Origin of the sequence: Streptomyces sp. NPDC053541, from assembly GCF_044544705.1 — a bacterium.
Classification (GTDB): Bacteria; Actinomycetota; Actinomycetes; order Streptomycetales; family Streptomycetaceae; genus Streptomyces.
Map to the genome: position 1 here is coordinate 284,540 of NZ_JBITXM010000009.1, position 113,842 is coordinate 398,381.

At 73.8% G+C, this 113,842-nt stretch carries 97 protein-coding genes and 1 tRNA gene (1 of these 98 only partly in view); 44 read left to right on the forward strand and 54 right to left on the reverse strand.

The features are described 5' to 3' along the window. Positions 1-35: 35 nt before the first annotated feature. On the reverse strand, positions 36-1,265 hold the full coding sequence (locus ACIGW2_RS24000) for an IS701 family transposase (protein WP_399845713.1): 1,230 nt from the start codon (positions 1,263-1,265) through the stop codon (positions 36-38). Between the two features lie 351 nt (positions 1,266-1,616). Between ACIGW2_RS24000 and crcB (ACIGW2_RS24005) the strand changes: the two genes are divergently transcribed. Genes crcB (ACIGW2_RS24005) through crcB (ACIGW2_RS24015) form a run of 3 tightly spaced genes read left to right on the forward strand, consistent with a single transcriptional unit; the run spans position 1,617 to position 2,739 of the window. Next, the gene (crcB, locus tag ACIGW2_RS24005) at positions 1,617-2,030 is read left to right on the forward strand and encodes a fluoride efflux transporter CrcB (RefSeq protein WP_391655595.1); all 414 of its coding nucleotides are present in this window, start codon (positions 1,617-1,619) and stop codon (positions 2,028-2,030) included. Then, complete coding sequence (locus ACIGW2_RS24010) at positions 2,027-2,389, forward strand: DUF190 domain-containing protein (protein WP_361590521.1); 363 nt, start codon at positions 2,027-2,029, stop codon at positions 2,387-2,389. Before crcB (ACIGW2_RS24005) ends, ACIGW2_RS24010 begins: the two co-directional genes overlap by 4 nt. Beyond that, a complete protein-coding gene (gene crcB, locus ACIGW2_RS24015; protein ID WP_399845718.1) occupies positions 2,386-2,739 on the forward strand; it encodes a fluoride efflux transporter CrcB in 354 nt (117 codons plus the stop codon). The genes ACIGW2_RS24010 and crcB (ACIGW2_RS24015) overlap by 4 nt, the downstream gene beginning before the upstream one ends. 86 nt (positions 2,740-2,825) lie before the next feature. Here crcB (ACIGW2_RS24015) and ACIGW2_RS24020 read toward each other — a convergent pair whose 3' ends face one another. Together ACIGW2_RS24020 and ACIGW2_RS24025 are read right to left on the reverse strand one after the other, a co-directional pair. Continuing rightward, entirely contained in the window at positions 2,826-4,265 is a 1,440-nt protein-coding gene (locus tag ACIGW2_RS24020) for a DHA2 family efflux MFS transporter permease subunit (RefSeq protein WP_391655594.1), read from the reverse strand. A gap of 13 nt (positions 4,266-4,278) precedes the next feature. Continuing rightward, on the reverse strand, positions 4,279-4,914 hold the full coding sequence (locus ACIGW2_RS24025) for an NADPH-dependent FMN reductase (protein ID WP_399845722.1): 636 nt from the start codon (positions 4,912-4,914) through the stop codon (positions 4,279-4,281). Between the two features lie 128 nt (positions 4,915-5,042). On the opposite strand from ACIGW2_RS24025, the gene ACIGW2_RS24030 reads away from it, so the two are divergent. Next, the gene (locus ACIGW2_RS24030) at positions 5,043-5,738 is read left to right on the forward strand and encodes a TetR/AcrR family transcriptional regulator C-terminal domain-containing protein (RefSeq protein ID WP_391655592.1); all 696 of its coding nucleotides are present in this window, start codon (positions 5,043-5,045) and stop codon (positions 5,736-5,738) included. Here ACIGW2_RS24030 and ACIGW2_RS24035 read toward each other — a convergent pair. The 5 genes from ACIGW2_RS24035 to ACIGW2_RS24055 form a co-directional block, all read right to left on the reverse strand. Further along, positions 5,714-6,502 carry a hypothetical protein gene (locus ACIGW2_RS24035; protein ID WP_399845727.1) on the reverse strand — a complete coding sequence of 263 codons (789 nt, stop codon included), beginning with the start codon at positions 6,500-6,502 and terminating at the stop codon, positions 5,714-5,716. The genes ACIGW2_RS24030 and ACIGW2_RS24035 overlap by 25 nt on opposite strands. 161 nt (positions 6,503-6,663) lie before the next feature. Next, positions 6,664-7,698 carry a serine hydrolase domain-containing protein gene (locus ACIGW2_RS24040; RefSeq protein ID WP_399845730.1) on the reverse strand — a complete coding sequence of 345 codons (1,035 nt, stop codon included), beginning with the start codon at positions 7,696-7,698 and terminating at the stop codon, positions 6,664-6,666. Between the two features lie 9 nt (positions 7,699-7,707). Next, positions 7,708-8,439, reverse strand: coding sequence for a L,D-transpeptidase (locus ACIGW2_RS24045; protein WP_399845733.1), 732 nt, complete (start codon positions 8,437-8,439; stop codon positions 7,708-7,710). Between the two features lie 137 nt (positions 8,440-8,576). Next, positions 8,577-11,429 carry a SpaA isopeptide-forming pilin-related protein gene (locus tag ACIGW2_RS24050; RefSeq protein ID WP_399845736.1) on the reverse strand — a complete coding sequence of 951 codons (2,853 nt, stop codon included), beginning with the start codon at positions 11,427-11,429 and terminating at the stop codon, positions 8,577-8,579. 222 nt (positions 11,430-11,651) lie between these two features. Then, positions 11,652-13,607, reverse strand: a complete 1,956-nt coding sequence (locus tag ACIGW2_RS24055; protein ID WP_399845739.1) for an ATP-binding protein — start codon at positions 13,605-13,607, stop codon at positions 11,652-11,654. 449 nt (positions 13,608-14,056) lie between these two features. Here ACIGW2_RS24055 and ACIGW2_RS24060 point away from each other — a divergent pair, with 449 nt between their 5' ends. From ACIGW2_RS24060 to ACIGW2_RS24090, 7 genes are all read left to right on the forward strand, one after another. Beyond that, positions 14,057-14,848: a hypothetical protein gene (locus tag ACIGW2_RS24060; protein WP_399845742.1), complete on the forward strand. Its 792-nt coding sequence runs from the start codon at positions 14,057-14,059 to the stop codon at positions 14,846-14,848. Positions 14,849-14,981: 133 nt separating this feature from the next. Further along, a complete protein-coding gene (locus ACIGW2_RS24065) occupies positions 14,982-15,731 on the forward strand; it encodes a DUF6928 family protein (RefSeq protein WP_399845745.1) in 750 nt (249 codons plus the stop codon). 243 nt (positions 15,732-15,974) lie between these two features. Then, positions 15,975-17,177: an enoyl-[acyl-carrier-protein] reductase FabV gene (gene fabV, locus ACIGW2_RS24070; RefSeq protein WP_391656552.1), complete on the forward strand. Its 1,203-nt coding sequence runs from the start codon at positions 15,975-15,977 to the stop codon at positions 17,175-17,177. A 338-nt stretch (positions 17,178-17,515) separates the two neighbouring features. Next, positions 17,516-18,154, forward strand: a complete 639-nt coding sequence (locus ACIGW2_RS24075; protein ID WP_399845749.1) for a hypothetical protein — start codon at positions 17,516-17,518, stop codon at positions 18,152-18,154. Then, complete coding sequence (locus ACIGW2_RS24080) at positions 18,144-18,986, forward strand: hypothetical protein (protein ID WP_399845752.1); 843 nt, start codon at positions 18,144-18,146, stop codon at positions 18,984-18,986. Before ACIGW2_RS24075 ends, ACIGW2_RS24080 begins: the two co-directional genes overlap by 11 nt. Positions 18,987-19,435: 449 nt before the next feature. Further along, positions 19,436-20,755: an MFS transporter gene (locus ACIGW2_RS24085; protein WP_391656549.1), complete on the forward strand. Its 1,320-nt coding sequence runs from the start codon at positions 19,436-19,438 to the stop codon at positions 20,753-20,755. Next, the gene (locus tag ACIGW2_RS24090; RefSeq protein WP_391656548.1) at positions 20,752-21,834 is read left to right on the forward strand and encodes a HesA/MoeB/ThiF family protein; all 1,083 of its coding nucleotides are present in this window, start codon (positions 20,752-20,754) and stop codon (positions 21,832-21,834) included. The genes ACIGW2_RS24085 and ACIGW2_RS24090 overlap by 4 nt, the downstream gene beginning before the upstream one ends. A gap of 112 nt (positions 21,835-21,946) precedes the next feature. Here the strand turns inward: ACIGW2_RS24090 and ACIGW2_RS24095 are convergent, their stop codons facing one another. Beyond that, complete coding sequence (locus ACIGW2_RS24095) at positions 21,947-22,456, reverse strand: GNAT family N-acetyltransferase (RefSeq protein WP_391656547.1); 510 nt, start codon at positions 22,454-22,456, stop codon at positions 21,947-21,949. 69 nt (positions 22,457-22,525) lie between these two features. Between ACIGW2_RS24095 and ACIGW2_RS24100 the strand changes: the two genes are divergently transcribed. Next, complete coding sequence (locus ACIGW2_RS24100; protein ID WP_391656546.1) at positions 22,526-22,849, forward strand: ArsR/SmtB family transcription factor; 324 nt, start codon at positions 22,526-22,528, stop codon at positions 22,847-22,849. Further along, on the forward strand, positions 22,839-23,354 hold the full coding sequence (locus tag ACIGW2_RS24105; protein ID WP_399845758.1) for a GNAT family N-acetyltransferase: 516 nt from the start codon (positions 22,839-22,841) through the stop codon (positions 23,352-23,354). Before ACIGW2_RS24100 ends, ACIGW2_RS24105 begins: the two co-directional genes overlap by 11 nt. On the opposite strand, the gene ACIGW2_RS24110 is transcribed toward ACIGW2_RS24105, so the two are convergent. The 3 genes from ACIGW2_RS24110 to ACIGW2_RS24120 are packed head-to-tail and all read right to left on the reverse strand — an operon-like array spanning position 23,351 to position 25,811. Continuing rightward, entirely contained in the window at positions 23,351-24,406 is a 1,056-nt protein-coding gene (locus ACIGW2_RS24110; RefSeq protein ID WP_399845761.1) for an ArsO family NAD(P)H-dependent flavin-containing monooxygenase, read from the reverse strand. The two genes, ACIGW2_RS24105 and ACIGW2_RS24110, sit on opposite strands and share 4 nt — an antisense overlap. Then, positions 24,403-25,512 (reverse strand): ACR3 family arsenite efflux transporter, encoded by a 1,110-nt coding sequence (arsB, locus tag ACIGW2_RS24115; RefSeq protein ID WP_399845896.1) that lies wholly within the window; start codon positions 25,510-25,512, stop codon positions 24,403-24,405. The genes ACIGW2_RS24110 and arsB overlap by 4 nt, the downstream gene beginning before the upstream one ends. Further along, entirely contained in the window at positions 25,503-25,811 is a 309-nt protein-coding gene (locus ACIGW2_RS24120; RefSeq protein ID WP_391656543.1) for an ArsR/SmtB family transcription factor, read from the reverse strand. The genes arsB and ACIGW2_RS24120 overlap by 10 nt, the downstream gene beginning before the upstream one ends. Positions 25,812-25,884: 73 nt before the next feature. Here ACIGW2_RS24120 and ACIGW2_RS24125 point away from each other — a divergent pair, with 73 nt between their 5' ends. Both ACIGW2_RS24125 and trxB read left to right on the forward strand, forming a co-directional pair. Continuing rightward, positions 25,885-26,316, forward strand: a complete 432-nt coding sequence (locus ACIGW2_RS24125) for an arsenate reductase ArsC (RefSeq protein ID WP_391656542.1) — start codon at positions 25,885-25,887, stop codon at positions 26,314-26,316. A gap of 6 nt (positions 26,317-26,322) precedes the next feature. Further along, positions 26,323-27,324, forward strand: coding sequence for a thioredoxin-disulfide reductase (trxB, locus tag ACIGW2_RS24130; RefSeq protein ID WP_391656541.1), 1,002 nt, complete (start codon positions 26,323-26,325; stop codon positions 27,322-27,324). Between the two features lie 63 nt (positions 27,325-27,387). On the opposite strand, the gene ACIGW2_RS24135 is transcribed toward trxB, so the two are convergent. The 3 genes from ACIGW2_RS24135 to ACIGW2_RS24145 are packed head-to-tail and all read right to left on the reverse strand — an operon-like array spanning position 27,388 to position 30,811. Next, positions 27,388-28,080, reverse strand: a complete 693-nt coding sequence (locus tag ACIGW2_RS24135; protein WP_391656540.1) for an ATP-binding cassette domain-containing protein — start codon at positions 28,078-28,080, stop codon at positions 27,388-27,390. Continuing rightward, entirely contained in the window at positions 28,068-29,900 is a 1,833-nt protein-coding gene (pstC, locus tag ACIGW2_RS24140; RefSeq protein ID WP_391656539.1) for a phosphate ABC transporter permease subunit PstC, read from the reverse strand. The genes ACIGW2_RS24135 and pstC overlap by 13 nt, the downstream gene beginning before the upstream one ends. A gap of 2 nt (positions 29,901-29,902) precedes the next feature. Next, complete coding sequence (locus ACIGW2_RS24145; protein WP_391656538.1) at positions 29,903-30,811, reverse strand: phosphate ABC transporter substrate-binding protein; 909 nt, start codon at positions 30,809-30,811, stop codon at positions 29,903-29,905. 266 nt (positions 30,812-31,077) lie between these two features. Here ACIGW2_RS24145 and ACIGW2_RS24150 point away from each other — a divergent pair, with 266 nt between their 5' ends. Next, complete coding sequence (locus tag ACIGW2_RS24150; RefSeq protein WP_391656537.1) at positions 31,078-31,515, forward strand: ArsR/SmtB family transcription factor; 438 nt, start codon at positions 31,078-31,080, stop codon at positions 31,513-31,515. Between the two features lie 40 nt (positions 31,516-31,555). Here the strand turns inward: ACIGW2_RS24150 and ACIGW2_RS24155 are convergent, their stop codons facing one another. From ACIGW2_RS24155 to ACIGW2_RS24175, 5 genes are read right to left on the reverse strand one after another with little or no spacing between them, the layout of a single operon-like run. Beyond that, complete coding sequence (locus ACIGW2_RS24155; RefSeq protein ID WP_391656536.1) at positions 31,556-32,275, reverse strand: hypothetical protein; 720 nt, start codon at positions 32,273-32,275, stop codon at positions 31,556-31,558. Further along, positions 32,272-32,625: a hypothetical protein gene (locus tag ACIGW2_RS24160; protein ID WP_391656535.1), complete on the reverse strand. Its 354-nt coding sequence runs from the start codon at positions 32,623-32,625 to the stop codon at positions 32,272-32,274. Before ACIGW2_RS24160 ends, ACIGW2_RS24155 begins: the two co-directional genes overlap by 4 nt. Further along, entirely contained in the window at positions 32,622-34,154 is a 1,533-nt protein-coding gene (gene gpmI, locus ACIGW2_RS24165) for a 2,3-bisphosphoglycerate-independent phosphoglycerate mutase (RefSeq protein WP_399845770.1), read from the reverse strand. Before gpmI ends, ACIGW2_RS24160 begins: the two co-directional genes overlap by 4 nt. Continuing rightward, positions 34,151-35,461, reverse strand: a complete 1,311-nt coding sequence (gene aroA, locus ACIGW2_RS24170; protein ID WP_391656533.1) for a 3-phosphoshikimate 1-carboxyvinyltransferase — start codon at positions 35,459-35,461, stop codon at positions 34,151-34,153. The genes gpmI and aroA overlap by 4 nt, the downstream gene beginning before the upstream one ends. Positions 35,462-35,495: 34 nt before the next feature. Then, on the reverse strand, positions 35,496-36,005 hold the full coding sequence (locus ACIGW2_RS24175; RefSeq protein WP_399845774.1) for a hypothetical protein: 510 nt from the start codon (positions 36,003-36,005) through the stop codon (positions 35,496-35,498). A 350-nt stretch (positions 36,006-36,355) separates the two neighbouring features. Between ACIGW2_RS24175 and ACIGW2_RS24180 the strand changes: the two genes are divergently transcribed. Continuing rightward, a complete protein-coding gene (locus tag ACIGW2_RS24180; protein WP_399845777.1) occupies positions 36,356-37,327 on the forward strand; it encodes a helix-turn-helix transcriptional regulator in 972 nt (323 codons plus the stop codon). Positions 37,328-37,414: 87 nt separating this feature from the next. Here ACIGW2_RS24180 and ACIGW2_RS24185 read toward each other — a convergent pair whose 3' ends face one another. The 3 genes from ACIGW2_RS24185 to ACIGW2_RS24195 form a co-directional block, all read right to left on the reverse strand. Next, positions 37,415-38,974, reverse strand: coding sequence for a GNAT family N-acetyltransferase (locus ACIGW2_RS24185; RefSeq protein WP_399845780.1), 1,560 nt, complete (start codon positions 38,972-38,974; stop codon positions 37,415-37,417). A 77-nt stretch (positions 38,975-39,051) separates the two neighbouring features. Beyond that, positions 39,052-39,360 (reverse strand): hypothetical protein, encoded by a 309-nt coding sequence (locus tag ACIGW2_RS24190; RefSeq protein ID WP_391656531.1) that lies wholly within the window; start codon positions 39,358-39,360, stop codon positions 39,052-39,054. A 248-nt stretch (positions 39,361-39,608) separates the two neighbouring features. After that, positions 39,609-39,974: an ArsR/SmtB family transcription factor gene (locus ACIGW2_RS24195; RefSeq protein ID WP_391656530.1), complete on the reverse strand. Its 366-nt coding sequence runs from the start codon at positions 39,972-39,974 to the stop codon at positions 39,609-39,611. Between the two features lie 113 nt (positions 39,975-40,087). On the opposite strand from ACIGW2_RS24195, the gene ACIGW2_RS24200 reads away from it, so the two are divergent. Continuing rightward, positions 40,088-41,167, forward strand: coding sequence for a permease (locus ACIGW2_RS24200; RefSeq protein ID WP_391656529.1), 1,080 nt, complete (start codon positions 40,088-40,090; stop codon positions 41,165-41,167). 113 nt (positions 41,168-41,280) lie between these two features. Here ACIGW2_RS24200 and ACIGW2_RS24205 read toward each other — a convergent pair whose 3' ends face one another. Next, positions 41,281-41,646 (reverse strand): ArsR/SmtB family transcription factor, encoded by a 366-nt coding sequence (locus tag ACIGW2_RS24205; RefSeq protein ID WP_391656528.1) that lies wholly within the window; start codon positions 41,644-41,646, stop codon positions 41,281-41,283. Between the two features lie 140 nt (positions 41,647-41,786). Between ACIGW2_RS24205 and ACIGW2_RS24210 the strand changes: the two genes are divergently transcribed. Both ACIGW2_RS24210 and ACIGW2_RS24215 read left to right on the forward strand, forming a co-directional pair. After that, a complete protein-coding gene (locus tag ACIGW2_RS24210; RefSeq protein WP_391656527.1) occupies positions 41,787-41,960 on the forward strand; it encodes a hypothetical protein in 174 nt (57 codons plus the stop codon). Positions 41,961-41,976: 16 nt separating this feature from the next. After that, positions 41,977-43,185 (forward strand): pyridoxal phosphate-dependent aminotransferase, encoded by a 1,209-nt coding sequence (locus tag ACIGW2_RS24215; protein WP_391656526.1) that lies wholly within the window; start codon positions 41,977-41,979, stop codon positions 43,183-43,185. A 235-nt stretch (positions 43,186-43,420) separates the two neighbouring features. On the opposite strand, the gene ACIGW2_RS24220 is transcribed toward ACIGW2_RS24215, so the two are convergent. Further along, positions 43,421-43,786 (reverse strand): ArsR/SmtB family transcription factor, encoded by a 366-nt coding sequence (locus tag ACIGW2_RS24220; protein WP_391656525.1) that lies wholly within the window; start codon positions 43,784-43,786, stop codon positions 43,421-43,423. Positions 43,787-43,928: 142 nt separating this feature from the next. On the opposite strand from ACIGW2_RS24220, the gene ACIGW2_RS24225 reads away from it, so the two are divergent. Beyond that, positions 43,929-45,329, forward strand: a complete 1,401-nt coding sequence (locus tag ACIGW2_RS24225; protein ID WP_391656524.1) for an NAD(P)-binding domain-containing protein — start codon at positions 43,929-43,931, stop codon at positions 45,327-45,329. A gap of 310 nt (positions 45,330-45,639) precedes the next feature. Here the strand turns inward: ACIGW2_RS24225 and ACIGW2_RS24230 are convergent. Further along, positions 45,640-45,712 (reverse strand) — tRNA-Arg (locus tag ACIGW2_RS24230). 271 nt (positions 45,713-45,983) lie between these two features. Between ACIGW2_RS24230 and ACIGW2_RS24235 the strand changes: the two genes are divergently transcribed. From ACIGW2_RS24235 to ACIGW2_RS24270, 8 genes are all read left to right on the forward strand, one after another. Further along, entirely contained in the window at positions 45,984-47,621 is a 1,638-nt protein-coding gene (locus ACIGW2_RS24235; protein WP_399845789.1) for a dynamin family protein, read from the forward strand. A 4-nt stretch (positions 47,622-47,625) separates the two neighbouring features. Continuing rightward, on the forward strand, positions 47,626-49,638 hold the full coding sequence (locus ACIGW2_RS24240; protein WP_399845791.1) for a GTPase: 2,013 nt from the start codon (positions 47,626-47,628) through the stop codon (positions 49,636-49,638). 170 nt (positions 49,639-49,808) lie between these two features. Continuing rightward, positions 49,809-50,399 carry a single-stranded DNA-binding protein gene (locus ACIGW2_RS24245; RefSeq protein WP_399845793.1) on the forward strand — a complete coding sequence of 197 codons (591 nt, stop codon included), beginning with the start codon at positions 49,809-49,811 and terminating at the stop codon, positions 50,397-50,399. A gap of 247 nt (positions 50,400-50,646) precedes the next feature. After that, positions 50,647-52,050 (forward strand): Cys-Gln thioester bond-forming surface protein, encoded by a 1,404-nt coding sequence (locus ACIGW2_RS24250; RefSeq protein WP_391656522.1) that lies wholly within the window; start codon positions 50,647-50,649, stop codon positions 52,048-52,050. Positions 52,051-52,341: 291 nt separating this feature from the next. Next, positions 52,342-54,006, forward strand: a complete 1,665-nt coding sequence (ettA, locus tag ACIGW2_RS24255) for an energy-dependent translational throttle protein EttA (RefSeq protein ID WP_356070595.1) — start codon at positions 52,342-52,344, stop codon at positions 54,004-54,006. A gap of 7 nt (positions 54,007-54,013) precedes the next feature. Further along, positions 54,014-54,439 carry a thioesterase family protein gene (locus ACIGW2_RS24260; protein WP_356070593.1) on the forward strand — a complete coding sequence of 142 codons (426 nt, stop codon included), beginning with the start codon at positions 54,014-54,016 and terminating at the stop codon, positions 54,437-54,439. Next, entirely contained in the window at positions 54,436-55,107 is a 672-nt protein-coding gene (locus tag ACIGW2_RS24265; RefSeq protein WP_391656521.1) for a hypothetical protein, read from the forward strand. The genes ACIGW2_RS24260 and ACIGW2_RS24265 overlap by 4 nt, the downstream gene beginning before the upstream one ends. Then, entirely contained in the window at positions 55,104-55,535 is a 432-nt protein-coding gene (locus ACIGW2_RS24270; RefSeq protein ID WP_399845797.1) for a GNAT family N-acetyltransferase, read from the forward strand. The genes ACIGW2_RS24265 and ACIGW2_RS24270 overlap by 4 nt, the downstream gene beginning before the upstream one ends. A gap of 514 nt (positions 55,536-56,049) precedes the next feature. Here the strand turns inward: ACIGW2_RS24270 and ACIGW2_RS24275 are convergent. The 4 genes from ACIGW2_RS24275 to ACIGW2_RS24290 form a co-directional block, all read right to left on the reverse strand. Next, positions 56,050-57,015 carry an ABC transporter ATP-binding protein gene (locus tag ACIGW2_RS24275; protein ID WP_391656519.1) on the reverse strand — a complete coding sequence of 322 codons (966 nt, stop codon included), beginning with the start codon at positions 57,013-57,015 and terminating at the stop codon, positions 56,050-56,052. Then, positions 57,012-59,798 carry an FtsX-like permease family protein gene (locus tag ACIGW2_RS24280; protein ID WP_399845800.1) on the reverse strand — a complete coding sequence of 929 codons (2,787 nt, stop codon included), beginning with the start codon at positions 59,796-59,798 and terminating at the stop codon, positions 57,012-57,014. The genes ACIGW2_RS24275 and ACIGW2_RS24280 overlap by 4 nt, the downstream gene beginning before the upstream one ends. Positions 59,799-59,919: 121 nt before the next feature. Then, a complete protein-coding gene (locus ACIGW2_RS24285; RefSeq protein ID WP_399845802.1) occupies positions 59,920-63,243 on the reverse strand; it encodes an FtsX-like permease family protein in 3,324 nt (1,107 codons plus the stop codon). A 241-nt stretch (positions 63,244-63,484) separates the two neighbouring features. Continuing rightward, a complete protein-coding gene (locus ACIGW2_RS24290; RefSeq protein WP_356070580.1) occupies positions 63,485-63,889 on the reverse strand; it encodes a globin in 405 nt (134 codons plus the stop codon). A gap of 111 nt (positions 63,890-64,000) precedes the next feature. Between ACIGW2_RS24290 and ACIGW2_RS24295 the strand changes: the two genes are divergently transcribed. Next, the gene (locus ACIGW2_RS24295) at positions 64,001-64,978 is read left to right on the forward strand and encodes a methyltransferase domain-containing protein (RefSeq protein WP_391656516.1); all 978 of its coding nucleotides are present in this window, start codon (positions 64,001-64,003) and stop codon (positions 64,976-64,978) included. 8 nt (positions 64,979-64,986) lie between these two features. Here ACIGW2_RS24295 and ACIGW2_RS24300 read toward each other — a convergent pair whose 3' ends face one another. The 13 genes from ACIGW2_RS24300 to ACIGW2_RS24360 all read right to left on the reverse strand — a co-directional run bounded on the left by ACIGW2_RS24300 (position 64,987) and on the right by ACIGW2_RS24360 (position 82,737). Further along, positions 64,987-66,333 (reverse strand): FHA domain-containing protein, encoded by a 1,347-nt coding sequence (locus ACIGW2_RS24300; protein ID WP_399845805.1) that lies wholly within the window; start codon positions 66,331-66,333, stop codon positions 64,987-64,989. Positions 66,334-66,415: 82 nt separating this feature from the next. Continuing rightward, a complete protein-coding gene (locus ACIGW2_RS24305) occupies positions 66,416-67,741 on the reverse strand; it encodes a VWA domain-containing protein (protein WP_391656514.1) in 1,326 nt (441 codons plus the stop codon). 104 nt (positions 67,742-67,845) lie between these two features. Next, a complete protein-coding gene (locus ACIGW2_RS24310) occupies positions 67,846-69,255 on the reverse strand; it encodes a PP2C family serine/threonine-protein phosphatase (protein ID WP_399845808.1) in 1,410 nt (469 codons plus the stop codon). Between the two features lie 2 nt (positions 69,256-69,257). Next, a complete protein-coding gene (locus ACIGW2_RS24315) occupies positions 69,258-71,681 on the reverse strand; it encodes a tetratricopeptide repeat protein (RefSeq protein WP_399845899.1) in 2,424 nt (807 codons plus the stop codon). Positions 71,682-71,740: 59 nt separating this feature from the next. Further along, positions 71,741-73,018, reverse strand: a complete 1,278-nt coding sequence (locus ACIGW2_RS24320) for a hypothetical protein (protein WP_399845810.1) — start codon at positions 73,016-73,018, stop codon at positions 71,741-71,743. Between the two features lie 80 nt (positions 73,019-73,098). Then, positions 73,099-74,271: a glutamate ABC transporter substrate-binding protein gene (locus ACIGW2_RS24325; protein WP_391656511.1), complete on the reverse strand. Its 1,173-nt coding sequence runs from the start codon at positions 74,269-74,271 to the stop codon at positions 73,099-73,101. A gap of 11 nt (positions 74,272-74,282) precedes the next feature. After that, positions 74,283-75,719, reverse strand: a complete 1,437-nt coding sequence (locus tag ACIGW2_RS24330; protein WP_391656510.1) for a hypothetical protein — start codon at positions 75,717-75,719, stop codon at positions 74,283-74,285. Positions 75,720-76,005: 286 nt separating this feature from the next. Then, positions 76,006-76,986 carry an N-acetylglucosamine kinase gene (locus tag ACIGW2_RS24335; protein ID WP_391656509.1) on the reverse strand — a complete coding sequence of 327 codons (981 nt, stop codon included), beginning with the start codon at positions 76,984-76,986 and terminating at the stop codon, positions 76,006-76,008. Beyond that, positions 76,977-78,242, reverse strand: a complete 1,266-nt coding sequence (locus tag ACIGW2_RS24340; protein ID WP_399845814.1) for a 6-phospho-beta-glucosidase — start codon at positions 78,240-78,242, stop codon at positions 76,977-76,979. Before ACIGW2_RS24340 ends, ACIGW2_RS24335 begins: the two co-directional genes overlap by 10 nt. 9 nt (positions 78,243-78,251) lie before the next feature. After that, complete coding sequence (locus tag ACIGW2_RS24345; protein WP_391656507.1) at positions 78,252-79,160, reverse strand: carbohydrate ABC transporter permease; 909 nt, start codon at positions 79,158-79,160, stop codon at positions 78,252-78,254. Between the two features lie 6 nt (positions 79,161-79,166). After that, positions 79,167-80,111, reverse strand: coding sequence for a carbohydrate ABC transporter permease (locus tag ACIGW2_RS24350; protein WP_391656506.1), 945 nt, complete (start codon positions 80,109-80,111; stop codon positions 79,167-79,169). A 4-nt stretch (positions 80,112-80,115) separates the two neighbouring features. Further along, on the reverse strand, positions 80,116-81,465 hold the full coding sequence (locus ACIGW2_RS24355) for an ABC transporter substrate-binding protein (RefSeq protein ID WP_391656505.1): 1,350 nt from the start codon (positions 81,463-81,465) through the stop codon (positions 80,116-80,118). A gap of 57 nt (positions 81,466-81,522) precedes the next feature. Next, positions 81,523-82,737, reverse strand: a complete 1,215-nt coding sequence (locus tag ACIGW2_RS24360; protein ID WP_361589878.1) for an ROK family transcriptional regulator — start codon at positions 82,735-82,737, stop codon at positions 81,523-81,525. Positions 82,738-83,084: 347 nt separating this feature from the next. On the opposite strand from ACIGW2_RS24360, the gene ACIGW2_RS24365 reads away from it, so the two are divergent. Further along, positions 83,085-83,387: a DUF6247 family protein gene (locus ACIGW2_RS24365; RefSeq protein WP_391656504.1), complete on the forward strand. Its 303-nt coding sequence runs from the start codon at positions 83,085-83,087 to the stop codon at positions 83,385-83,387. A gap of 106 nt (positions 83,388-83,493) precedes the next feature. After that, complete coding sequence (locus ACIGW2_RS24370) at positions 83,494-83,661, forward strand: hypothetical protein (protein WP_391656503.1); 168 nt, start codon at positions 83,494-83,496, stop codon at positions 83,659-83,661. Positions 83,662-83,735: 74 nt separating this feature from the next. Here the strand turns inward: ACIGW2_RS24370 and ACIGW2_RS24375 are convergent, their stop codons facing one another. Next, the gene (locus tag ACIGW2_RS24375) at positions 83,736-84,842 is read right to left on the reverse strand and encodes a mechanosensitive ion channel family protein (protein WP_399845820.1); all 1,107 of its coding nucleotides are present in this window, start codon (positions 84,840-84,842) and stop codon (positions 83,736-83,738) included. Positions 84,843-85,069: 227 nt separating this feature from the next. Here ACIGW2_RS24375 and ACIGW2_RS24380 point away from each other — a divergent pair, with 227 nt between their 5' ends. Continuing rightward, positions 85,070-85,636 (forward strand): HNH endonuclease, encoded by a 567-nt coding sequence (locus ACIGW2_RS24380; RefSeq protein WP_356074992.1) that lies wholly within the window; start codon positions 85,070-85,072, stop codon positions 85,634-85,636. A gap of 41 nt (positions 85,637-85,677) precedes the next feature. Here the strand turns inward: ACIGW2_RS24380 and ACIGW2_RS24385 are convergent, their stop codons facing one another. Then, positions 85,678-88,779: a beta-N-acetylglucosaminidase domain-containing protein gene (locus tag ACIGW2_RS24385; RefSeq protein ID WP_399845822.1), complete on the reverse strand. Its 3,102-nt coding sequence runs from the start codon at positions 88,777-88,779 to the stop codon at positions 85,678-85,680. A gap of 253 nt (positions 88,780-89,032) precedes the next feature. On the opposite strand from ACIGW2_RS24385, the gene ACIGW2_RS24390 reads away from it, so the two are divergent. From ACIGW2_RS24390 to ACIGW2_RS24400, 3 genes are read left to right on the forward strand one after another with little or no spacing between them, the layout of a single operon-like run. Continuing rightward, positions 89,033-89,254: a hypothetical protein gene (locus ACIGW2_RS24390; protein WP_391656500.1), complete on the forward strand. Its 222-nt coding sequence runs from the start codon at positions 89,033-89,035 to the stop codon at positions 89,252-89,254. A 1-nt stretch (position 89,255) separates the two neighbouring features. After that, positions 89,256-91,484: a 4-alpha-glucanotransferase gene (malQ, locus tag ACIGW2_RS24395; protein WP_399845826.1), complete on the forward strand. Its 2,229-nt coding sequence runs from the start codon at positions 89,256-89,258 to the stop codon at positions 91,482-91,484. A 20-nt stretch (positions 91,485-91,504) separates the two neighbouring features. Then, the gene (locus ACIGW2_RS24400; RefSeq protein ID WP_356072918.1) at positions 91,505-91,735 is read left to right on the forward strand and encodes a hypothetical protein; all 231 of its coding nucleotides are present in this window, start codon (positions 91,505-91,507) and stop codon (positions 91,733-91,735) included. 155 nt (positions 91,736-91,890) lie between these two features. Here ACIGW2_RS24400 and ACIGW2_RS24405 read toward each other — a convergent pair whose 3' ends face one another. After that, a complete protein-coding gene (locus ACIGW2_RS24405; RefSeq protein WP_391656498.1) occupies positions 91,891-92,388 on the reverse strand; it encodes a MarR family winged helix-turn-helix transcriptional regulator in 498 nt (165 codons plus the stop codon). A 135-nt stretch (positions 92,389-92,523) separates the two neighbouring features. Here ACIGW2_RS24405 and ACIGW2_RS24410 point away from each other — a divergent pair, with 135 nt between their 5' ends. The 4 genes from ACIGW2_RS24410 to alc are packed head-to-tail and all read left to right on the forward strand — an operon-like array spanning position 92,524 to position 96,603. Further along, entirely contained in the window at positions 92,524-93,468 is a 945-nt protein-coding gene (locus ACIGW2_RS24410) for an EamA family transporter (protein WP_391656497.1), read from the forward strand. 5 nt (positions 93,469-93,473) lie between these two features. Next, positions 93,474-94,460 (forward strand): DMT family transporter, encoded by a 987-nt coding sequence (locus tag ACIGW2_RS24415; RefSeq protein WP_391656496.1) that lies wholly within the window; start codon positions 93,474-93,476, stop codon positions 94,458-94,460. A gap of 10 nt (positions 94,461-94,470) precedes the next feature. After that, positions 94,471-95,412: a LysR family transcriptional regulator gene (locus tag ACIGW2_RS24420; RefSeq protein WP_361585143.1), complete on the forward strand. Its 942-nt coding sequence runs from the start codon at positions 94,471-94,473 to the stop codon at positions 95,410-95,412. A gap of 60 nt (positions 95,413-95,472) precedes the next feature. Then, entirely contained in the window at positions 95,473-96,603 is a 1,131-nt protein-coding gene (gene alc, locus ACIGW2_RS24425; protein ID WP_399845832.1) for an allantoicase, read from the forward strand. 90 nt (positions 96,604-96,693) lie between these two features. Here alc and pepN (ACIGW2_RS24430) read toward each other — a convergent pair whose 3' ends face one another. The 4 genes from pepN (ACIGW2_RS24430) to ACIGW2_RS24445 all read right to left on the reverse strand — a co-directional run bounded on the left by pepN (ACIGW2_RS24430) (position 96,694) and on the right by ACIGW2_RS24445 (position 104,707). Continuing rightward, the gene (gene pepN, locus ACIGW2_RS24430; RefSeq protein ID WP_391656493.1) at positions 96,694-99,270 is read right to left on the reverse strand and encodes an aminopeptidase N; all 2,577 of its coding nucleotides are present in this window, start codon (positions 99,268-99,270) and stop codon (positions 96,694-96,696) included. 141 nt (positions 99,271-99,411) lie between these two features. Continuing rightward, positions 99,412-100,428, reverse strand: coding sequence for an aspartate-semialdehyde dehydrogenase (locus tag ACIGW2_RS24435; RefSeq protein WP_361585155.1), 1,017 nt, complete (start codon positions 100,426-100,428; stop codon positions 99,412-99,414). 199 nt (positions 100,429-100,627) lie between these two features. Beyond that, positions 100,628-103,957, reverse strand: coding sequence for a S8 family serine peptidase (locus ACIGW2_RS24440; protein WP_399845836.1), 3,330 nt, complete (start codon positions 103,955-103,957; stop codon positions 100,628-100,630). A gap of 195 nt (positions 103,958-104,152) precedes the next feature. Next, a complete protein-coding gene (locus tag ACIGW2_RS24445; RefSeq protein WP_391656491.1) occupies positions 104,153-104,707 on the reverse strand; it encodes a CGNR zinc finger domain-containing protein in 555 nt (184 codons plus the stop codon). Positions 104,708-104,890: 183 nt separating this feature from the next. On the opposite strand from ACIGW2_RS24445, the gene ACIGW2_RS24450 reads away from it, so the two are divergent. The 3 genes from ACIGW2_RS24450 to ACIGW2_RS24460 all read left to right on the forward strand — a co-directional run bounded on the left by ACIGW2_RS24450 (position 104,891) and on the right by ACIGW2_RS24460 (position 107,154). Further along, on the forward strand, positions 104,891-105,418 hold the full coding sequence (locus ACIGW2_RS24450) for an HPP family protein (protein ID WP_361585163.1): 528 nt from the start codon (positions 104,891-104,893) through the stop codon (positions 105,416-105,418). A gap of 9 nt (positions 105,419-105,427) precedes the next feature. Beyond that, positions 105,428-105,895, forward strand: coding sequence for an NUDIX hydrolase (locus tag ACIGW2_RS24455; RefSeq protein ID WP_361585166.1), 468 nt, complete (start codon positions 105,428-105,430; stop codon positions 105,893-105,895). Between the two features lie 92 nt (positions 105,896-105,987). Next, a complete protein-coding gene (locus tag ACIGW2_RS24460) occupies positions 105,988-107,154 on the forward strand; it encodes a serine hydrolase domain-containing protein (protein WP_391656489.1) in 1,167 nt (388 codons plus the stop codon). An 18-nt stretch (positions 107,155-107,172) separates the two neighbouring features. On the opposite strand, the gene ACIGW2_RS24465 is transcribed toward ACIGW2_RS24460, so the two are convergent. Beyond that, the gene (locus tag ACIGW2_RS24465) at positions 107,173-108,003 is read right to left on the reverse strand and encodes a hypothetical protein (protein WP_399845841.1); all 831 of its coding nucleotides are present in this window, start codon (positions 108,001-108,003) and stop codon (positions 107,173-107,175) included. Positions 108,004-108,140: 137 nt separating this feature from the next. Next, on the reverse strand, positions 108,141-110,702 hold the full coding sequence (gene pepN / locus ACIGW2_RS24470; protein WP_399845843.1) for an aminopeptidase N: 2,562 nt from the start codon (positions 110,700-110,702) through the stop codon (positions 108,141-108,143). A gap of 166 nt (positions 110,703-110,868) precedes the next feature. On the opposite strand from pepN (ACIGW2_RS24470), the gene ACIGW2_RS24475 reads away from it, so the two are divergent. After that, positions 110,869-111,504, forward strand: a complete 636-nt coding sequence (locus tag ACIGW2_RS24475; protein WP_356072958.1) for a DsbA family protein — start codon at positions 110,869-110,871, stop codon at positions 111,502-111,504. A gap of 132 nt (positions 111,505-111,636) precedes the next feature. On the opposite strand, the gene ACIGW2_RS24480 is transcribed toward ACIGW2_RS24475, so the two are convergent. Next, on the reverse strand, positions 111,637-112,281 hold the full coding sequence (locus ACIGW2_RS24480; RefSeq protein WP_361585177.1) for a superoxide dismutase: 645 nt from the start codon (positions 112,279-112,281) through the stop codon (positions 111,637-111,639). A gap of 207 nt (positions 112,282-112,488) precedes the next feature. After that, positions 112,489-113,842 carry the 3' portion of an amino acid permease gene (locus ACIGW2_RS24485; RefSeq protein ID WP_391656486.1) on the reverse strand. 83 nt of this gene lie beyond the right edge of the window, so only the last 1,354 of its 1,437 coding nucleotides appear in the window; the start codon falls outside the window, past its right edge; its stop codon occupies positions 112,489-112,491.

Sequence of the window (113,842 nt, forward strand, 5' to 3'; positions counted from 1 at the left end):
AGCCCCAACTCCCGGACCCCGGTCCGTAAGCGGGCTCAGCCCGCCGAGCGGGCCGGCACCGCGCCGTAACCGGCCTCCCGGTCCGCCGCCAGCACGGTCGCCGCGTGCGCGGCCGAGGCCAGCGTGATGTGCCGGTGCCAGCCGCGGAAGGAGCGGCCCACGAAGTCCCGCAGGCCCGCGCCCTCGCCGACCGCGCGGAAGTCCCGCTCCACCCTCCGGGAGAGCTTGGTCAGCCGCAGCAGCGGGCCGACCGCCGAGCCGGTCAGATCGGTGATCCACAGCCGGGCCGGGGCGTGCTGCGGCTCGTCCCACTCGCCGAGCAGCAGCAGCGGCCGCTGCCGCTCGCCCGCCGGCACGGGAAGCGTGACCCGCACGGCGGTGGCGAGCGAGGTGCGCGAGGTGCGCACCCCGGAGACCGAGTCCACCCAGCTCACCGGGCGGCGCAGCCCCTTGAGGGACTCCAGGATCTGCAGCGCCGTCAGCGGGCCCGAGCCGAAGCCGGGCAGCGAGCGGTCCGCGACGGTCAGCCGGCAGCCGGCGCCGATCCGCGCCACCACCGGCACGCCCGCGAGCGCCAGCCGGTGCAGGGCCGCCCGGCCCGCGCCGCCCCGCACGTCGAGCAGCAGCGGCTTGCGGGCCACCTCGGGCCAGCGGGCGGTGTCCAGGGCCACGTTGACCGCGCACTCCTCCAGGGTCTCCTCGCCCGCGCCCTCCGGGACCTCGGCCCGGTCGCGCCGCGTGCGGTCCTTGACCCACGGATCGGGCAGGAACAGGCGCCAGTTGACCGGCACGCTGGTCTCCTCGGAGGCGAACCACAGCCCGAAGGCCTGCTGTCCGCGGAAGACCTGCCCGCGCTCGGGGTCGAAGCGCCGGTCGACGCCCACCGAGTGCTGTCCGGCCTTCGGTATCGGCATCGGGCGCACCACCCAGGCCTGCGGGGACGCGGTGCGCTGGAGGTGCCGGGCCAGCTCGGCGCGCATCGGCCGCCAGTCCCAGGTGGAGCTGGAGATGAAGTGGTGCAGGCTCTGCTCGGCGGCCGGGCCGCCGATCTGGGCGGCGATGTTGCGGATGGACTTGCGGCCCTGCGCGGTCAGCAGACCGCGCAGGTACTGCTCGGCCTTCATCCGCTGGTCGCGGCGCGGGAAGCCGGAGAACAGCGCGGCGCAGAGTTCGCCGTACACGTCCTCGCCGGCGTCCCTGCCGGCCGCGTCCCGGTGCGCGGCGACGGTCCTGAACCTCGATGCGGTTGCGACGGATGTACTCACGACACTCCTGCCATGGGGGGGTGGGGCAGCTCCCTCCTGCTGCCCCACCACCGTCCCCCGCCGGGCCCCTCCCGCACGAGGTGGAGGGGGCACCCGTCTGGGCCGCCCGGTGGTGGCCGGACCACACCCCCGCCCCGCGCCGTCCCGGGGCGCGATACCCCGTGGGGGGATCTGACAGATTCGGGAGCCCGGCTTTGACCCCCGCGCGGCCCCGCCCGGAACATCGGGGCGAGGCAGCACGGGCCGGCCTCCGGTTAATGCCCCAGGCCGGAGACCGCGCCTGTGCGCCTCGTCCCTCCGACGCCCGCTCCCGGGTGATCGGCCGCACCGACCTGTGCCTACGCTGGTGCCATGGGATTCCGCGCGCAGCTGCCGGTCGTCGGGGTGGTCGCCGCGGGCGGTGCCCTCGGGGCCGCGGCCCGCTATGCGGCGGTCCTGCTGTGGCCCACTCCGAGCGGTGCCTTCCCGTGGACGGTGCTGGCCGTCAACGTGCTCGGGTGCGCCGTGCTCGGCGCGCTCATGGTGGTGGCCACCGAGACCGCCCACCCGCCGCACCCGCTCGTCCGCCCCTTCCTGGGCACCGGAGTCTGCGGCGGCTTCACCACCTTCTCGACCTACTCCCTGGACACCCAGCGGCTGCTCGCCGGCGGCGAGGTCCCGCGCGCCCTGCTCTATCTCGGGGGCACCGCGGTGGCCGCGCTGGCCGCCGTCTGGGCCGGCGTGGTCGCCGCCCGGGCCGCCACCGTACGCAGGAGGCCGTCATGACCCGGCTCGCCGGCCGCGCACTCCGGCTGACCGTTCTCGTCGGCGAGAACGACACCTGGCACCACCGCCCGCTGTCCACCGAGATCGTGCACCGCGCGCACGCCGCCGGCCTCGCCGGCGCCTCCGTCTTCCACGGCGTCGAGGGCTTCGGCTCCTCCGCCGTCGTGCACACCGCCCGACTGCTCTCGCTCGGCGAGGACCTGCCGATGGCGGTCGTCGTCGTGGACACGGAGGAGCGGGTGCGGGCCTTCCTGCCGGAGCTGGAGGAGCTCATGGCGGACGGGGGACTGGTGCTGCTCGACCCCTGCGAGGTCGTCCGGTACGGGCCGCCCGCGGCGGCCGGGGAGCCGCCCGCGTGAACTGGCTGCTCGTCGTCGCCGGCGCGGCCGTCGGCGCCCCCCTGCGCTATCTCACCGACCGGGCCGTCGAGGCCCGCCACGACTCGGTCTTCCCCTGGGGCACCTTCGTGGTCAACGTGGTCGGCTCCTTCGTCCTGGGCCTGCTGACCGGGGTCGCCTCGGCGCGCGCCGGACTGCTGCTCGGCACCGGCCTGTGCGGGGCGCTCACCACGTACTCGACCTTCTCCTACGAGACTCTGAAGCTCTACGAGTCGGGCGCCCGCGCGTACGCGGCGGCGAACGTCGCGGGCAGCGTCGCCGCGGGTCTGGCCGCGGTCTGGCTGGGCGTGGAGACCGCGCGCGCCTTCTGAACGGCGGCCACGGCGGCCCGCGTACGGCTGGACATGGCGCGGAAGGCGCTCGTGGCGGGCGGTTCCTGACGCCGCCACGAGCGCCTTCAGCGGGGGAGGCCGGCCCGGCGGCCCGGCAGGAGCAGGGCGGGCAGCAGCGCCAGGGCGATGAGCACCGCCGCGACGGCGTAGGTGAGGCGGAAGCCTGCCGGGTCGGCGCCCGCCGTGGACAGCACCACCGAGCAGAGCGCGGTGCCGATCGACGCGCCCAGCTGCGAGTTGATGCTCAGCGCGGTGCTCGCGGCGGCCAGCCGGTCCTTGGGCAGGTCGCGGCCGGCGGTGGTCATCGTCGGCATCAGGACGATCCCCGCGCCGACGCCCATCAGCATCGCCGCCGCGACCGGCCGCCAGGCCGCCACGTCCGGGATGCCGGTCTGCACGGCGCTCAGCGCCATGCCGAGCGCGGCGACGACGACACCGGCCGGGATCAGCCGCCGGGGCGCGGTCCGGTCGATCCGCCGGGCCGCGATCTGCATGGTCAGGCCGACGGTGAGCCCGACCGGTGCGGACAGCAGCCCGGCCGCGCTCGCGGTGAGCCCGCGCGCCGACTGCCAGTACACCGGCGCGAGCAGCATCGAGCCGAAGTAGCCGCAGGTGAACAGGGCGAGGGTGCCGACGCCCGCGGCGAAGGTGCGGTCGCGCAGCAGCCGCAGGTCGAGCAGCGGCGCACGGGCCGTCAGGGCCCGCCGTACGAAACCGGCCACGAGGACCAGGCCCGCCAGGGCCGGGAGCAGCGCCCCCGGCGCGGTCGGGTCGCCGTCCTCGCCGCCCCGCGCCAGCCCGTACAGGAGCAGCGCGAGTCCGGGGGAGAGCATCAGCAGGCCCGGTACGTCGAGCCGGGGCGCCGGGTCGCCGGCGCGCGGCGCGTCGGGGCGCAGCAGCCGGACGGCGAGGGCGAGGGCGAGCGCGCCGAGCGGCAGGTTGACCAGGAAGATCCAGTGCCAGGACGCGGCGTCCACGAGCCAGCCGCCGAGGGTGGGTCCGATCACCGGGCCGACCAGGATGGGCAGTCCGCCGACGGCCATCGCCCGGCCCATGCGTGCCGGGTCGGCGGCCCGCATCACCATCGTCATGCCGACCGGCATGAGCAGTCCGCCGCCGAGCCCCTGCACGGCGCGGAAGGCGATCAGGCTGCCCGCGTCCCAGGCGAGCGCGGCGAGCAGCGAGCCGAGGGTGAAGAGGACGAGCGCGGTGAGATAGGTGCGGCGGGCGCCGATCCGGCCCATCGCCCAGGCGGCGGTGGGGATCACGGCGGCGAGCGCCAGGGTGTAGGCGGTGGCGGTCCACTGGATGGTGGTCAGCGGGGCCTGGAAGGCGTCCGAGAGGCTGCGGAGCGCCACGTTGACGATGGTCATGTCCAGGACCGACATGACGGAGCCGAGGACGGTGACGGCGAGGACCCGGCCGAGCGGGGTCCCGGCCGCGCCGGCGGGGGCGGTCGCCGCGGGGCCGGTGGAGGGCCCGCTGCGGGGCGGTGCGGAGGTCATGTCCGGTGCCCCCTCAGCCCTGGTACGGGAGGGCGGCCCGGGCGGTGCGCAGCGCACGGCCCCACCAGGCGAGCTGGCCGAGCATGCCCTTGGCGGCGCCCTCGGCGACGGCACGGTCGAGCGGCTGCCCGTCCTCGCCGAGGCCGGACCAGGGCCCGTGCAGGCTGACCGAGTCGCGCACGGTGGTGGCGTGCAGCTCGGCGAAGACCAGCCGGAGCTGCTCGACCGCGCGCAGGCCGCCGCCGAGGCCGCCGTACGAGACGAAGCCGACCGGCTTGGCGTACCACTCGGCCCGGTGCCAGTCGATGAGGTTCTTCAGGACGGCCGGGAAGCTGTGGTTGTACTCCGGGGTCACGACCACGAAGGCGTCGGCGGCGGCGAGCCGCGGCGAGACCTCGGCGAGCGCCGCGGTGGCGCGCGGGTCGACCTCCCCGCCCCAGCCGGGCATGACCAGCGGCAGGTCGACGTCGGCCAGGTCGATCACGTCGAGCTCCAGGTCCCCGTGGCCGGCGGCGACTCCGGTGAACCAGTCGGTGACGGCGGGGCCGCGGCGCCCCTCGCGGACGCTGCCGACGAGGACGGCGACGCGCAGCGGCGCGGCCCCGGCCGTGGTGGCGGTGGTGGTGGCGGTGGTGGCGGTCGTGGACATGGCTGTTCCCCCTCCATGGGTGTCCGGGACGCCCGCTGCGTTCCGGCACACCAGGAAGGTACAACGGTCATTGTAAAAAGTGCAACGCACGTTGTACTTGGCTGGGCGGGGGCGAGTAAGGTGCCGGCATGAGCAGCACCAACGACGCCTGGATGGAACGCGCGCGGCGCGAGATCCCGCCCCGCAAGCTGGCGAAACAACTGGCCATCGTCCGCGCGGCCTGCGGCGTCTTCGGCCGCGAGGGCTACACGCGCGCCTCCGTCGACGCCCTCGCCGCCGCCGCGGACGTCTCGACCCGCACGCTCTACAACCACTTCCCGGGCGGCAAGGCCCTGCTCTTCCGCACCGTCGTCACCTGGACGGCCAACGAGGTGCGGGACGCCCAGCTCACCCGCCTCCACACGCTCCTCGACCCGGCCCGGCCGCCCCGCCCCGAGGAACTGGAACGCGATCTGGTCGCCCTCGCCCGCGCGTTCACCAGCCTGATCGCCGAGTACCCGGACCACTTCGCCCTCGTCCGGCACATCTCCGCCGAGGCGGGCCACCTGCCCGAGGAGGTCATGACCGCCTGGCGCGAGGCCGGGCCGCTGCCCGTCGCCCGGGCCCTCACCGCCGCCTTCACCGGCCTGGAGGAGGCCGGCCTCCTCGACCTGCGCGGCGACGCCGAGCTCGCCGCCCTCCACTTCCCGGCCCTCACCTCGGCGATCGTCCTCCAGCGGTCCCACTACGGCGTGCTGCCGCTCCCCGACGCCGAGAACGACCGCCTCCTGGCCGGCGGCGTCGCCGCCTTCCTGCGCGCCTACCGCCGCACCGACGGCGCGTAGACCCGGGCCGCCCCGGCCGCCGGTGCCCCGGCCGGGGCGGGCGCGAGCGCGAAGCCGTGGTTCGCCGCCACCGAGCGCAGGTGCTCGACCGACAGCGAACCCGGCCGCTCCAGCGCCAGCGCGGGCAGCCCCGCCCGCCCGTACCCGGCCGCCCGGTGGAAGGCCAGCACCGTCACCGGCACCGGCGCGTGGTGCGGAAACCGCCGGCGCGCCGCCGCCTCGTCGGTCGGCTCCGGCGCACCCCCGACGCCCAGGGTGAACAGCAGGCCGGCGCCCGTGCGGTCGAGCGCGGCGGCCAGGAAGGCGTGCGACGGGCAGGCCAGGCCCGGCGTGACCGCCCGGACCGTGCGCACCCCGTCCCGTACCGAGGTCAGATGCTCCGGCACCCGGTCGGCGGCCGGCCCGCGGAAGCCGAAGGGCCCCAGCTCGGCCAGCTCCTCCATGAGCAGGCGCAGCGGGCGGCGCGGGAGTTCGGCGGGCAGCCGGGTCCAGTCGAAGAGCCCGGCGAGCGCGTCCGGCGCGGTCGTGACGCCGCCCTCCGGCCCCTCCGGCCGGAGGGCCAGGAGTCTCGCCCGGGCCACGTCCTCCCGGCCGGGCCGGCAGGTCAGCGCGCGCACGGTGCCGAAGCGGTGCACCACCGCACGGCCCCGGGCCAGTTCACCGGCCGCCGCGTGCACGTCCCCGTCGTCGGCCGCCGCCCCCAGGACCACCGGCTCCGCCGCGGGTGCCGTCATCAGTGCCGTCCGCTCGTCTCCCACCGTCATGGCCCGTGCCTCCACTGCTCGTCGTCGCCTGCTCGTCATGTACGGCGTGCAACGAATCCGGCCCGATCCGGTCACCCGCGGTCACGGTGGGTCACGGGGCTCACGGGGCTCACGGGGCTCACGGACTCACGGACTCACGGGACGTACGGAACTCACGGGACTCACGCGAAGACCAGGGCGCGGAAGGCGTCCCGGATCCCCGTCACGGGGCCCGTCGCCCGCGTGAAGTACAGCTTGTTGGTGAGCAGCACGGCCCACCGGCCGCGCGCCGGGCTCACCCACATCGCGGTGCCGGTGAAGCCGTAGTGCGCCCACACGTCGTCCCGGACCGTCGTGCCCGGCGCGAGGTGCCAGAACAGGCCCCGGGCCGGGGTCAGTTCGCCGGTCCGCACGCGCAGCGACTGCGCCGTCCACCCGGGACCGAACGGCGGCCGTACGGGATCGAGCACCTGCCGCAGGAAGCGCCCCAGGTCCCCGGCCGTGGCGAAGGCCCCCGCGATCCCGCACGCCCCGCCGAGCAGCCGGGCCGAGAAGTCGTGCACGGTGCCCCGCAGATGGGCGCCGCTCTCCTCGTCGTACTCGGTGGCCGCGGTCCGCGCGACCAGCCCGGCCGGCAACGGCCCGTACCGGGTCTCCGTCATCCCCAGCGGCTCCCACACCCGGTCCCGGGCCAGTTCCCGCAGCGGCCGGCCGCCGGTCAGGAACTCGGCGAGGTAGCCGAGCAGCAGCGCCGCCCGGTCGGTGTACTCCACCGCCTCGCCCGGCCGCCGGCGCAGCCGCTCCCGCACCACCCCGTCCCGCACGTCCTGCGGGTCCGAGCCGTACAGCGCGCGGAGGTTGGCGCGCAGCGGCAGCCCCGCGGTGTGGGTGAGCAGTTGCAGCGGCGTCACGTCCCCCACCGGGTGCCCGGCCGTCTCCGGCCAGAAGTCCGCCAGCGGCACGTCGAGCGCCAGCTTCCCGTCCTCCACGAGGGTGCCGACCACCGGCCACACCGCGATCACCTTCGTCAGGCTCGCCAGGTCGAACAGCGCGTCCGCGCCCACCGGTTCGCCCCCCGGCACGAGCGCTCCGGCGCCCCCGCCCGCCAGCACCCCGCCGGCGTCCCCGACCGCCCAGGCGGCCCCGGGGAACACCCGGGCGCGGACGCCGTCCTGAAGGAGCCGTTCGACGCGGGGAACGGCGAGGGTCGTGTTCACACCGGAGGTCTACCCGTCGGTGCCGGGCTTCGCCCCCCACACGTACACCCGGTCGTCGACCTTCAGCAGCTTCCACAGCGCCGCCGCGTCCTTCATCGCGAGGTTGACGCAGCCGGCCGAGCCGCCCCCGTCGAAGAGGTCGCCCGGGTGCCCGTGCAGTGCCTGGCCGCCGTCGAAGAACTGGGCGTACGGCATGGGCGCGTCGTACAGGCTCGACACGTGGTCCTTGTCGCGCCAGTAGATGGTGTGCCAGCCGCGCCGGGTCTCCATCGTGTCGCGGCCGGTGCGGATCGGCACCGGACCGAAGCCGACCTTCGTGCCGGTCTGCACCCACAGCAGCTGCCGGTCCATGTCCACACAGGTCACGCGGTGGGAGCGGACCGGGCAGCGGCCCTGCGCGTTGGGGTTCGGCCGGGCCTTCACGGCGACCATCGTGCGGTACGTGCCGAGGTCGGCGTACCCGTCGGCGCGCGGCGTCCGCTCCTTCCGCTGGAAGGCCCGGATCGCGACGCAGTCGGCCTCCGACTGCACGCCGTCGACGGGGCGCCCCAGATGCTCCTCCAGCGGCCGCTGGTACGGGCCGGTCGGCGCCGTGCACGCGGCGGGCGCGAGGGCCCGGCCGTGGACGGGGGCGGCAGCGGGGGCGGTGGGGGCGGCGGCCCCGGCGGCGGGGGCCGCGCACAGCAGTGCCGCGACCGCCGTGGCGGCGGTCGCGGCACCGGTCGTCCGGACGGTGAGCACCTCGGAACCTCCTGGAGGGACGGGGACGTTCCCAGTCGAGCAGCGCCGACCGGTCCCGGCCCGGCCTGCGCGGCCGAACCGGTGAACGCGCCCCGCCCCTCCGCGGGAGCGGATCCGTGCTCAGGCGCCCGCGGGCGTCACCGCTTCGGGCCGCCCTTGCAGTCCTTCCCGTGGCACGGCTCGCCGCGCTCGTTCGGGATGCTCACCTCCACCGGCCGGGTGTCGCCCCTGGTCACGGAGAAGGGTCCGAAGACGTTCGAGCCCGGCAGGACGTACCCCTCGGGCACCGCCGTCTCCCGCAGGTAGTACTCCCCGAGCGGCAGGCCGGTGAAGGAGCACAGGCCCTTGGCGTCGGTGGCGCAGCCGGCGCCGATCCGGGCGTCGGGCTTGGCGCCGCCGGTCTGCAGGCCCACGGTGCCGTTCGTCTCGCGCCACAGCTCGAACACGGCGCCCGCCAGCGGGCGTCCGGTCTTGGCGTCGGTCTTGAACAGCTTCAGGGAGCCCTTCGGCTCCGGCTGGGGCGTGCGGGTGTTGCGGGCGGTGATCCGCACGCCGGAGGCCGCGTTGTCCTCGGTGAGGACGAGCGGGCCGAAGACGGCGGGGGAGGGCAGGTCGTAGCCGCGGGGGGCCTTGGTCTCCTGCCAGTAGTACGTGCCGGTGCCGACCCGGCGCGAGCACAGGCCGTCGGCGCCGGTGGTGCACTCGCCCAGGGCCTCGTCGGGGTCCGCACCGCCGGTCTGGAGCCCGGTGGTGCCGTTGGTCTCCTTCCACAGCCGGAACTCCGCGCCGGCCAGCACCGCGCCGCTCGTCGCGTCCTTCTTCAGGATCTCGACGGCGCCGCTGGTCGGGACGACCGGGGTGCGCGCGTTGAGCGCCTCGATCGTGACGCCCTGCTGGGCGTTGGCCTCGGTGAGGACGAGCGGCCCGAAGACCGCCGGGTCGGGCAGCTCGTGCCCGGCGGGCGCGGTCTGCTCCTCCCAGTAGTAGGTGCCCGGCTCGACCGCGTGGCTGCACACGCCGTTGGAGTCGGTGGTGCAGGTGTCGCCGACGGCGGTGTCGGTGTCCGGGCCGGTGGTCTGGAGCCCGGCCGTGCCGTTGGTCTCCCGCCACAGCTGGAACACCGCACCGGGCAGCTCGCGCCCGGTCTCGGCGTCCTTCTTGACCACCTTCACCTCGCCGCTGGTCGGGGTGACCGGGGTGCGGGAGTTGTTGGCGACGACGCTCACGCCTTGCTCGGCGTTCTCCTCGGTGAGGACCAGCGGCCCGAAGACCGCCGGGTCGGGCAGCTCGTAGCCCTGCGGCGCCGCGGTCTCCTGCCAGTAGTACGTGCCGGTGCCGACCGTGCGCGAGCACAGGCCGTCGGCGTTCGTGGTGCAGGGGGTGCCGACCATGGTGTCCGGGTTGATGCCGGTGGTCTGGAGCCCGGCCGTGCCGTTGCTCTCCTTCCACAGCCGGAACTCGGCGCCGGGCAGCGTTGCGCCGGTCTCCGCGTCCTGCTTGAGCACGTCGACGGCGCCGGTCACCGGCAGCCGCTCGTCGCGCGCCTCGACGGTGACGCCGTTCGCGGCGTTCTCCCGGGTGAGGACGAGCGGGCCGAAGACGGCCGGGTCGGGCAGCTCGTAGCCGCCGGGGGCCTTGGTCTCCTGCCAGTAGTACGTGCCGGTCTCCACCGTCCGGGCGCAGGCGCCGTCGGCGCCGGTGGTGCAGGGGTCGCCGACGGCGGTGTCGGCGTTCGCGCCGTTGGTCTGGAGCCCGGCCCTGCCGTTGGTCTCCTTCCACAGCCGGAACTCCGCGCCGGGGAGCACGGCACCGGTGTCGGCGTCCTTCTTGACCACCTTCACCAGGCCGGTGGCGTTCGGCGCGGAGCCGCAGTCCGGCAGGCTGCCGTTGAACGGGTACGCGTGGAACTCCTGCCCGCCGCCGCCCGAGGCACTGCTCGTGTGGGTCAGCGAACCGGTGGTGAAGAAGCGCCCGTTGATGCCGGGCAGGGTCACCGTCGTGCTCGACTTCTGCTCGCCGACGAGCACGCTGCCCTGGAACTGGCCGGTGCCGTTGAGGTTCACGGTGGTGGCGTCCGGGATGTTCCACAGCAGGCGCTCGCGATAGGCGTTCAGCGGGTCGGTCCGGTCGTCGATGCCGCCGCTGTAGGTGTTGACCGTGCGGTTCGCGCCGAGGACGTTGACCAGGACGGTGGCGTTCGCCGGGACGTTCCGGAAGACGATCCCCTGCTGTCCGCCGGTCGGCCCGGTGAGGTCGAAGTCGACGTTGAAGATCTGGAGTGCCGAGCTGCCGTCGCCGGTGAACACCGTCTCGCCGCCCTGGTTCACGGCGGTGCCGGTGGGGGTGCGCGGGGCGCCGTCGACCCGGGCGTAGCAGCGGCTCGCGGCGGTCAGCTGGTCGCGCAGCGCCGTGTACGGGTCGGTCGCGTCCGGGTCGCGGACCAGCGTGGAGACCACGGTGCCGGTGAGCGCGCCGGCGTGCCGCACGACGCCCTTCTCGGCGAGCAGCCGCTGGCCGGTGGCCACGCTGATCTTGCCGCCGGTGGTCAGCCAGTCCGAGTCGACGGGCGGGGGCACGCGCGAGCCGACGCCCACCTCGCCGATGTTGTAGACCTGGCTCGCCGAGGCGCTCTTCGCCATGTCGAAGTCGTCGAGCACGACCACCCGGCCCTCCGCCTCGGCGGCGGAGCCGCGCACGAGGAAGTCCTCGCCGACGAAGATGTTGATCGCCTTGTCGCGCCCGGCGATGTCGCCGTTGCCGATGCCGGGGAAGGGGGACGGACAGCTGCCCGGTACGCACGGCCCGAGCCCGCCGGGCAGCGGTGCGGCCACCGCGGGCGCGGCCGCCGCGCCGAGGAGGAGCGCGGGGACGGCCGTGGTGGTGACGACGGCACCGGCCAGGACGGAGGCGAGCGCGGCGGACCTGCCGCGCGGGGCGGATCTCCCGCGTCGCTTGCGACGGGTGCTCCCAAATCTGCTGCTTTGGATCATTTCGCGAGTTTCGCAGCCGTCCCGGGCACCTCCCGGCATTGGTGCCGACGACCCGAACCGCCCGCCGGCAGACCCACTGAGCTGCATGAACGCACTGGGCCAGGTGGCGCAGGCCGGTTTGCGCGGACGGCGCGGTGGGGCGTGGGCGCGGTACGGGCCCGGACCCCGGTGCGGCCGGGGTGGACCTCCGGTGGGTACGGGCCCGGGGCGGGGTGCCGGCGGTCAGGTCCCGGACCGGGGCGGGGGTACGGGCGCGGAGGCGGGCGCGGGCGGGTGCGGGGTTGCGGGGGCGGGCCCGGCTCCGGGGCCGGTGTCCTCCGGGAGGGTGTCGAGGAGCCGGCGCAGGGCGGCGCGCGGCTGCGGGGCGTCGAGGCGGGCGTCGAGATGTCCGAGGGCCCGCTCGGCGCGGCGGCGGGCCCGGCCGGGGTGCCCGGCCCGGAGGTCGGCGAGCGCCCGGGCGTACTGCGCGAGCGCGGTCGCCCAGGTGTCGTGGTGCCCGGTGCGCTGGGCGAGCGCCCGGCGCGCGGTGCGTACGGCGCGGGCGGGCGCGGTCGCGGAGTGCACGATGGCCAGCGCGGCCAGGCTCACCGCCGGCGTCGGCCCGCCCGGGGCGAGCGGGGGCACGGTGTCGGCGGCGTGGCGGTAGTGCGCGGCGGCGGTCGCGAGCTCCCCGCGCTGCCAGGCGAGGGTGCCGTGGACGTGGGCGATCCGGCCGACCAGGGCGTCGTCGCCGCTGAGCACCGCGACCGGCCAGGCGCGGTCGAGCAGCCGCTGGGCGGTGGCCGGGTCGGCGCCGGTGGTGAGCCAGCCGGCGAGCCACTGGCCGCGGGCGGTCAGCCGGTCGGCGGCGGGCAGCCGCGGCAGCAGCGCGAGCACGTGCCCGGCGCCCTCCCGGGCCCGCTCGTGGGCCACCCACCAGAACCACAGGTGGAGCACCGTCTCCAGGGCGATCTCGGCGTGCCCGGTGTCGTGCGCGCCGCGGCGCACCAGCGCGGTCAGGTCGGCGAGTTCGTCCTGGACGAGCCGTACCGCCTGCTGCTGGAGCCCGGTGTTCCACAGCGTCTCGGCGACCGCGGCGGTGCTGCGGCAGTGCCGGGCGTGCCGGCCCCGGGCGGCGGCCGACTCGCCCGCGGCGGCGAGCCGTTCGGCGCCGAAGTCGCGGGCGGCCCGGGTCATCCGGTAGCGCGGTTCGAGCACCGCGCCGAGCTCCGAGCCCCGCTCCAGGGCGCCGATCGCGGTCAGATGGGCGAGGGCGCCGGGCACCCGGTCGGGGGAGAGGTCGGCGCCCTCGCACACGAAGACCGCGGCCCGCTCCGTGAAGTCGCCGGCGAACACGCTGAGCCGCCGCCACGCCTTGCGCGCCGCCGGCTCGCACAGCGCGTGGACGGCGCCGAGCGAGGCGCGCCAGGAACGGTGCCGCTTCAGCAGCGGCCCGGTCGCCGCCAGCCAGCACTGCCCGTCCTGGAGCCGGTCGGCCAGCGCGTCGGCGGGCAGGTCGGTCAGCTGCGCGGCGGCCAGTTCGATCGCCAGCGGATTGCCCTCCAGGAGCCGGCAGACCCGCGCGACGGCCGCCGGGTCCGGCTCGCCGGGCACCCCGTGCGCCTCCGCCGAGGCCCGCAGCAGCTCGGCGGCCGGACCGGTGGCCAGCGGGGCGAGGCGTACGACGTGCTCGTCGCCGAGCCCGAGCGGCCGCCGGGCGGTGACCAGGACCCGCAGCGCGGGCAGCGCCATCAGCAGCGACTGCACGATCCCGGCGCACTGCGCGTGCACGGGGTCGACGTCGTCCAGGATCAGCAGCAGCTCGCCGTCCGGCAACGCCCGTACGGCCTCGCCCAGTTCGGGCGCCGGGCCGGTGCCCCGGTACCCGCCGCCGGCCGCGTCGAGGGCCTGCGCGATCCGCCCGGCCAGCGCCCGCGGCCCGGCCGGCACCCCGTCGTGCCACCGCACCCGCACCATCGCCTGCCACGGCGCCTCCGCCGGCGCCACGGCCGCCAGCGCGAGCCGGCTCTTCCCGACCCCGGCGGCCCCGGTCACGCTGACCAGCCGGTGCGCCCGCAGCGCGCCCCGTACCGCCGCGAGCTCCGTCTCCCGCCCGACCAGCCCCTGCGGCCCGCCGCCCCGCTCCAGCAGCCGCACCCCGCCGGTCTGCCCTGCCCACACGCCCAGTACCCCCGTCACGTCGTCCCACATCTCCTCACCGGCCCCTGAACCCGCAGGTCCCGCGCGCAGAACCGTCACTGCAAGGGGTGTCACGGGACGTCAACGCCCCAGGGCGGGAGGAGGTAGCGTGCCGGGCCCGGCTGTCACCCTCCCCGGTGACCCGGACGCCCTGCCCGGCCCCGCAACCGATCCGGTTCGAACGCCGAACGGTGATCGCCGAACGGCTTCGGACGCGCGGGGAAGGCGGGCGGGGGCCGATCGTGGACGCGGCCGGCGGGGGTTGGTCCTGCCGGCGCAAGCCTGTCCCCCGTGCGGGGACGCGGGCCGTTTCCCGCACCCGGGCCGAGGCCCCCACGGGTCCTGATCGCAAAGTCCGTGTGTACGGAAACCATCCCTTCCCCGCACGGCAGACCCCCGCACCGCTCCCCTCGCACCGCTCGCCTCGGAGGCATCCGACCGTGGTTCTCGTGATCGTCATCGCCGTGCTGGCCCTGCTCGCCGGCCTCGCCGCCAACCGCTGGCTGAGGCCCCGGCTCGTCGGCGATGACGACGACACGGGCATGGGCGTGAAGGACCTGGTGGGCCCGCTCCTGACCATGACCGTCCTGCTGCTGTCCTTCGTCCTGGTCACGGCCAACGGCTCCTTCGGCAAGGCCGAGCTCGCCTCGCGCGGCGAGGCCAAGGCCCTGGACCAGATCGTCGAGACCGCCGAGTACGCGCCCCGGGCGCAGCGGGAGCGGATCCAGGCCGACGCGGTCTGCTACGCCCGGGCCGTCCGCGAGCAGGAGTGGCCGGCCATGTCCGACGGCAAGGGGTCGGCGGCGCCGAGCGTGTGGTCGACGGACTTCCGCAAGACCTTCCGGACCCTGGAGGGCAAGCCGGCCTTCGGCATGCTGATCGCCGCCGACAACAAGCGCTCCGACGAGCGCGAGGAACGCCTCACCCAGGCCACCGCGAGCATCCCCAGCGCCATCATGTGGTTCCTGCTCGCGACCCTGATCATCACGGTGACCGCGCTCGGCATCTGCCTGCCGCGCCGCAACAACCGCGGCCAGATCCTCACCCTCGTCGTCATCACCGCCCTGCTGACGACGGCGCTCTGCATCATCCGTGACGTCGACCGCCCCTTCGGCGGCATCATCGACGTCGAACCGACCGCCATCGCGGAGGCCGAGCGCCAGGCCACCCGCGACTTCACGGCCAACCACCCGGCCTCGGCCCTCCCCTGCGACGAGCACGGCAACCGCCGCGCGGCCTGACGCCCCCTCACCGGCGGGCGGGTCACCGCGTCCGCGCCCCGCGCGCCGAACCGGGCATCGAGGAGGCCCACGCCGGCTGACGTCCGCCGCCGACAACCTCGGGCTGTCGGCGGCGGGGGCTAGCGTGCGTCGCATGGGAGCGAAGACGGCGCTACTGGCGTACGCGGACGGAGACGTGGCCTCGGCACTGCGGAAGGCCGGCGAGCCGGCGGCCGAGGGAACGGCGGCGTTGCTCGCCCGGGTCTTCCCGGGCCGGGCGGCGGAGCCGACGCCGGCCGACGTCCTGGGCGACTCGACGTACCCGCCGGAGCACCTCACGTACGCGGCGAGCTTCCCGGGCGTGGACCTGGTCTGCGACCGGCGTCTGATGTTCGACCGCCCGTCGGAACTCCCGGCGCACCTCCTGGAGGCCGCCGCGGGCCGTCGCGTGATCCTGCACGCGATGCACAGCGTCTCGGACTGGCTCGCCTTCGCGGTCTGGGAATCCGGCCGCCTGGTCCGCTCACTGAGCCTCTCCCCGGACGGTGGCATCGCGGAGAACATCGGCGCCCCCTTCCCCTTCGAGGCGCCCTACTGGGCAGGCGACCGCAGTGTCGCGTCCGAACCGGAGTGGGACGAGGAGCCGTACCCACTGCCGTTCCACCCCCTGGAACTGGGCGACGAAGCCCTGCGCGCCCTCTTCGGCTTCCTCCTGGAAGGCCGGCCCTCACCCGGCGACGTCGACCCGCAGGAGGTCCCGCTGCTCGGCTTCCACCTCACGGAGCCGGACCCGTCCCGGCGGGGCCGCGAGCGGGCAGCACTCGAAGAGGCGGCCCGGCGGATGCAACGCAGGACGCTCCGCCTGGGCCCGGACGGGGAGTGGAGCGAAGCCGCCGACGGGTGACGGGACCCGGTCCTGCTCTCCGCCCACGCCCGTTGCGTCTCCGGCCGGATCGCCGAACTCCAGCAGCGCGTCGAAGGACCCCGCACACTCCCCACGGGAGGCAGTGAACCCTCCAAGACCGGTCGGCGATCGTTGTGCCGATCAAGATCACGGCCCTCACCCCCGCGGCCGCAGACTGACGGGACGGGGTGGCCGAGACAGCCGCCGTGGCCTTGACCGAGACGAAAACCGGGGAGTCACATCGTGAGCGAACGCGTCATCGCACCCAAGAGCCGGGGCTTCCTGTTCCTCGACTCCCATCCCGCCGGCTGCCGGCAGCTGGTCGACGAGATGTGGCGGGCCGTTCCCGGCCAGGCTCCCGCAGGGAGCGAAGGGCCGGTGGCCCTGGTGATCGGCTCCTCCGCCGGGTACGGCCTGGCCGCCACGATCGCGGGCCTGGCCCGTGTCGGTGTCCGTGGCATCGGGGTGTGCTTCGAGAAGGCGCCCGCGCGGCGCACGGGCACGGCCGGCTGGTACCGCACCGCCGCCACCGCCCGGCTCGCCCGGCGGCACGGGCGGGACATGGTCTTCGTCAACGGCGACGCGTTCAGCGACACGGTGAAGGAGCAGGTCGCCGACCTCCTCGCCCAGCGGTTCGGGGGCCGGCTCGACTACCTGATCTACTCGGTGGCCGCGCCCCGCCGCACCGACCCGGACACCGGCGACGTGTACGCCTCGGTCCTCAAGCCGATCGGCTCGCCGTACACCACCAAGACGCTCGTCTTCGACGAGAACGGCGCACCGGAGGTGAAGGAGGTCACGACCGCGCCGGCCGAGGGCGACGACATCGAGCAGACCACGGCGGTGATGGGCGGCGCCGACTGGGAGCGGTGGATCACGTTCCTGGCCGACCGTTCCCTGCTCGCCGACGGCTTCACCACCGCCGCCCTGTCCTACATCGGCTCGCCCCTCACCGCGGCGATCTACCGACAGGGCACCATCGGCGCCGCGAAGGCCCATCTGGAAGCCACCGCCCGCACGTTGGACGAGCGCCTCGGCAAGACGGTGGGCGGCCGGGCCATGACCTCGGTCAACGCCGCCGCGGTCACCCAGTCCTCCACCGCCATCCCCGGAATCGCCCTGTACGTCGGGCTGCTGCGCGGTGTCCTCGGCGAGGCCATGGTGGCCCCGATCGACCAACTCGTGGAGCTGTGGGACCGCCTGACCGGCGCGCGCCCCCTCGACCTCGACGACGAGGGCCGGGTCCGCCTCGACACCTGGGAACTCGACCCCGCCGTACAGAGCGCCGTCGCGGAACGCTGGACCACCGCCACCAGTGGCTCCATCACCGAACTCGCCGACCTCGGCTGGTTCGGCGACGAGGTCCGGCGCCTCTACGGCTTCTCCGTCCCCGGCATCGACTACACCTCCGCCGTCGAAACGGACATCCCCTGGCCCACCACCTGATCCGCCGCTGCGTGGACGAGGGTGCGGAACACGGCCCAGGGGGGGCACGGCGAACTGCCGCGGCAGCCCCGTCCGAACGACCGGGACGAGGTCCGGCTTGCGGCGGAGCGGCTCGTCGTCGTTCTCCGCGCGCTTCCTGTCGTCCGCTGCGACGGCAGCCCTCTCCCTGCCTCCGGCCCGTGACCTGGGCCGGGGACTTCGGCGGGCAGGAGGGTGCCAGGCGCGGTTCATGCCAGTGGTTGTGGGTTCCGCGGGCCCGCAAGCCGGTCGAGACTCGACGGTGACCGCATTGTGCGCCGGCATGGGCGGTGTACACGTCCCATCGAAAGAGAGTGCACGTGTCCCCAGTACCCCGGGCCAAGCTGCTCAGTCGGGCGATCCTCGCGGGGACGTCCGTCTATCTCGCCGGCCAGGTGGTGCACACGGTCCTCAACACCAACCGGTGGCCGTTCTGCACCTTCAACATGTTCGCGTACCACAAGCGTGACCAGGCGCTGCAGATGCGCGTCCGGCTCTTCATGGACGATGGCGAGACCGTCGGGCCCACCGACCCGTGGTCCCTGCTGCCGTTGGAGTTCTTCCGCGTGGTGTCCGTGCTGGAGCGTGTCTTCCACGCGCAGGACGACGTCGAGGTCCGGGACCGGTTCTGCCGGCAGGCGCTGGAGCGGCTGAACCGGCGCGGCTGGCGGGCGTGGGACGAGGTCAAGCCGGCGTTCCGGGCCGGCCCCGGTCGGCGGTTCGTCGCGATGGAGCTGTACTTCGTCGAGGTCGACTTCCGGACCTGCTCGCCCTTCGACCGTACGGAAGTGACGTCGGCCGAACTCGTGCACCGGTACGACCCGGCCGGGGTCGTGGCCGGACAATCGGCGGAGGTCCTCTGGCGGTTCGTCGAAGCGCTCGCCGAACCTCTCGCCGAGGAAGCGGAGAAGAAGAGCGAGAAGAAGAGCGAGAAGAAGGAGGCGGGGCATGCTGCCTGAGATCACGGGGGCGCGGCGCCGACTGGCCCTTGCCCGGCTCACCACCGGCCTGGCCGTCCTGAACACGCTCTGGCACCTGCCGCCCGGCGACGCCCTCGTCGACGAGTGGAGCCGGAAGGAGGAGGGAGAGCGCGAGCGGCCGGGACGGCTCAGTCCCGAGCAGTACGAAGCCATGCGGCGGCTCGCGTTCGTCTCGACGGCCGCCTGGACGCTCGGCGCCGAGAACAAGGCCGTGAAATTCGCCGCCAACATCTCGTTCGCCGCCGTGCAGCGGCACGTGGCGCAGTTCGACCAGCGCGCGTGGAACTACAACTCCAACCTCAACGTCTACCTGCTCCTGCTCTCCCTGACCGACTCGCGCGGCAGCCTGGCGCAGACCGATCCCGCTGAGGACGACGGCTCGGCGGAGGAAGTCGCGGCGGCCGTGCTGCTCGCGATGCGCCTGTACTACGGGTGTCTCTACTTCCAGTCCGGACTCTCCAAGATGCTCTTGAGCGGACCCGCGTGGGCCGACGGCCGCACCCTTCGCGGAAGCTGGGCCGAGCTCGGCACCCGGGCCGGCAAGTGGCTCAGCAGGCGGCCCGTGACGGTGGCCGCTGCCGCCAGCGCCGCCACGCTCGCCTTCGAACTCCTCTTCCCGGCCGCGCAAATCGTCCTGCGCGGACGCCCCCGGGCGCTGGGTGCGGCGTCTCTGGCCCTCCACGCGTCCATCAAGGCGACGATGGACATCTCCTTCTGGCACCACGCCGTCCACGCCCTGCCCCTGTTCGTACTCGACCCGGGTGCCGAACGGCATACGGCGCGATTCCTGCGCGTCCTGCGGAAACGGTGACACGACGCGGGAAAAGGACCGCGAGAGCGCCGTACGCCGGCCCCCCGAGCTTTCCGCTCGGGGGGCCTTTGCCTTTCCTGAACAGGGTCGGGTGCTGTTGTCCGTTGTCGCCCCGGGCAGCTTCCTGCCGCGGACATTTGATGCCACAAAAAGATCTTCCGGGGGCCCTTTCGGCAGGACATCATTAACTCGTCGCCAACAAACGGAGGCGATACCGGGAGGGAATCCCGGGAAACATCGAGAATCCTCAGGGAGTCATCATGCTGAAGATCATCAAGGTTGTCGCTGCCAAGGCCGTCTCCGGTCGGGTCTTCAACTAGTAGCAGTTGCCTCGCGGGCCGGGAGCGGCCCTCGCTCCCGGCCCGCGGCAGCGGCTGTCCACAGCCTCACGGCTTTCCTTTCACGGTTTCCATTTTCGGATCAGCGTTCGCTCGGAGGCGGAACGGCCCATGGTGCACACGGAAACGAAGGACGCGGCGCCGTCCGGATCCCCATCCGTCTGGCGTGACTCCAGGTTCCGTCGCCATTTCGCCGGAATGTGGGTCAACGCCTTCGGGAACGGTGTTTTCAACATCGTCCTCCCCCTCCTCGTCTTCGACCGGACGCATTCCTTCGCCGCCATGGGTGGTGTGGCTCTCGCCACCCAGCTGCCCAAGGCCTTTCCCGGCCCTCTCGTGGGGGTTTTCGCCGACCGTCGGTCGCCGCGCGCGATGATGCTGTGGGCCTATCTCCTCCAGGCCGGCCTGGTCCTCACGATCCCGGTCGCCGCCGGTGCCCCCGTGGGCGCGGTGTGGCTGATCGGCCTCATCGCCTACGCGATGAACACCATCGACCTGTTCGCCCGCACGGCCACCTTCGTCACCATCCCCCGCGTGTACGGCGACCGCCGCAGCAAGGTGAACGCCGCCTTCGCCAGCGCCTGGACGTCCGCCTCGGTCCTCGGCCCCGCGGCCGGCGGGTTCCTGCTCCAGGTCACCACCGCCGACGTGCTGATGCTGCTCGACAGTCTCACCTTCCTCGCCATCGCCGCGGTCGTGCTCACCATCGGCGCCCCGACCACACCCGCGAACGCCTCCACCGCGCCCCTGCGCAAGAGCGTTCTGGACGGCCTCACCTGGTTCCGCCGGGCGGAGGGCGCCGGGCGGTTCATGGGCTCGATCGCCGCGGTGGCGGTCGTGTACGCACCCCTCGGCACCCTGGCCGTGTTCGCCGTAAGGGACGTGTACGGCGACGGGCCCACCGAGGCGGGCATCGTGACGAGCGCCGCGGGGGTCGGCCTCTTCCTGGGGACCCTGATCTGCCAACGGCTCGCCGACCGGCCCAAGGAGCCCGTGATGCGTCGGGCCGCCCTGTGGATGGCCCTCGGTTCCGCCGTCTTCGCCGTCCCCTCGTGGATCGGGGCGGCGACGGCGATGCTCGTCGTGAACCTCTGCGGCATGGTCTACGCGGTCTCCCGCTCCAACCTCATCCAGGAACGCGTGCCGATGGAGCACCTGGGCCAGACGATGACCGCCGTGCAGTCCCTGGAGTCCGCCGTGCAGCCGGTGTCCGTCGCCGTGGTCAGCGCGGTGCTCGCCCTCGCCGGACCGTCCGGAGCCGCCGCCTTCCTCTCCGTCTTCTCGGTCGCAGCGGCCCTCCTCGTCCTCGGCGGCGGGCGGCTCCTGGCCCCCCGTACCGAGACCGTGACCGCCGCCGGCACCGCCACCTCGTCCGCCACGAATCCCCTGAAAGCGACCGCCCCCGCGGCGGCCCACGGAGGCACCCGATGACATCGATCAACCTGCGGCAGGGCCTCTCCGTCCTGCAGCCCGGCAAGGACCTCATGATCGGCCTCATGCCGCCCGCGGCACTGGTCATCGAGGACGCCCCGGATTACCTGCGACACGTCCTCTCCGCCTTCTCGAAGCCCGTCCGGGAGTCGGAGGCGCCGGCCATCGTGGCTGCCCACTCGGGTCTGGGTGACGACGAGGCCCGGCAGCTCCTCGACGAGCTCGTGGGCGCAGGTGTCCTCACCCCGCACTGGGTCGACCGGGAGGAGCGCTACAGTCGCCACCGCCTCTACTTCGGCGTCTCCGGCTTCGACGGCGACCCGATGGCAGTCATCCGTAAGAGCACCATCGGTCTCATCGGCACCGGCGGGATCGGCAGCAACGTGGCGATGATGCTGGCGGCGGCGGGCGTGGGCCGGCTCGTGGTCGCCGACGCGGACGTCGTGGAGACCACGAACCTCACCCGCCAGTTCCTCTACACCGAGGGCGACGTCGGCACCCCGAAGGTCGAGGCCCTGGCCCGTCGTGTCGCCGAGCGCAACGCCGAAGTCCGCGTCGACGTCGTCAACGAGGTGTTCGACGGACCCGACTTCGCCGTCCGGCACTTCGCCGACTGCGATCTCGTCATCCTGTCCGCCGACACCCCGCAGGACGTACACCGCTGGCTGAACGAGGCATCGGTGCGGACCGGTGTCCCGTACACCTGCGCCGGCTACCTGGACACGATGGGCATCGTCGGTCCGCTCGTCGTGCCCGGTCGGACGGCCTGCCTGGAGTGCCACTTCGCCGAAACGAGCCTGGCCTCGTACAACGGCGGTGACCTGGCGGGCACCGACTTCACCGACTACAACCGGTCCTACCAGGCGCCGAGTTACGGCCCGCTGAACGCCATGGTCTCCGCCGTCGCCGTCAACGAGACCCTGCGCTTCCTCCTCGGCCTGCCGGCCAGGTCGCTCGGTTCCAAGCTGCTGCTCGACTCCATGGAGTACGGCGTCCAGACCGAGGAGTACGAGAGGAACGAGGCCTGCGCCTCGTGCGGCGCGGGCGCGCGCGAGGCGGCCCTGAGCGGGGCCGCGTAGGTGCGGACGGGCACCGGGTGGTGATCTCCGGGTGCCGGCAGCGGTGGAGGACGATCCCGCGCCGGCACCCGGCCTTCCGCGCGTCCGGACGCGCGGGCGACGGCCGCCCGCGTCAGCCCCGCAGCGGAAGCGCCATCTCCAGCTCGCGTTGGCTCTCGTTCAGCGGGTACGGCTCCTCGTGACCCGTCGGGACGAAGCCGCTGCGCCGGTAGAAGCCGATGGCCCGCCGGTTCTCCTCGTGGACCAGGAGCACGAGCCGCTCGGCCGCCGTCTCGTCCCGGGCCCAGCGCACGATCTCGTCCAGCATGAGTGCCGCCACCCCGCCGGCCGGGCCCCGGTGATCGGGGTGCAGCCAGACGCCGACGAGCTTCGCGGTGTCGGACGACGGCAGGAAGCCGTTCATGACTCCGACCCACGAGCCCTCCGGGTCCACGGCCGCGACCCCGATGTTGCCGGGGCTCGCGGCCCGGGTCGTGCGGAACCGCCACTCCGTCTCGGGGTGGCCGAGCGCGTCGTCCACGGTCTCCAGGTAGGCGAGCGGGGTGTCCCGGAGCATCGCCAGGCGTATCGCCCGGTAGTCCGCCCAGTCCTCGGCCCGTACGCGGTGCAGGGTGTAGTCCATGGCGGGCGATCTTCGCAGGACGCGGGGAATCTGGCCAAGGGAGCCATTATCGAATATCGTCGATGATCGATGAAGACCTCCGAAGCGATCACCGAAGAGCAGGCCCGCACGTACGCCACCTGGTTTCGTGCCCTCGGCGACCCCACCCGCGTGCGGCTTCTGCACCTACTGGCCGCGGCCGGGCGGCCGATGACCGTCGGTCAGCTGGTCGACCGCGTGGAGATCGGCCAGTCGACCGTCTCCCACCACCTGAAGATCCTGGCCGACGTCCGCTTCGTCCTCCCGGAGAAGCAGGGCACCTCGACCCTGTACGCCGTGAACCGCACCTGCCTGTCGGTGTTCCCTCGCGCGGTGCGGTCGATCATGGGGGAGGGGGCGTCCGATGGGTGCTGAGTTCGTCGTGGCCCCGATGACCGCCGACCACGCCGAGCAGGTCCTGGCGATCTACCGGGCGGGCATCGACGAGGGCGATGCCACCTTCGAGACGACCGTCCCGACGTGGGAGGCCTTCGACACGGCCAGGCTCCCCGGGCACCGCTTCGTCGCCCTCGACGGCGGCGGTGGCGGCGTACTCGGCTGGATCGCCGCCTCCGCGGTCTCCGGCCGGTGCGTGTACGCGGGCGTCGTCGAGCACTCGGTGTACGTCCACCCCGAGGCCCGCGGCCGTGGAGTCGCCCGCGCCCTCCTCGGAGCGCTGGTCGACTCCACCGAGGCGGCCGGGATCTGGACCATCCAGTCCGGCATCTTCCCCGAGAACACGGCGAGCCTCGCCCTGCACGCACGCGCGGGCTTCCGCGTCATCGGCAGGCGCGAGCGCATCGGCCGCCACCGTGGTCGCTGGCGGGACACGGTCCTCGTCGAGCGCCGCAGTCCGGTCGTCGGCCGCGACGTGTCCTAGCGCAGCAGCTCGGCGATCGCCCGCGCCGCGTCGCGGGCCGGGCGGCCCACCCCGATGAGGGTGGCCGAGGCGGGGCCCGTCCAGTCGCCGTAGCCGAGCAGGTGGAGGCGCGGTTCACCCAAGGCCTGGGTACCGGTCGTGGGGATGTGGCCACGGGGGCCGCGCAGGCCGAGCGGGGCCAGGTGGGAGAGGGCGGGACGGAACCCGGTGCACCAGATGATCGCGTCGGCCTCGCTGGTCATGCCGTCCGCCCACGCGACGCCGGTCGGGGTGAGGCGGGTGAACATCGGCTGGGCCTTGAGCAGTCCGGCGTCACGCGCCGCGCGCACGGGCGGGACGGCGACGATGTCGCCGAGGGAGGCGACGCCCCCGGTGTCCGCGCGGCCCTCGTCGAGGGCGCGGCGGCGGGCGGTCGCGTGGTCGAAGAGGGCCCGGCCGTCGATGTCGTCCGCGAGGTAGCGGGGCTCGCGCGGGGTGACCCAGGTCAGGTCGGTGTCGTGGGCGAGGTCGGCGGCGATCTGCGCGCCGGAGTTGCCGCCCCCGACCACGATCACCCGCCGGCCCGCGACGTCGCGCGGGCCCCGGTACTCCACGGTGTGGAGTTGGGCGCCCCGGAACTCCGCCCGGCCGGGAACGGCCGGGACGAAGGGGCGCGACCAGGTGCCGGTCGCGCTGATCACCGCGCGGCACCGCCAGGTGCCGGAGTCCGTCTCGACGCGCAGGTGCGTGACGTCCCGGTGGACCGCCTCCACCCTCACCGGTCGCACGACGGGCAGCTCGTACCGCTGCTCGTAGTCGGTCAGGTACGCGACGACGTGGGCCGCGTCCGGGTACGTCTCGCCCGGTTGCGGCGGCATGAGCCGGCCGGGGAGGGACGAGTGGGCGGCGGGGGAGAACAGGTGGAGCGAGTCCCAGGTGTGCCGCCAGGCGCCGCCCGGAGCGGTCTGGGCGTCGAGGACGACGAAGTCGAGTCCGGCCCGGCGCAGGTGGTAGCCGGCGGCCAGGCCTGCCTGGCCGCCGCCGATCACCACGACGTCCGTGGACCCGCTCATGCGCCGGCTCCCCGCCCGGCGGCGGCGAACCGCTTGCGCCAGGCCAGCGAGACGTAGACGAGGGCGACGAGGACGGGGACCTCGATGAGCGGGCCGACGACTCCGGAGAGGGCCTGGCCGCTGGTGACGCCGAAGGTGGCGATGGCGACGGCGATGGCCAGTTCGAAGTTGTTGCCCGCGGCGGTGAACGCCAGCGTGGCGGTGCGGTCGTAGGGCAGGCCGATCGCCTTGCCGAGGGCGAAGGTGCCGAACCACATCACCGCGAAGTAGACGAGCAACGGGAGCGCGATGCGGGCCACGTCGAGGGGCTGGGAGGTGATCGTCTTCCCCTGGAGGGCGAAGAGGATCACGATCGTGAAGAGCAGGCCGTAGAGCGCCCAGGGGCCGATTTTGGGCAGGAGGGTCCGCTCGTACGACTCCCGGCCCAGTTTCTTCTCGCCGATGCGGCGGGTGAGGAAACCGGCGAGCAGCGGGATGCCGAGGAAGACGGCGACGTTGAGCGCGATCTTCCCCATCGAGATGTCCAGCGTCTCGCCCTCTCCGAGGCCCAGCCACCCCGGCAGGAGGTCGAGGTAGAACCAGCCGAGCAGGCCGAAGGCCAGGACCTGGAAGACCGAGTTCAGGGCGACCAGGACGGCCGCCGCCTCGCGGTCCCCGCACGCGAGGTCGTTCCAGATGACGACCATCGCGATGCAGCGGGCGAGGCCGACGATGATCAGGCCGGTGCGGTATTCGGGCAGGTCCGGCAGGAAGATCCAGGCGAGGGCGAACATCACGGCAGGACCGAGGACCCAGTTGATGACGAGCGACGACGCCATGAGCCTGCGGTCGCCCGTCACCGCGTCCAGTCGGTCGTAGCGGACCTTCGCGAGGACCGGGTACATCATGACCAGCAGGCCGACGGCGATCGGCAGGGAGATGCCGCCGATCTCGACCTTCGCGAGCGCGTCGTTCAGGCCCGGGATCAGCCGGCCGAGCCCCAGGCCGAGTGCCATGGCCAGCAGGATCCACACGGCGAGGAAGCGGTCGAGGGTCGACAGCTTCGCGACGACGGACTTCTCCGCGGGCGCGGACGCCGGCGCGGGGGCGGTGGGGGTCACGGGCAGGACCTCTTGGAGTCGGTGTTGGCGCGGGCGGTGGCGGCGAGTCCGGCGAACTGGCCGGCGAGCAGGTCCAGGACCTCGGGCTTCAGTCGGTAGTACGTGAACCGGCCGCAGGGTTCGGTCTCCACCACGCCGGCCTCCCGCAGCACCTTCAGGTGGTTGGAGAGGTTGGTCTGTCTGGCACCCGTCTCCTCGACCAGGTGCGTGGTGCACAGGGTCTCGTGGGCGAGCAGGGTCACGATCCGGAGCCTGAGCGGGTCGGCCAGGACCCGCATCAGCTCAGTGTCGACTGACGTCAGCATGGACTGATACTGTCACATCATTGACGGCTGATGCCAGCCCGGGCTGACGCCTGACCGCTGTGAAGGAAGAACGATGTCCGAGACCCCGCTCGCCTCCGTGCTGTTCGTCTGCGTGCACAACGCGGGCCGCTCCCAGATGGCCGCCGGGTTCCTCCGCCACCTGGCGGGCGACCGCGTCGAGGTGCGCTCCGCCGGCTCGCTCCCGGGCGATCGGGTCAACCCCGCCGCCGTGGCCGCCATGGCCGAGCTGGGCATCGACATCTCCGACCAGAAGCCGAAGGTCCTCACCCCCGAGGCGGCGCGCGCCTCCGACTACATCATCACCATGGGCTGCGGCGACGCCTGCCCGTACTTCCCCGGCAAGACCTACCTCGACTGGCAGCTGGACGACCCGGCCGGCCAGGGCGTCGAGGCGGTCCGCCCCATCCGGGACGAGATCCAGGGGCTCATCGAGGGCCTCATCGCCGACATCGACGCGACCCACTCCGAGAAGCAGGAGAACTGAGCGCACATGACGAGCATCCCGACCGGAGCCCAGGACGACGTCCGCGAGGTCATCATCATCGGCTCCGGGCCGGCCGGCTACACCGCGGCCCTCTACACCGCCCGCGCCCAGCTGAAGCCGCTGCTGTTCGGCAGTTCCATTTTCGTCGGCGGCTCGCTCACCACGACCACCGAGGTCGAGAACTTCCCGGGCTTCCCCACCGGCATCGACGGACCGGATCTCATGGACAACATGCGGGCCCAGGCCGAGAAGTTCGGCGCCGAGATGATCGACGACGACATCGTCTCCGTCGATCTCGCCGGCGACATCAAGCTCCTCACCGACTCCACCGGCACCGTGCACCGGGCCAAGGCCGTGATCATCGCCACCGGCTCGGGCTACCGCAAGCTCGGCCTCCCCAAGGAACAGGAGCTGTCCGGTCGCGGCGTGTCCTGGTGCGCCACCTGCGACGGCTTCTTCTTCCGCGACCGCGACATCGTCGTGGTGGGTGGCGGCGACACCGCCATGGAGGAAGCCACCTTCCTCACCCGCTTCGCCCGTTCGGTCACCGTCGTCCACCGCCGCTCCACGCTGCGAGCCTCCAAGGCCATGCAGAACCGCGCCTTCGCCGACGACAAGATCAGCTTCGCGTTCGACAGCGAGGTCGCCGAGCTGAAGGACGAGAACGGGATGCTGTCGGGCCTCGTCCTGCGTGACGTGATCACCGGAGAGACGCGCGACCACGCCGCGACCGGGCTGTTCATCGCCATCGGCCACGACCCGCGCACCGAACTCTTCGCCGACCAGCTCGACCTCGACGCCGAGGGGTACCTCAAGACCCAGGCGCCGTCGACCCGGACGAGCCTCCCCGGCGTCTTCGGCGCCGGCGACGTGGTCGACCACACCTACCGGCAGGCCATCACCGCCGCCGGCTCGGGATGCGCCGCCGCCCTGGACGCCGAGCGGTACCTCGCCGGTCTCCGCGACGCCGACCCGGTCGGCGGCACCGAGCTCGTCGCGGCGGGCTGACATGACACCGGGCCCGGTCCGTCGTGATTGCCGCACGACGGACCGGGCCCGGCCCCCGACACCTCAGGCAGCCGCCGTCGCCGGCAGCTCGATCCGCACCGTACGGTCGCAGAGTCGTTCCACCTGACCCGGGTCGTGCGAAACGAGCAGGACCGTCCGGTTGCCGCGCAGGGCGGCCACCGACTCCTCCACGGTGTCCCGGCTCCGCTCGTCCAGCGCGCTGGTCGGCTCGTCGAGAAGCAGGGCCGCCGGCTCCAGGGCGAGGGCGCGGGCCAGACAGAGCCGCTGCCGCTGCCCGTTGGAGAGCGACTGGGCAGGGTCGTCGAGCCGGCCCCGGACCTCGTTCCACAAGCCCGACTCCCGCAGGGCCTGCTCCACCCGCTCACGCATGTCGGCCCGGGACGCCCGCACCAGGTGCCGCAGCCCGAAGAGCGCGTTGTCGAGGATGCTTCCGCCGAAGACCACGGGGGTCTGGGGCACCAGGACCACGGTGCTGCGCAGGGCGGAGTCGCCCTTGCGGTGGCGGACGGGCCGCCCCTGCACCTCCACCTCGCCGTCCCTGGTGAGTCCGTGCGGCAGCAGGTCGACCAGGGCGCGCAGCACCGTGGACTTGCCCGCGCCGGAAGGCCCGCACAGGCCGGTGGTCGAACCGGCCGGCAGTTCGAAGCTGACCGGGCCCACCAGGGTCTTACGGCCGTCCAGCACCCGCAGGTCGCGGACGGCTATCACGTGGTCGACGGTTGTCACGTGGTCCATCGTCGTGCTCCTTCGAAGCGGTTGCGCAAGGCCACCGCGAGGCCGAGAAGTGCCGCGGTGATCAGCACCAGGACGAGGGCGCTGCCCCATGCCTGAGCGATCGCCTCCGGGGCACCCGAGTCCTGGGACAGGGTGAAGATGTGTGTCGGCAGCGCCTGCACCGGAGAGTTGAAGACCCCGCTGGGCAGGGCAGGCGCCCCGAAGAACACCGTGGCGGTGAAGATCAGGGGAGCCGTCTCGCCCGCGGCCCGGGCCAGGCCGAGCAGCAGCCCCGTCAGGGTGGCCGGCCAGGTGTAGGGAACGACGACCGAGCGGATGTACTGCGAGCGGGTCAGGCCGAGGGCCAGGGCGCCTTCGGTGAGCTCGGCGGGCATGCCGCGGATGCGGCCCGCGGTGGTCAGGGCGATCACCGGTACGACGACGGGGACGAGGACGATGGCCCCGGCCAGCCAGGACCGGCCCCAGCCCATGGCCGTGCAGAGGAGCACGTAGCCGGCCAGGCCGAGCAGGATCGTCGGCGTGCCGCCGACGGCCACCGTCAGGGTCTCCAGGACGCGCGCCGCCTTCGGAGAGGCGTACGCGCCGATGAAGACGCCCGCGCCGTAGCCGAGGGGCAGGGCGATCAGGCCCGTGGTGGCCAGGAGCAGCAGCGTGCCGAGAATCTGCTCGCTCACCCCGCCGCCGGCCGCGCCGGTGGAGGGCGAGAACCAGAACGCCGGGTTGAACGCCGTACTGCCCCGGGTCACGAGGATCGACAGCATGCCGACGAGCAGGAGTCCCGGCAGCAGCAGTGCCGCGAGGCGCACGGCCGTGGTGAAGCGGTCACGCGGGACGCGCAGCCGGGCGGAGGCCCGGTGGGTGCGCCCGGCACGCGCCGTGCCGCGGTCGGAGGCTCGCCGGGTGCCCCAGACGGTGGCCGCGGCCACCAGGGCGAGAAGGAGGATGCCCAGACCGCACAGGGCCGCGAAGTAGGGGCCGGAGGTGCCCGCGAGCATCGGCTCCGGGCCGGCCAGCTTCGTGGTCAGGGTCTGGCCGGGGCGCACCAGGAAGGAGACGAACTCCCCGAACGACTCCGGGAGTCGCCCGTCGGCCCGGCCGATGACCATGAAGACCGCGATGGCCTCGCCGAGCGCCCGGGCCAGTCCGAGCAGGACGCCGGCCCGCATGCCCGTACGCGCCTGTGGCAGGACGGCGGACCGCACGACCTCTCGACGGGTCAGACCGAGGGAGTAGGCGGCTTCCCGGTAGCGGCCGGGAACCGCGGCCAGGGCGTCCACGCTCACCGCGACGATCGTCGGCATGATCATCACGGCGAGGACGATGGCCGCGGCGAGCAGGCTGTCACCGCCGGGCACGTTTCCGAGGGCCGAGACGAACGGCCGGATCACCATGATGCCGATGAGTCCGTAGACGATGGAGGGGACCGCGGCGAGCAGTTCGACGCTCAGTCGCAGGGGGCGGGCGAGCCGCGGGGGCAGGTACTCGGACAGCGCGATCGCCGCCGACCAGCCCACGGGCACGGCCAGGGCCAGAGCGAGGACGCACACGACGGCCGAACCGTAGATCATGGCCAGGGCGCCGAACTCGCCGGCCGTCGGGCTCCACGTCGGGTTGCCGACCAGGGAGGCCCAGTCGACGTGACCCCTCGCGATGCCGGTGGCCAGGTAGCCGATCAGGACCGCGAGGGCCAGCGCCACCGAGAACATCCCGGTGTACACCCATCCCCAGACCCATCTCGCCCGCCCGGGGCGGCCGCCCTCCGCGGGCGGCCGCACCACGGCGGTTCCGGGCGCCGAGCGGCGCTCCAGAGTGAGGCTCACGGTCAGAGCCCCATCTGCTTGAGGGTCAGGTAGCCGTGCTTCGGCAGCAGCTTCTGGCCCTCGGCCGAAACGATGTAGTCGATGTACTGCTTGGCGGCGCCCTTCGGCTTGCCGTTGGTGATCATGTAGAGCGGCCGGGTCATCGGGTACTTGCCGGACGCGATGTTCTCGTTCGTCGGTGCGATGCCTTCGAGCGGGATGGCGACCAGCTTGTCGTGGCCCTCGATGAAGCCGGTCGACAGCGGGGCGACGGAACCGCGGGTGGACTCCAGCTTGTTGCGCGTCTCGAGGTTGCCGCCGACGACCGCGTAGTTGGCCGACTTCGGCGGCGCCGGTGCCTTGCCCTTGCCGTAGATGAACTTGTCGAGCACCTCGCGGGTGCCGCGGCCGGGCTCCTTGTCGTAGACGAAGACCTGCAGGTCGGGGCCGCCGACCTCCTTCCAGTTGGTGATCTTCCCCTCGAACAGACCCTGCACCTGGGCCTTGGTGAGGCTCTTGACGCCGGCGTCGGCGACTTCCTTGGTGATGATGACGCCGACCGCGTCGGCGCCGATCTGCGTGGGGACGAAGTCGGTGTTGGGGTAGGTCTTCTTGTCCTCGTCGGCGATCGGCTTCGAGCTGAGCGCGATGTCGATCTGGCCCGAGCCGAGCTGGGAGATGCCGCCGGCCGAACCGCCCTGAGTGGCGACCGTGATGTTCAGACCCTTGGCCTTGAGGGCCTCGGCCGCGTCCGAGGCCACCGGGGCGACGGTGGTCGACCCGCTGGCCTGCAGGGCGGACGAGTCGGCCTTGGCCGCGCCCCCGCAGCCCGTCAGCACGGTGCCGAGCAGCAGTGCGGCGGAGGTGGCGGCGTAACCGGCGCGCATCCGCTTGTCGGCGAGGAGGGACGGCGCCTGAGGGGGCTGAGACATGACAGACATGGGCGTGCCTTTGCTGGTGGATGAAGGGTGGAATGGGAGCGAAGGGCGGGTGAACGACCCTGGCGCTCACGAGTCTGCTGAGCCGGCGGCCGGCGGAGAAGGGGTTCGAGGTGGCAGCAACCGCGTACGGCACCCACCTGCCGGGCGGGGTGCCCGCGGAGCGCGCGGGAGGGGCGTGCTGAACGACAGGCGAACAACGGGTGAACAGGCTGAAAGGGCTTGCCTGACACCCCGTCGGGCGCCCGTAGGGTGATCACATGCCCGTCAAACAGGTGACCGACCATCCCTCGGGGCTTCTCCCCTTCCTCGACGAGGATCCGACCTGCGGGGCGCCCCTGGACGTGGATCCGCTGCCCAGGGACCGTGCCGAAGTCCTCGCGCGGAACCTCAAGGGCATCGCCGACCCGACCCGGCTGCAGATCCTCAGCGTCCTGCTCGTGGCGCCCGAGGGAGAGGCGTGCGTCTGTGATCTGACGCCGCTGCTGGGGCTCGCCCAGCCGACCGTCAGCTACCACATGAAGATCCTCCTCGATGCCGGTCTCGTGACCCGAAGGAAGCGCGGCACCTGGGTCTGGTACGCCGTCAGCCCGGAGCACCGTGTCGTCCTGCACGCCCTCATCTGGGGCGGGAGCGACGGTGGGGACGGGCCGGGGGCAAGGACGCCGAAGCCCGGGCCGGCCACGCGGGAGGCGTGACCGACCCGGGCCGGGGCGGACTGGGCGGTGCGAACGGACGTCAGACCGTGACGGCCGCGTGCGCGATCACATGCGTGGTGAACGCCGTGATCAGGGGGTGGATCTCACCGGGGGCGGACACCAGCTCCGGCTGGAACAGGGTGCCGACGAAGAACGGGTGCCCCGGGACCTCGGCGGCGCGCGGCGCCCCCTCGGTGTCCCAGCCGCTGAACAGGACGCCCGCGTCCGTGAGCCGCTCGACGAACGCCGCGTTCAGACCGTACTTGCAGTGGTACGTCTCCGTGGTGCGCTCGGCTCCGTCGTACACGGAGGCGAGGCGGCTGCCGGCGGTGAGCAGCAGCGGCGCCTGCTCGCCCGCGAGGCAGCACGTCAGCGGAACGATCAGCGGAGTGGGCGCCTCGGGGTCGTACTGGACGTCGTCCGCGTCCGTGAGGCCGACGACCGTGCGGGCGTATTCGATCAACGCGTGCTGGAAGCCGCCGCAGGTCCCCAGGTAGGGGATGCCGTTCTCGCGGGCGTGCCGGACGGCGGCCAGGACGCCGTCCTTGTTCTCGTACGGCGAGCCGGGGACGACCCAGATGCCCTGGAAACCGTCGAACGACTCCGGGCCTGTGATCGTCTCGGTGGGCACCCACTCGGTGTCCACGTCGAGTTCGGCACGGAAGCGGTCGAGCCGGGCGTGGGCCGGAGACTTGCCGTGGTCTCCGATCAGCGCCACGCGCGGGCGCGGACCGGTGGCGGTGGCCGTGGCGATGGTCATGCGGTCTGCTCCTGGGAAGGGGTGAGGGCTCGTCCGAGCCGGACGAAGCCGTGCGGGAGGAGGCGCGCGACGAGCAGGCCGTCGCGCTCGGCGGTCGTGGAGGCTCCGCCGAGGAACATCAGCGGTCCGTCCCCCCGCGGGAGGAGCGACTCGGGCAGCACCTCCTGTGGCTCGGCCGTGAGGTTCGTGACGGTGAGCACGTGGGCCGAGCCGTCCGCACTGATCCGGACCTCGGCCGAGAGGGCCGGTCCGGTTTCCAGCTCGTGGCGGGCGGCTTCCGGCGCGAAGGCGCCGGCGAAGAGCGCGCCGCCGGGCGTGGCCGCCTCCGCGAGGGAGGGCGCGAGGGTCACAGCAGGCTCCTTCCGGTCATGGCGGGGCCGCTCGGCCGGCCCAGCAGGGCCAGCACTGTGGGGGCGATGTCGGCGAGACCGCCGCCGTCGCGGAGGGCGCCGGGCAGTAGCTGCCCGGGGGCGGGGACGACGACGGCGGGGACCGGGTTGGTGGTGTGCCCGCCGTACGCGAGCGGGGTGCCGTCGGGTCCGGGCTTGGACATCCGCTCGGCGTTGCCGTGGTCGCCGACGAGCAGCACCCAGCGGCCGGCTGCCGCGGCGGCGGTGAGGATCCGGTCGACCTGGCCGTCGGTGTACTCGGCGGCCCGCACGGTGGCGTCGTGGTCGCCGGTGTGGCCGACGACGTCGATGTTCGCGAGGTTGGCCACCACGAGGGCGACGTCCTCCCGGGCGGCGGCCTCGATCACGGCGTCGGCGACGCGGTCGAGGTTCATCTCGGGCCGGGCGGTGTATTCGGGCGCCTCGTCCGAGGTGATCCGGACGTGCTCCTCGACCTCCCGGCGCCGCTCGTCGCGCCCGTTCAGGTAGTACGTGACGTGCTCGAACTTCTCCTGTTCCGCGACCCGTACGGACCTGAGGCCGTGTGCCTCCAGCTGGTCCGCGAGGCCGCCTGAGGCGTCGGCGCGGCCCACCAGGGCGGGGATGTCCGCCTCGGTGTCGTACCGGGCCAGGGAGAGAATCCGTACGTCGCACTCGGCCAGGTGCTTGACCAGGTCGTCGGCGAGCTGCTGGATGCGGTCGCTGCGGAAGTTGGTGAACAGGACCGCGTCCCCGTCCCGTACGGTCGCCAGCGGTGCGCCGGCGGCGTCGGTGAGGACGGTCGGGGTGACCCAGACGTCGCCGTCGCCGGCCCCCGCCAGGACCTGGCCGTGGTCGCGGGCCGTCGCACCGCGTCCGTCGGCGACGGCCAGGGTGACCTTGGCGGTGAGCTCCAGGTCGCCGCTCTTGTCGAGGGCGTAGCCGCGGCCGGAGACCGTGGCGAGGCGGCCGACGCCGGTCGCGGCGAAGAACTCCTCGACCCGGCCGAGGTAGTGGCCGGCGGTGCGGTCGGCGACGTCCCGGCCGTCGGTGACGGCGTGCACCCAGACCTTCTCGACGCCGCGGGCGGCGGCGATGGCGAGCAGCTCGTGCAGATGGTCGACATGGGCGTGGATCTGCCCGTCGGAGACGAGCCCGACCAGGTGCAGCGCGCCGCCGCCGGAGGCGAGGGCGTCGAGCACCTCGGTCAGGAGCGGGTTCTCGCGGAGGCCGCCGCTGTCGATCTGCCGCTGGACGAGGACGCTGTCGTAGTCCAGCGGCCGGCCGGCGCCGATGACCATGTGGCCGATCTCGGAGTTGCCGACCGTGCCGGGCAGCAGGCCGACGTGTTCGCCGGAGGCCTCGACGAGCGTCGCCGGGTACTTGGCCCGGATGCCGTCCAGGACGGGGGTGTCCGCGACCGCGAGGGCGTTGCCGGGCCCCGGCTCGGCGTGGCCCCAGCCGTCGAGGACGAGCAGGATGCCGGGGGTTTCCGCGGTGGGCTCGCTCATCGCAGGGTGTCCAGGGTCTGCCAGAAGGCGGGGAAGGACTTGGCGACGCAGCCGGGGTCCTTGATGACGACGCCCGGCGTGCGCAGGCCCATGACCGCGAAGGTCATGGCGATGCGGTGGTCGTCGTAGGTGTCGATGACCGCGCCGTGCGAGGGGCCGCCGTGGACGGTCATGGCGTCGTCGTACTCGTCGACCGTGATGCCCATCTTGCGCAGCTCGGTGGTGACGGCGGCGATGCGGTCGCACTCCTTGACCCGGAGGCTCGCGATGTTGGTGATGCGGGTCGGCCCCTCGGCGAAGGCGGCGACCGCGGCGAGCGAGGGGACGACGTCCGGCATGGCCTCCATGTCGACCTCGATGCCGTGCAGCCTTCCGCCGCTGACCGTGATCGAGTCCGCGGTGACCTCGGTGCGGGCGCCCATCCGGCCGAGGACCTCGACCAGACCGACGTCGCCCTGGTGGGAGGTCGAGCCGATGCCGGGGATGGTGACCCGGCCGCCGAGGATCGCGGCGGCGGCGATGAAGTAGGAGAGGCCCGAGGCGTCGGGCTCGACGATCGCGTGGCCGCCCTTGAAGGACTGGCCCGCGGGCACCTTGAACCAGCGGTAGCCGTCGCGCTCGACGGTGATGCCGTGCTCGGCGAGGGTGGCGAGCGTCATCTCGACGTACGGCTTGGAGACCAGTTCGTCGACGATCTCGATCTCGGTGTCCTGCTTGGCGAGTACGGAGCTGATCAGGAGCGAGGAGGTGTACTGGCTGGAGACGGCACCGGAGATCTTCGTCTTCCCACCGACGAAGTTGCCGCCGGTGACGCGGATCGGCGGGGAGCCGTTGCCGCGCACGGCGATCGCGTCGACACCGAGGCCGGGCAGCGCGGCCAGCAGGTCGCCGAACGGACGTTCCTGCATGCGGGCGTTGCCGGTGATCGTCGTGGTGCCCTCGGCGAGGCCCGCCATGGAGATGAGGAAGCGCAGCGGCGTGCCGGCGCCGCCCACGAAGATCTCCTCCTGCGGTGCCGTCATCGGCCGGCCGGTCGGGGTGAACGTGATGCGGGCGGCCTCGTGGTCGATCTCGGCGCCGACGTGGCCGAAGGACTCGACGGCCTTGGTGAAGAAGACGGTGTCGTCGGAGATCAGCGCGCCGTCGATCACGCCCTCCTTGCCGGAGAGGGCGGCGAGGGCGGCGACGGCGATCTGCCGGTTGGTGTAGCTCTTCGAGCCGAGCACCCTCACGTCGTGGTCGATGCCGGCCAGCGTCTCGACGGTGAGTTCGTCGGCCTTGAGACGGGGGTCGTTGATGCCGCTCATGGGCGGTTCTCCTCGCGGTGGTGTGTGATCTGGGTCACGCGGGAACGGGGCCCGAGCCGGGGAGGGCGTCGGGGAGCCGAGGGGTGGCGGTGATGCGCCAATGGGCCAGGGAAGGGCTGGAATTCAACACGCGCAGGCAGATTTCCCACGCCGCGGAAATGGCCTCCGCCGGGTTTCGGGTGCGGTGGAAGAAAGTCAGCTCGATTCGACCCGAGGTGGACTGGGCGTGGACATGCTCAAGATCGTCGTCGGGTCTGGCGGAGGCCCACACGATGTCCGTGACCGCGGCCGCCGGCAGCTTCCGGTGCGTGGCGGCGTCCGTCGCGACAAGGGTGGCGGTGGCCATCAGCATGGGGCCTCCCGGCCGGGCGGTGAGTCCGGGTACGGACCACACGTGCAGGTCAGCCTCGGCCTGGGTGATCTCGCCGTACAGCTCGGTGTGACGGCACTTGGGGCCGCAGCCGTGCCCGCCGGCGGGGGAGAAGCCCAGGGCGACGGCGGCCGCCCTGTTGGCCAGGCGCAGCGATTTCCGCGCAGCGGACATGGCTGTCCTCCGTGTGTGGTGGATGGAATCCCTTGGAAAGGGGGCGTGGAGAGAGGCGCGGAATCCGGTGTGTCGGCCCGCCGAACCTTCGTGATCACCAGTTTGCTGAGGAGACGCCGATGCCGGAAGGGAAATGCGCTGGCATGAACCGCGTTCGGCAACGACCTGCCTGAGCGCAGGCATTTCCGGTCGGACGCAGCGAGACGGGCGGCCACCGTGGCCTCCGGCCTCAGGGCGAACACGTCTTGTCGGCCGACGCCCTGAACTGCAAAGATCGGCGCTCGCCGATGGACTGATGAGGGTGTCTCGATGATTGAGACACGGACCGGGGGGTCGCTGTGCTGGCGAGTTTGGGACTGGATGAGGGTGCCGAGACGGTCTACCGCGTGATGCTCACGCACCAGGACTGGGGCATCGCCGAACTCGCCGCCCATCTGTCCCGCTCCGAGGCGGAGATACGCGAGGCCCTGGACCGGCTTGCCGAGCTGAATCTTCTGCGCCGCTCCCTCCAGGCCCCCGGCGGCCTCCGTCCGGTCAGCCCGAACCTCGGCTTTCAGCTGCTGCTCCAGCGACAGCAGGCCGAGCTCCTGGCGCAACAGCAGCAGTTCGCCGAATCGCAGGCGGCCATCAGCACCCTGCTCGCCGAGTACGCGGAGCTGCGGACGGGCGAGCGGCACGGTGTCGAGTACCTCCAGGGCATCGACTCGATTCAGGCCCGGCTCGAGGAGCTGGCCCACCGCAGCACCAGCGAGTGTCTGTCGTTCATGCCGGGCGGCGCCCAGTCCGCGGCCAGCCTGGAGGCCAGCCGGCCGCTCGACGAGGACCTGATGCGGCGCGGAGTGCGCGTCCTGACCGTCTACCTGGACAGCGTGCGCAACGACAGCCCCACCGTGGAGTACGCGCACTGGCTCCACGACAACGGGGGCGAGGTGCGCACCGTCCCCGCCCTTCCGCTGCGCATGGTCCTCTTCGACCGCGAGGTGGCGCTGCTGCCCATCGACCCCGACAACACCAGGAAGGGTGCCGTCCAGCTGACCGGCCCCGGTGTACTGACCGCCCTGGTGGCGCTGTTCGAGCAGGTCTGGGAGCGGGCGGCGCCGCTGGGCAGCGTCCGGGACCGGGACGAGGCCGGCCTGACCGCGCAGGAACGGGAACTCCTGCGCCAGCTCACCCAGGGAGCGACCGACGAGATCGCCGCGAAGAAGCTCGGCATCGGCCTGCGCACGGAGCGCCGGATCGTGTCCGAACTCATGGCGCGACTCGGTGCCCGCAGCCGCTTCGAGGCCGGAGTGCTGGCGGCCAAGGCGGGCTGGACGGACTGAACGGCCGTTGTCGGGGCGGGAACGCCCGGAAGGTCCGGTGCGCGAGGCACACCGGACCGGTTGCAGGAAATGCGCGGCCGTGGCGGGTCAGCCGCAGCAACCGCCTTCGGGCTGCACGGGCTTGATCGGCTCGTACGCGGTGTTGCCGAGCAGCTTCGCCTTCAGGCGGCCGATCGCGGTCGCCGGCTCCTCCTCGGTGCCCGCACCCAGCGCCTCGCGTCGGGCCTGGCCGTAGGCGGCGTGCAGCTCCGCGACCTTCGGCCGGAGCGCCTGGTCGGCGACCAGGATCACGGACTGGATGGGACGCGGACGGAAGCCGCGCAGTCGCTTCGCCTCGTCGGCGCCCGGGCCGGCCTCGATCGTGCTGATGCCCTCGTCGTACGCGTCGCGCAGCGGACGGTCGAGCCCGATCTCGAAGTAGACGCCGCTGCGCTCGCCCAGCGCCTCGTAGTCGAAGCCGGCCCACTTCGCGAACAGGCGCTTGCCCTGCCGGACCATCACCGAGGCCGCGACGACGACGTCGTCCTTGTGCACCAGGTACGCCCGGATGTCGGCACCGCCGTCGACCAGCGCGGTGAGCAGGGCGCCGATGTGCGCCTCGTCCTCGCCGCCCTCGTACTTCTGGCGGTTCATCGTGACGAGCTCGGAGATCCGGCCGATCAGCGGACGCAGCTCCTCGCGGTCCTTGCGTTCGATGCGGGTGCCGGAGTCAGCGGCCCGGTCCTGGTCCTGCTTGACCCGACGCCGCTTGCGGGAGGGCAGCGAGGCCAGGTGGGCGTCGTAGCTGTCGTGCTGGAGGTCGAGCACGTTGTTCTCGCCGTGGAAGGCGATGTCGCCGCCGTAGGCCTGGAGCGCGAGGGCCAGGACCTCGCTGTACGCGTTGTCGTGCAGCCACGGGGCGGTGATCGAGCGGATGCCGGCCTCGATCGCGGCCGGCACGATGCGGTCGACCAGGTCGGCGACGAGCAGCGGGTCCTCGACGGAGGCGGTCGCCTCGGAGCGGTAGCCGAGCGGGGAGCCGAGCAGCAGGGTCGGGAAGAGCGCGTCGGTGCCCAGCGCCTCGACGGCGTCGGTGGCGGACTCGCAGCACGAGGTGGTGGCCGAGCAGCAGGCCGCGGTGCCGTCCGCCGGCTGCCAGCCCAGGAAGGTGCGGGGGTCGGCGTCCACGATCGGGTCGGCGTCGAACACGTAGCCGGGCAGGAAGGCGACGTCCCCCTCCCCGCGGTCGGCGACGGTGTGCCAGGGCTTGGCGCCGACGAGGCTCGTCTCGGTCGCCTGCAGCCAGCTCACCTGTGCGTACGGGGTGGGGTCGGTGGCCTGCGGGACGACGCCGCCGAGCGCCGCGAGCGCATCCTCCAGGGTGAGCCCGGTGCGCACCTCGGCGGCTTCGGCCTGCTCCTCCTGCGGGGCCTGAGGGCCGCAGCATCCGGAGGCCTCGACGGGCTCGGGCTTCGCCGGTGCGCAGCAGCCCGACTCCGCGACCGGCTCGGTCTCGTCGTCCTGGTCGCCGCAGCAGGTCGCGGTCGACTCCTCGACGTTCTCCTTGGCCTGCTCCGGGGCGGAGCAGCAGCCGGAGGAGGAGGTGTCGACGACCGGGAGGGCGGCGGGCTCCTCGGCGGTGGTGCTGCAGCAGGCGGCGGTGCTCATGGGGTGCTCTCCTTGTAGGTCAGCGGGGCGCGGGGGCGGCGGGGTCCGGTGCCTCGGGTGAGGATCAGGACCGCTGGTCAGTCCCAGCCGGCGCCGTCGGTGGAGGGGTCGGTCGGGGCCGAGTCCCAGCCGGCGCCGTCGGTGTCATCGGTCGTCAGGGGAGCCACGTCCCAGCCGGCGCCGTCGCCGTCGGCGGCGAGCGTGAGGGGAGCGGTGTCCCAGCCGGCGCCGTCCGCGGAGTCGGTGGGCGTCGTCGGGGCCGTGTCCCAGCCGGCTCCGGCGAGGGCGGGGAGGGTGCCGGCGTCCAGGGCGGAGGCGGTTCCGAGTCCGATCACGGTGACGAGCGCGGCGGCGGCAAGACGCATCGAGGTACGCGAAACAGACATGGCTCTCCCCAGGCGATGACAGTGGCTTTTCGTCGACCGGCGGCCTCGGTGGCCGGCTCCGGCGGTTCCGGGGGGCTTGTCGCCCTCCCGGTGTTCATGAGTCTGTCCGAGGTCACCCAGGGTGTGGAAGGGATCACCCGTGGCATGAACTGCGTCCGGCACTCACCTGCCTGGAGATGCCGAAGGGCTGGTTCACGGCGCCTGAACGGCGGTGAACCAGCCCTTGGAGAGGGGTGTGTCGGGGGTGCTCAGCCCGCCGCGAGCGCCGTGAGGGAGAGCTGGGGTGCCGGATCCAGCGCCTGGCAGAGCACGGTCATGCTCTCGGGGGCGATCCGGTAATAGGTCTGCCTGCCGCGCTTCTCGCGCGTCAGGAAGCCGGCCTCGTACAGCACCTTCAGGTGGTGCGTGACGGTCGGCTGGGTCAGGCCCAGCGGCTCGGTGAGATCGCAGGTGCAGGCCTCGCCGGTCGGCTGTGACCGGATCAGGCCGAGCAGGCGGAGACGGGTCGCGTCGGCGACCACCTTCAGGGCGGTCGCGAGATCGTCGGCGGCCTCGGGCGTGAGCGGACCGGCGAGCACGGGGGAGCAGCACAGCTCCGAGATCGGCGTGGGCATGCTCCATTAAACGACAGCCGTCTATGAATTGTTCCCCACTCATTGACAGTCATCTATATGTTCCGGCAGAGTCTGACTCATCGACAGCCGTCTATGAGTTGCTGGAGTCCACCGTGATCGACACCGTCCTCGACGTCCTGGGGCGCACCGCCCACGATGTCGGCGAGTCCCTTTCCGCCAACTGGCCGTTCCTGCTCATCAGCGTGGTGCTGGCCTCGGCCATCCCGGTCTACATCGGCGCGGACCGGCTCTCCTCCTGGATGCGTCGCAAGACGGTGGTCGCGGTGCTCGGCGCCATCGTCCTCGCGACCTTCACGCCCTTCTGTTCCTGCGGCACGACCGCGGTCGTGCTCGGCGCGCTCGCCTCCAGCGTGCCGTGGACGCCGGTCGTGACCTTCATGGTGGCCTCGCCGCTCACCAGCCCCGAGGAGTACGTCCTTTCGACCGGCCTGTTCGGTGCCGCGTTCGCCACCACCTTCTTCGTGGCGGCGATCGTGATCGGCCTCTTCGCGGGACTCGTCACCTGGCTCGTGGAGAAGACCGGCTGGCTGGAGGGTCAGGCCCGGATCACGGCGAACCAGGCCGAGGAGAAGGCCGCGGAGAGCTGCTGCAGCAGCGACACCGACGGCGGTGCCGGGGCCGAGGGCTCCGGTGGCCTCTCCGCGGGTGGCGGTGTCCCGGCCGGTGGCGGCGGCCTGGCCCGTACGGCGCTGCTCACCCGCCCCACCGCCCCGGCGAAGCCGACCCCCGCTCCGGTGCCCGCCCCGGCCGGTCTCGTCGAGCGCCTCAAGCTGGACGAGTTCGGCAAGGAGCTCCTGGTCAACGCCAAGCGTCTGGCGATCTACTTCCTGGGCTTCGCGACCCTCGGCTTCCTGCTCATCAACTCGATCCCGACCAGCTACCTCACCGCGTTCCTCGGTGACGGCAACGTCTTCGCGGTCCCGCTCGCCGCCCTCATCGGCATCCCGGTGTACCTGAACTCCGACGGTTCGCTCCCGCTGGTCGCCACCCTGATGCAGGGCGGCATGGGCCCCGGCCCGGCGCTCGCCTTCCTCATGACCGGCGCGGGCACCAGCATCGGTGCCATCAGCGGCATGCTCCTCATCGCCCGCTGGCGGGTCGTCGCCCTGGTGGTCGGCATCCTCTTCACCGGCGCGGTCGTCCTCGGCTACCTGGCCCCGATGTGGCTCTGACCTCCCGCGGCTGAACGCGCGACACCTGCGACACGCAAGACGGCGAAGGCCCGTCCCGGTGCACCGGGACGGGCCGCGGTCGTCTCTCCGCTTCTTCGCTGCCGATTCCCGGCCTAGGCCGGCGCGGGCAGGCGGGCTGCCGTGTGCATCCCCGTGAGCGGGCCGATCAGGTGCTCGATGCGCTCCGGACGGGCGAAGTAGTAGACCTCGTTCGCGCGCCGCTCGGAGGCGAGGATGCCCGCCTCGCGCAGCTTGCGCAGGTGGTGGCTGATGGTCGGGCCGGTCAGGTCGAACTCGGCGGCGATCTCGCCCATGCACACCTCGCCCGCCGGGCAGCAGGCCACGATGCTGGCGATCCGCAGCCGTACCGGGTCGGCGAGGGCCTTGAACACGGCCGACAGCTCGACGGCCTGATCGGGCGTCATGGGCGAGCAGCAGCGCGATCCGGACGGAGTCTCGGTGGCCAGGGGTTCGGTCATGCGGCCAATGTGACCGATCGTCACGGGTTCCGTCCAGAGTCGACCGCGCGCCGGACGGATCGCGACCGATCCATTGACTGTCGTCTATGTGTCACGCCATACTCATTGCATAGATAGCCGTCTATGAATCGAGGCGAGTCATGACATCCCTCCGCACCTCGCTCCGCCGGCTTCGCGGTGCCCGTCGGTCCTCGGACAGGACCGACGTGCAGTTCTGCGACCGCTGCGTGGAGGTGGTCGACCGCGGGAGCCGGGCGGCCGCCCTGCGCCGAGGGCACGAAGCCGCGCTCAGCCTCCTCACCGTCCACCTCTGACCCGTAAGGAACGCCCGTGAACCCGCTCCGCCCCGCCGTGCGAGCCGCCGCCGTCCCGCCCTCGGCGACCGCCGCGCTCGACGCCCACGCCAAGGCCCTCGTCGCCGCGGGCGTGGACGTCATCAACTTGACCAGCGGCGAGCCGGCGTTCCCGACGGTCGAACCCGCCGCGCGTGCTGCGGCGCAGGCGATCGCCGAGGACTTCACGCGTTACACGCCGGCGGCCGGTGTCCCCGCGCTGCGCACGGCGATCGCGAGCCATCTCAACCGCCACGGAACGACGTACGGGGCGGCGGAGGTCGTCGTCACGGCGGGTGCCAAGCAGGCGCTCCACTACGCGTTCACGGCCCTGCTCGAAGCCGGCGACGAGGTGCTCGTGCCGACCCCGTACTGGGTCAGCTACCCCCATCTGATCGCCCTGGCCGGTGGCACGCTGGTTCCCGTGCGTCCGGCTCCCGGCGCAGGCCTGAAGGTCACTCCCGACCAGGTTCGGGCCGCAGTGACCCCGCGGACCAAGGCCCTGCTCCTCAACAGTCCGGCCAACCCCTCCGGGGTCGTGTACAGCCGCTACGAGCTGGCTGCGCTGGCCGAAGCGGCCGTCGAGCACGATCTCGTCGTCATCAGCGACGAGATCTGCGACCACTGGGTGTTCGGCGACTCCCGCTTCACCTCCGTGGCGGCCCTGGGTCCCGAGATCGCCGCTCGCACCGTGACCATCGGCGGCGTCTCCAAGACCTTCGCCATGACCGGGTGGCGCATCGGCTGGCTCGCCGCTCCGGTGGAACTCGCCTCCACCGTCACGGCTCTGCAGAGCCACACGGCTTCCGCGCCGTCCTCCATCGCGCAGCGCGCGGCGCTCGGTGCGCTCACGGCCGACGGCCTCGGTCCCGAACTGGAACGCCGCCGCACCGAACTCGACGCCCGCCGCCTCGCCACGCTCAAGGCGATCGGAGACATTCCCGGCTTGCGGGTGGCAGGTCACCCCGAGGGGGCGTTCTTCCTGCTCGCCGACGTCACCGGCCTGTACGGCAAGACGCACGAGGACCGCACCATCACCTCGGCGGCCACCTTCGCGGAACTCCTCCTCGCGAAAGCCAACGTGGCCGTCGTCCCCGGTGCCGACTTCGCCGCCCCGGACCACGTCCGGATCTCGTACACGGTGCCTCCGGAACAGCTGGAGACAGCCCTCGCCCGCGTCGCGGCGTTCGTGGACGCCCTGTCCTGACCTCCTCGCCCGAGGAAGCCGAAGGGGGCGCCGCCGTCATGGGCTGCGCCCCCTTCGCCTCGCTCACCTTTCGACAGCGGCCTCGCCCACCCGTCGTGCGAGCACGCTGAGGGCGGCCGGCCGTTCCAGCGCCTCGTGCGCCGCCGGCTCGGGCTGGCATCGCGACGGCCCACCTCGCTTGGCGTTTCGGCGTGGGCCGGCGGGCCGACGGCGCCCTCCGGTGCGCTGCGATCGGTCAGTCGGAGGCGGCCGCCGGGCTGAGGAACTGCCCCATGGCTGCCAGTACGGCGGGCTCCACCCGGTAGTACACCCACGTCCCGCGCCGCTCGGAGGTGAGCAGCCCCGCCTCCTTCAGCTTCTTCAGGTGGTGGGAGACGGTCGGCTGCGAGACGCCGACGTCGGAGATGTCGCAGACGCACGCCTCCCCGCCCTCGTGCGAGGCGACCGCGGAGAACAGGCGCAGCCGGACGGGGTCGCCCAGCGCCTTGAACATGACGGCCGTCCGCTCGGCCTCCTCGGCCGAGAGGGGCCGCTCGGTGAGCGGCGGGCAGCAGGGCGCGACCGCGGGCTCCAGCAACGGCAACAGCTCGGCGTTCGACATGCATCTATGTTGACACGCGTCGAACCAGCGCGGAAGTTCGACGACCGCGATATCGATGCGCGCCTATGTTGACGTCTGTCGAATCAGATGCCAGGCTGTTCGTCACGACATCGACAAATGTCGAAATAGCGAGGAGTCGATCGTGAACGCTTCCACCAGCGACCTGCCTGTTGTGGTCATCGGCGCCGGCCCCGTCGGCCTGGCCGCCGCCGCGCACCTCGTCGAGCGGGACATCGAACCCCTGGTCCTGGAAGCGGGGGCGACCGCCGGCGCCGCCGTACGCGAGTGGGCGCACGTGCGGCTCTTCTCGCCCTGGGGCGAGGTCACCGACCCGGCGGCGGAGAAACTGCTGGCCCCTACCGGCTGGACCAAGCCGGACACCGCCGCGTACCCCACCGGCGGCGACTGGGCCGACCTCTATCTCCAGCCGCTCGCCACGGTCCTGGGCGACCGCGTCCGTACCGGCGCCCGCGTCACCGGTGTCTCGCGCACCGGACGGGACCGGCTCGTGGACGCGGACCGCGAGACCCAGCCCTTCACCGTGCACGTCCGTCACGCCGACGGCCACGAGGAGCGGATCCTCGCCCGGGCCGTCATCGACGCCTCCGGCACCTGGAGCATCCCCGGCCCGGCAGGCGGCAACGGGCTCCCGGCACTCGGCGAGAAGGCGGCGGCCGACCGCATCACCTACCGTGTGCCCGACCTGAACGACCCGGCTCTCCGCACGCGTTACGCGGGCCGGCGCACCGCCGTGATCGGTTCCGGCGCCTCCGCGTTCACCGCCCTCGCCTCCCTCGCGGCACTGGCGCGCGAGGAGAAGGGGACGCGGGCCGTCTGGATCCTTCGCCGAGGCATCTCCGGCTCGACCTTCGGCGGCGGGACCGCCGACCAGCTTCCCGCCCGCGGAGCCCTCGGCCTCGCCGCCAAGGCGGCCGTCGACGAGGGACACGCCGATGCCGTCACCGGCTTCCGCGTCGAGTCGGTCGAGCGGGACGCCGACGGGCGCCTGGTCCTCGTCGCCGAGGACGGCCGCCGGCTCGACCCGGTCGACGAGGTCATCGTCCTCACGGGCCTCCGCCCCGACCTGTCCTTCCTCTCCGAGCTGCGCCTCGGGCTCGACGAGCGCCTCCAGGCCCCGACCGCCCTCGCCCCGCTCATCGACCCCAACCAGCACTCCTGCGGCAGCGTCTACCCCCACGGCCACCGCGAACTGGCCCATCCCGAACAGGGGCTGTACCTCGCCGGCATGAAGTCCTACGGCCGCGCCCCGACCTTCCTCGCCCTCACCGGCTACGAGCAGGTCCGCTCCATCGCCGCGGCGATCGCCGGAGACGTCGAGTCCGCCGACCGCGTCGAACTCACCCTCCCGGAGACCGGGGTGTGCGGCGGCTCCGGCCTCTACGACGCCCCCGAGGCCCGGTCCGACGACTCCGGCGGCTGCTGCGCACCGACGGCGCCCAGCCCGCAGCTCGTACAGCTCGGCGCCGGGGCCACCCTGCCCGTCGTGGCGGAGCAGCCGACGGGCGGCTGCTGCGGCTCGTGACCGGACTCGGCACCCCGGCGAGCGGGGCCGCGACCGGAAGGGGGACCGGTCGCGGCCCCGCACCGCCATGACCGGGCCGAAGCCGCCTGAGCCCTCGGCCTCGGCGGCGCGGCCCGGGCTCTGGGCCGCACCCTGGGCGGCCCGAAATTTCGGGCCGTTTTCGGGCCGAACGGCCGCCGGGAGCCACCTCTGGCCGGTTTCAGCCGGACAGATCAAGCCAACCGGAGCCCTGGCCCCGGTGCGCTCGCCCCCGACTGAAAACCGCCTCTGACCAGCAAAAAGACCCTCCCGAAGGAGGGTCCCGGCGTTGCGCCCCCGGCAGGACTCGAACCTGCGGCCAAGTGCTTAGAAGGCACCTGCTCTATCCGCTGAGCTACGGGGGCCGGTGGTGGCCGGTGGGGGCCGGGTCAAGGATAGGGGTCCTGGTGGCCTGGCCCGGGTGCTTCACCTGCGTGGCACGATGTGGAGGTTCGGTGAAGCGGTCCGATAATCGCAGGCAGGTGCGATTCGTGCAGCGCTTTTCGCGCCACTCGGGCCGGGTGTTGTGCAGTCGTTATGCCCAGGGCGCTCGGCTACATCCGTTCGGTCGGCGCGCGCAGCCGCAATACGCTTCAAAAAGGCTCCAAAATTGGGCATTCTTCGCATGTGGTGACCTTGGACGAACGGCCTCAGCTGATCGACGCACTCTCCGCCCTGCGCGACCGTGTCGCCGCCGTGCGTCTCCCCCTCCCCCTCCCCGGCGCCCCGCGGGCCCGGCAGACCCGGGCCGAGCTGCTCGCCCAGCTCGACGACTATCTGGTGCCCCGTCTGAAGGACCCCGACGCGCCGCTGCTCGCCGTCGTCGGCGGGTCCACCGGGGCCGGCAAGTCCACCCTCGTCAACTCGCTCGTCGGACGGCGGGTCAGCGAGGCCGGGGTGCTCAGGCCCACCACCCGGACGCCCGTCCTCGTCTGCCACCCCGAGGACCACCACTGGTTCGCCGGGATGCGCGTCCTGCCGCAGCTCACCCGCGTCTGGCTGCCGCAGCAGGACGACGAGCACGCCGTCGAGGAACCCCCCGAGGACAACTCCCTCCGCGTCGAGACCGCCGCCACCCTGCCCCGCGGGCTCGCCCTCCTCGACGCCCCCGACATCGACTCCCTCGTCGTCGAGAACCGGCTGCTCGCCGCCGAGTTGATGTGCGCCGCCGACATCTGGGTCATGGTCACCACCGCCTCCCGCTACGCCGACGCCGTGCCCTGGCACCTGCTCCGCACCGCGAAGGAGTACGACGCCACCCTCGTCACCGTCCTCGACCGGGTGCCCCACCAGGTGATCACCGAGGTCTCCCGGCAGTACGCGGCCCTGCTCGACAAGGCCGGATTCGGCGAGCTGCCCCGCTTCACCATTCCCGAACTGCCCGAGTCCACCGGCGGCGGCAGCGGACTGCTGCCCGACAACGCCGTCGCCCCGCTCCGCGCCTGGCTCGCCCACTGTGCCCAGGACCCCGCCGCCCGCCAGCAGGCCGTAGGCCGGACCGCCGCCGGGGTGATCGACTCCCTCGACACCCGCATGCCGGAACTCGCCGGAGCCGTCGCCGCCCAGTACGCCGCCGCCGTGCGGCTCGGCGGCGCCGTCGAGTCCGCGTACGAGGAACAGGGGCGCCGGGTCCGCGAACAGGTGCGCCGCGGCGCCGTCCTCGCCGGCGACGCCCGCACCCGCTGGCGCGGCTACCCCCGCGACAGCTCCGCCGACGAGCTCCTCGACTCCCTCGTCGAGTCCCTCGGCGCCCTCCTGCAGTGCGCCGTCGCCGCCGCCGACGAGCGGGTACGGGACGCCTGGCGCCGCGAACCCGCCGCCGGCGCGCTGACCCCCGCCGCCCCCGGCCGCAAGGACGACGCCCAGGACGCCGGGGAGCGGATCGCCTTGACCGTACGGCGCTGGCGACGCGTCCTGGAGGAGATGGTCGAGGAGGAGGTACGGGAGATCGAGCGCCCCGCCACCGCCCGGGGCGGCAAGCGCGCGGCGGCCGCCGCGGCCCCCGACACCGAGACCCTCACCGCGCTCCTCGCCGCCGTCCTCCTCGGCGGCCGCCGCACCCGCGCCGCCGGCGACCGGCTCGCCGAACTCCTCGGCGCCCAGGGCGCCCTGCGCCTGCGCGACAAGGGCGGCGAGCTCGTCACCACGTACCTGGACCGCGCCCTGCACACCGAACGCGACCGGCGGCTCGCCCCGCTCGACGCCCTCGACGTGACCCCCGAGCCGCAGGCCGAACTGATCGCCGCGCTCTCCGTACTGCAGAAGGAGAAGTGACGCCGTGGACGACCGGACCATGGACGGCGCCCCGGGCGCCGGAAAGCCGGCCGGGAACCTCGCCGGGACGCTTCGAGAGAGCCCCGCACCAAGGCCCGTAGAGCACCCGGCCGGGCACTACGACGGGCAGCACCCCGCCGGGCACCACGACGGGCAGCACCAGGACCCGCGGCGCTGGGACGACGGGCTCATCGCCCGCCGCGTCGCCGACCGTCCCCACCCCCGGGCCGACGAGGACCGGCACCCCGCCGGGGCGGACCCGGACGGGGAGGACGGCGACGAGTCCCTCCCGCCCCTCGGCGGCGCCTACGGCGGGGCCCTGCGCACCCGCCTCGACGCGCTCCACGAGCTCGTCGGCCTCTCCCGCACCCGCGTCGACGGCGAGGCGCTCGCCGAGGCCGGCCGGGTCCTCGACGAGGCCGCCGCCCGGCAGCGGCTGTCCGCGCGGCACACCGTCGTCGCCATCGCCGGGGCCACCGGCAGCGGCAAGTCCTCCCTCTTCAACGCCCTCGCCGGCGTCCCCGTCTCCGAGACCGGGCTGCGCCGCCCCACCACCGCCGCGCCGATCGCGCTGAGCTGGTCGGAGGGGGCCGCCGGGCTCCTGGACCGGCTGGGCATCCCCGGCCGGCTGCGCCGCCGGCCGCTCGCGGGCGGCGCGGCCGACGCCGAACTCCAGGGCCTCGTCCTGATCGACCTGCCGGACCACGACTCCGCCGTCACCGCCCACCGGGACCAGGTCGACCGGCTGCTCGGCCTGGTCGACGCGGTGATCTGGGTGGTCGACCCGGAGAAGTACGCCGACGCCGCCCTCCACGAGCGCTATCTGCGGCCCCTCGCCGGACACGCCGAGGTCACCTTCGTCGTCCTCAACCAGATCGACCGGCTCGGCACCGAGGCCGCCGACCTCGTCATCGACGACCTGCGCCGGCTGCTCGACGAGGACGGCATGGCGCTCGGCGAGCACGGCGAACCCGGCGCGACCGTGCTGCCGCTGTCCGCCCTGACCGGGGAGGGCGTGCCGGAGCTGCGCGAACTCCTCGGCCGGTTCGTCCAGGAGCGCACCGCGCCCGAACGGCGGCTGGCCGCCGACGTGGACGCCGCCACCGCCCGGCTGCGGCCGGAGTTCGTCGCCGACGGGCGGCCGGGGCTCGGCGAACGGGCCCGCGAGGAGTTCGCCCACCGGCTCGCCGTCGCCGTCGGCGCCCAGGCGGCGGGCGAGGCCGCCGAACGGGTCTGGCGCCGCAACGCCATCCGCGCCTGCGGCACGCCCTGGCTGCGGCTCTACCGCTGGTACGGGCGGGTGCGCGAGCACGGCAGCGGCGACGGCGGCCCGGCGGCCCCGGTCGAGGAGGAGCTGACCGCGCGTCAGCGGGTCGAGCAGGCGGTGCGGATCGTCTCCGACGAGGCCGCGCGCGGGCTGCCGGGTCCCTGGGCGCAGTCGGTCCGCGAGGCGGCGCTGCGCGGTGCCGAGGGGCTGCCGGAGGCGCTCGACGAGCTGACGGTGACCATGGGCGACCCGGCGGCCCGGCCGCCCCGCCCGGCCTGGTGGCCTGCGGCGGTGCTCGCGCAGGTGGTGATGACCTTCCTGCAGATCTTCGGCGCCCTGTGGCTGACGGCCCAGATCGTGGGGGTGGTCGAGCCGCTGCTCTGGCCGCCGGTGCTCATCATGGTCGCGGGGATCGTCGGCGGTCCGCTGGTCGAGTGGGCCTGCGCGGCGGCGGTACGGGGACCCGCGCGGCGTTACGGGCAGGAGGCCGAGCGCGCGCTGCGCGAGGCCGCGGCGGCCTGCGGCCGGGCCCGGGTGCTCGACCCGATCGCGGCCGAGCTGATGCGTTACCGCGAGGTGCGCGAGCAGTACGTGACGGCGGCCGGCGCCACCCGGCTCGCGAGCCGCACCGCGGGCCGGGGCGCCCTGGGCGGCGGCACGGCCGGGGGAGCGGGGGCCGGGGGCGGCGGCCGGTTCGGGGGCACCCGGTTCGGCCCGGCGCGGACGGGGGCGGCGGCCCGGGCGCGCTGAGGCGGGGGCGCCGGAAGAGTGCGGAACTCCCCGTTCGGGTGGCCGGGTTGTCCACAACTGCCCGTCTGTCCACAGGCTTCAGCGGGTTTTCCCGGTTCGGTCCAGCATGGATCTCGGAAGGGCGGACGGACGCCGTTCCTGTTTCCGGAACCGAAGGGGAGCGTGGGCAGATGAACGAGACGACGGTGACGCTGGTCGGCAACGTGGCGACGAACGTGGAGTACCGGGAGACGGTGTCCGGTGGGGTCGCGCGGTTCCGCTTCGCGGTGACCGCGCGCCGCTGGGACCGCGAGCGCGCGACGTGGACGGACGGGGCGACCAGTTTCTACACGGTCTCCGCGTGGCGCTCGCTGGGGGCGAATCTGGCGGCCTCGGTGTCGGTGGGCGAACCCCTGGTGGTGCACGGCAGGTTGAAGGTGCGGGAGGAGGAGCTCGACGGGCGGCGGAAGACCTTCGTGGACGTGGACGCGGTCGCCGTGGGACACGATCTGACGCGCGGCACGGCGGCGTTCCGGCGGGCGAGCCGCACACCGGTCACGACAACGGCCCTTCCGGAGGGCCTGATTCCGGATTCCTCCGGGATGGCGGCAGCCGGCGCGGCGGCCTCGGCCGCCGCCCCCGGCGAGAGGTCCGCGGCGGGCCCGGGCGGCGCCCCGACCTCGGCTTCCGACCCCTGGGCGACACCTCCGCCGACTGCTCCGCCGACTGTGCCGTCGACGGAGCCGGAGGCCACCGACTACCCTCTGGTAGCCATTCCCTGACGGTCCGTCGCGGAGATTTGTCGACACCGTGACCAGCGGTTTCTTGCTCAACTAAGGCCGCTGATAACGATTTCGAGTCGGTATGGTTATCAGACCGCACGACGGGACACGGGGGCCCTTCCCGTCCCTAGGATTCCCGGGTACTCATGAGGCACTTGCTTCCAGTGGGTCAGTGAGTCTGCTGGCGGGTGCTCCCCCCACGCGTCTCGATCGAAGACGCGGAGCAGCCCGCACGGAGGGGAAATCCATGTTTTCAGTTCGGAGGCGCGGCGTTGCCCGCCTTGCCGCCGCGACCCTGGTCTCGGGCCTCGTCGCTGCGGGTTCGATGGCCATCGCGGGACCGGCGATGGCCGAGGACGCCGACCAGGGCACGGGTGGCGCCACGGCGACGCTCGGTGACCTGAAGATCTACGACACCGTCGAGATCAAGGACTCGCACCGCAAGGTGTCGGCCGGTCTGTTCGAGATGTCCGTGAAGCCCGGCGGCTTCATCCAGACCTACTGCATCGACCTCTACACCGGTGCGAAGACGGGTCAGGAGTACAAGGAGGTCGGCTGGGACCAGTCGTCGCTCCACAACAACAAGGACGCCGGCAAGATCCGCTGGATCCTGCAGAACTCCTACCCGCAGGTGAACGACCTCACGAGCCTGGCCGCCAAGGCCGGTGCCGCGAAGCTCACCGAGAAGACCGCCGCCGCCGCCACCCAGGCCGCGATCTGGCACTTCTCCGACGACGTCGAGGCCGTCCCGGTCGACGCCGACGCGGCGAAGCTGACGAAGTACCTGGAGGACAAGGCCGTCGAGCTCGACGAGCCCACCGCCTCCCTGAGCCTCTCCCCGTCCTCCGTCGCCGGCAAGGCGGGCGGCCGCCTCGGCCCGATCACGGTGGACACCAACTCCGGCACGGCCAAGGTCTCCCTCGCCCCCGGCGCCCCCGCCGGTGTGACGATCGTCGACAAGGACGGCAAGGCCGTCACCGACGTCGCCGACGGCTCGAAGGTCTACTTCGACGTCCCGGCCGGCACCGCCGACGGCACCGCCGAGCTGAACGTCCAGGCCGACACCACGGTCCCGATCGGCCGCGCCTTCGTCGCCACCAAGGTGAAGAGCCAGACCCTGATCCTGGCCGGCACCAGCACCTCCACCGTCTCCGCCAAGGCCACCGCGAGCTGGGCGAAGCAGGGCCCGGTGCCGTCCGTGACGGCCGAGAAGAACTGCGCCAAGGGCGGCGTCGACATCACCCTCGCCAACAAGGGTGACGAGGCCTGGGAGCTCGACCTCAAGGGCGTGAAGTACGCGATCGCCGCCGGCGAGTCCAAGACGGTCACCGTCCCGGTCGCCGAGGACGAGGCGTACAAGTTCACGATCACCGGCCCGAACGGCTTCGAGAAGGTCATCGAGGGCGTCCTCGACTGCAAGACGGCCACCCCCGGCCCGACGCCGTCCGAGACCCCGTCCGGCACCCCGGCCCCGTCCGAGACCCCGGCGACCGGCGGCACCACCGGCGGCAGCACCACCGGTGGCGGCGACCTCGCCGAGACCGGTAGCTCCAGCGCCACCCCGATGATCGCCGGCATCGCCGCCGCGCTCCTCGTGGTCGGTGGCGGCGCGGTCTTCTTCCTCCGCAAGAAGAAGCCCGCCGGCCAGTGAGCCCTGCATGACCCCGTGAGGCCGCCCCCGGGGTGACCTCGCACCGACGGCCCCGCCGCGCACCGCGCGGCGGGGCCGTCGTGATCTCGCCGTCGTGATCTCGCCGTCGTGATCTCGCCGTCGCGTTCCGCGGCCCGGCCCGACGTGCACGCGCCGTGCCCGGATCGTCACTCCACGCGGCCCGCGCGGGGGTCCGGGAAGGGGCCCGCGGCGGTACTGGTTTCCGCCGACGGGGCTCGGTCAGGCAAGATGGGTCTATCTGCCCACTCACTCCTTGCCGGACGGTTTCTCTTGGCTGAGTACATCTACACCATGCGCAAGACGCGCAAGGCGCACGGCGACAAGGTCATCCTCGATGACGTGACGCTGAGCTTCCTGCCCGGTGCGAAGATCGGTGTGGTCGGCCCGAACGGTGCCGGTAAGTCCACCGTGCTGAAGATCATGGCCGGTCTGGAGCAGCCCTCCAACGGTGACGCCTTCCTCTCGCCCGGCTACTCCGTCGGCATCCTCATGCAGGAGCCGAAGCTCGACGAGTCGAAGACGGTCCTGGAGAACGTCCAGGACGGCGTCGCCGAGATCAAGGGCAAGCTCGACCGGTTCAACGCCATCGCCGAGGAGATGGCCACGAACTACACGGACGAGCTCATGGAGGAGATGGGCAAGCTCCAGGACGACCTGGACCACGCCAACGCGTGGGACCTGGACGCCCAGCTGGAGCAGGCCATGGACGCCCTGGGCTGCCCGCCCGGCGACTGGCCGGTGGTCAACCTCTCCGGTGGCGAGAAGCGCCGCGTCGCGCTGTGCAAGCTCCTCCTGGAGGCCCCCGACCTGCTGCTGCTCGACGAGCCCACCAACCACCTCGACGCCGAGTCGGTGAACTGGCTGGAGCAGCACCTCGCGCAGTACAAGGGCACCGTCGTGGCCATCACCCACGACCGGTACTTCCTCGACAACGTGGCCGAGTGGATCCTGGAGCTCGACCGCGGCCGCGCCATCCCCTACGAGGGCAACTACTCCACCTACCTGGAGAACAAGGCCGCCCGCCTCAAGGTCGAGGGCCAGAAGGACGCCAAGCGGCAGAAGCGCCTCAAGGAAGAGCTGGAGTGGGTCCGCTCCAACGCCAAGGGGCGCCAGGCCAAGTCCAAGGCGCGTCTGGCCCGCTACGAGGAGATGGCCGCCGAGGCCGACAAGATGCGGAAGCTGGACTTCGAGGAGATCCAGATCCCGCCGGGCCCGCGTCTGGGCAGCGTGGTCGTCGAGGTCGACAAGCTCAACAAGGCCTTCGGCGAGAAGGTCCTGGTCGACGACCTGTCCTTCACCCTCCCGCGCAACGGCATCGTCGGCGTCATCGGCCCGAACGGCGCCGGCAAGACCACGCTCTTCAAGATGCTGCAGGGCCTGGAGACCCCGGACTCCGGCGACATCAAGGTCGGCGAGACCGTCAAGATCTCGTACGTCGACCAGGGCCGCGCCAACATCGACCCGAAGAAGACGCTGTGGGAGGTCGTCTCCGACGGCCTGGACTACATCAACGTCGGCCAGGTCGAGATGCCGTCCCGCGCCTACGTCTCCGCGTTCGGCTTCAAGGGCCCGGACCAGCAGAAGCCGGCCGGCGTGCTCTCCGGCGGTGAGCGCAACCGCCTCAACCTCGCGCTCACCCTCAAGCAGGGCGGCAACCTGCTGCTCCTCGACGAGCCGACCAACGACCTCGACGTCGAGACCCTGTCCTCGCTCGAGAACGCGCTGCTCGACTTCCCGGGCTGCGCCGTGGTCGTCTCCCACGACCGCTGGTTCCTCGACCGGGTCGCCACGCACATCCTGGCGTACGAGGGCGACTCCAAGTGGTTCTGGTTCGAGGGCAACTTCGAGTCCTACGAGAAGAACAAGATCGAGCGCCTCGGCCCGGACGCGGCCCGTCCGCACCGCGCCACCTACAAGAAGCTGACCCGAGGCTGATCACTTCATGGCCCGGCACCTCTACTCCTGCCCCCTCCGCTGGTCGGACATGGACGCCTTCGGGCACGTCAACAACGTGGTCTTCCTCCGCTACCTGGAAGAGGCCCGGATCGACTTCATGTTCCGGCTGGCGCCGGGGGACGGGAGCCCGTCCTTCTCCGGCGGCTCCGTCGTGGCCCGCCACGAGATCGACTACCTGCGGCCCCTGGTGCACCGGCACGAGCCGGTCACCATCGAGTCGTGGGTGACGAAGATCGGCGCGGCCTCGCTGACGATCGCGTACGAGATCAAGGACCCCGACGTCACGTACGTGCGGGCGTCCACGGTCGTCGTGCCGTTCAACCTGGAGACGCAGCGCCCGCGCCGCATCTCCGACGAGGAGAAGTCCTTCCTCAAGGAGTACATGGACGACGGGATGACCTCGTCGCCGTGACTCCCCTCGCCCCGCTGCACTTCGACGACGCCCGGGAGGCGGCCGGACTGGCCGCCTTCCTGCGCCGGCTGCTGCACTACGACCGGGCCGCCGCCGTCCGCCTCCAGGCGGGCGGCGGCGTGCTCGCCGTGTTCGGCCGGCCGCCGTCCTTCGAGGTGATCGCGATCCGCACGGCACGTCTCGTCGACGCGGTCGACCTGGACGTGACCGTGTCCGCCGGCGAGCTCCTGGAGGGCATCGAGGAGGCCGCCGGCAAGGCGGTCGTCCCCGACGCCGTCACCGGCCCCCCGTGGGCCGGGGTGCTGCCGCCCCGCGGCGGCTGGGAGCCGGTCGCCGGACTGCCCGACGCCGCCGCGATGCGCGGCGCGGTCGCCGCGGCCGTGGCCGAGTTCCGGGCCCGCGACGAGGAGCTGCCCGAGGAGCGGCGCACCCGCGTCGAGCGCGACCGCATCGGCCGCGAGATCTGGTCCCGCGCCTTCGCCGGCACCGGCCTGCCGCTGCGTGCCGTGCACGCCGCGCAGTCCCTGGGCTTCCTGCCGGACCTGCCGGGCGCCGAGCTCCCGGTCGCGCTGTTCGCCGCCGGGCCCTGGCTGCGGCTGCGCACCCCGTACGGCTCGGTCGCGCTCCGCACCGTACAGACGTCCCTCAGCGTCACCCCGGCCCGATGACGGCACCGGTGACGGAACCGGTGACGGACCCGTCGGCGGGCGCGGTGCTCGCCGTCGACGCCGGGCTGACCTCAAAGGCGCTCAACGCGCTCTTCCACGCCTCCTGGCCCGGCCACCGGGACACCGACTTCGAGCCCGTGTTCGCCCGCCGGCTGCTGCACGTCACCGCGCGGAGGGACGGCCGGCTCGTCGGATACGTGAACGTCGTCGGCGACGGCGGCGCCCACGCCTTCCTCCTCGACACCACCGTCCACCCCGCCGAACGCCGCCGGGGACTCGGCGTCGCCCTCGTCCGCGAAGCGGCCCGGGCCGCGCGCGAGCGCGGCGCGCACTGGCTGCACGTGGACTACGAGCCCCACCTCACCGGCTTCTACGAGCAGTGCGGCTTCCGCCCCACCGCCGCCGGCCTCCTGGCCCTGAACGGCTAGGTCCTGTCCGGAAAGTGGCGTCGTCTGCCCGCAGGGCAGGGCTCGCGGTGTCTGGTGCGTGCGATCGCACGGCGGAGGTGGGGGTACCTCCCCGGCCGCCAGGCCGAGGGGGCGGAGGCATGGCTTGCCATGGCGACCGACGACAACGCGGCGTGGGGGCACCTCCCGTGCCCGCAGGGCTACGGGGGAGTGCCTGCCAGGCGCCGCGAGCCAGGCGAAACTTTCCGGACAGGGCCTAGGGCCGGTCCGGCGGATCATGGCCGGGTCCGCGACTCCCCCGGAGCTTCGCCTGGGTGGGGGTGCCCCCGGCGGAGCCTGGGGGAGTGCCCCCGGCACGGCGCCTCGCCGCGTCGCCGAAACGCCCCGATGGCTCCGCTGTCGAGACGCTCCGGCGCCTCGCGGCGCCAACCCTCGGCCCTGGCGGTCCTGGGGAGACCCCCTGCACAGACGCCGCGGCCTGCCCGACCGTGATCCGCTGGACAGGCCCTGGAAGCCGAGCGCCCGCCCACGGCGGTCAGTTCGCGTCGTCCGGCCACACCCCGATGTGGTCCTGCTCCAGCTCCAGGGCCACCCGGTGGCGCATGTCGAGGGCCTCGGTGTACTCGGCGGGCAGCTGGAGGCGGCCGGCCCGGTCGAGCATCGCGTACTCCCGGGCCACCAGCGACTCCCGGCCCGCCTCGTCGACCTCGGTGCGGCGCAGCACCTCGGAGGAGGTGCGGCCGTCGCGGATGGCGACGGTGCGGCGCACCTCGGAGGCCACCGCCTGGTCGTGGGTGACGATCACGATCGTCGTGCCCAGCTCCTCGTTGGCCCGCCGGAAGGCGGCGAAGACCTGCTCGCCGGTGGCCGAGTCCAGCTCGCCGGTGGGCTCGTCGGCGAGCAGCACCGAGGGGTTGTTGGCCAGGGCGACGGCGATCGCCACCCGCTGCTGCTGGCCGCCGGACAGCTGGTGCGGCCGGCGGTCGGCGTGCTCGGACATGCCGAGCATCGCGAGCAGCTCCTCCGCCCGCTTCGCCTTCTGCCGGCCGCCGCCCCTCCGCCCGCCCTTCAACTGCATGGGGAGCGCCACGTTCTGGCTCGCCGTCAGATACGGCAGGAGGTTGCGCGCGGTCTGCTGCCAGACGAAGCCGACGACCTCGCGGCGGTAGCGCAGCCGGGCCTTGCCGTCCATGGCGAGCAGGTCGCAGCCCGCGACCTTGGCCGCGCCGGCGGTCGGCACGTCGAGCCCGGCCAGGATGTTCATCAGGGTGGACTTGCCCGAGCCGGAGGCGCCGACGAGCGCCATCAGCTCGCCCTCCGTCACCAGCAGGTCCAGGCCCTGCAGGGCCTGCACCTCCACCCCGTCCGTGGTGAAGATGCGCACCAGCCGGTCGCAGGCGATCAGCGCGTCGTGCCCGTACGAGGGCCGGTCCCGGCGCGCCGCCGCCCGCCGCTCCAGCTCCTCCAGCGTCGTACCGGCGGTCTCCGAAGTCGTCGTCATCGTGCGTCTCCTGCCCTGAGTTCCTTGACCGAGCCCCTGCGGGCCACCCACCAGGCCTGCACGCCGGCGACCGCGCCGGTCAGCAGCACCACGCCGGCCGCCGGCACGCCGAGCGACCAGCCGTCCGCGCGCAGCGCGGTGCCCAGCGCCACGGCCTCGTCCGGGGCGGCGGCCAGCGCCATCCGGACCAGGTCGACACCGGGGGAGAGCAGTGCGATCGTCGCCCAGCCGACCAGCGCGCCGCCCGCCGCCGCGAGGAGGGCCTGCGGCAGCGCCTCCAGGGCGAGCAGCGTCCGGCCCTGCCGGCGGGTCAGGCCCATGGTGCGCAGCCGGGCGAGCAGCGTGGTGCGTTCCGGCGCGGTCTGCAGCAGGGACAGCAGCACGGCGAGGACCGCGTAGCCGGCGCCCGCCGCGATCGCGACCCGGTAGAGCCCCTCGGCGCCGGTCTGCAGCGGCGAGTCGACGTAAGCGGCGCGCCGCTCCTCGCGCAGCACCACGCCGAGGCCCTTGCCGTGCGCCGCGACCGCGGAGCGCAGCGCCGCCGCGTCCAGCGGCGCGCCGGCCGGGCCGGTGACGAGCAGCGCGGTCGCCGCCCGGTTGGTGAGGTCCGCGCCGTTGACGACGAGGAAGTCCTTGTCGGGCAGGGCCGGGGTGGCCTCGCGGACGGCGACCACCTTCACGTGGAAGCGGCCCGCCGCCGCGATGATCTCCATCGGGCGCGTGCCCAGGCGCTCGGCGACCTTCGGCGAGGCGAGCGCGGGGATCACCCGGTCCGAGTCGCCGGTGTGCTCCGGCCCGCCGGTGCCGGTGGACTTCAGCAGTCCGGCGTCGAACGCGCCGAAGCCGGTACGGGCCGCGAGCCTCGCGTACGAGACGGGCTCCACGCCGATCAGCGGGGCGCCCATGCCCTGGTCGGCCGTGCCGAGACGGGACGGCAGCTCCAGGCCGTACTCGATCTGCACCGGCGACACCTCCCGTACGCCGGGGGCGCCGCGCACCGCGTCGGCGAGCCCGGCGGGCAGCGGCGCCCGGCCGCCCTCGCCGTTCACCCGGGCGTCGGCGCCCACGGCCAGAGAGGCGGCCCGGTCGCGGGCGTCGGCGACACCGGTGAGCACCGAACCGCCGAACGCGGCCGTGGTCAGCGCCAGCAGCAGGGCGAGCAGCGGCAGCGCGCCAGAGGCCGAGGAGCGCCCGGCGCGGGCCAGGGCCAGGAAGCCGACGGTGCCGCGCACCCGGGCGGCGGGCCGGGCGGCCCAGCGCAGCGGCAGCGGATACAGCCGGACCAGCACGACCGCCGCGATCAGCGCGACGAGCACGGGCGCGGCGCTCACCAGGTGGTCCCCGGCGTCGGCGGTGCCGCGGCGGCGCAGCGCGGTCACGGCGGCCACCGCGAGGACGAGCAGGGTGAGTTCGGCGACCGTGCGCCGGGTGGACGGGCGGGCGGAGACCAGGTCCTCGCGCCCGCCGTGCAGCTGCGGCCGCCGGTGCTGGACCATCGCCCGGGCCGGCAGGAGCACGGCGGCGACGACGGCCACGGCCGCGGCGCCCGCGAGGGCCGGCAGGAAACGGGCCGCGCTGTCGGCGCCGACCAGGAGCACCGCGAGCAGCAGGCCCAGCCCGGCGGCCGGGACGGAGATCACCGCGGTCTCGCCGAGCAGCCGCCCGCCGATGCCGGCGAGGGAGGCGCCGCGGGAGCGCAGCAGGGCCAGTTCGGCGTGCCGGCGGGCGGCGAACAGACCGCCGGTCATGGCGAGGACGACGAGGGCGACGGCGCCGACGCCGAAGGCGGCGACGGCGACCACCGAGGCGATCGCGTCCCGGGTGCCGGCGTGGCCCGCCACGATCCGGTCCAGGTCGGTCACGAAGGCGCTGTTCGGGCCGAGGGTCTTCTTCAGCCGCACCAGGCCCGGCCCGTCGCCCATCGAGTCGAGCGCGGCGGCGAGCCGGTCGGTGTCCTGCGCGGTGAGGTGGCCGGTGGCCGGGGTGAACCGCCAGTACGGCTCGGGCTGGCCGGTCGTCCCCACCAGCGCGGGCGCGCCCTCCGGCGCGAGCAGCAGGGTGGCCGCCCAGTAGTAGACCGGCTCGGCACCGGCCTTGGCGGTGAACTCGGGGACGTGCCGCAGCGAGTCGTACGCCCAGTAGCCGGAGGCGGTGCCCCGCGGCTCGACGATCCCGGTGACGGTGACCGCCTTCGGCTCGCCGTCGCTGCCCGGCACGTGCACGACCGAGCCCGGCTTCAGGTGCAGCGCCTCGGCGGTCTTCACGCTGACCGCCGCCTCCATGGCGCCGCCCCCGACGGCCCGGGGCGCGCGGCCGGCCCGCAGCACGGAGTGCTCGGCGAGCCCGGCCGGCGCGTCCAGGACGAACTCCGGCGGCACGCCGTACGGCTGGGGCAGCCAGCGGTCGGAGGCCGGCAGCCGCTTCGACGTCCGCACCCCGTACCCCGAGTCGGCCAGGTCGGCCCGCAGCGGCTCCGGCAGCAGCGGCAGCACCAGGTCCCGGGTGTCCCGCAGCTTCTTGGGCGCGAACGCCTGCGCCTGCGCCTCCGGCGACAGACTGCTGGCCACCGAGTCGGCCACGGCCACCGCGGAGTGCCGCGGCTCGGCGGCCTCGATCGCGTGCCGCAGCCCCCGCGTCTCGTACCCGTCGACGGCCCGCGGCAGCGCGGCCGCGAGGAAGGCCGTCACCAGCACGAGCAGACCGTAGGCGAGGGCACTGCCCGAGTGGGTCCGCAACCGGGTGCGAACCCACGGGGCCACGGCGCGGGCGGGCTTGCGGGGCATGGCGTTCGCCTTTCCGCGGGTGGGGGAGGTGGACGGGGCTGCCGGGGCGGGGCCCGGGGACGGGGAGGCGGGCATCAGCGACCCCCGGGGGTGGTGCGGGGCACGGCCGCCGTCCCCGTGCTCACTGGTCCCCCTGGGTGCGCAAGGTGACCGCCGGGTCGGTGCGGCGGAGGGCGATGGTGGCGACGATGGCCAGGGGGAGGGCGGCGACGGCGGCGAGGAGCAGGGTCACGTGGGTGAGGGGGAGTTGGACCAGGGTCTCCGGGACCGGGCGTTCGGCCTGGCCGGTGAGGACGACCAGGGGGACGACCGCCCGGGTGAGGACCGTGCCGAGGGCCGCGCCGACGAGCAGGCCGAGGCCGATGAGCACGCCCTGTTCGGCGGCGAGCAGCCGGGCCAGCTGGCGGCGCGGCGCGCCGAGGGCGCGCAGGACGCCGAACTCGCGGGAGCGTTCGCGCAGCGAGCCCGCCGAGCCGACCGCGAAGCCGACGGCGGCGAGCGCCGCCGCGGCGGCCGCGACCGCCATCAGGGCCGAGTTGGGGCCCGCGCCGAGCGGGTCGCCGAGGAGCTCGGCGGCGGCCTCGTCCCGTACGAGCACCAGACCGGGGTCGGCGTTCGAGCGCGCGCGGACGGCCCGGGCGACTTCGGCGTCCCGGCCGGGCGCGGTGGTCAGCCACCACTCGGTGGGGGTCAGGACGGCGGTGGAGCGCGCCTCCAGATAGCGGTTGGCGGTGTAGAGGTCGACGAGCAGTCCGCCGCCGTCCTCGGGGATGGTGTCGGCCGCGGTCACCGCCACCGAGCGGGCGCCGGGGCCGGTGGTGGGCAGTTCCCGGACGGTGCCGGCGATCCGCACCTCCAGGGTGTTGCCGCCGAAGGTGACCGTGACGCTGTCGCCGGGCCGGGCCCGGGTGGCGGCGAGGAAGGCGTCGGACGCGATGCCCGGGACCTCGCCCGGCGGCGCGGGGCGAGGCGCGGTGAGGGTCAGCGTGTACTGGTCGAGGCGCGGCCGGAGCGGCGCGTCGGGGGCGACCCGGTCGCTGCCGGCGGAGAAGACCAGCGAGAGCCCGCCGGCGCCGGCCGGGAGGGTGCGCAGCGGGGCGTCCACGCGCCGCCCGGTGGCCAGGTCGGCGGCGTAGCGCCCGCCCCAGTCGGCGAGGGCCCGGCGCAGGTCGAGCGGCTGCTCGCCGCCGCCCGCCGTCACCGGGGCGATCCGCTCCACGAGCAGGGTGCGCGGCCCGCCCCGGCCCTCCAGGAGACGGCCGGCGAGCTCCAGGCCGGTCAGCGTGATGCCGCCGGCGTCGTCGAGCGCGGGCAGCGGCACCTCGAAGCGGTGGCTGCGGCCGTCGGCGGGCAGGGTGCCGAGGAGCCGGCGGTACGGCAGGCCGTGCCCGTCCTCCAGGACCGCGACGACCTGGTTGACGGGCGTGCCGGGCGGCGCGCTGTCGCGCAGGTCGACGCGGAGCGCCCGGGTGCCCCGGGGCAGCGCGACGCCGGGCCGCTTGCCGGGCTTCGGGGCGACGGCGGCGAGCCGTCCCGCGAGGTCGCCGCCGGCCAGGTCGGAGCGGAAGAGCAGGCCGTCGGAGGCCCGCCGGGTGTCCATGGCGAGCACGGTCGCGGAGCGCCCGGCCAGGTCGGTGCCGCCCCGGTGCACGGGCGCGGCGGCGAGCACCCCGGGCACGGCGGCGAGCTGCTCGGTCTGGGCGATCTCGCCGGGGCCCGCGCTCAGCACCCGGACGCTCGCGCCGGTGCGGAAGTCGGCCTGGTCGTGCTGCGAACGCTCCCAGGAGTCGCGCTGTCCGACGGCCAGCATGCCCATGGCGACGGCGAGGACGAGGAGCAGCACCGGGCCCGCGCCGCGCAGCGGACGGCGGCTGAACTGCCAGCCGGCCAGCGCCGCCGGCAGTCCCCGGCCGCCCGCCGCGCGCCGTTCGGCCAGCTTGGCGGCGGGCGGCAGCAGCCGCAGGGTGAGCACGGTGCCGGCGAGCAGCGCGAGCGCGGGCGCGGCGACGAGCAGCGGGTCGATGCCGAGGCCGCCGGAGCGGTCGTCGGCGAGTGCGCCGCCGCCGTCGCCGGTCTGCCGGCGCAACTGCCAGTAGGCGATGCCGGCGACGAGCAGCAGGGCCACGTCGGCGCCCGCCCGGACCGGCGCGGGCAGCGCGGCGGAGCGGCCGGCGCGCAGCCGCACGGCGGCGCCGTCGCGGGTGGCGAGGGCGGGCGCGACCACGGCGGCGGCGCAGCACAGCGCGACCGCGCCGGCCACCAGCCACACCGTGGGCGGCGGCACCGTGTCGAGGCCGGAGCCCAGCGCGTCGAGCGCGGAGGGGTCGGCGAAGAGCCGGGTCAGCGGGCCGGCGAGCAGCGGCGCGGCGAGGGCGGCGGGCAGCGCCAGGAGCAGCGCCTCGACGGCGGCGAGCCCGGCGATCCGGCGGCGGGAGGCACCGCGGGCGCGCAGCAGCTCGGTCTCGCCGGAACGCTCCGTGCTGAGCAGCCGGGCGACCAGGAGCAGCGCGTAGGCGGCGAGCAGCACCAGCTGCACGGCCACGATGGACAGGGTGGAGCGGGAGACGAGCAGGGCCCGCTCGGTGCGCTCCAGGACGTCCGGCAGCGAGGTGTGGGCGTTGATCGTGGTGCCGAAGGAGGCCGTGTCGTCGGTCAGCGCCTTGGGGCCCGCGGTCGCCGCGGCGCGCAGGGCGTCCATCCGGTCGGTGGTGACGTTCCGGTAGTCGGCGGTGGCCAGCCACGAGGTGTCCCCGGCGGCGACCCGCCCGGAGGCGAGCACGGCCGGGTCGGTGAGCAGCGGGCCGTACGTGGTGAAGACGAGTTTCTTCACGCCCCGGCCGGCCGCCCGGTCGAGCTGCCAGTACAGGTCGGCGGTGTCCACCGGCCGGTAGACGCCGGTGATCCGGGTCTTCAGGGTCGTCCCGGCGAGCCGGTCGGTGAGGTCGAGCTCCGTGCCGGGCGCCACCTTGAGCCGGCGGGCGGCCTCCTCGGGCACCGCGCTCTCGATCGCGGCCCCGGCCGCGCCGGCCCGGGGCCAGGCGCCGGAGACCAGGGTGATCCGGGTGCGGTCGAGCGCGGCGAACTCGGTGAGGTCCGGCTCGGCCGAGCGGCTGCCCGGGGGCTGCGGGGAGCCGGGCAGCGCGTACGGCCCGGAGCGTTCCAGTTTCCGCAGGGTGACGGGCAGTCCGTCGAAGGTCCGCGCGGCACCGGCCCGGACAGCGTTGTCGGCGCTCTGGCGCTTGTCGGCGGGGACGCGGCCGCCGACCACGAGCGCGGCGGCCGGGGCGGAGCCGCCGCGCAGGGTGCTGCGCAGCGCGGCGTCGCCGATGGAGCCGGAGAAGGCGGCCAGGGTGGCGAGGACGGAGGTGGTCAGGAGGACCGCGAGCAGGGCGGCCGCCAAGAGGAGCCGGTGCGCCCTGACGCGCAGAAGTACGAACCCCGTCACCCGGTCCCCCCTGAAAGCACCGTGATCGTTCACGATCGAACGTTCTTGGGATGCTTTCAGAGGGCATCGGATCCGGAAACCGCTTTCGCGGGCACCTTGATGCGATCGTGACCGTTATCCGGCGCCACGTCACCGGAATGTGTTCGTCCGCGAGCGGGGGGTCAGAGCGGGGCAGAGCGGGGCCGGAGCGGGGCCGGAGCGGCGGGTCCGAGCGGGGCGCCGCACCGCCCCGCGCGGGCGGTCAGTCCGCGGTGTTGATCATCGAGGCGGCGGCATAGGTGAGGTAGCGCCACAGCTGCTCCTCGTGCTCCGGCGCGAGCCCGAGCTCGTCCACCGCGTCCCGCATGTGCCGCAGCCAGGCGTCGTGCGCCGCCCGGTCCACCGTGAAGGGCGCGTGCCGCATCCGCAGCCGCGGGTGGCCGCGGTGGTCGCTGTAGGTGCGGGGGCCGCCCCAGTACTGCATGAGGAACAGCGCCAGCCGCTCCTCGGCCGGCCCCAGGTCCTCCTCCGGGTACATCGGCCGGAGCAGCGGGTCCGCCGCGACGCCCTCGTAGAAGCGCCGGACCAGGCGACGGAAGGTCTCCTCGCCCCCCACCTGCTCGTAGAAGGTCTGCTCCTGAAGCGTGCCGCGCGGAATCTCGTTCACCGTTCCATCGTCTCAGACGCACCGGAGGAGGACCGGAGGTCTAGGACCTCTGGCCGGATCAGGCCCCCGGGCCGGTGGCCGGATCCGGGCGGGGCGCAGGAGAGTGGACCCATGCAGGAGGTACGGCGCGATCCGTTCGCCGAGGAGGCCGCGCGGGCCCGGCGGGCGATGGTGCGCGAGATCGAGGCGTACGGCGCGCTGCGCGACCCCGCCTGGCGGGCGGCCTTCGCCGAGGTGCCGCGGCACCTCTTCGTGCCCTCCTACTACGTCGCCGGCCCGGCCGGCTACGAACGCCTCTGGTCCGGCGACCCGGACCCGGCCCGCCGGGTCCGCTGGCTGCGCGGCGCCTACCGCGACCTCGCGCTCGCCACCCGGGTCCGGGACGGCGAGCTGCTCTCCTCGGCCAGCCAGCCCTCCCTGATGGCCCGGATGCTGGAGGCCCTCGACGTGCGCGACGGGCAGGACGTCCTGGAGATCGGCGCCGGCACCGGCTACCAGGCGGCGCTGCTCGCCCACCGCCTGGGCGACCGGCACGTCACCACCGTCGAACTCGACGAGGAGATCGCCGAGTCCGCCCGCGCCCACCTCGCCGCCGCCGGGCACCGGCCGGCCGTGGTCACCCGGGACGGGACCCGCGGCTGCCCCGAGCGCGCCCCGTACGACCGGATCGTGGCGACCTGCGCGATGCCCGCGATCCCGTACGCCTGGCCGGCCCAGTGTCGCCCCGGCGCCCGGATCCTCGGTCCGCTCTCCACCGGCCTGGTGCTGCTCGACGTCCTCGGCGCCGACCGCGCCGAGGGACGCTTCCTGGCCGGCTCCGCCTACTTCGTGCCGCTGCGCGGGGCCGGCGCCCGCACCCCGCGCCCGCGCACCGCCGGCGTGCCCCGGCGGGTGTACGAGGACGAGGGCTTCCAGTTCCTCGTCGGGCTCGTCGGCGACCGCCTGGACCTGCGCGAAGCGCTCGCGCTCTGGCAGCGCGAACGGCGGCCGGAGCGCGAGCGCTTCGGGGTGACGGTGAGCGGCGGCCGGCAGTGGGCCTGGCTGGACGACCCCGAGGGGCCGTACGCCTGGCCGCTGCCGGACCTCTGACGGACGGGTCAGCCGCGCCGCACGGTGATGGTCGTCCAGGCGCCCACGTGCACCCGGTCGCCGTCGCGCAGCTGCACCGGAACGTAGGGCTGGATCGGGTCGGGCGAGCCGTTGATCGTGGTGCCGTTGGTGGAGTTCTGGTCCACCACCGCCCACGAGCCGTCCGGCTGCGCCACGAGCACCGCGTGCTGGTGCGAGACGCCCGGGTCCTCCGGCGGCACCGACAGGTCGATGTCGGGCGACTCGCCGGTGGAGTGCCGGCGGCGGCCGATGCTGACCTGGCTGCCCTGGAGCGGGACGTGCTGCTCGGGGGAGTACGCGGGGAGGTTGAGCCCCCCGGCCTCCGGGCCGCTGCGCTGCATCATCGCCATGAAGTACTCGCGGTCCGGGCCGATCACCGCGGTCCAGCCGAGCTGCGGCTGCGGGGCCTGCGGCTGGGGCGGCTGCGGGGCCTGGGGCTGCGGCACCGGCGGCGGACCCTGCTGGAACAGCGGCGGCAGACCGCCCTGCGGGCCGGGTCCCTGACCGGGTCCCTGCGGGCCGCCCGGGCCCATCGGGCCGGGGCCGGTCATCGGCGCGGGCGCCGGGGCCGGGGCGGGCGGGGCCGGCGGCTGCGGCACCGAGGGCGGCGACAGCATCCAGTCGTCGTCCGCCCGCGGCTGCGGCGGGGCCGGCGGCGCGGCCTGCGGGGGCGCGGCCGGGAAGCCCTGCGGCGCCTGGGCCTGGGGCTGGGGCGGCTGCGGGGCCTGCGGCATCGGCGGGCGCTGCGGCGGCGCCTGGTGGTGCGTCGGGTCGGCGCCCAGCGGCTCGGCCGGCCGGTTCACCTGCGAGGGCCGGGAGCCCTGGTAGTCGAAGGCGTCCGGGTGCGGCGGCGGCACCGGCGCCGGGGCGGCCGGGGGCGCGGCCGGCGGGGACTGGAAGCCCGGCGGCAGGTTCAGACCGGGCGGCGGGCCGCCCTGCGTGCCGGGGCCGGGGCCCTGCGGCGGGCGGGGCGCGTTCGGCGGGGAGATCGGGGTGTAGGAGGTCGCCGTGTTCGTGAGGAAGTTCCAGCGGCACTCCTCGCAGAACGGCGCCATGTGCTCCCGGGGCGTGCGGCACTGCGGGCACAGCTCCGCCTGGGCGGTGGCGTTCGGGTCGCCGCCCGGGCCGAAGCCGCCGGGCGCGGCGGGCGGCGGCGGAACCGGCCCGCCGGGGCCACCGGGGCCGCCGGGGCCGGGATATCCGTACGCGGGCGGCGGCGGGGGAGGCGGCGGTACGGCACCCGCCGGCGCACCCGCCCCGGCCGCCATGCGGTGGCCGCAGACCTCGCACCAGTCGTCGGAGACCGACTGGTGTCCGTTCGGGCAGGTCGGCATGTCGGTGCTTCCCCCTCTCGTCGTCCTCGCCCTCGCGGGCCTCGTCGCCCTCGTCGGGCTGCTCGTTCCTCGCCCTCGCGGGCTACTTCTTCACGCGAACGGTCTTGGTGGAGCGCGTCTCGAGAGTCATCTCGTCCGCTTCCGCGACCTTCGCCTTCAAACGCACAGTACCCGTCGCGGCGTCGACCACGTCCACCACCTTCGAAAGCAGTTTCGCGGTATCGGCGTTCCCGGAGGCCGCCGCGAGCTGCACGGCGCGCCCGAGTTTGGCCGTCGCGCCGTCGTGATCGCCCGATTTGCGGGCATCCAGACCCTGCTGGATGGCGTCCGCCAGCTCCGCCTGCCCCGTGTAGTGGGCGACCTGGGCGTTGATCGCGGTGGACATCACCATGTCGTCCGTCCACACCGCCCGTACCAGCCCCTGGGACAGCGGCACCGGCGCGCCGCCCGCCGGGTCCGGGGCGATCAGCGAGACCCGGGCCGCCAGCATCTCCTGGCCGACCGCGGCCTGCGGCACCCGCACCGAGATGTGGTAGTCGCGGGACTCGTCGCCCCACGAGCCGGTCGGGTAGTCCCCGGCGCGCGGGCCCGCCTCGGTGCGCCGCCCGGTCAGATCCTCGACGCTCGGCGCCACCTGCTTCACGAAGCCGATCTCCACCCCGACCGGGGTCCACAGGCGCAGGGAGACGTCGGCGACCTCCTTGCCCATGGCGCCCTCCATCATCGCCGTGAAGTCGGCGGCGAGACCGGCCGGGTCGGCCACGATGTCGGCGGTGCCGAGCAGCGCCGAGGCGATGCCGCGCACCTCGTCGACCTCCCAGTCGGTGCCGACCCCGCGCGCGTCGCAGGTGAAGCGGCCGGCGCAGGCGTCGAGCGCGGCCCGCAGGTCGGCCGGCGACTCGTGCTCGTTGCGTCCGTCGGTCAGCAGGATGCCGTGTCGGATGGCGGCGTCGGAGGAGGACAGCAGCCGGTCGGCGAGGCGCAGCCAGGTGCCGATGGCGGTGCCGCCGCTCGCGTTCAGGGCGCGCAGCGCGTCCTTGGCCTCGGCCCGGGTGCGGGCGTCGGCCACGGCGAGCCGTCCGCCGCCCGGATAGACCTCGCGCGCGAGGTGGGTGCCGGCGACGACGGCGAAGGAGGTGCCGTCGCGCAGGGTGTCGACGGCGGCGGCGGTCGCCTCGCGGGCGCCGCGCATCTTGGTCGGCGGGTAGTCCATCGAGCCCGAGCAGTCGAGCATCAGGACGACGGCGGCGGACCCGCCGGACGCCGGCAGGGCGCCGTGCGCGGTGCCGCCGCCGGTGGCGGTCACGGTGACGATCGCGTTGACGTCCCGGCCGCCCTCCGGCAGGAACTCGTTCTGGTACACGTCCACCGAGAACTGCGGCCCGGTCGGCTTGGAGAAGTTCGCCATGGGTGATTCGGCTCCTCGGCTCACGAGAAGAGAAGAAGAAGAGGGAAGGTCGGAGGGGGAGTCGGGGTCGTCGGGAGCGGTACGGGGCGGGCGGGGCGGCCGGCTCAGGCCGCGCCCTCCCCGGGGCCCGGGACGCCCGCGCCGGCGGGCGGGGGCGCCGGAAGCGCGAACGGCAGCAGCGCGACCGTGATGTTGTCGTGGCCGCCGCCGTCCAGGGCGTGGCCGACCAGCACCTGGGCGGCGTGCAGCGGACGTTCGGCGGCGTCCGGCGGCATGACCCGGGCCATGTCCTCGGCGCCCTCCGCGTAGTTCCACAGCCCGTCCGTGCAGACCACCACCACGCCCGGCCGGTCCGGCTTGAACGCGGCGGTGTGCGGCTCCAGTTCGTAGGCGTCGGCGCCGAGCCAGCCGGTGATGGCGTGGGCGCGCTCGTCCGCGTACGCCTGCGCCTCGTTCATCAGGCCCGCCGCGACCATCTGCGCGGCCCACGAGTCGTCCTCGGTGAGCCGGGCGGGCGGGGTGGCGCGGTCGTCGGGCACCCAGTAGGCCCGGCTGTCGCCGACCCAGCCGACCACGAGCAGCCCGTCGGCGACGATCGCGCTCACGATGGTGCAGGCCGGGGCGTTCTGGTGCTCCCGCTCGCCGGCGGCCGGGCGCTCGGCGAGCGCGGTGACCGCGTCGGCGGCCGCCACGATCGCCTCCTGCATGGCCTGCTGCGGGTGGGTGCCCCGGGGCAGCGCGGCGACCAGCGCGGTGCGGGCGGCGGTGGCCGCGGCGGCGGAGGCCTCGTCGGGGCGGGTCGCGGAGGACACCCCGTCGCAGACCACGGCGAGCGCGGCCGGCGCACCGCCGGGCAGCGCGGCCGAGGCCACGGCGAAGGAGTCCTCGTTGCGGTGGTGGCGCAGCCCGCGGTCGCTGACGGCGGCGACCGCCGGCAGCGCCTCCTCCATGTGGTCGCGGTCGCGCGGCTGGGCGTGCCCGCAGTGCTCGCAGTAGCCGTCGCCGTCGACCCGGCCGGCCCGGCAGGCCACGCACACCTTCCGCCCGTCGCCCGGACCGGAAGCCCCGGGAGCCGCGGAAACGCCGGTCTCCGTCCCGGCCCCCGCCTCCGCCCGTACCGCCTCCGCGGCCACGAGCGCGGCCCGCGGGTCGGGCGCCGGCAGGGTGAAGTCCCCGCTGCCGTCGGTGGTGTGCCCCGCCGGGCCCGCCGCCTCCGGCCGGGCCTCCGGCACCCCGTCCGTCCGCACCGGGATCGTCGGCAGGTCGCGGCCGCCCGAGTCGGTGCCGGGCAGCTCGCCGGGGTGCTGGGTCGCCGTGGTCAGCGAGTTCGGGTCCCGCGGCGGCGCCTCGGGCCACTCCACCGGCAGCGCGATCGGCACCGTCGGCCGGTCGGGCGGCGCGGCCGCCGACAGGTCGTAGCCGCAGGCCCCGCAGAACTTGTCCCCGGACTCCAGCGGTTCGGCGCACTCGGGGCAGGTCCCCAGGGGGTGCGGGGGCTTCGGTTTCAGCGACATACTCACACCCACGTCCTGGGGCGGAAGCGGTTGGCCCGCTCCACCAGTTCGATCCTCTCCTCGCCGCGCTGGGCGAGCCGGGCGAGCACCCGGTACGAGCGTTCGAGGCCGAAGCGCAGTCCGCGCTCGTCCAGTGCGCTGCCGAGCAGCACCGTGCCGGCCGGGCCCGCGCCCGGGCTGCCCGAGAGCACCCAGTCCAGGGCCGTGCCGAGCACCTCCGTCGACAGCTGCTCGCGCCGCACCGCGTCCAGGCCGAAGCCCTGCAGCGCCGACACCTGCGCCGCCGCGGCCGTCAGGTCCGCGCCCAGCGGCTCGTTCGCGGGCCGGCGGCGCAGCCGGGCGCGCACCGCGGCCACCCGGGCCGCCGTGTAGTGGATGGACGACTCCGGCACCGACTCCAGGGTGCGCACCGCGCCCGGCCGGTCACCGGCCGCGAGCTGCACCCGGGCCAGGCCGAAGGCCGCGCTGACGTAGCTGGGGTCGGTCGCCCACACCAGCCGGTAGTACTCGGCGGCGTTGTCCAGCTGGCCGAGCAGCTCCGCGCACACCGCCAGCGCCAGCTTCGGCGCCGGCTCGCCGGGGAAGGCGTCGTAGATCGCGTCGAAGGACAGCGCCGCGCTCTCCCGGTCGCCGGCGATCAGCGAGGTCACGCCCCGGTACCAGACCACCCGCCAGTCGTCGCCGTGCCCGTGCTCCAGGGTGTCGAGGCTGCGCCCCGCGGCCACCAGGTCGCCCATCTCCAGGCGGGCCCGCAGCTCGCGCAGCCGCAGTTCGAGCGAGGACACCGGCGCCGCGTGCAGCGCGGTGATCAGCTCGGCGGGCGCGGCGGCGAGCAGGCCCGCGAGGAAACCGGCGTTGGGATCGGCCGCGTCGACCCGCGGCACCGGCAGCGCGAGCGCGGTCGCCGGCACGTCGAAGGGGCGCAGGAAGCTGCCCGCCCGGCCGGTCACCGCGGTCGGCAGCGAGCGCCGGGACCGCCGGGTCTCGCGCGCGCCGAGCACCGACACGTCCTCGGTGAGCTCCTCGAACAGCTCGGTGTCGGTGACCCGCACCTCCGCGCCGAACAGCGTCGACAGGGCCGGGCGCGGGCGCCCCGACTGCAGCGCGACGACCTCCCGCAGCACCCCCGTCAGCTGCTCCGCCATCTCCTGCGCGGAGCCGAAGCGGCGCGCCGGGTCCGGGTCGGTGGCGCGCACCAGGAAGCGGTAGAAGGACTCGTAGGTGCGGAAGACCTCGATGCCGTCCGGCTCGGGCAGCGAGTCGGCGTAGACGTTGGTGTAGCCCTGGAAGTCGAAGGTCAGCACGGCCAGGGTGCGCGCCACCGTGTAGAGGTCGCTGGCCACCGACGGGCCGAGCTCGGCGACCTCCGGGGCCTGGTAGCCCACCGTGCCGTAGATCGCCGACTCGTCGTCGTCCATCCGCCGGACCGCGCCCATGTCGATGAGCTTGAGCTGGTCCTCGGTCTGGATCGCGTTGTCGACCTTGAAGTCGCAGTAGAGCAGGTTGCGGCTGTGCAGGTGGCCGAGGGCCTCCAGGGCCTCGATGCCGTACGCGCAGGCCTGCTCGACCGGCAGCGGGTCGCGCCGGCCGTCCGGGGTGCGCCGGTCGTTGGCGATCTCCTTGAGGGACTTGCCGCCCACGTACTCCATGACGATGTAGCCGTCCAGGGAGCCGGTGCGCTGGTCCAGGTGCTCGACGAAGTTGTAGATGCGGACGATGTTGGAGTGCTCGATCTCCGCCAGGAAGCGGCGCTCGGAGATCGCCGCCGCCATCGCGTCCTGGTCGCCGGTGTCGAGCAGGCCCTTGAGCACCACCCAGCGGTCCGAGACCGCCTTGTCCACGGCCAGGTAGATCCAGCCCAGACCGCCGTGCGCGAGACAGCCCGCCACCTCGTACTGCCCGTGCACCACGTCGCCGGCGCGCAGCTTGGGCACGAAGGAGTACGGGTGCCCGCACTTGGTGCAGAAGCCCTCCGTGCGGCCCGGCCGGTCACCGCGCGAACGGCCCACCGGGGCACCGCAGTCGGAACGCGAGCAGAATCGCTTCCTCTCGGGCACCTCGGGCCGCTCCATCACCGCGGCACGCGGATCCGGACGCGGCACCTCCGGCACCGTGACCAGGCCCGCGCCCAGCCGGCCGCGCCCCGAGGCACCGCCCGTCGAGCCCGAGCTGCGCACCGACACCGAACGGCCCGAGCCGCGCCCCGACAGCGAGCGGGACAGCCGCCCCGACACCGAACGCCGGGACGCCGAGGAGCGCGCCGACCGCGAGGACGGCGCGGAGGTGCGCGAGGACGGCGCCGAGCGCCCCGAGTCACCGCCCCGGCCGGCCACCGCCATCCCGGTCCTGGTCGCCTGCAGCATCCCGCCGGGCGCGACGACCGGGGCAAGCCCGCACGTGTCGCAGTACAGCTCGCCGCCGCCCATGTCCTCGTACGAACCCTCGCACGCCGGACGCTGACAGCTGCTCACGTCGGTTCCCCCGCTCACCACTCGTTCCCCCTGCGATCCCGCGGCCCCGAGAGCGTCTCGGCCGCCGCCTGCTGGTAGCGCAGCACCGCCTGCTCGGCGACCCGCAGGTCGCACGGCGCGCTCCACAGCATCCGGCGCGCCGTGTCGTACCGTTCCACGAGCAGCGGATCCTCCGCCGCCCCCAGCCGCGCCACCTTCGCCTTGTACGCGTCGAGCCGGCCGCGCAGCTCCGCGCGGACCGCCAGCGGCGCCGTCACCGCCGTCAACGACTCGCGGGCGCGCAGCAGTTCCTCCTCCGCCTCCTGCTCCAGGGCGTCGAGCAGCGGGGACAGCCGGTGCCAGCGCGCGTGCCTGCGGTGCTCGGCCGCCGCCGCCAGCCGCTCCTGGAGCGCCACCGGCGGGCCGCTCACCGCCGGCACCTCGGAGGCCGCGATCTTCGCCAGCACCTCGCCCCGCGCCGCCCGCGCCTCCGCCAGCGTGCGGTCCGCCCGGGACAGCACGTCCCGCAGCCGCAGCAGCCGCTCCTCCGCGTCCTGCCGGACCTGGAGCACCGCCTCGATCTCGCGCCGGACGTCCTCCAGGGCGCGCGCCGCCGTGTCGTACCGCCCGGTGTCCGGCCGGCCGCCGCCCGGCGCCGAACTGCCCTGCGCGGGCCGCCAGAAGGCCAGCGGGTCCGACACCACCTGCGCCCGCAGCGCGGTCAGCTCGGCGGTGATCGACTCCAGCTCGTCCCCGGCCGGGTGCTCCCCGGGCCGCACGCCCACCGAGTGCGCCAGCGACCGGGTCCGGCCCAGCTCCGCGGCGAGCAGGTCTATCCGCGCGGGCAGCGCCGACCACACCGCGTCGGCGGTCACCACCACGTCCAGGGAGGCCGCGTACAGCTCGTTCATCCGCGCGACCAGCCCGTCCAGGGTGAACCGCTCGGCGAGCGCCGACCGCTCCAGGGCACCGCCCGGCACGAGCACGCTCTCGCCGCGCAGCCGCTCGGTCAGCTCCACCAGCTCCTCGCGCCCGGGCCAGCGGCGCCGGGCGCGGATCTCCCGGGCCTCGCGCAGCGCGGCCGTGTACGCGTCGAAGTACGCCCACAGCAGCGTGATCGACCGCTCGGCGCCCTCCCAGCGCTCCCGGGTCGTGCCGGTCAGCTCGGCGCCTTCCAGCAGCCTGCGCCCGGCGTGGTCCTGGAGGGCGAGGAGGGAGTCCTCGACCGCCTTGTGCTCCGCGCCGAGCCGCGCCAGCGCACGGTCCACCTCGTCCCGGTCCATCACCGGACCGGGGGGTCCCGCGAGGCCCATCGATCACCTCTCGTCTGGTGCTGCGTGTCCTGGGGGTCGGTTTCTTCGGGGGTGGGTCGCCGGGGGCCGGGTGTCCGCGCCTACCGGTACTTGGGGGCCGGCGGGCCGGAGATCCCCGGCAGGTCCGCCTTCAGCCACTTCTCGTACGCCCGCTGCCAGGGGCCCTGCCGGTACTCCACGAGCACCTGGTTGACCCGGCGCACCAGGTCGTCGTTGTGCAGCTTCGCCGCCACCCCGTAGTACTCGGTCGTGAACGGCCGGCCCTTGAGCTCGACGGCCGGGTCCTGCGCGGCCTGGCCGGCCGCCAGCGCGTTGTCCGTGACCACCGCGTCGACCTCGCCCAGCTGCAACCGGGCCAGACAGTCCAGCTGGTTGGGCACGGTCAGCAGGTCCGGATCGTCCTTCGTGCCGTCGCCGACGTCCTTGTAGACCGCGCCGAACGACTTCTCCTGGAGCGCCTCGAAGGCCGTCGAACCCTCCGCCGTGCACACCCGCTTGCCGCTCAGCGAACTGTCGTAGCCCGTGATCGGCGAGGACTTGGGCGCGAGCACCTGCTGCCCGGCCTGGAAGTAGGCGGTGGAGAAGGCGACCTGCTGGACGCGCTTGCAGTTGATCGTCATGGTGCGCACCACCAGGTCGACCTTGTCGCCCTCCAGGGCGGCGATCCGCTGGTTCGTCGGCACCGCGCGGAAGATCACCGCGTTCTCGTCGCCGAGGATCGACTTGGCGATGGCCTTCGCCAGGTCGATGTCGAAGCCCTCCAGCTCGCCCGGCGTCTCCTTCACCGAGCCGTCCGGCATCCGGGTGACCGTCGGCGGCGTGCGGAAGCCCCACTTGTAGCTGTTCTGGTCGACGCCGACGATCAGCTTGCCGCGCTTCTTGATCCGGGTGACCGCCGGGCCGTCGGCGGTCGACGGCGTCAGCGAGGCCTCCGGGTCGCGGCAGCTGTCCGCGCTCTCCGCCCGCACCCGGACGCCCTCGCCGACGCCCGGGCCCGGGCCGGGAGAGGGCGCGGCCCCGCCGGCCGTGCGCGGCAGCGCGAACACGGCGAGCGAGGCGGTCAGCGCACAGGCCACGCCCATCGCGGCCACCCCGCCCCAGCCGCGCAGCCGGGCCGCCCCGCGCGCGCCCCGGCCGCCCGGCCGGTCCGTGCCGCGCCGCGCGGGCGCGCGAACGCCCGTCTCCGCACCCGCCGCGGCGGCGGGCCGGCCGGGGACCGTCCCGGCCGTCCGCCCCCACCACTCCGGCCGCATCCCGCCCCCTCTCACCGGTACTCCGACAGTCTGCGGTTGACGCCGGTCACGGCGCAGCCCGCGGCCAGCACCCCGAGGACCGCCGCACCCAGCGGCAGCCCCGTCAGCGCGTCCCGGCCGCCCTCGGCGGCCCGGGTGAACTCGTCCTGCTCGTGCGACAGCGCCCGGCCCAGGGCCGCATCGACCCGGTCGAAGGACTCGCCGGTCGAGCCGGTGCTGCCGATCACCTTGTTCATGGCGGCGGTGAAGTCGCCCGCGTCGTCCAGCAGCCGGGCCTCGCCGTGCCGGGTGCGCCACTCGCCGGTCCGGGCGGTGGCCTCCGCCACCGGGGAGCGGCCCGCCTCGTCGTCGGCGAGCCGGCCGGCCGCCTCCAGCGCGGCGGTCAGCGTCGCCACGCTGCCCGTGTAGTCCGCCTCGTACTTGTCCCGCTTGCCGTCCTCGGTGAGCACGGCGCCGCGGCCGACCACCGCCAGGTTCTCGTTGGCACGGGCCTTCAGGGAGGCGATCCGCGCCTCGTTGAGCACCTGGAGCGACTCCTGGCCGTGCGCCCGCGCGTCGCCCAGCCCGGCCCGCGCGAGCCCGTGCCCGGCGACCAGCCACAGCAGCGCCACCGCGCAGGCGGCCGTCGCGCCCAGCAGTCCGCGGTTGAACACCCGGTTGGTGCGCAGATAGTTGCGGCGCTGCGCCCAGACCAGCACGGCGAGCGCGAGCAGCCCCAGGCCGATCGACAGGAACGGCCAGGTGCGGGCCTCGTCGTCGTCCCGGTGCAGCCGCTCGGTCTCCGCCGCGTACAGGCGCTCGGCGGCCGGGAGCAGCTGCTGGGTCATCGTCAGGTTCGCGTAGCGCAGATAGGCCCCGCCGAGCGGCAGGCCCTGCCGGTTGGCGGCCCGCGCCCGCTCCACCAGGCCGGTGTAGCGCGGCAGGTGCTCGCTCAGGGTGGCGATCTCGCGGGCCGAGCCGCCGTCCGCGTCGGTACTGGCGGCGGCCCGCACGAGCAGCCGCGAGGCGGTCGTGATGTCGTCCGCGTACCGCTTGCGCAGCTGGTCCGACTCCTGCGGACCGGCCAGGAAGCCGCTGGCCGCGGTGGCGTCCGCGTCGGCGAGCGAGCGGTAGATGTCGGCGGCGTCCGCGCTCAGCGGCTGGCTGCGGCCCACCACGTCGTCCGCGTACGAGGAGCGGTCCAGCACCTCGTAGGCCGTGACGGCGCCGAAGGCGACGACGAGCAGCGCGAGCACGGCGCCCAGGATCCGCAGTCGGCCCGGCTCCGTGGTCGCCGCCCGGCGCAGCACGGCGCGCGCCTCGGCCCAGGGCCCCGGCCCCGCGGGCGGCGGCGGCACACCGGGCCCCGGCGCGGCCGGCCCGGCCTGCGCGGGCACACCGGCCCCCGGCCGCGCGGCCGCGGTGCCCTGCGCCGCCGAGGCGGCGGGCGCCTTCGGCGGGTATGTCACGTGACCTCCCCCTCGGTCTCCGACGTCGACCCGTCCTGCCGGCGGGTCGGCGGACGACTCCTGCCCGGCCAGCAGTATGGCCGCAGCGCCCGCCCGGCACACCGGGATTGACTCGATCTTGTTCCTATCGTGCCCCATGTCCCCCTGCGCGTCGCAGGCGAACCCCCTTCCTCAGGAACACGAGCGGTGGCCGGAATCGGTTCCACCCCGAACGTCCTCGAACGAGTGAACACGCGTGCGGGGCGCCCCCGGAAGGACGCCCCGCACGGCTGTGTCAGGTGGCGGCTCAGGCGTAGTGCTCCCGCAGCCGCCGGGCCGCCTCCGGGGGAGCCGAGGCCGCGTCCAGGGCGAGCAGGCCCGCGCCGAGCACCGGCGGGGCGGTCACCACGAGCGTGCGGGCCTTCGGGGCCCGGGCCGCGAGGAGTTCGGCGATCCGGGCGTCGAGCCGCGGGTGCCGCGCGGCGAGCACGCTGCCGCCCAGCACCACAGGGGCCGCCTCGGCGAGCAGCCCCAGCCGGCCGAGCGCCACGGTGGCGAGCGCCACCACCTCGTCGGCCAGCCGGTCCACCAGGGACCGGGCCACCGGGTCGCCCTCCGCGCTCGTACGGAACAGCACCGGCGTCAGCTCGTGCTTGCGCTCCGGCGGGATCCGGCCCAGGTGCAGCGCCTCGATCAGCGCGTACATGCTGGGCAGCTGGAAGTGCGCGGGCAGCGCGCGGGCCAGCTCGGTCGGGCCGCCCCGGCCGTCCTCGGCGCGCGCCGCGAACCACAGGGCCTCGTCGGCGAGTCCGCCGCCCCCGCCCCAGTCGCCGGAGATCTTCCCGATCGCGGGGAAGCGGGCGGTGCGCCCGTCCGGGGTCATGCCGACGCAGTTGATCCCGGCCCCGCAGACCACGGCCACCCCGCGCGGCTCGTCGACCCCGGCCCGCAGCAGCGCGAAGGTGTCGTTGTACACCGCCACGGAGGAGCTCCAGCCGCGTTCCTGGAGGGCGGCCTTCAACTCCCGCTCCTCCACCGGCAGATCGGCGTTCGCCAGACACGCCGCCACCTGCGCGAAGGCCGGTGGCAGGGCCGCGCCCCCGGCCGCCTCCCACGCCCGGCCGACGATCTCCGCGAGCGCGTCGACCGCCGTCCGCACCCCCACCACCGGGGGCTGGAAGCCGCCGCCGCGGGCCGTGCCCAGGACCGTGCCGTCCGGGCCGAGCACCGCGACGTCGGTCTTGCTGTTGCCGGCGTCGATCGCCAGCAGCGCTCCGGTCAGGCCCACGCGAGGTGCTCCCGGTTGTGCGCGATCAGGCGGTCCGTCAGCCCGTCGGCGAGGTCGAGCTGCCCGACCAGCGGGTGCGCGAGCAGCGCCCGGAACACCCGGTCGCGCCCGCCGCGCAGCGCCGCGTCCAGGGCCAGGTCCTCGTAGGCGGTGACGTGCGCGACCAGCCCGGCGTACAGCGGGTCGAGCGGGGCGACCGGCAGTGGCGCCGGGCCCTGCGCGCCGACCGCGGCCTGCACCTCGACGACGGCGTCGTCCGGCAGGAAGGGCAGCGTGCCGTTGTTGTACGTGTTGACCACCTGGTACGGGGAGCCGCCCCCGCCCAGCAGCGCGGCGGCCAGGTCGACCGCGGCCTCCGAGTAGAAGGCGCCGCCGCGCTTGGCGAGCAGCTCCGGCTTCTCGTCGAGCGCCGGGTCGCCGTACATCTCCAGGAGCCGCTTCTCCATGGCGGCCACCTCGGCGGCCCGGGAGGGCTTGGTGCGCAGTTCCTCGACGACGGCGTCGTGGGCGTAGAAGTAGCGCAGGTAGTAGGAGGGGACGACGCCGAGCCGGTCCAGGACGGAGCGCGGCAGGCGCAGGTCGTCGGCGACGGCGTCGCCGTGCGCCGCGAGCAGCCGGGGCAGCACGTCCTCGCCCTCGGGGCCGCCGAGCCGTACGGCGGTCTCCCAGGTCAGGTGGTTGAGGCCGACGTGGTCGAGGTGGACCTCGGCGGGGGTGACGCCGAGCAGCGCGGCGAACGTGCGCTGGAAGCCGATGGCGACGTTGCACAGGCCGACCGCCTTGTGGCCGGCCTGGAGCAGGGCGCGGGTGACGATGCCGACGGGGTTGGTGAAGTCGATGATCCAGGCGTCCGGGTTGGTGCGGCGGACCCGTTCGGCGATGTCGAGGACGACCGGGACGGTGCGCAGCGCCTTGGCGAGGCCGCCGGCGCCGGTGGTCTCCTGGCCGACGCAGCCGCACTCCAGGGGCCAGGTCTCGTCCCGTTCCCGGGCGGCCTGGCCGCCGATCCGGAGCTGGAGCAGGACGGCGTCGGCGCCGTCGACGCCGGCGTCGAGGTCGGAGGTGGTGGTGACGCGGCCCTCGTGGCCCTGCTTGGCGAAGATCCGCCGGGCCAGGCCGCCGACGAGTTCGAGCCGGTCGGCGGCGGGGTCGACGAGGACGAGTTCGGTGACGGGCAGGGTGTCGCGCAGCCGCGCGAACCCGTCGATCAGTTCGGGGGTGTAGGTGGAGCCGCCCCCCACGACAGTCAGCTTCATAACAGTGGGCTAGCCCTTCACTCCGGTCAGTGTGACGCCCTCGACGAAGGCCTTCTGGGCGAAGAAGAAGACGAGGATCACGGGGGCCATGACCAGGACGGTCGCGGCCATGGTCAGATTCCAGTCGGTGTGGTGCGCGCCCTTGAAGGACTCCAGGCCGTAGCTGAGGGTCCAGGCGGCCGGGTTCTCGGAGGCGTAGATCTGCGGCCCGAAGTAGTCGTTCCAGGCGGCGAAGAACTGGAAGAGGGCGACGGCCGCGATGCCGGGCTTGGCCATCGGCAGCACGATCCGCAGCAGGGTGCGCAGTTCGCCGCAGCCGTCGACGCGGGCGGCGTCGAGGTATTCGTTGGGGATGGTCAGCAGGAACTGGCGCAGCAGGAAGATGGAGAAGGCGTCACCGAAGGCCATCGGGATGATCAGCGGCCACAGGCTGCCGGACAGGTCGAGCTGCTTGGCCCAGAACAGGTACATCGGGATGACGACGACCTGCGGCGGCAGCATCATCATCGAGATGACCAGCATGAGCGCGAGCCGGCTGCCGCGGAAGCGGAACTTGGCGAGGGCGTACGCGACGGGCACCGAGGACACCACGGTGAGGACGGTGCCGAGGCCGGCGTACAGCAGGGTGTTGCGCCACCAGGTGAGGAAGCCCGGGGTGTCGAGCACGCGCGTGTAGTTGTCCCACTGCCAGGTGTCGGGGACGAGGTCGCGGGTGAGCGTCTGCTGGTCGCTCATCAGCGAGGTGAGCAGCACGAAGACGAAGGGGAGGACGAAGAACAGCGCGGCGGCGACGCCGAGGGAGTGCACGGCGATCCAGTGCAGGACGGCCTTGCGGCGGGCGGTGCGGGCGGCCGGGCCGCCGGTGGACCTCCGCTGGGGGGTGACGAGTTCGGGTGCTTCGAGAGTGGTCTGGCTCATGGCTGTTCAGTCACCTGCCTGGACGAGACCGCCGCGGCGGCGCATGAGCAGCAGGGTGAAGACCATGGCCAGGGCGAAGAGGATCAGGGCGGTGGCGCAGGCCGCGCCGTAGTCGAAGCGCTGGAAGCCGAGGTTGTAGACGAGCTGCGGCAGGGTCAGCGTGGACTTGTCCGGGTAGCCGGGTTCGAAGGACTGCCCGGAGCCGCCGATGACCCCGGAGGCGACCTTCCCGGCCACGAGCGGCTGGGTGTAGTACTGCATCGCCTGGATGATCCCGGTGACCACGGCGAACATCACGATGGGCGAGATGTTGGGCAGGGTGACGTAGCGGAAGCGCTGGAGGGCGGAGGCGCCGTCGAGCTGGGCCGCCTCGTACTGCTCCTTCGGTACGTCGAGCAGCGCGGCCATGAAGATGACCATGAGGTCGCCGACGCCCCAGACCGCGAGCATGGTGAGCGCGGGCTTGGCCCAGGCGGGGTCGTTGTACCAGGCGGGGGCCGGCACGCCGAGTCCTTCGAGGACGGCGTTGACCGGCCCGGTGCCGGGGTTGAGCAGGAAGACGAAGGCGAGCGTGGCGGCGACCGGCGGGGCCAGGTAGGGCAGGTAGAACAGGGTGCGGAAGACCCCGGCGCCGGTCTTGATCCTGGTGATGAGCAGGCCGACGCCGAGTCCGAAGACGACCCGGCAGGCGGTCATCACGACGACCAGCCAGAGGGTGTTGCGCAGGGCGGGCCAGAACATCGGGTAGTCGCGGAAGACGTACGTCCAGTTGTCCAGGCCCGCGAAGGTGGGCGGCTGGAAGCCGTCGTAGTCCATGAAGGAGAAGTAGACGGTCGACACCAGCGGGTAGGCGAAGAAGACGGCGAAGCCGACGAGCCACGGCGCCAGGAAGGCCGCCGTGCGAAGCGCCGCGCGGCGGCGCTTCGAGCGGAGGGTGATCGTGCTGCCCATGGTGCTACTTCGCCTTGGCGATGTCGGTGTCGATCTGCGCGGCGGTCTTCGCGAGGCCGGCCTTCAGGTCGGTCACCTCGCCCTTCTCGTACTGCAGGGCGAAGTCCTGGAGGGTGTTGAGGTAGGTGGCGCCGTTGACGGCGCCGGCCGCCGTGTTGGACTTCGGGTGCTGCGCGATGTCGAGGAAGGTCTTGAAGCGCGGGTCGAACTTCAGGTTCGGGGACTTCAGCGCCTCGAAGGTGGAGGGCACGTTGCGGATGCCGTTGGCGAAGGCGACGACGGCCTCGGTGTCCGTGGTCATGAACTTGACCAGTTCCCAGGCGGCGTTCTGCTTCTTGCTCTGCGGGGCGATGCCCATGACCGTGCCGGAGAGGTAGCCCTTGCCGTAGTCGGCGGCCTGCGCGTCGGGGACGGGCATGGGGGCGACGCCGATGTCGAAGGCGGCCTTGGCGTCGGTGGCCATGCCGAGCCGCCACTCGCCGTCGAGCTGCATGGCGACCTGGCCGGTGTGGAAGGGGTGCTTGGCGCCCCACTCGTCGCCGAAGGTGGTGCGGAACTTCTCCAGCTTGGCGTAGCCGCCGAGTTCGTCGACCATCTTCTTCTGGATGGTCATCATCTCGGCGACGCCGGGGTCGGTGCCGACCGTGGACTTGCCGTTGGCGTCGAAGTAGGCGGGGCCCCAGCTGCCGAGGTAGTGCTCGGTGGTGGTCTCGTAGCCGCGGTAGTTCGGCATGAAGCCGAGCTGCTCGTAGCCGTCGCCCTTGGGCTTGGTGAGGCGCTTGGCGGCGGCGAGGAGCTCGGAGTAGGTCTTCGGGGGCTTCTCGGGGTCGAGGCCGGCGGCCTTGAAGGCGGTCTTGTTGTAGTAGAGGCCGTACGCGTCGGTGAGCAGCGGCATCGCGCAGCGCTTGCCCTCGAACTGGGTGTAGTCCAGCAGGGTCTTGGGGATGATCTTGTCCAGTTCCAGCTTGGACTTGGCTATGAAGGGCTGGAGGTCGGCGAAGGCCCCGGAGGAGCAGAACTTGCCGATGTTGGACGTGGTGAAGGAGGACACCACGTCGGGGCCCTTCGAACCGCCGGTGCGCAGCGCCTGGTTGAGCTTGTCGTCGTTGATGTTGCCGACGACGTTCACCTTGATGTTGGGGTGGGCCTGCTCGAAGCGCTTGATGTTGGCGTTGATGGCCGCGACCTCGGAGGGGGCGGACCAGCCGTGCCAGAAGGTGATCGTCGTCCGGGCGTTGGGGTCGTCGGTGGCGCCGTTGTTCGCCGAGCCGGTACAGGCGGAGGCGAAGAGCGCGACGGAGGTGGTGGCGGCGAGCGCGGCGGCGAGTCCGCGGGGTCGGCGCGGTGCGGGCATGGCGGGATCTCCCTGGGACGGGCGGGGACGGAGGGGGCGGTCTGTTTTTCGGGTGTGCTACCGGGAGGTGTCGAAGACCTCGTCACGGGTGGCGGCGAGGGCGGATTCGAGGGCGCCGCGGAGCACCGGGTCGCGGTCGACGGCGGCGAGGACGAGCCGGGGCCGGGAGGCGGCCAGATCGGCGAGCTGGTTCTGGACGCGGGCGCGCAGCGGCTCGCCGCCGGGGCTGATGGCGAGGCCGGAGAGCACGATCAGCTCGGGGTCGAGCACGGCGACGAGGGCGGCGAGTCCGGTGGCGAGGCGTTCGGCGTAGGCGTCGAGGAGCGCGGCGTACCGCTCGTCCTCGGTGTGCCGCTCGGCGGCCTCGGCGAGCAGCCGGGCCGCGGTCTCGACGTAGGGCTGCTCGGCGGTGCGGATGCCGAGGGACTTGGCGATCCGGGGCACGGACTGGACGCCGGCGAGTTCCTGGAAGCCGCCGGAGTTGGCCTTGGCGACCTGCCGGACGAGCGGGGTGCCGGGCACGGGCAGGAAGCCGACCTCGCCGGCGCCGCCGGTGAAGCCCCGGTGCAGCCGGCCGCCGAGGACGAGGGCGGCGCCGAGGCCGCCCTCGTTCCACAGCAGGACGAAGTCCTCGTGGTCGCGGGCGGCGCCGAGCCGCTGCTCGGCGAGGGCGACGAGGTTGACGTCGTTCTCGTACTCGAAGGGCATCGGCAGCGCGCGGGCCAGCTCCTCCAGGAGCGTGGGGGAGTGCCAGCCGGGCAGGTGGGAGGCGTAGCGCAGCCGCCCGGTGGCCGGGTCGAAGGCGCCGGGGGTGCCGATGACGAGCCGGTGTACGTCCCCGAGGGCGAGCCCGGCGGCCTTGACGGCCCCGTCGAGCGCGTCGACCACCTGCCGCACCACGTCCTCGGCCCCGCGCCCGGGAGTCGCCAGCCGGAACTCGCCGACCACGGCGCCGGTGACGTCGGCGACGGCCGCGTGGATGCCCTCGGGCGTGACGTCGAGCCCGGCGGCGTGGGCGGCCCGCGGATTCACCCCGTACAGCTGCGCGTTCGGCCCGGGCCGCCCCTCGGTCGTCCCGGTCACCACGACGAGCCCGGCGGCCTCCAGCCGCCCGAGCAGCTGCGACGCGGTCGGCTTCGACAGCCCGGTCAGCTTCCCGATCCGGGTCCGCGACAGGGGCCCGTGCGCGAGCAGCAGATCGAGCGCGGCCCGGTCGTTCATGGCCCGCAACACCCGCGGCGTCCCGGGCGTCCCCGCATTCGTACCGGCCACGACGCTCCACCTGTCCGTACGCGGGCCCGAGGGCTCCGCTGCTCTGTTAGGAAAGTTTCCTATTGTGTTGGGAGGAAGGTAAGGCCGTGGTCGCCGGAGCGTCAAGGGGTCGGGCGGCTCTGGGGCCACGACGCGGATCGCGGTGGCGGGGGGCGGGTGGTTCTGAGGTCGGCCGCCGGCCGAACCCAAGGGGCGTCAGTACGGAACGGCTTCGGTCGGATACGAACGCGTCTAGAGTTCAGACACGGGCGGCGCCGTGGACCCGGTGCCGCTCGTCCGCCGCCGAAGCCTTCACGGAGTCAGCCATGACCGAGCGTGCCGCCGAGCCTGTCGGCCCCCTCCTTCCCATGCCCGAGAAGACTCCGGCCGCGCTGCGCGTGGCCGTCGGCCGCCTCGACCCCGCGGCCCTCGGCAGATTCGATCAGCAGTGGGACGAGGCGATGCGCCAGGCGCGCGACGAGTACACCCTCACGCCGCCGCGCGCGTTCGTCGAGCACTGGTGGGCGTGGGTCGGGGTCGCCCGCTATCCGCGGCGGCTGGCCCGCTTCCGCGAGTGCGAGCGCATTGTCAGTGAGTCCGAGGACCGCGCCGAGCGCCGCGCTGCCGCTGCCGAGCTGGCGTCCCTCCTCGCCGAGGCCGCCGCCGCGTGAGCGACTGGACCTGGGAGTACGAACCGGACGCCGAGCACGTCGTCGGCGGCCTGGACGCCGAACAGCGCCTGGAGATCGAGGCGCTTGCGCAGCGGTCGCCGACGCCGTGGGGGTTCGGCGCATCGGAAAGCCGTTCGACATCACCGAGGCGGCATCCGGGGTCAGGACATTCGCCGAGGGGTCGGCGATGGTCTGGTACCAGGAGGACTACCGCGACGACATCGTCCTGATCCTCCGCGTACAGCACTTCGGCGCCCAGCGCCCCGAGAGCTGACCCGTACGACGAAGGGGGCGCCCCGCCGTCACCGGCCGGGCGCCCCCTTCTCGTTTCCCGTGTCGCCGCAGCGGCTACTTGTTCAGGTCCGGCTTCGGCAGCGGGGTGGCCGCCGCGGACTGCGGGGAGGAGGGGGAGGCGAAGGCCGAGGGGGCGGAGATCGCGGCGGTGGGGTCGGCCTGCTTGGGCTCGTCGGACTGCGGGGGGATGCCGCCGACGATGCGGATGCCCGCCTCGTCCAGGGCGCGCTTGATGCGCCAGCGGAGCTCGCGCTCGACGCCCAGCTTCTTGCCCGGCATCGTCTTCGCCGAGACGCGGACGGTCATGGAGTCGAGCAGGACCTCGGTGAGGCCGAGGATCTCCACCGGGCCCCAGAGGCGCTCGTTCCAGGGCTCTTCCTTGGACATGGCCTCGGCCGCCTCGGTGATCACCGCGCTGACCCGGTCCAGGTCCTCGGTGGGGCGGACGGTGACGTCGACGGCGGCGGTGGCCCAGCCCTGGCTGAGGTTGCCGATGCGCTTGATCTCGCCGTTGCGGACGTACCAGATCTCCCCGTCCACACCGCGCAGCTTGGTGACCCGCAGGCCCACCTCGACGACCTCGCCGGAGGCGACGCCCGCGTCGACGGAGTCGCCGACGCCGTACTGGTCCTCCAGGATCATGAAGACGCCGGACAGGAAGTCCGTGACCAGGTTGCGCGCGCCGAAACCGATCGCGACACCGGCCACACCCGCCGAGGCGAGCAGCGGTGCCAGGTCGATCTTGAAGGCGCCGAGGATCATCAGGCCGGCCGTGCCCAGGATCAGGAACGAGGCCACCGAGCGCAGCACCGAGCCGATCGCCTCCGAGCGCTGCCGGCGGCGCTCGGCGTTGACGAGGAGGCCGCCGAGGGCCGTGCCCTCCACCGCCTGGGCCGAGCGGTTCATGCGGTCTATCAGCTTGGTCAGCGCCTTGCGGACCAGCATGCGCAGGGTGAGCGCGACGACCAGGATGAGGACGATCTTCAGGCCGGTGTTCAGCCAGGTGGACCAGTTCTGCTCCACCCAGCCCGCGGCGTCCGTCGCCTTCTCCGCCGCCTCGTCCAGCGTCACCGGAACGTTCGTCGGATCGTCGGCGGCACGCGGGGCGGACCAGGACAGGGGCGGCACGGGAGGACCTCCAGGCAGGCGTTCGCAGTTCATCCACAGTAGCGGCGGCGGGATGATGCCCCCGTCGCCCCGCACGCACGCGTGCACACGGAAAGACGGTCCACGTGCGGGGGAAGACTCCCGCCGGGCGCCGGATGTGGTCGAGAACACCCCCGCACCGTGACGCACACGTGGTGGCGCACCGGCCCGCTGTGAGGAGAGACTGAGAGCAGTTTCGTCCCGGCGCGAGCCACGCGCCGCCGGCGTCATAGGAGGCATCCGTGCCGCATGTCCTGGTCCTCAACGCGTCGTACGAGCCGCTCGGCGTCGTACCGCTCCGCCGCGCGCTCGTCCTCGTCCTGGAGGGCAAGGCGACCTGCCTGGAGGAGTCCGGCGCCTTCCTGCACAGCGAGAGCCGTGTCGTCGCCGCGCCCAGTGTGGTGCGGCTCAAACGGTTCGTGCGGGTCCCCTACCGGGGGCCCGTTCCCTTGACCCGACGAGCCCTGTTCGCCCGCGACGGCGGACGCTGCGTGTACTGCGGTGGCGTCGCAACCAGCGTCGACCACGTCGTGCCGCGCAGCCGCGGGGGAACGCACGCCTGGGACAACGTCGTGGCGGCCTGCCGCCGCTGCAACCACGTCAAGGCCGACCGGCACCTGCGCGAGCTGGGCTGGCGGCTGCACCACCAGCCGGCGCCGCCGACCGGACTGGCCTGGCGGATCATCGGCACCGGCCACCGCGACCCGCGTTGGCTGCCGTACCTCCAGCCCTACGGCGCCGACGACGTCCTGGCCCGGATCGACTCCGTCGCCACCGCCTCACCTCAGGAGGCCGTGACGACGGGTTGAGCCGGGCCTTTCGCGTACCGGAGCGCACAAGGCCCCGGGGCTCACGGGGAGCCGGGCGGCGGCGGGTCCGCCGGCTCCCCCTGCGGCGTGCCCGGACCGCCGCCCGGACCGTCAGGGCCGCCCGCGGGTGCCTCCGCCACCGCGTACGTCTCCACCGCCCACAGCGAGTAGCCGTACTCCGTCGCCCGCGAATCCCCCTGGACCCGCAGGAAGCGGGTGCCGGCCGCGTCCATCCGCACCGACTCCCGGCCGCCCCGGCCGTCCCGCACGGTCGCCGCGGTGCGCCAGACCCGCCCGTCGGAGGAGACCTGCACGCGGTAGCGGGAGGCGTGCGCGTCCTGCCAGTGCAGCACCACCTGGCCTATCCGGGCCGGCTCGGCCAGCTCGACCTGCCACCAGGCCCCGTCCTCCACCGGCGAGGACCAGCGGGTCTCCGGATCGCCGTCGTTGGCCAGCGCGGCCGGGAAGTCCGGCGTCTCGTCGCCGGAGGACGAGGCCGTGCCCGTACGGGCCAGGTCGGGGCCCCCGGTGCGCGGGAAGGCCCGCACGGTGAGGACCTGTCGCTGGCCGTCGAAGGAGACGGGCACCTCGTACGACCCGGAGGGCACGTCCGGCGCCACCGACACCTCCAGCGGCACGGTCGCGGTGGTGCCGCGCGGCACCACGGCCTGCGCCGGCAGCCGCACGGTGATGCCCCGGGGTGCCGCGGCGGTCAGCGGCCCGCGCACCTCGGCCGCCCGCCGCCCCTCCAGGGTGACGTCCACCCGCTGGGCGGGGCCGCCGATCTCGGCGTCGGTCTCGGTACGGGACAGGGCGAGGCCGGCCCGCGGCCCGTCGGCGAACCACGGCACCAGCGAGTGCACCCGCGGCGCCGCGCCCGGGCCGGTCCACACGACCCGCAGCGCCTCGGCCCGCAGTCCCTTCAGATCGGCCTGGGTCCAGCCGGACGCGGCCAGCGGCCCGATCCGCCGCCAGCCCTCGCCCGGCACGTACGCCTCCAGGAAGCCCGCCCCCGCGCCGCCCGCGGCCACCGGGTCGGTCATCACGGTCAGCGTCTCCACCGGCCGCGAACGGTCGAGCCGGACGGTGTACGTGTCCGGTGCCGCGCCCCCGGGGCCCGCACCGCGCTCCCGGTCCGGGTCGCCGCCCGGCGCGGTCCCCGCGGCCCGCTCGCCGCGCGGCGCCCGGTCGGCGCCGGTCCAGGCCGCGGACTCGGCGGCGGCCCGGTCGAGGAAGGCGTCCAGGACGCCCTTGCCGACCGTCACCCGGCCCGTCCCGGCCCCGGCGCGCAGTCCGGCCCGCCGCTCCTCCAGGTCCAGCTGGGCCCGCCAGGCCCCGGCGCCGTCGCCGCGCGCCTGGGCGAGCAGCATGTCGACGGCGCTCTCGCCGGCGGCACCGTAGCGGGAGAGCCGCTCCAGCCACGGCGCGGCCTCGGTGCCCAGGGCGCCGTCGGCGGTGCCCCGCAGGCGCGCGGGCGCCTCGCGCATCACGGTGAACGCGGCGCGCAGCTCGCGCCCCGCCTTCTCCCGTACCGCCGGGTCGTGCTGTGCCCGGGCGGCCCAGAAGGCGGCGGCGAGCGGCTTGAGGTAGGCGGACTCGGCGTCCGGGGCGAGGATCGAGGAGGCGCCGTTCCCGGCGAGCGCGCCGAGCGCCTCGCGGGCGGCCGGGTCGGGGCCGGCCAGCTCGTCGACGGCGGCCCGCCAGGACTCCCGCGGGCGGTAGCCCTTGGGGTTCCAGGCGAAGTCGGCGGCGGTGAACAGCGGCACCCGGGAGGCGGCGGCCTGCTCCATCGCGTTGGCCAGGAAACCGGCCGAACCGGCGGCGACGGCGGGCTCGCGGCCGGTCGCCGGGCCGAGGAAGAGCCGGTCCTGCGCATAGTCGTTGACCGGGTAGTTGTCCATGGTGACCAGCGGGTGGCGCAGCGCGTCCCGGGCGCCGGCGAGCTCCCGGCCGGTGATGGTGCGCGGCACGGCCCCGACGCCGGTCCAGGCCACCTCGACGTGCCGGTCCAGGGCGCCGGCGAGCGCGGTCCGGTAGGCGGTGGCGCCGTCCTGGTAGTACTCGGTCGGCATCAGGGACAGCGGGGCCGCGCCCGGGTGGCGCCGGGCCAGGTGCGCGGCGACGGCGTTCGCCACGCGCGCGTGGGCGCGGGCGGCGGCCTCCGGACCGCTGCCGAAGGCGTCGGCGTCCGCGTCGCAGCTCCACTCGCTGTAGCTGACGTCCTGGAACTGCAGCTGGAAGGCGCGCACCCCGAGCGCCCACATGCCGTCCAGCTTCCGCGTGAGCGCGGCGACGTCGGCGTCCGAGGACAGGCACATGGCCTGGGCGGGCGCGACGGCCCAGGCGAGGGTCACGTGGTTCGCGGCGGCGCGGGCGGCCAGCTCGCGGAAGGCGGCGCGCTCGGCCGCCGGGTAGGGCTCGCGCCACAGCGCCCGGCGGTAGGGGTCGTCCCCGGGCGCGTACAGATAGCGGTTCTGCTTGGTGCGGCCCATGAAGTCGATCTGGGCGAGGCGTTCGGCGGGCGTCCACGGCTCCCCGTAGAAGCCCTCGGTGAGACCGCGCACGGCGGTGGCCGGCCAGTCGCGGACCACGACGCCGGGCACGGTGCCCCGGCCGCCGAGGAGCTGACGGAGGGTCTGCACGGCGTGGAACAGGCCGTCCTCGCCGGCGCCGTCCAGGACGAGGACGTCGCGGCCCTGGAGCCGGCCGGTGGCGAGCCGGTAGCCGCCGTCCGGCAGGTCGCCCCGCTCGGGCACCTTCAGGGCGCGCAGCGCCGCGTCCGTCTCCACTCCGTCGCCGAACCGGATCAGCGGCCCGCGGCCGGGCAGCGCCTCGTGCACGGTGCGCACCCCGGCGGCCCGCAGCACCCCGCGCAGCGCCTCGGCGGCGTACGGATCGGCCTCGGGCGCGACCAGCAGCGTCACCTCGGCGCCGAGCGGCACGGCCGGCCCGGCCGGGGCGATCGACTGGGGCCGGGGCCAGACCGGGGGCACGGCGGACGGGGACGGACGGTCCGGGGCGGTCACGGGGGAGGGGGCGCCGGGGGCGGCGTGGGCGACGCCGGGCAGGGCGCCGCCGAGGAGTCCGCCGATGACCGCCGCGGCGACGGCGGTGGCCGTGCGCTTCCTGCGTCCCAGGGACACCCGGGGCTCCTCTCCGCCCGAAGATCCGGTACGTCGGCCGGGACCGACGACCCCGACCGATGGTCACGATTGGATGACGAGCCCACCACCCGGGCCGACGGAGTGTCAATGCGACAGGGCGATCTGTCGGCTTTGCCCGGCCGGGTTTCGGCGAGGTGGCACGCTTTCGCCACATCCCGCCGGTAAAACGGGAATCGGTGGGTAGGGCTCCCTCTGCTGTCTTACCTGTCGAGACGAACCACCGGGAGATCCCGTGACCGCGACCGACCACGCCTGCAAACGGATACGCATTCCGAGGCAGGGTGCGCCGTTCACCGCCGAACCGCCGGCCGGCGAGCCCCCGCTGACCAGCGAACCGCCGCTCGCCGGCGCCGCGCCGCTCACCAGCGAACCGCCCCTCATCGAGGCCGCCCCCCTGACCAGCGAACCCACCGCCCGCGCCGCCGCGGGCGGTTCGGAGTCCCCCGGAGTGTGACGTGACCCTGGCCCGTCTCGCCGCCCTGCACGGCGTCGCCACCGAGTACGCCCCGTCCGAGGGCGTCACGGTCCCCGTGTCCGAGGCCACCGTGGTGGCGGTGCTCCGCGCCCTGGGGGTGGACGCCTCGGGCCCCGAGGCGCTCGCCGCGGCCCTGGCGGCGGCGGAACGGACCGCCGGGGAACGGCTGCTGCCGCCCACCCTGGTCCTCTGGGAGGAGGACGACGGGGCCGGCGCCGGGGCCCCGGGGGCGGACCAGACGGCCCCCGGGGCGGACCACGCGGCCCGCGCGGAAGGCGCCCGGCGCGGGTTCCGGCCGCCCCGCGGGCTGCCGCCCGGCACCCGGCTCACCGTCACCACCGAGACCGGCCGGACCGTCACCGGCGCCGACTGGCGCGCCCTGCCCACCGGAGTGCACCGGGTGCTCGCCGAGGCCCCGGACGGGCGCCGCTCGGCGAGCACCCTGATCGTGGCCCCCGCGCGCGTGCCCGCGCCCGTCCCGGGGGAGGACGGCCGCGCCTTCGGGCTGCTGGTGCAGCTCTACTCCCTGCTGTCCTCCCGCTCCTGGGGCATGGGCGACCTCGGCGACCTCGCGGAGCTCGCCGACTGGGCGGGCCGCACCCACCGCGCCGGCTTCGTGCAGGTCAACCCGCTGCACGCGGCGGTGCCCGGGGCGCCCACCGACCCCTCCCCTTACCGCCCGTCCTCCCGCCGCTTCCCCGACCCGGTGCACCTGCGGATCGAGGCCGTCCCGGAGTACGCGCACGTGGACCCGGCCCACCGCGAGGAGCTCGACCGGATCCTCGCCGACGCCGCCGAACTGCGCGAGAGCGTGCTCGGCAAGGGCGCCCTGATCGACCGGGACGCGGTGTGGGAGGTCAAGCGGCGCGCCCTGGAGCTGGTGCACGCCGTGGAGCTCGCGCCCGGCCGGCGCGCCGACTACCGCGACTTCCTGGCCGAGCGGGGCCGCGCCCTGGAGGACCACGCGACCTACCAGGCGCTCGCCGAGCGGCACGGCCACCACTGGCGCCACTGGCCCGAGGAACTGCGCGACCCGGACGGGGCCGCGGCGGCGGTCCGGGCGGACGCCGCGCTCGCCGCCCGGGTCGACTTCCACTGCCGGCTCGCCTGGCTGACGGACCGGCAGCTCGCCGACGCGGCCGCCACCGCGCGGCGCGCCGGGATGCCGGTCGGGATCGTCCACGACCTGGCCGTCGGCGTGCACCCGGACGGCTCCGACGCCTGGGCGCAGCAGGACGTGTTCGCGGCCGGGATGTCGGTCGGCGCGCCGCCCGACGCCTTCAACTCCCGCGGCCAGGACTGGGGCCTGCCGCCCTGGCGCCCGGACGCGCTCGCCGCCGCGGGCTACGCCCCGTACCGCGGCCTGCTGCGCGAACTGCTGCGGCACGCGGGCGCGCTGCGGATCGACCACGTCATGGGCCTGTTCCGGCTCTGGTGGGTGCCGGAGGGCCGCGAGCCGACCGAGGGCACCTATGTGCGCTACGACGCCGAGGCGATGCTCGCGGTGCTGGTCCTGGAGGCCCACCGGGCGGGCGCCTCGGTGATCGGCGAGGACCTGGGCACGGTGGAGCCGGGGGTGCGCGAGGCGCTGGCCCGGCGCGGGGTGCTCGGCACCTCGGTGCTGTGGTTCGAGCGGGACTGGGCGGGCGGCGGGCGCCCGCTCGGGCCGGAGGAGTGGCGGGCGGACTGCGTGGCCACCGCCACCACCCACGACCTGCCGTCCACCGCCGCGCGCCTGTCCGGCGCGCACGTGACGCTCCGCCACCGGCTCGGGCTGCTCGCCGGGGACGGGGGAGAGGCGGACCTGGCGCGCGAGCGGGCCCGGGACGCGGCGGAGACCACGGAGTGGCTGGGCCTGCTCCAGCGGCTCGGCCTGCTGCCGGAGGGGCCGGGCGACGAGGCGGCCGAGGTGCGGGCCTTCCACCGCTTCCTCGCGGCCACCCCGGCGCGGCTGGTTGGTGTGTGGCTGCCGGACGCGGTGGGGGACCGGCGGCCGCAGAACCTGCCGGGCACCTGGGACCAGTACCCCAACTGGCGGCTGCCGGTGGCGGGCCCGGACGGGCAGCCGATGTCCCTGGAGGAGCTGGCCGCCTCGCCCCGCGCGCACGAGCTCCTGAGGGTGGTCTCGGAAGCCGTCGGGACGGGCGGACCGGCGCGCCGAGGGGGCGTGCGCGCCCGTACGGCACCCCCGGGCGCGCGGCCCGTTTAGGTGTTCGCTACTTTTGCACCGTGGACAAGAAGAACGCCCTGCGCGCCGGCGCCGTCGCGGCCGGTACGACGCTGATGATGCTGCTCATGTCGTCCCCCGCGCTCGCGCTGACCCGCGACGACGGTGACGACCCGGCTCCCAAGCTGGAGGTCATCGAGACCCTCGGTCTGTACGTGGCCGCGCCGATCGTGCTGTTCCTGGTCATCGCCGGCCTGGTGATGGTCCTCGACAAGTCCCGGAAGAAGGCCTGAGCCCGGCGGGCTCGCGCCTCGACCCCAGAGCGTCACGAGGGCGCCGTATGGTACGCGGGTACCGTACGGCGCCCTCGCGCGTCCCCGGACGCCCCTGAAGTCCTCGTGCGCGCCCCATTGCCCCTGGCGCCCCCTCTGTGCGCGCTCGGCGCGGCTCAGGCGGTCGTGGCGAGCAGCTTCCGCAGCAGCCGGGCCAGTTGCTCCGCCTCCTCGGGGGTGAGCGCGGCCTCCAGGGCGGCCCGCTGCTGGGCGAGGCCCGCGCCGACGGCCTGGTCGACCAGCTCCCGGCCCTCCTCGGTGAGGGTGACCCGCAGTCCGCGCCGGTCGTTCGGATCGGGGCTGCGGGTGATCAGCCCGGCCCGCTCCAGCTTGTCCAGGCGGCCAGTCATCCCGCCCGTGGTGATCATGAGCGTGGCGGTCAGCTCGCGCGGCGAGAGCGTGTACGGCTCGCCGGAGCGGCGCAGCGTGGCGAGCACGTCGAACTCGCCGAGCGCCATGCCCCCGTACGGCTTGTACGCCTTGTCCACCTTTCCCCGCATGGCGAGCGCGAGCCGGTAGATCCGGCCGAAGACGGCCATCGGCAGCGTCTCCAGGTCCGGACGGACGGCCGCCCACTGGTCGGTGATGGCGTCGACGGCGTCGTGATTCTCCATGGCGGCAGTCTCCCTCGCTCCTGAGCGGCTGGCAAGTAACTCACTTCCAAGTCACTTTTCACTAAGTCTCTTGCGCGTAAGTAGCTTAGTGCTAAGTTAATTACCGCTGAGCCACTCGCAGAGGGGGGAACCGTCATGTCCCGCAAGGCCGCCACCGTCGCCCTGACCGCCCTGGCCCCGATCTCCTGGGGGTCGACCTACTTCGTCACCACCGAGTTCCTGCCGCCCGACCGGCCGCTGTTCACGGGGCTCATGCGGGCCCTGCCCGCCGGACTGCTGCTCCTCTCCCTCACCCGCAAGCTCCCGCGGGGCGCGTGGTGGTGGAAGTCGGCCGTCCTCGGCGCCCTCAACATCGGGGCCTTCTTCCCGCTCCTCTTCCTCGCCGCCTACCGCCTGCCCGGCGGCGTCGCCGCCGTCGTCGCCTCGGCCGGGCCGCTCTTCGTCGTCGGACTCGCCGCCCTGCTGCTCGGCGACCGGCCCACCGTCCGCGGGCTGCTCACCGCCATCGCCGCCGCCTTCGGCGTGAGTCTGGTGGTCCTGAAGGCGGGAGCCGCCTTCGACACCGTCGGCGTGGTCGCCGGACTGCTCTCCTCGCTGTCGATGTCCGCCGGCACCGTCCTCACCAAGCGCTGGGGCCGCCCCGAGGGCGTCGGCGCCCTCGCCCTGACCGGCTGGCAGCTGACCTCCGGCGGACTGGTCCTGCTCCCCGTCGCCCTGCTGATCGAGGGCGCCCCGCCGGCCCTCTCCGGCGTCAACCTGGCCGGCTACGCCTACCTCGCCTTCGGGAACACCGCGATCTCCTACTTCCTCTGGTTCCGCGGCATCGAGCGGCTCAGCGCCTCCTCGGTCACCCTGCTCGGCCCGCTCTCGCCGATCACCGCCGCCGTCATCGGCTGGGCCGCCCTCGGCCAGGCGCTCGGCCCGGTCCAGCTGCTCGGCATGGTCATCGCCTTCGGCGCCACCCTCGCCGGCCAGCTCCAGCCGCGGACCCGCGCGACCAAGGCCGAATCGTTCAGCTCCGCTGAAAAGAAGGGTCAGGAAGTTTCGATGGACCTGGAGAGTGCGGCGGTGCGACGGTAGCGCCCATGAGCCCCGTCGCCGCCGAGAACGCCAGCCCCGAGAGCCCCGCCACCGCCGACAGCCCCGCCGCCGGGACCACCACCGCCGAGACCGCCACCGCCGAGAGGCCGGCCCCCGTGAGCACCAGCCGGGGCGCCGGCCTCGGCGTGCTCCTGGCCCTGCTCGCCACCGTCGTCTGGTCCGGCAGCTTCGTCGCCACCCGCGACCTGGCCGACTCCGTCCCGCCCGTCCAGGCCGTCTTCTGGCGCTGGATCATCGCGCTGCTCGCCGTCGCCCCCTTCGCCGCCCGACCCCTGTGGCGGCAGCGCGCCCTGATCCGGCGTCACCTCGGCCACGTGGCCCTCGCCTCCCTCTTCGGCGTCGCCCTCTACAACACCCTGGTCCACCAGGCCGGGCTCACCACCTCCGCCGGCAACATGGGCATGATCATGGCCGCCTCGCCGGTGATCATGGCGGGCTACGCCCGGCTCGGCGGCGAACGGCTCGGCGCCCGCCGCGTCCTCGGCACCCTGATCGCCGTCCTCGGCGTGCTGCTGCTGGTCGGCAAGGGCTCGCCGACCCTCGACCCCGGCGCCGGCGACCTGTGGATGTTCGCCGCGGCGCTGTCCTTCGCCACGTACAGCGCCCTGCTCAAGCGCAGGCCCGCGGAGCTCGACGGACTCGCCTTCCTGCTCACCACCTTCGTGCTCGGCGCGCTGATGCTCGCCCCCGCCTACGCGGTGTCCCTCGCCGTCCAGGGCGGCTTCCCGGTCACCGCCGGCACCGTCGGCCCGCTGCTCTACGTCGGCGTGTGCTCCTCCGCCGTCGCCTTCTTCTGCTGGAACCGCGCCGTCTCCCTCATCGGCGCCGCCCGCGCCGGCGTCGTCTACTACCTCCAGCCGGTCTGCGTCGCCCTGCTCGCCGCCCTGCTGCTCGGCGAGCGGCTCGGCGCGGTCGGCGCCGGGTGCATGGTGCTGATCCTCGGCGGGGTGGCGATGAGTTCGGCCCGGTAGGTTGCGGCCCATGACCGAGTGGGACATCAAGAAGCTCCAGATCCTCCGCACCCTGCGCGACCGCGGCACCGTCACCGCCGCCGCGGAGACCCTCCTGATGACCCCCTCCGCCGTCTCCCAGCAGCTCACCAACCTCTCCCGCCAGCTCGGCGTCCGGCTCCTGGAGGCGCAGGGCCGGCGGGTCCGGCTCACCGACGCCGCCCACCTGGTGCTGCGGCACGCCGAGGCCGTCTTCGCCCAGCTGGAGCGGGCCGAGGCCGACCTCGACGCCTATCTCAGCGGCGAGGCCGGCCGGATCCGGGTCGCCGCCTTCTCCACCGCCGTCCCCGCCCTCGTCGTCCCCGCCGTCCAGGCGCTGCGCCCCGCCCACCCCGGGCTCGACGTCCGGGTCCGCGAGGCCGAGGCGGCGGAGGCGTACGAACTGCTCACCGCCGGCCAGGTCGACCTGGCGCTCTCCCTCGCCGCCCACGCGCCGACCGCCCGCGACCCGAAGTTCAGCCGGGTCCCGCTGCTCGCCGACCCGCTCGACGTGGCCCTGCCCGCCGGGCATCCGCTCGCCGACGCGGCCGGACTGCGGCTCGCCGACCTGTCCGCCGAGCCCTGGATCTTCGGCGGCTCCGGGCCCTGGTCCGAGATCACCACCGCGGCCTGCGAGGCCGCCGGCTTCGTGCCCGAGCAGGCGCACAGCGCCGCCGGCTGGACCGCGATCCTCGCCCTGGTCGAGGCCGGGATGGGCGTCGCCCTGGTGCCCCGGATGGCCGCGGCCGAGCGCCGCACCGGCTCCGGGGTCGTCATGCGGGTGCTCTCCGCCGACCAGCCGCGCCGCCACGTCGTCGCGGCCGTGCGGCGCGGCTCCGAAGAGCGCCCGGCGGTGGCCCGGGTCCTCGCCGCGCTGCGGCAGGCCGCGGTCCAGCGCGAGACGGCGCACCGCGAGACCGTTCAGCCCGGCTGAAAAGACCCGTCGAAAACATTCGATGGACCCGGTGCCCCGGTCGGCGGCAGAGTCGGGCACATGAGCCTCGACGCGAACGACCCGAGCCAGGACCCGCACGCCAACGACGCCGCCCCCTACGCGGGCGGCGACCCGTACGCCGACTACCGCACCGGCGACTTCCCCTTCACCGAGCTCGTCGACCTGGCCGACCGGCGCCTCGGCGCCGGCGTCGTCGCCGCCAACGACGAGTTCTTCGCCGAGCGGGAGAACCTGCTGGTCCGCGAGCGCGCCGTGTTCGACCCCGAGCACTTCGGCCACAAGGGCAAGATCATGGACGGCTGGGAGACCCGGCGCCGCCGCGGCGCCGACGCCGGCCACCCGTTCCCGGCGCCCGAGGACCACGACTGGGCGATCGTCCGCCTCGGCGCCCCCGGCGTCATCCGCGGCATCGTCGTCGACACCGCCCACTTCCGCGGCAACTACCCGCAGAAGGTCAGCGTCCAGGCCACCGCCGTCGAGGGCACGCCCAGCCCCGAGGAGCTCCTGGAAGCGAAGTGGGAGGAGCTCGTGCCGCCCACCCCGGTCCGCGGCCACGCCGCCAACGGCTTCGAGATCACCGCCGAGCGCCGCTACACCCACCTGCGCCTGTGCCAGCACCCCGACGGCGGCATCGCCCGGCTGCGGGTGCACGGCGAGGTCGTCCCGGACCCCGAGTGGCTGGACCTGCTCGGCACCCTCGACCTGATCTCGGTGCTCAACGGCGGCGCCTACGAGGACGCCTCCGACAGGTTCTACTCCTCGCCCACCCAGATCATCCTGCCCGGCACCTCGCGCAAGATGGACGACGGCTGGGAGAACCGCCGCCGCCGGGTCCGCGGCACCAACGACTGGGTGCGCTTCCGGCTCGCCGCCCAGGGCGCCGTCCGCGCCGTCGAGATCGACACCGCCTACCTCAAGGGCAACTCGGCCGGCTGGATCTCCCTCCAGGGCCGCAACGGCGACACCGGCGAGTGGTTCGAGATCATCCCCCGCACCCGCCTCCAGCCCGACACCCTCCACCGTTTCCCGCTCGCCGCCCGGGCCGTGGTCACCCACGTCCGCCTGGACGCCTTCCCGGACGGCGGCATCGCCCGCATGCGCCTCCACGGCACCCTCACGGACGAGGGCGCGGCCGCCCTGCGCGCGCGGTACGCCCGCCTGACGAACTGACCACCGAGGGACGCGCGGCAACGGCCGCGGACAGGACGAGGGGCCCCGACCGACCGACATCGGTCCGGGGCCCCTCACTCATGCGGCGGGTCAGGCCGCGGCCGCGTCCGCGGCCTGCGCCTTCAGGGCGCGCTCGACGCCCGCACGGCACTCGGTCACCAGGCGGCGCAGGGCCGGGGCCGGGTCGTTGGCCTCGATCCACGCGTCCGTGGCGTCCAGGGTGGCCTGCGAGATCTGGAGGGTCGGGTAGAGGCCGACCACGATCTGCTGGATCATCTCGTGGCTGCGGGTCTCGGAGACGCCCTTGATCGAGGCGAAGTACTTCTCCGTGTACGGGGCGAGCAGCTCGCGCTGGTCGGCCTGCACGAAGCCGCCGATCACCGCCTCCTGGACCGCGTTCGCCAGCGTGTCCGCCTCCACGACCGAGGCCCAGGCCTCGGCCTTGGCGGCCTCGGTCGGCCGGGCCGCGCGGGCCGTGGCGGCGTGCCGCTCGCCCGCCGCCGTCCGGTCCCGCTCCAGCTCGGCCGCGATCTCGGCCTCGTCGAAGCGGCCGGTCGCCGCGAGCCGCTGCACGAACGCCCAGCGCAGCTCGGCGTCCACCGCCAGGCCCTCGATGGTCTCGGTGCCGTCGAGCAGCGCCGCGAGCAGGTCGAGCTCGGCGTCCTCGCGGGCGGTCGCCGCGAAGGCCCGCGCCCAGGCCAGCTGGTGGTCGCTGCCCGGGGCCGCCGCGCGCAGCTGCTCCTGGGCGGCCGCGCCCCAGCGGGCCAGGCCCTCGGCGCGCCACTCCGGCGCCGCGTACAGGTCGAGGGCCACCTTCACCTGGCCCTGCAGCGACTGCACGACGCCGATGTCGGTCTCCTTGGTGATGCCGGAGAGCACCAGGTCCAGGTAGTCGCGGGTGGCGAGCTCGCCGTCCCGGGTCATGTCCCAGGCGGAGGCCCAGCACAGCGCCCGCGGCAGCGACTCGGTGAAGTCGCCGAGGTGCGCGGTGACGTTCTTCAGGGACACCTCGTCGAGGCGGACCTTGGCGTACGACAGGTCGTCGTCGTTCAGCAGGACGACGGCCGGGCGCTGCTTGCCGGCGAGCTGCGGCACCGCGGTCAGCTCGGCCGCGTCGATGTCCAGCTCCAGGCGCTCGGTGCGCACCAGCTTGCCGGCCGCGTCGAGGTCGTAGAGGCCGATCGCGATCCGGTGCGGGCGCAGCACGGCCTCGCCCTTGGCGCCGGCGGGCAGCGCCGGGGCCTCCTGGCGGACGGCGAAGGAGGTGATCGCGCCGTTCTCGTCGGTCTCGATCTCGGGGCGCAGGATGTTGATGCCCGCGGTCTCCAGCCACGCCTTCGACCAGGCCTTCAGGTCGCGGCCCGAGGTCTCCTCCAGGGCGCCGAGCAGGTCGGTGAGGCGGGTGTTGCCGAAGGCGTGGCGCTTGAAGTAGGCCTGCACGCCGGTGAAGAACTCGTCCTGGCCGACGTACGCCACCAGCTGCTTCAGGACGGAGGCGCCCTTGGCGTAGGTGATGCCGTCGAAGTTGACGAGCACGTCCTCCAGGTCGTTGATGTCCGCCATGATCGGGTGGGTGGACGGCAGCTGGTCCTGGCGGTAGGCCCAGGTCTTCTCCGCGTTGGCGAAGGTGGTCCAGGCGTTGGGCCAGCGGGTGCCCTCGACGGAGGCCTGGCAGGCGACCGAGGTGTAGGTGGCGAACGACTCGTTCAGCCACAGGTCGTTCCACCACTCCATGGTGACCAGGTCGCCGAACCACATGTGGGCCAGCTCGTGGAGGATGGTCTCGGCGCGCCGCTCGTAGGCCGCGTCCGTCACCTTGGAGCGGAAGACGTACTGGTCGCGGATGGTGACCGCGCCCGCGTTCTCCATAGCGCCGGCGTTGAACTCCGGCACGAAGAGCTGGTCGTACTTGGCGAACGGGTAGGCGTAGTCGAACTTCTCCTGGAACCAGGTGAAGCCCTGCCGGGTCACGTCGAAGATGTGCTCCGCGTCGAGGAACTCGGCGAGCGACGGACGGCAGTAGATGCCGAGCGGCACGACCTGGCCGTCGGGGCCCTCGTAGGAGGAGTGCACCGAGTGGTACGGGCCGACGATCAGCGCGGTGATGTACGTGGAGATGCGCGGGGTGGGCTCGAAGGCCCACACGCCGTCCTTCGGCTCCGGGGTGGGGGAGTTGGAGATCACGCTCCAGCCCTCGGGCGCCTTCACGGTGAACTGGAAGGTGGCCTTCAGGTCGGGCTGCTCGAAGGAGGCGAAGACGCGGCGGGCGTCCGGCACCTCGAACTGGGTGTAGAGGTACGCCTGCCCGTCGACCGGGTCGACGAAGCGGTGCAGACCCTCGCCCGTGTTGGTGTACGCGCAGTCGGCGACGACCTTCAGCTCGTTGCGGCCCTGCCGGAGCCCGGGCAGCGCGATGCGGGAGTCCCGGAAGACCTCGGCCGGGTCGAGGGCGGTCCCGTTGAGCACGACCTCGTGCACGGTCGGTGCGACGAGGTCGATGAAGGTGTCCGCGTTCTCCGCGGCGGAATCGAAGCGGACGGTGGTGACGGACCGGTAGGTGCCGCCCTCCTGCGCACCGGTGAGGTCGAGGTCGACCTCGTACGCGTCCACGGACAGCAGCTTCGCCCGCTGCTGGGCCTCTTCACGGGTCAGGTTCGTACCAGGCACCCGGTCAACTCCTCGGTTTCGTGACGTTTGGGCCATCCTTCCACGGGGCGTGCGGGCGGCGCACGGCACATTTCCCAGGGCGAACAAGAAGGAACGGCGGCCACCGTCACCGGTGACCGCCGTTCCTCCGTACGGGGCGGATCAGCCCTGCAGTTCCTTCGCGACGAGCTCCGCGATCTGCACCGCGTTGAGCGCGGCGCCCTTGCGCAGGTTGTCGTTGGAGAGGAAGAGCGCGAGGCCGTGCTCGACGGTCTCGTCGACCCGGATGCGGCCCACGTAGGAGGCGTCCTTGCCGGCGGCCTGGAGCGGGGTCGGGATCTCGGAGAGCTCGACGCCCTCGGCGTCCTTCAGCAGCTCGTAGGCGCGCTCGACGCTGATCGGACGCTCGAAGCGGGCGTTGACCTGGAGCGAGTGGCCGGAGAAGACCGGGACGCGCACGCAGGTGCCGGAGACCTTCAGCTCGGGGATCTCCAGGATCTTGCGGGACTCGTTGCGGAGCTTCTGCTCCTCGTCGGTCTCGAAGGAGCCGTCGTCGACGATCGCGCCGGCCAGCGGCAGCACGTTGAAGGCGATCGGGCGCTTGTAGACGCCGGGCTCCGGGTAGTCGACGGCCTCGCCGTCGTGGGTGAGCTCGGTGGCGCGCTCGGCGACGGCCTTGACCTGGCCGTCCAGCTCGGCGACGCCGGCCAGGCCGGAGCCGGAGACGGCCTGGTAGGTGGTGGCGACGAGGGCGGTGAGGCCGGCCTCCTGGTGGAGCGGCTTGAGCACCGGCATGGCGGCCATGGTGGTGCAGTTCGGGTTGGCGATGATGCCCTTGGGGCGGTCCTTGATCGCGTGCGGGTTGACCTCGGAGACCACCAGGGGCACCTCGGGGTCGCGGCGCCAGGCGGAGGAGTTGTCGATCACCACGGCGCCCTGGGAGGCGACCTTCTCGGCGAGGGCCTTGGAGGTGGCGCCGCCGGCCGAGAAGAGGACGATGTCCAGGCCGGTGTAGTCGGCGGTGGCCGCGTCCTCGACCGTGACGCCGTCCAGGACCGTGCCGGCGGAGCGGGCGGAGGCGAAGAGCCGCAGCTCGTCCACCGGGAAGTTCCGCTCGGCCAGAATCCTGCGCATGACTGTGCCGACCTGACCGGTGGCTCCGACGATTCCGACCTTCACGGGGACTCCTCCGTACGTGTGTGCAGGTGCTGCGGTTCCATGATGCGTATGTCCCCGGGCACCTTGTCCAATCCATTGTCCGAGGGCCGGACAGATCACGGGACGGTCACGCGCCCGGGGACCGCGAAGACGGGAAAGGGGCGGGCGCCGGTTCCGGCGTCCGCCCCCCTCGCTGGTGCTTCCGGGTGGTGCTCCGGGGTTACGGGGTGACCGTCTCGATCACCACGCTGCCGGTGCCCGCGGCGGTGCCGCGCGCGTTGAGCAGCTGCACCTCGCCGAAGAACTGCCGGCCCTCGGGCGCGGCGGCGTTCACGACGACCTCGGCGGAGACGTCCGCCGTGCCGCCGTTGGCGAGCTGGACCGGCTTCGACTCGTCGACCTTCACGCTGCCGAGTGCGGACGAGTAGTACACGTCCTTGTAGTCGTAGGCGGTGCCGCCGGCCGCCTGCACGGAGTAGCCGTCGATGACGACGGTGTACGTGCCGGGGGCGGGCTTGAGCAGGGTCACGGCCTCCTCGGAGTCGCCGTCGGCGGACTGGCCGACCTGCTTGCCGTCGAGCAGGACCGTGAGGTCGAGGTCGGCGGCCAGGTCGGAGGTGTTGCCGATGGCGATGTCGAGGCGCTCCACGCCCTCACCGATGGTGACGGTGCGGGTCTGCTGCTCGTGGTGCTGGATGGTGGGGCGCTCGGACTTCTGCGAGCCGAGCGGGCCGCCCTTGAGGCGTCCGTCGATCGCGGCGAAGCCGTTGCTCACCTTCCACCGCACGGCGGCCGGGGTGCCGATCTTCGCCTCGGCGACCTTCTGGACGGCCGGGTCGAAGTCGGCGCCCAGGACGGACGCGTTCAGGGTGAACGGGTTGTCCAGGTCGGGCGAGGTGCGGCGGGACTCGACGATGATCTCCCACACGCCCGGGACCGGGTTGGCGTAGGAGCGCACGTCCGGGCGGCAGGTGTTCGCCGGGTTGTAGTGCGGGTAGCACTGGTTGGTCGCGTTGTCCTCCAGGGCCACGCCGTACGGGTGCTGGGTGATGAACCGGGTCTGGCTCTTCTCCTTCAGCCCGCTGATGGCGACCTCGAGGGTCTTGGCGCCCTTCGGCACGGTCACGAAGTACGACTTGTGGCTGTTGCGCTGCACGGTGCCGGAGGCGGTGAAGCCGAAGCCGGGCGCGACCAGGTCGGCGGAGACGATCGAGGTGGCGAGGATCTGCTTGTCGACGCCCTCGGTGCGCTCGTCGTCGGCCTCCAGGATCACGCTGTGCACGCCGGCGGTGCGCGGGCGGGCCTCCAGCTTGACCGTGACCGGCTTGTTCAGCGGCAGGTCGACCTCGTCGTCGCCGAGGATCCGGAAGGCGCCGTCGTTGTACTTGAGGTCCAGCTCGTGCTCGATCGCCCGGTCCGGGCCGCTGGTGCGCGTGATCGTGACGTCGTAGACCTTCTTCTGGCCGACCTTGAGGCCGCCCTCGCGGTCGTACACGCCGGTGCCGGTGTGCGGGGCCGGGAAGATCGCGGTGTCGACCGGGGCCTCGACCTTGTAGTCGTGGGCGGTGGCACCGTCCTGGATGGACTCCCAGGCCTCCTCGATGTCGATGAGGCCGGCGCCCTGCTCGTGGGCCGCGACGCCCGGGATGCGCTGGGCGGTCGAGGTGAGCGCGGTGCGCAGGGTCAGCGGGGACAGCGCGAGGCGCTTCTGCTTGGCGGCCGAGATCAGCAGCGCGCTCGCGCCCGCCGCCTGCGGCGAGGACATCGAGGTGCCGTTGAGCATGCCGTAGCCCGCGGGCAGGGTGTAGCCGGCCTCGGCCACGCCCTGGCCGGCCAGCCAGGTCGGGATGGAGTTCACGGCCGAGCCGGGGGCGGTGATGGTCGGCGTGAAGCCGCCGTCCTCACGCGGGCCGCGCGAGGAGAACGGGAACATCGCGTACTTCTTCTCGACGGCCGAGCCGTAGTTGGCGGCCCAGGTCGACTGGGAGACGGCCGCGCCGACCGAGAGGACCTTGTCGGCCAGGCCGGGGTCGCCGATGGTGTTGATGCCCGGGCCCTCGTTGCCGGCCGAGATGACCAGCTGCACGCCGTACTCGTCGATGAGCCGGGTGTAGAGGCGGGCGCGCACGTTGTCGCCGTCGTTCTGCAGCGGCAGGCCGCCGATGGACATGTTGACGATGTCGACGCCGCGGTGGGCGACGAGGTCGATCATGCCCTCGGTGAGCGCGGTGTTGGTGCAGCCGCCGGTCCAGGTGCAGGCGCGGGCGGAGACCAGCTTCGCGCCGGGCGCGGCGCCGTTCATGCGGCCGCCGAAGAGGCCGTTGGCGGCGGTGATGCCGGCGACGTGGGTGCCGTGCGCGGACTCGACGAGACCGATGTTGACGAAGTCGCGCTTCTGGCCGACCCAGGTGCCGCCCAGCGGGTCCATCGGCACGTCCTTGCGGATCTGCACGACGAACGGGGTCTTCTCGACGACCTCGGTGGCCGGGTTGTCGGTGCCGAAGTACCCGACCTGGTTGCCGTCCTTGTACGGCTTCATCGGCGCGTTGTCCGTGAAGTCGCCGTTCTGGTCGGAGTCGACCCGGACGGTGCCGGCGGCGGCGTCGTAGAGCAGGCCGAAGACGTCGGTGGTGTCGCCGTCCCGGTTGATGTCGCCCTTGGGGTCGCCGCCCGCGGTGACCGACTCGCGGAACACGCTGAAGCTGTAGGAGCCCTCGGGGGCCTTCCAGCTCTGGCTGCTCGCGGTGAAGACCGGGCCGGTGACCGGGGTGACCTGGGCGCGCCAGGTGCCGTCGCCCTCGGTGAGCGGGTCGGTGGCGGTGACCCAGTCGACGATCTTGCGCTCGCCGGTGGTGGTCTTCTGCAGGGCCGGGTGGCCGAGGTCGACGCCGGAGTCGAGGATGCCGATGGTCACGCCGCGGCCGTCGGCCTTGGGGTGCTCCTTGACGAAGTCGACCGCGCCCGTCTCGTACGAGGGGTTGTACGGGTTCTTCGCCGGGGTGTCCTTGCCCGGGGCCGGGTAGGTCCGGGTGACCGTGGTGCCGTCGACGGCGCCCGTGGTGCCCGCGTCCGGGGTCGGGTCGTCGAGCTCGATCTCCGCCTGGAGGTCGACCGACTGGACCGAGGAGAGCTTGGTGGCGGCCTTGATGGCCGCGTCGGCCTTCGCGGTCGGCAGGGTGGCGCGGACGTAGCCGAGCCGGTCGTCCTGCCGGCCGACGGAGGCGCCGGGGACGGCGTCGAGCTGGCTCGCGACCTGCTCGGTGGCGCCGGGGGCGGTGGCGACGAGCACGGTGACGTTCGGCCGGTGCGCGGCCTCGGCCTCGTCGAGCCGCTGGGCGTCGGTGACGCCGAGCTTGTCGCCCGGTGCGGCGGTCTTCGCCGGCGAGGTCGCCGGGGTGCCGGCCGCCGGGTCGGTGACGGCCAGGACGGGGGCGGCGCCGCTCGCGATCAGCGCGGTCACCAGGCCGGCGGCGGCGGCGATGCGGGCCGCGCGTCTGGTCCCGGGAGTCGAGCGCCCGGGTATGGAGCTCTGCGAATCGGGGGTGGTCATTTACATCCCTGTGATGAAAGAAAGGGGTCCGGATTTCGGTACCGGATGACCGCTCAGCCTTTCGCACGTGACCGGGTTTTGGGGAGGGCTCCCGGGCGGCGGAATGCGCGCATGGCACACATCCGCCACTGCGGATCGTGCGCCACGCGGGACGAACCCCCTCAAGAGGGGCGATATGGCGGGGAGTTGCCCGGCTCAGCGCTCCTTCGTACGGGCGTAGTGCCGGGAGGCCTTGGCCCGGTTGCCGCACAGGGTCATCGAGCACCAGCGGCGGGTGCCGTTCCGCGAGGTGTCGAAGAAGTGCAGGATGCACGCCTCGTGGGCGCACGCGCGGATGCGGTCCGGCCGGGTGCGCAGCAGGTCGAGGTAGTCGCGGGCGGCGGTCCAGCCGGGGCCCCAGGCGGGATCGGCGAATTCCGGCCGCTCTCCGGGCCCTTCGGTGCCGAGCACGGCCCGGATCCGCCCGTGGTCCAGGACCGCGTCCACCCGCGCGGTGGCCGCCGGGTCGCCGGGCCGGTCGACCAGCGCGGCGAGCGCGTCCCGGGCGGTGAGGGTGTGCCGCAGGGTGGCCGGGTCGGCGGTGAAGCGCCCGTCGAGCCCGTTCGAGGCCAGCCAGATCGCGAGCCCCTCGGTGCCCGTGAGCAGGTCCTGCCGCACGCCGTCGGCCATCCAGCGGGTGTTGAGCAGATCCAGCGAGGTGGGCTCGCCGACGAGCGGCCGCGGGTCGCGGGCGGCGTGCGGGACGGTCATGGCGGCGCCCTCCTCGGCGGACGGATGTCCGGAACTAACCGCTCAAGCGTACGTGACCGGTTGCGACCGGCTCGGGCTAACCCCTAAAGTCGCGATGAATGGTTAGCCGGGGGCGGGTCGGGCGCCCCCTGTCGCCGGCAGCACGCCCCGGCTCCCCTGCCCTCCTCACCGCGAAGGACCCCCGTGACCACCGCCCCTGCCGCGCCGCCCTCCTCCGCCGCGCCCGCCCCCGCCCGGCCCGCCGCTCCCGCCCGGCCCCGGCCGCGGGTCCTGCTCGCCTCCACGGCCGTCAGCGTCACCGCGCTCCTGCTGCTCGTCGCCGTCGGCACCCTCCTCCGCCAGCCGCTGCTCATCCCGCCGCTCGCCGCCAGCATGGCGCTCGTCGCCGGCGCGCCCGACCTGCCGCTGGCCCAGCCCCGCTCGGTCGTCGGCGGCCAGCTCCTCTCCGCCCTCACCGGATTCGCCGTGCTTGCCGTCGCCGGCCCCGGCCCCTGGGGCGCCGCCGTCGCCGGCGGCCTCGCCCTCGGCGTCATGGCCGCCGCCCGCACCCCGCACTCGCCGGCCGCCGCCACCGCCGTCATCGTCGCCCTCCAGCACCCGCCGTTCGTCCCCTTCCTCGCCCTGCTCGCCCTCGCGACCGTCCTCCTGGTCGCCACCGGCCTGGCGGGCGCCCGCCTCACCGGGCGGCGCTATCCGGCGTACTGGTTCTAACCTGCCCTTATGAAGCAGGAGTTGAGGGTGGCGGCCTACGCCGTGTGCGTACGGGACGGCGAGATACTGCTCGCCCGCTGGGTGGACCGGGACGGGCGCAAGCGGTGGACGCTGCCCGGCGGCGGGATGGACCACGGCGAGCATCCGGTCGAGACCGCCGTGCGGGAGGTCGAGGAGGAGACCGGCTACGTGGCCGAGCCCACCGTGCTGCTCGGCATCGACTCCATCCGGCGCGGCTGGCTGCGCCGGCTCGGCACCCCGGGCGACTGGCAGGGGTTGCGGATCATCTACGAGGCCCGGATCACCGGCGGCGAGCTGCGCAACGAACAGGACGGCTCCACCGACCTCGCCGCCTGGCACCCGCTCGACTCCGTGCCGGACCTCGAACGCGTCGAACTCGTCGACGTCGGCCTGCAGTTGTGGCGCGACCGGCCCCCCGTCGGGCGCTCGCCCCTCACCGATCCGGGGAACGGCTGAAAAGGGATCAACCGTCCCGGGCCCGCTCAACCCGCCGCTCACCCCCGCGGTCCCCTCCCGTGACCGCAGCACCACGATCACGGGAGACCCGCATGTCAGCCGTACGCACTGCCCGCGCCGCCCGTACCGCCCGCACCCTCCTCGCCGCCGGCCTGGTGGCCGGCCTCGCCGTCACCGCGCTCGCCGCACCCGCCGTCGCCGCCGAGGCGGCGGGCCCCGCCGCACCGCCGAAGCCCGACCACGCCGCCACCCAGCGGGCCCTGGACGCGGCCGTCGCCGCGGGCGTGCCCGGCGTCGTCGCCCAGGCCCGCGAGGGCAAGGACCGCTGGACCGGCACCGCCGGCGAGCGCGGCCGGAACGACCGCTTCCGGGTCGGCTCCATCACCAAGACCTTCACCGCCACCGTGCTGCTCCAGCTCCAGGCCGAGGGCCGGCTCGACCTCGACGACCCGGTCGAGAAGTGGCTGCCCGGCGTGGTCCGCGGCCACGGCAACGACGGCCGGAAGATCACTGTCCGGCAGCTGCTCAACCACACCAGCGGCCTCTACAGCTACACCGAGGACCCGGACTTCCAGGCCAGGGTCTTCGGCCCCGGCTTCCTGGAGCACCGCTACGACACCTGGACGCCCCGGCAGCTCGTCGACCTCGCCCTGGCCCACGAACCCGACTTCGCGCCCGGCACCTCCTGGCGCTACTCCAACACCAACTTCGTGCTCGCCGGCATGATCGTCGAGAAGGTCACCGGCCGCCCCTACGGCAAGGCCGTCGAGAACCGGATCATCAAGCCGCTGAAGCTCCGTGCCACCAGCGTCCCCGGCACCGATCCCCGGATGCCCGGGCCGCACTCCCCGGCCTACTCCAAGCTGACGGCCGAGGCCGACGGCACGACGTACGACGTCACCGAGCTCAACCCGAGCATCGCCGCCGCCGCCGGCGAGATGATCTCCGACGCGAACGACCTGCAGACCTTCTACCGCGCCCTGCTCACGGGCCGGCTGCTGCCGAGGGCCGAGACGAGGGAGCTGACCACCACGGTCCCGGTCTCCGCCCAGCACCCCGACCACCGCTACGGGCTCGGCATCTCCTGGCAGAAGCTGAGCTGCGGCAAGGAGATCTGGGGCCACGGCGGCGGCATCCACGGCTCGATCTCCGAGGCGTACACCACCCGGAACGGCGAGCACTCGCTCGCCGGGAACTTCAACGCCGACTGGACGGGGGACACCCAGGCCGTCATCGAGGCGGAGTTCTGCGGCAAGTAGCCCACGAGGAAGGGACGTTCAGCGGGGCAGCACGACGACGTAGGCGGGCGGCTGCCGGTCGGCCGCGGCCATCAGGGCCGTACGGACCACGGTCGCCTGCTGGTCCATCGCCTCGCGCAGCTTGCGCGGGGTGAGGTGGACCACCGTGATGCCGAGCCGCTCCAGGTGCTCGCGCTTGCGGGTGTACTCCGTCCACAGCGCGTCGTCGTCCTGCCGGGGCGCGCGGGTGTCCAGCTCCACCGCGACCGCCTGGTCCGGCCAGTAGGCGTCCACGCCGCCCAGGTGCGGGCCGCCCGGCAGCCGCAGGTCCACGTTCCACAGCGGGTCCGGCAGGCCGAACTCCCGCACCATCGCGTACAGCCGGTCCTCGGCGATCGACCGGCCCTCGGCGAGGAGCGAGTCCACCGCGTCCACCACGTGTGCCCGGGTGAGCAGCCGGGCGCGGTTCAACTCCCGTACCACCGCGCTCGGTTCGCAGTGTCCGCCGCTGACCGCCTCGGTGAGCAGCCGGCGCACCACGCCCGCGTCGTGGAGCGCCGAGACGGCGTCGGCGAGCGCCCGGGGCACCGGGGCGACCGGCAGCCCGTCGATCTCCAGCGGCTGCGGCGGCTCGGCGGCCCGCACCACCCGGACCCGTCCGGTGGACCGCACCCGGCGGGTGCGCGGCACGAGCACGTCGACCCGGTCGATCATGCCGACGGGGGGAGCGGACGCGAAGCGGTGCAGGGAGAGCGCGGCGAGCCCGGTGAGCATCGCCTCCGGACGCGCGTGCAGGAGGGCCTCCCGGAGCCGGTCCTCACCGGTGTGGGGGAGGGAGGGGAGCGAGGTCTTGGGGGTGTCGTGGTTCATGTCGACGGTCTTCCGTCGCCGGAGCCCCCGCTAACCGCTGTTACACGCCCGTCGACAATTGCGTACAAGGCGGGGCTAAAGTACGCGCGTTCGAGTGCCGAGTAGGCCCCCGCGCACGGGGGCCCACCCGACCGCCGCTACGCGGCGCGCGCGTCGCACTCCTGCGCCCGCAGCGCCCTAGCCAGGTCGTCCCGGGCCTCCAGGACGAGCCGGCGCAGCGCCGGGGCCGCGTCGGCGTGCCCGGCCAGCCAGGCGTCGGTCGCGGCCAGGGTCTCCGGGCGGTCCTGGAGCCCCGGGAACAGCCCGCGCACCACGTCCATGCCGATCTGGATCGAGCGCTCGGCCCAGATCCGCTCGATCACCTCGAAGTACTTCTCCGCGTACGGCGCGATCAGCTCGCGCTGCGAGGGCCGCACGAAGCCCGCGATCGTCGCCTCCACCAGGGCGTTGGACAGCGCGTCCGACTCGACGACCTGCGCCCAGGCCTGGGCCTTGACCGCCGCCGACGGGCGGGCGGCCAGGCAGCGCACCTGGTGGCGCTTGCCGGTCGCGGTGTCGTCCCGGCTCAGCTCGGCGCCGATCCGCTCCTCGTCGGCCCGCCCGTGGGTGGCCAGCGGCTCCAGGAACGCCCAGCGCAGCTCCTGGTCCACGTCGAGGCCGTCGATCGCGGCCGAGCCGTCGAGCAGGCCCTCCAGGAGCTGGAGGTCGGCGTCCGAGGAGGCCACGGCGGCGAAGAAGCGCGCCCAGGTCAGCTGGTGCTCGCTGCCCGGCTCGGCGAGCCGCAGCTCGCGCAGGCCGGCCTCGGCGAGCAGCCGCCCGCCCTCCGGCCGCCAGGCCGGCACCGCGTAGTGGGTGACCGCCGACTGCGCCCAGGCGTGCACCATCTGGAGCACGCCGATGTCGGTCTCGCGGCCCGCGAACTCCAGGGCGACCCGGACGAAGTCACGGGCCGGCATCAGGCCGTCGCGGGTCAGGTTCCACAGCGCGGACCAGCACAGCGCACGGGCCAGCGGGTCGGTGATGTCGCCGAGGTGGCCGCGCAGGGTGGCCAGCGAACCCTCGTCGAAGCGGACCTTGCAGTAGGTCAGGTCGTCGTCGTTGACCAGGATCAGGTCGGGCCGCTCCTGCCCGGCCAGGTCGGCGACCACGGTGCGGGCGCCGGTGAGGTCGGCCTCCACGCGCGCGTAGCGCACGAGCTCCCCGTCGGCGAGGCGGTAGAGGCCGACGGCGGCGCGGTGCGGGCGCAGCTCGTCGCCCTCCTGGAGCACGGCCAGCTCGGTGATCCGGCCCTCGGCGTCGTAGGTGACGTCCGGGGTGAGGCTGTTGACGCCGGAGGTCTGCAGCCAGGACTTCGCCCAGGCCTTCATGTCCCGGCCCGAGGTCTCCTCCAGGACCGACAGGAGGTCGCCCAGGCGCGTGTTGCCGTAGGCGTGGCGCTTGAAGTAGCGGCGGGCGCCCTCCAGGAACGCGTCCCGGCCCGCGTACGCCACCAGCTGCTTGAGGACCGAGGCGCCCTTGGCGTAGGTGATGCCGTCGAAGTTGAGCTTGGCGTCCTCCAGGTCACGGATGTCGGCCGTGATCGGGTGGGTGGACGGCAGCTGGTCGGCGCGGTACGCCCAGGCCTTGCGGTTGTTGGCGAAGGTCACCCAGCTGTTGGTGAAGCGGGTCGCCTCGGCCAGCGAGAAGGAGCCCATGAAGTCGGCGAAGGACTCCTTCAGCCACAGGTCGTCCCACCACACCATGGTGACCAGGTCGCCGAACCACATGTGGGCCATCTCGTGCAGGATCACATTGGCCCGGCGCTCGTACGCGGCCTGCGTGACCTTGCCGCGGTAGATGTACTCCTCGCGGAAGGTGACCATGCCCGGGTTCTCCATGGCGCCGAGGTTGTACTCGGGCACGAAGGCCTGGTCGTACTTCCCGAAGGGGTACGGGTAGTCGAAGTGGTCGTGGAAGAAGTCGAAGCCCTGCTTGGTGATCAGGAAGACGTCGTCCGCGTCGAAGTGCCTGGCGAGCCCCTTGCGGCACATCGCGCCCAGCGGGATCTCCAGCTCGGAGCCGTCGGCGAGGGTGCGCCGGTAGGTGTCGGTGACGTAGTGGTACGGGCCGGCCACCACACAGGTGATGTACGAGGAGATGGGCGCCGTCTCGGCGAACCGCCACCGCCCGTCGGCGCCCTGCTCGCCGACCCCGTTCGACCACACCGTCCAGCCCTCGGGCGCGTCCACCTCGAAGCGGTACGGCGCCTTGAGGTCGGGCTGCTCGAAGTCGGCGTGGACGCGGCGGGCGTCGGCCGGCTCGTACTGGGTGTAGAGGTAGACCTCGCCGTCCTCGGGGTCGACGAAGCGGTGCATGCCCTCGCCGGTGCGGCTGTAGGCGCACTGGGCGTCGACGACCAGCTCGTTCTCGTCGGCCAGGCCGTCGAGCGCGATCCGGGAGCCGTCGAAGACGGCCTTCGGGTCGAGCGCGCGTCCGTTGAGGGTGACCGCGTTCACCGACGGGGCGATCAGGTCCACGAAGGTGGCGTCGCCGGTGCCGGTGCGCCGGAAGCGGATCGTGGTCACCGAGCGGAAGGTGCGCACGTCCTCCGCGGACTCACCGACCGCCGAGCGCAGGTCGAGGTAGACCTCGTACCCGTCGACGGACAGCAGCTCGGCCCGCTCGCGGGCCTCGTCGCGGGACAGATTCTCACCGGGCACGGGACACTCCTTCGTGACGCCATCGAAACAGCACCGATCCTGCCATGTGCCCCTGTCGCCCGGTACGGGGGAATGCCGTCGGGGGCCCGGGGCGTTGCGTCCTTCGGCGCAACGCCTGCCGAGACCGTCACCCAGGCCGCTGACGAGGCCGTTTCCGAGGAGTCACATGTCCGAGAACAGGACCACCGCCGAGTTCTTCTTCGACCCGCTGTGCCCGTGGGCCTGGATGACCTCCCGCTGGATGCTGGAGGTGGAGAAGGTGCGCCCGGTCGACGTGCGCTGGAAGGTGATGAGCCTGGCCGTGCTGAACGAGAACCGCCTGGACGAGCTGCCCGAGCAGTACCGGGAGATGCTGGAGACCAAGGCCTGGGGCCCGGTCCGCGTGGTGATCGCCGCCCAGCAGCTGCACGGCGACGAGGTCGTCGGCAAGCTCTACACCGCGCTCGGCACCCGCTTCCACAACAACGGCGAGGGCCCGACCCGCGAGGCGGTCGTCGGCGCGCTCACCGACGTCGGGCTGCCGGCCGACCTCGCCGACTACATGGACAAGGACACCTACGACACCGAGCTGCGGGCCTCCCACCAGGAGGGCATCGACAAGGTCGGCCAGGACGTCGGCACCCCGGTGATCTCCGTGCCCGGCCCGGACGGCGACGAGGTCTCCTTCTTCGGTCCGGTGGTCACCCCGACCCCGCGCGGCGAGGCCGCGGCCCGGCTGTGGGACGGCACGCTGCTGGTCGCCTCCACGCCCGGCTTCTTCGAGATCAAGCGCACCCGCACCGCGGACCCCAGCTTCGAGTAGTCCGCCCGCCCCTTCCGGGACGGGAAGAACCCCCGCGATTCACGTCATCGCGGGGGTTCTCCCTTTCATCCGCCTGCCCGGTGAAGGTGGAGAAGACGATCACGAGCAGGAGTCCGTGGTGCGGGCCGCCGATCAGATGCCGATGAGCGGGGTGCGGCCCTTGGCGTCGGTGTAGCGCTTCTGCACGTCCTGCCAGTTGACGACCTGCCACATGGCCTCGATGAAGTCCACCTTCTGGTTCTTGTACTGCAGGTAGAAGGCGTGCTCCCAGGCGTCGAAGACCAGGATCGGCACCGAGCCCTGGCCCACGTTGCCCTGGTGGTCGTAGACCTGCTCGACGATCAGCCGCCCGCTGATCGGCTCGTAGGCGAGCACGCCCCAGCCGGAGCCCTGGGTGGTCGCGGCGGCCTTGGTCAGCTGGGCCTTGAATTTCGCGAAGGAGCCGAAGGACGCGGTGATCGCGTCGGCGAGCTCGCCCACCCCGTCGGCGGCCAGCGGCTCGCCGCCGCCCCCGTCCTTGGGGCTGTTCATGTTGTTCCAGTAGATCGAGTGCAGGATGTGCCCGGACAGGTGGAAGGCGAGGCTCTTCTCCAGCCCGTTGATCGCCCCCCACTGCTCCTTGTCCCGGGCCTCCTCCAGCTGCTCCAGCGTGTCGTTCGCGCCCTTCACGTACGCCGCGTGGTGCTTGTCGTGGTGCAGCTCGATGATCTGCGGGTTGATCACCGGCTCCAGCGCCGCGTAGTCGTACGGCAGCTCCGGAAGTGTGTAGATCGCCATGTGCCGAGCCCTTCGACCGATCCCTGGGGGAGTGCTTATTGCAATCTATGTGCAAGTGCAGGCTAGCAGCAGTTAGGGAGCGAGTGGATCAACCCTCGGAGCCGGGGCCCCGTGCACGCGACGAGGCCCCGCCGAGCAGTCGCTGCTCGGCGGGGCCTCGGACGGGACCGGGACGTGCTTCCGGGGTGCTCCGGGGTGGCTCCGGGGTCAGGCGCGGTCGGTCACCGGCTCCTGGGCCCGGTCGGTGCCGCGGGCCCTCTGCAGGGCGTAGCCGATCACGGCGAGCACCGCGGTCAGCGCTCCGGTCGCGTAGAGCTGCACCCGGGTGCCCTCCTCACGGGCCATCAGGAAGAAGACCGCCGCCATGCCGAGCAGCGCCACGATGGTCAGCACCGGGTGCAGCCACATCCGCACCACCAGCTTCTCCGGCGCCTCGCGCTCGGTGCGGCCGCGCAGCGCGAGCTGCGAGGCGGCGATGAAGAACCAGACGACGAGGATGATCGCGCCGATGGTGTTGAGCAGCCAGATGAAGGCCTTGTCCGGCGACCAGTAGCTCAGCAGCACACAGCCGAAGCCGACCAGCGAGGAGACCAGCACCGCCGGGCGCGGCACCCCGCCGAAGAGCCGGCCGAGGACCTGCGGGCCCTGGCCGCGGGCGACCAGCGAGCCGGCCATGCGGGAGGCGCCGTAGATGTTGGCGTTCATCGCGGACAGCAGCGCGACCAGCACGACGACGTTCATGATCTCGCCGGCGGCCGGGATGCCCAGGTGGTTCAGGGTGGCGACGTACGGGCCCTTCTCGACCACCGCCTCGTCGTCCCACGGGACCAGGGTGACGATGACCGCCATCGAGCCGATGTAGAAGAGCGCGATGCGCCACATCGCGGTGCGGACCGCCTTGGCGACGCCCTGCACCGGGTGCTCGGACTCGGCCGCGGCGATGGTGACCGTCTCCAGGCCGCCGTACGCGAAGACCGAGGCGAGCAGGCCGACGATCAGGCCCTCCGAACCGTGCGGGAAGAAGCCGCCCGCGCCGGACAGGTTGGCCGCGCCGGGCGCCTCGGTGCCCGGCAGCAGGCCGGTGATCGCGAGCACGCCGATGCCGAGGAACAGCACGATCGCGCCGACCTTCAGCGCGGCGAACCAGAACTCGAACTCGCCGAAGTTCTTCACCGCCGCGAGGTTGGTGCCGCAGAACACCACCATGAACAGCGCCACCCAGGCCCACTCCGGGGTGCCCGGGAACCAGCCCGTCATGATCTGCGCGGCGCCGATGCCCTCCAGGCCGACGGCCACGCACAGCAGGAACCAGAAGGCCCAGCCCGCCGTGAAGCCGGCCCACGGGCCGAAGGCGCGCTCGGCGTGCACCGAGAAGGAACCGGAGGCCGGGTTCGCGGCCGACATCTCGCCCAGCATCCGCATCACCAGCATGACGAGCACGCCGGAGATCGCGTAGGCGACGACGATCGACGGACCGGCCGCGGCGATGCCCGCTCCGGAGCCGACGAAGAGGCCGGCGCCGATCACGCCGCCGAGCGCGATCATGGAGAGATGGCGCTGC

Coding starts and splice junctions, on each gene's coding strand:
- crcB (WP_391655595.1), top strand. CDS start 1,617: ATGGGATTCCGCGCGCAGCTGCCGGTCGTCGGGGTGGTCGCCGCGGGC.
- ACIGW2_RS24010 (WP_361590521.1), top strand. CDS start 2,027: ATGACCCGGCTCGCCGGCCGCGCACTCCGGCTGACCGTTCTCGTCGGC.
- ACIGW2_RS24020 (WP_391655594.1), bottom strand. CDS start 4,265: ATGACCTCCGCACCGCCCCGCAGCGGGCCCTCCACCGGCCCCGCGGCG.
- ACIGW2_RS24025 (WP_399845722.1), bottom strand. CDS start 4,914: ATGTCCACGACCGCCACCACCGCCACCACCACCGCCACCACGGCCGGG.
- ACIGW2_RS24030 (WP_391655592.1), top strand. CDS start 5,043: ATGAGCAGCACCAACGACGCCTGGATGGAACGCGCGCGGCGCGAGATC.
- ACIGW2_RS24035 (WP_399845727.1), bottom strand. CDS start 6,502: ATGACGGTGGGAGACGAGCGGACGGCACTGATGACGGCACCCGCGGCG.
- ACIGW2_RS24050 (WP_399845736.1), bottom strand. CDS start 11,429: ATGATCCAAAGCAGCAGATTTGGGAGCACCCGTCGCAAGCGACGCGGG.
- ACIGW2_RS24065 (WP_399845745.1), top strand. CDS start 14,982: ATGGGAGCGAAGACGGCGCTACTGGCGTACGCGGACGGAGACGTGGCC.
- ACIGW2_RS24080 (WP_399845752.1), top strand. CDS start 18,144: ATGCTGCCTGAGATCACGGGGGCGCGGCGCCGACTGGCCCTTGCCCGG.
- ACIGW2_RS24085 (WP_391656549.1), top strand. CDS start 19,436: ATGGTGCACACGGAAACGAAGGACGCGGCGCCGTCCGGATCCCCATCC.
- ACIGW2_RS24090 (WP_391656548.1), top strand. CDS start 20,752: ATGACATCGATCAACCTGCGGCAGGGCCTCTCCGTCCTGCAGCCCGGC.
- ACIGW2_RS24095 (WP_391656547.1), bottom strand. CDS start 22,456: ATGGACTACACCCTGCACCGCGTACGGGCCGAGGACTGGGCGGACTAC.
- ACIGW2_RS24100 (WP_391656546.1), top strand. CDS start 22,526: ATGAAGACCTCCGAAGCGATCACCGAAGAGCAGGCCCGCACGTACGCC.
- ACIGW2_RS24105 (WP_399845758.1), top strand. CDS start 22,839: ATGGGTGCTGAGTTCGTCGTGGCCCCGATGACCGCCGACCACGCCGAG.
- ACIGW2_RS24110 (WP_399845761.1), bottom strand. CDS start 24,406: ATGAGCGGGTCCACGGACGTCGTGGTGATCGGCGGCGGCCAGGCAGGC.
- ACIGW2_RS24120 (WP_391656543.1), bottom strand. CDS start 25,811: ATGCTGACGTCAGTCGACACTGAGCTGATGCGGGTCCTGGCCGACCCG.
- ACIGW2_RS24125 (WP_391656542.1), top strand. CDS start 25,885: ATGTCCGAGACCCCGCTCGCCTCCGTGCTGTTCGTCTGCGTGCACAAC.
- trxB (WP_391656541.1), top strand. CDS start 26,323: ATGACGAGCATCCCGACCGGAGCCCAGGACGACGTCCGCGAGGTCATC.
- ACIGW2_RS24135 (WP_391656540.1), bottom strand. CDS start 28,080: ATGGACCACGTGACAACCGTCGACCACGTGATAGCCGTCCGCGACCTG.
- ACIGW2_RS24145 (WP_391656538.1), bottom strand. CDS start 30,811: ATGTCTCAGCCCCCTCAGGCGCCGTCCCTCCTCGCCGACAAGCGGATG.
- ACIGW2_RS24150 (WP_391656537.1), top strand. CDS start 31,078: ATGCCCGTCAAACAGGTGACCGACCATCCCTCGGGGCTTCTCCCCTTC.
- ACIGW2_RS24155 (WP_391656536.1), bottom strand. CDS start 32,275: ATGACCATCGCCACGGCCACCGCCACCGGTCCGCGCCCGCGCGTGGCG.
- gpmI (WP_399845770.1), bottom strand. CDS start 34,154: ATGAGCGAGCCCACCGCGGAAACCCCCGGCATCCTGCTCGTCCTCGAC.
- aroA (WP_391656533.1), bottom strand. CDS start 35,461: ATGAGCGGCATCAACGACCCCCGTCTCAAGGCCGACGAACTCACCGTC.
- ACIGW2_RS24175 (WP_399845774.1), bottom strand. CDS start 36,005: ATGTCCGCTGCGCGGAAATCGCTGCGCCTGGCCAACAGGGCGGCCGCC.
- ACIGW2_RS24185 (WP_399845780.1), bottom strand. CDS start 38,974: ATGAGCACCGCCGCCTGCTGCAGCACCACCGCCGAGGAGCCCGCCGCC.
- ACIGW2_RS24190 (WP_391656531.1), bottom strand. CDS start 39,360: ATGTCTGTTTCGCGTACCTCGATGCGTCTTGCCGCCGCCGCGCTCGTC.
- ACIGW2_RS24195 (WP_391656530.1), bottom strand. CDS start 39,974: ATGCCCACGCCGATCTCGGAGCTGTGCTGCTCCCCCGTGCTCGCCGGT.
- ACIGW2_RS24205 (WP_391656528.1), bottom strand. CDS start 41,646: ATGACCGAACCCCTGGCCACCGAGACTCCGTCCGGATCGCGCTGCTGC.
- ACIGW2_RS24210 (WP_391656527.1), top strand. CDS start 41,787: ATGACATCCCTCCGCACCTCGCTCCGCCGGCTTCGCGGTGCCCGTCGG.
- ACIGW2_RS24220 (WP_391656525.1), bottom strand. CDS start 43,786: ATGTCGAACGCCGAGCTGTTGCCGTTGCTGGAGCCCGCGGTCGCGCCC.
- ACIGW2_RS24245 (WP_399845793.1), top strand. CDS start 49,809: ATGAACGAGACGACGGTGACGCTGGTCGGCAACGTGGCGACGAACGTG.
- ACIGW2_RS24250 (WP_391656522.1), top strand. CDS start 50,647: ATGTTTTCAGTTCGGAGGCGCGGCGTTGCCCGCCTTGCCGCCGCGACC.
- ACIGW2_RS24260 (WP_356070593.1), top strand. CDS start 54,014: ATGGCCCGGCACCTCTACTCCTGCCCCCTCCGCTGGTCGGACATGGAC.
- ACIGW2_RS24270 (WP_399845797.1), top strand. CDS start 55,104: ATGACGGCACCGGTGACGGAACCGGTGACGGACCCGTCGGCGGGCGCG.
- ACIGW2_RS24275 (WP_391656519.1), bottom strand. CDS start 57,015: ATGACGACGACTTCGGAGACCGCCGGTACGACGCTGGAGGAGCTGGAG.
- ACIGW2_RS24280 (WP_399845800.1), bottom strand. CDS start 59,798: ATGCCCCGCAAGCCCGCCCGCGCCGTGGCCCCGTGGGTTCGCACCCGG.
- ACIGW2_RS24295 (WP_391656516.1), top strand. CDS start 64,001: ATGCAGGAGGTACGGCGCGATCCGTTCGCCGAGGAGGCCGCGCGGGCC.
- ACIGW2_RS24300 (WP_399845805.1), bottom strand. CDS start 66,333: ATGCCGACCTGCCCGAACGGACACCAGTCGGTCTCCGACGACTGGTGC.
- ACIGW2_RS24305 (WP_391656514.1), bottom strand. CDS start 67,741: ATGGCGAACTTCTCCAAGCCGACCGGGCCGCAGTTCTCGGTGGACGTG.
- ACIGW2_RS24310 (WP_399845808.1), bottom strand. CDS start 69,255: ATGTCGCTGAAACCGAAGCCCCCGCACCCCCTGGGGACCTGCCCCGAG.
- ACIGW2_RS24315 (WP_399845899.1), bottom strand. CDS start 71,681: ATGGGCGGCGGCGAGCTGTACTGCGACACGTGCGGGCTTGCCCCGGTC.
- ACIGW2_RS24320 (WP_399845810.1), bottom strand. CDS start 73,018: ATGGGCCTCGCGGGACCCCCCGGTCCGGTGATGGACCGGGACGAGGTG.
- ACIGW2_RS24325 (WP_391656511.1), bottom strand. CDS start 74,271: ATGCGGCCGGAGTGGTGGGGGCGGACGGCCGGGACGGTCCCCGGCCGG.
- ACIGW2_RS24340 (WP_399845814.1), bottom strand. CDS start 78,242: ATGAAGCTGACTGTCGTGGGGGGCGGCTCCACCTACACCCCCGAACTG.
- ACIGW2_RS24345 (WP_391656507.1), bottom strand. CDS start 79,160: ATGAGCCAGACCACTCTCGAAGCACCCGAACTCGTCACCCCCCAGCGG.
- ACIGW2_RS24350 (WP_391656506.1), bottom strand. CDS start 80,111: ATGGGCAGCACGATCACCCTCCGCTCGAAGCGCCGCCGCGCGGCGCTT.
- ACIGW2_RS24355 (WP_391656505.1), bottom strand. CDS start 81,465: ATGCCCGCACCGCGCCGACCCCGCGGACTCGCCGCCGCGCTCGCCGCC.
- ACIGW2_RS24365 (WP_391656504.1), top strand. CDS start 83,085: ATGCCCGAGAAGACTCCGGCCGCGCTGCGCGTGGCCGTCGGCCGCCTC.
- ACIGW2_RS24375 (WP_399845820.1), bottom strand. CDS start 84,842: ATGAACTGCGAACGCCTGCCTGGAGGTCCTCCCGTGCCGCCCCTGTCC.
- ACIGW2_RS24405 (WP_391656498.1), bottom strand. CDS start 92,388: ATGGAGAATCACGACGCCGTCGACGCCATCACCGACCAGTGGGCGGCC.
- ACIGW2_RS24410 (WP_391656497.1), top strand. CDS start 92,524: ATGTCCCGCAAGGCCGCCACCGTCGCCCTGACCGCCCTGGCCCCGATC.
- ACIGW2_RS24415 (WP_391656496.1), top strand. CDS start 93,474: ATGAGCCCCGTCGCCGCCGAGAACGCCAGCCCCGAGAGCCCCGCCACC.
- ACIGW2_RS24420 (WP_361585143.1), top strand. CDS start 94,471: ATGACCGAGTGGGACATCAAGAAGCTCCAGATCCTCCGCACCCTGCGC.
- alc (WP_399845832.1), top strand. CDS start 95,473: ATGAGCCTCGACGCGAACGACCCGAGCCAGGACCCGCACGCCAACGAC.
- ACIGW2_RS24440 (WP_399845836.1), bottom strand. CDS start 103,957: ATGACCACCCCCGATTCGCAGAGCTCCATACCCGGGCGCTCGACTCCC.
- ACIGW2_RS24445 (WP_391656491.1), bottom strand. CDS start 104,707: ATGACCGTCCCGCACGCCGCCCGCGACCCGCGGCCGCTCGTCGGCGAG.
- ACIGW2_RS24455 (WP_361585166.1), top strand. CDS start 105,428: ATGAAGCAGGAGTTGAGGGTGGCGGCCTACGCCGTGTGCGTACGGGAC.
- ACIGW2_RS24460 (WP_391656489.1), top strand. CDS start 105,988: ATGTCAGCCGTACGCACTGCCCGCGCCGCCCGTACCGCCCGCACCCTC.
- ACIGW2_RS24465 (WP_399845841.1), bottom strand. CDS start 108,003: ATGAACCACGACACCCCCAAGACCTCGCTCCCCTCCCTCCCCCACACC.
- ACIGW2_RS24475 (WP_356072958.1), top strand. CDS start 110,869: ATGTCCGAGAACAGGACCACCGCCGAGTTCTTCTTCGACCCGCTGTGC.
- ACIGW2_RS24480 (WP_361585177.1), bottom strand. CDS start 112,281: ATGGCGATCTACACACTTCCGGAGCTGCCGTACGACTACGCGGCGCTG.